Genomic DNA, 110,787 nt, shown 5'->3' on the forward strand with positions numbered 1-110,787 from the left:
GAACTTCACGATCGCCTCCCAGGCGACCTTCGGATCGTCCACGTACTGGAAGAGATCGAGGTCCTCGGGCGAGATCGTGCCTTCCTCCACCAGCACCTCCAGGTTGATCAGGCGCTTCCAGTAGTCGCTGCCGTACAGCAGGATCGGCACCGGCTTGGACTTCTTGCACTGCACCAGCGTGATCACCTCGAACAGCTCGTCGAGCGTGCCGAAGCCGCCCGGAAAGGCCACCAAGGCCTTCGCGCGCATCAGGAAGTGCATCTTGCGCAGCGCGAAGTAGTGGAACTGGAAGCACAGCTGCGGGGTGATGTACGGATTGGCCGATTGCTCGTGCGGCAGCGCGATGTTGAGGCCCACGTTGAGCGCACCCTCGTCGTGCGCGCCCCGGCTCGCCGCTTCCATGATGCCCGGGCCACCGCCGGTGCAGATGAACAGCTTGTCGCTCTCGGGGCAGTGCGCGCTGTACTGCGCCACGATGCGGCCGAACTCGCGCGCGCGGTCGTAGTAGTGGGCGTTGCGCACCAGCGCGCGCGCCTTGGCAATGGCGCGCGGCTCGCCCGCGGCCTCGGCCGCGCGCAGGCCGGCCTCGGCCTCGCTCTGCTCGCGAAAGCGCGCGCTGCCGAACACCACGATGGTGTTCTCGATGCCCAGTTGCAGCTGGGCCAGGTCGGGCTTGAGCAGCTCCAGCTGCATGCGGATGCCGCGCGTCTCGCGTCGCAGCAGGAACTCGGGGTCGGCGAAGGCCAGGCGGTAGGCGTCGGCCAGCAGCGGGTTGCCACTGTCCGAATGGGCCTGCAGTTCGGCCCAGGCGTCGGCCAGGCGGCGTTCGGTGATGTCGTGATCGGCTTCGGTGGTGTTGGCTTCGGGCATGTCGTTCACTTTCGGGTCACAGGCCGAGGGCCAGCGCCAGTGGCACGAAGACCACCGCCAGCGCGTTGCCCACCATGATGGAGGCGGCCACGGTCTCGGGTTCCTGATGGTATCGGTCGGCCAGCATGAACTGGATGACGGCGGGTGGCAATGCCGCGAACAGCAGCAACTGGCTGCGCGCCGCGCCCTCCAGGCCCATGGCCCAGGCCAGCGGAAGGCCGATGGCCAGGCCGATCAGGGGCCGCGCCAGCGCACCCAGCAGACCGAGTGTCATGCCCTGGCGCGTCAAGGCCGTCAGGCGCACGCCCAGCGCGAACAGCATCATGGGGAGCAGGGCATCGCCCAGGAGCTTCAGGCCCGACAGCACCGCGGGCGGTGGGCGCAGGTCGCTGAAGGCGCTGAGAAAACCCAGCAGGGTGCCGATCATCAAGGGGCTGCGCAGCAGGTCGCGCGTGCGCGCCGCGGCGCTGGTGATGCGCGCGCCCAGCGAGAAATGCAGCAGGTTGCTCACCGAGAACAGCGCCACCGCCGCGCCGAACTCCGCCGGCCCGAAGGCCAGCAAGGCCAGGGGCAGGCCCATGTTGCCGCAGTTGTTGAACATGACCACCGGCACCAGGGTGCGCGGCTGCGCGCCGAACGCCTTGGCCAGTGGCCAGGCCAGCAGCCCGCTGGCCAGGATGATCACCGTGCCGCCGATGAGCAGGGGCACGTGCTCGCCGATGGCGAAGTCGCGCGAGGCCAGAGCGGAATACACCAGCAGCGGCGCCAGCACGTCGAGCGCGATGCGGTTGAAGCTGTTCAGTTCGGTGGAACGCCGGCGCGCGTAGCCGTAGCCGATGGCCACGATCAGGAAGACCGGGATGATGATGTCGGCGATGCGGGCAATCAGGTCCATGGCGCGTGGGCGTGGCGTTCAAAGCAGAAGGGCTCCGTGTGGAGCCCTTCGTGTCTTGCGACGGTGATGCGGTCGATCAGACGCGCTTGCGGTACTCGCCCGTGCGCGTGTCGATCTCGATGCGGTCGCCCTGGCTCACGAACAGCGGCACGGGGATCTCGAAACCGGTGGCGATCTTGGCCGGCTTGAGCACCTTGCCCGAGGTGTCGCCCTTGACGGCGGGTTCCGTCCAGGTGATCTCGCGCTCGACGCTGGTGGGCAGTTCCACCGAGATGGCCTTGTCGTCGTAGAACACCACCTCGACGGCCATGCCGTCTTCCAGGTAGTTCAGGGCATCGCCCATGTTCTCGGCTTCCACCTCGTACTGGTTGAAGTCGGCGTCCATGAAGACGTACATGGGGTCGGCGAAGTAGGAGTAGGTGCACTCCTTGTGGTCGAGGATGACCTGGTCCATCTTGTCGTCGGCCTTGAAGACGACTTCGGTGCCGATGTTGCCGAGCAGGCCCTTGAGCTTCATGCGCACGGTGGCGGCGCCGCGGCCACCACGGGCGTACTCGGTGCGCAGGACGATCATCGGGTCCTTGCCGTGCATGATGACGTTGCCGGCGCGGATTTCTTGGGCGATTTTCATGAGGGAGTTCCGTTGAAGGGATCGCCCGGCGGTTCGGGCGAAGGGCCGGCATCTGCGGTGGATGGACCTGGCCCGGGTTGCGGGTTTGTCGCGAAACCCGGCATTTTACCGTTTTCGCCCCACCGCCTGGCTCAGCTGCGTCGCCAGATCGGGCTGGACCAGCAGCCGCTGCCGTGCGGCCTGCACGGTCTCGCGCCAGCCGTCCACCACGTCCCACCCCGGCCAGGCCGGGGCGCGCGGCGCTGGCGGCGAACCCGGCAGGCCGTTCCAGTGGTGGTGGAAGGCGCGCAGGCTGGCCGGGGCGTCCAGCCAGTCCAGGAAGGCCCGCAGCTTGGCGTGGTGGGCGTCGTCGTGCTGGGGGTAGATCTGCCAGACGAAGGGCTGGCCGGCCCACAGGGCGCGCACCAGCGAGTCCTCTCCGCGCACGAGGTTGAGGTCGGCGCTCCAGAGCAGTTCGTCAAAGCCGCGCTGGTCCAGCCAGGGCAGGGCGTGGCGCGAGGCGCCCGGCGCCAGCGGCAGGCCCTGCGCGGCGCTGGCCGATCGGCCCGGTGTGACCAGCCAGTGCGCCTCGGCCTCGGCCATCACGGCCGCCAGGCTGGGTGGCTCGTAGCCAAAGAGCACGATGCGCCGGCCATCGGTGGGCAGGCCGTGGGCGACCAACCAGGCCGTCCGGTCGAACGCGGCCTGCTTCGCGGCCAGCTCGTCCTCGCGCAGCAGCCCGCCGGTGCGCTCGGTGAAGCCGGGGTAGAAGAAGCGCTTGGTGAGGCCCTTGCCCGGCCCGCTCATCACGGGCGAGGGCAGGCCGTGGCAGCGCTCCACCCAGGCCTCGGCGCTCAGGTACTCCAGGTTGATCCAGGCCGGCTCGCCGGTGCGCGCCGCGACGAAGGCCTCGGGCGGCTCGCAGCCGAAGGCCTCGATCCAGACCTCGCCCGGCACCACGCCTTGCAGGTTGAAGGGCTCGCGCCAGGGCAGCACGCTCACGCCGGGCGCGCTCTCGGGCGCCATCCAGGCCAGCGGCGCGGGGTCGTCGATCCACAGGCGCACGGCCTGGCCGCGCGCGCCGAGCTGCGCGGCCAGTCGCCAGCAGACGCCGATGTCGCCGTAGTTGTCGATCACGCGGCAGAAGATGTCCCAGGTGCGGGGCTCGCTCATGCGGCCGATCATGCCCGCTTCCATGGTCGGCCCGGTCGGCCTTGAAAAACTGATTTCCGCGTGCCGGGTTGTCGCTGGGGGTGGTGCTTGGACACACTCGGCGCGCTCGACAAACCACAAGAGGAGACAAGCGCGTGAGCCAATCACTGGGATGGATCGGCCTGGGCCGCATGGGCGAGGCCATGGTCAGGAAACTGCTGCAGGCCGGACACGGCGTGAAGGTCTGGAACCGCACGCGCAGCAAAGCCGAGCCGCTGGCCGGGTACGGTGCGCAGGTGGTCGAGAGCAAGCTCGACCTGGCAGCCTGCGACACCATCTTCACCATGGTCTCCACCACCGACGACCTCAAGCAGGTGCTGTTCGGCGACGGCGGCGTGATGACGGGGGCGACGAAGCCGAAGACGGTGATCGACAGCTCCTCCATCTCGCAGGAGGGCTCGGCAGAGATCCGCGGGACGCTGGAAGGCATGGGCGTGGCCTACCTCTGCGCGCCTGTCTCGGGCAACGCCAAGGTGGCCAAGGCCGGCAAGCTGCTGGTGGTGGCCTCGGGGCCGAAGGCGCTGTTCGACGCGAACGAGACGTACCTGGCGGCGATGTCGCGCAAGGCCATGTGGGTGGGCGAGGGCGAGCTCGCCCGGGTCTGGAAGATCGCGCACAACACCATGTTCGGCGTGATCATCCAGAGCCTGTGCGAAATCACCGTGCTGGCGGAGAAGGCCGGCATCCCGCGCCACGTGTTCCTGGAAAGCATCAACGACTCGGTGCTGGGCAGCATGTACACGCGCTACAAGACGCCAGTGCTCACGAAGCTCAGCTTCGATCAGGTCACCTTCACGCCCAAGCTGCTGCTCAAGGACATGGACCTCGGCCTGGGCGCGGGCAAGGCGCACGGCGTGCCCATGCCCTCGGCGGCGGCCACGCGCGAGAGCATCGCGCGCCTGGTGGGACGCGGCCACGACGACGTGGACTTCGCCATCCTGCTGCAGGAAACCGCGAACGACGCCGGCCTGACGATCGCGCCACTGAACGTGGACGTGAGCGACGGCCTGTCGAGCTGAACGATGGCGCAGCGCACCCTCATCCGCGGCGCGTCCATCGTCACCATGGACGCGCAGGGCGACCTGCCCGTGGGCGACCTGCTGGTGTCGGGCGACACCATCGAGGCCATCTCGCCGCACCTGCCGGTGGACGAGGCGCAGGTGATCGACGCCAGCGGCTGCATCCTGGTGCCGGGCTTCGTCAACGCCCACATGCACACCTGGCAGACCGCGCTGCGCGGCGTGGCCGCCAACTGGACGCTGCTGCAGTACTTCAAGAACATGCACGCGGGCCTGGCCACGGTGTTCACGCCCGATGACCTGCGCATCGCCACGCTGGTGGGCGCGCTCAACCAGCTCAACTGCGGCACCACCACGCTGGTGGACTGGTGCCACAACAACCCCACGCCCGCGCACAACGACGCGGCGGTGGACGCGCTGCTGGCCTCGGGCATCCGCGCGGGCTTCTTCCACGGCACGCCCAAGCCCGACCCCAAGCCCGGCCAGACGCCGTTCTGGGAGGTGCCGCACCCGCGCGCCGAGGTGGAGCGCCTGCTCAAGGCCCACCAGGGAAAGCCGCTGCTGGAGATCCACGCCGCCGTGCTGGGCCCGCACTACAGCACGCTGGACGTGGCGGTGCACGACTTCCGCATGGCCAAGGAGCTGGGCCTCATCGCCTCGCTGCACCAGGGCGGCGGGCCGGCGCGCACGCCCGACGGTTGGGAGCGACTGGAGGAACTGGGCCTGCTCGGCGAGCAGATCAACATCGTGCACGGCCACGCGCTCAGCGACGAGCAGCTCCAGCGCTTCTGCGAGCTCGGCATGAGCTTCTCGGCCGCGGCCGAGAGCGAGATGTCGCAGGGCCACGGCCACCCGCTCACTGGCCGCCTGCGCGCGCTGGGCCGCGCGCCCTCGCTGGGTGTGGACCTGGAGAGCGTGATGGGCGGCGACATGATCAGCCAGGCGCGCATCGCCCTGGGCATCCAGCGCAGCCTGGACAACGTGGCCCACCGCGCCGCGCACGGCACCATTCCCGACACCTCCACCATCACCACGCGAGAGGCCCTGGGCTGGATCACCGTGGAGGGCGCGCGCATGCTGCGCCAGCTGCACCGCATCGGCACGCTGGCGCCCGGCAAGCAGGCCGACCTGGTGCTGATCCGCGCCGACGAACTGAACATGCAGCCCGTGCACGACCCGGTGAGCGCGGTGGTGTTCCAGGCCACGCTGGCCAACATCGATTCGGTCATGGTTGCGGGCCAGTGGCGCAAGCGGGCGGGGCGCCTCGTCGGCGTGGACCTGCCGCCCTTGCTCGCCGCCCTGCGCGCCTCCGGCGAAAAGATCACGCGCGCCATGGGCATCGGCGCATCGAATGGAGCGATTGCATGAAGGTTCACGTCATCGGCGTAGGCAAGATGGGTCTGCCCATGGCACGCCACTTGCTCGCCGCGGGGCACAGCGTCTCGGTGGAAGACCCCTCGGCCGAGCGCCTGGCCCTGGCCCGCGAGGCCGGGCTTGGCGTGGCCGACGGCCTCGCGGTGGCCGAGGTCGTCGTCTCCTCGCTGCCGCACGATGGCGCGCTGCTCGCGGTGAGCGAGCGCGTGGCCGCGCACGCCGGGAAAGAGGGGCGGGGCGTTGCCTGGGTGGACACCAGCACGGTGTCGCCCGAGGCCTCGGCGCGCGCGGCCGAGGCTTGCGCGCGCGCGGGTCTGCAGAGCCTGCGCTGTACCGTCTCCGGCAACAACCACATGGCCGAGGCGGCTCAGCTCACGGTGATGGCCTCGGGCCCCAAGGCCCTGCACGAGCGCCTGCTGCCCCTGCTGCGCTGCTGGGGCCCCACGCAGTTCTGGTTGGGCGAAGCGGAAGAGGCGCGGCTGATGAAGCTGGTGGTCAACCTCATGATCGCGCAGACCAGCGCCATGCTGGCCGAGGCGCTGAGCCTGGGGCAGAAAGGCGGCCTGGCCTGGGCCGACATGTGGAACGTGATCGGCGCCAGCGCCGTGGCCTCGCCCATCGTCAAGGCCAAGAGCGTGCAGCTCTCGCAGCGCGACTACACGCCCACCTTCACCGTCGGCCAGATGAACAAGGACATCGACCTCATCCTCGGCGAAGGCGCGCGCTTGCGGGTACCGTTGACGCAGACGGCGGCCACGCGCCAGCTCATGTCGGCCGCACAGGCGCAGGGCGATGAAGCGCTGGACTACGCGGCCATCATTCGCGTGATGCAGCGCGCCGCCGGCCTGCCCGCCGATTGAAGAAGGAAAGCCACCGCATGCGATCGTTCGTTTATCAGGGCCTGCCCAGCCGCGTGGTGTTCGGCGCGGGGGCGCTGGCGCAACTGCCGCAGGCCATCCAGGCCATGGGCGCGCAGCGCGCGCTGGTGCTGTGCACGCCCGAGCAGCGCGCCAGCGCCGAGCGCGTGTCGCACCTGCTGGGCGAGCGCGCCGCCGGCATCTTCGACCGCGCGGTGATGCACGTGCCGATCGAGACCGCGCGCGAGGCGCGCGAGCTGGCGCGTCAACTGGGCGCCGACTGCGCCGTGGCCATCGGCGGCGGCTCCACCACCGGCCTGGGCAAGGCCATCGCGCTCGACTCGGGCCTGCCCATCCTGGCCATTCCCACCACCTACGCGGGTTCGGAGATGACGCCGATCTACGGCATCACCGAGGCCGGCCTGAAGAAGACCGGCAAAGACCTGAAGGTGCTGCCCCGCAGCGTGATCTACGACCCCGAACTCACGTTGAGCCTGCCCGTCGGCCTGAGCGTGACCAGCGGCATCAACGCCATCGCGCACGCGGCTGAAGGCCTTTACTCGGTGGAGGGCAACCCGGTGATCGATCTGATGGCGGAAGAGGGCATCGCCGCCATCGGCCGCGCGCTGCCGCGCATCGTCGCCGACGCGAAAGACATCGAGGCGCGCGGCGACGCGCTCTATGGCGCCTGGTTGTGCGGCATCGTGCTCGGCTCGGTGGGCATGGCGCTGCACCACAAGCTGTGCCACACCCTGGGTGGCAGCTTCAACCTGCCGCACGCCGAGACGCACACGGTGGTGCTGCCGCACGCGCTGGCCTACAACGCCGCCGCCGCGCCGCAGGCCATGCGGCGCATCGCACGCGCGCTGGGTCGCGACGACGGCCAGGCCGCGCAGGCGGTGTTCGACCTGGCGAAGGCCAACGGCGCGCCGGTGGCGCTGCGCGACATCGGCATGAAGGCGGAGGACCTGGACAAGGCCTGCGAGATCGCCTTGCAGAACCAGTACCCCAACCCGCGACCGCTGGAGGCCGGGGCGATCCGCGCGCTGCTGCAGGCGGCGTGGGAAGGCGCGCGGCCTTCCTGACGCTGGGCTGAAGGCCCGCGCCTTTCACGCCACCACCTCGCGAAGATCGGGCGCCAGGGCGCTCTGTTCCGCGAATGTCCCCCGGACCGGCTGCGCCGGTCCTCCTCCTTTATTTCGCTACACAGAGCGCCCTGTCGCCCGATCCTGAGGCGCCTCGGCATGCGACTGCCGTTGGTGCGCCTGCCTCTCCGCTGCCCGAGGACGCTGGGTGGCCGACGCAGCGAAATAAAGGAGGAGCCAAGGGCACGGCCCTTGGCGGGGGACATTCGCGGAGTCGGCCACCCAGTGGCCTCGGGCCACCAACCACGCACGTGAGAAGCCCGGCCCGCCCCCAAAGGCAGCAGCACCACGACCACAAGCAGCCCCGAATCACTGCCAAATCAAACAGCCGACAAGACCCCGTCACGTACACTCGACCCCTGCTTTTTCGGGGCCCACCACCATGTTCGGCATCGCGGATTACGACGCTTTTGTCGTCGCCATCGTTGTTTTCCTCGCCATTCCCGGCCCGGGCAACCTGGCCCTGATCACCTCCACCGGCAAAGGCGGCGTGCGTGGCGGATTGGCGGCCACCATGGGGGTCATTGCCGGTGACCAGGTCCTGATGTGGGCCGCCGTGGCGGGTGTGGCCGCGCTCCTGGCCGCCACGCCCGCCCTGTTCAGCGCCGTCCAGTGGATCGGCGCCGCCTACCTCGCCTGGCTCGGCTGGAAGATGCTCACCGCCAAGCCCGGCGATGCACCCGTCCTCACCATCCGCCCTCGCCAGTACTTCCAGCAGGCCGCGGCCATCACCTTGCTCAATCCCAAGGCCATCGTGTTCTACATGGCCTTCTTCCCGCTCTTCGTCGATCCCGCCCGCCACCAGGGTCTGGTCACCTTCGGCGCCATGGCCGCCACCATCGCCGCGCTCACCTTCGCCTATGGCCTGGGCATGACCTTGATCGTCCATTTCCTGGCCGAGCGCTTGCGCGCCAACCCCCGCATCGGCCGCACGCTCGAGAAGATCGCCGGGGTCTTCCTCATCGGCTTCGGCGTCAAGCTGGCGCTTTCCAAATGACGCAACTTCAATCGCAAACACTGAGCGCCGCTGGGCCGCCCCAAGGCGCGAACGCCCCCTCGGGGCTGAGCCCCGCGGCTCCCGGCCTGCCTGCGCAGGCCGGGACGGGCGAAGAGGCGCTGACTCCGGCAGCGCCGCGGCCTGCAAGGCCTTGCGACCCGCGCAGCGGCGGAGCGTGGGGGCTCAACTGATGGCGAAGATCTTTTGCGTGGCCAACCAGAAGGGCGGCGTCGGCAAGACCACCACCACCGTCAACCTGGCCGCTGGCCTGGCCAAGGTCGGCCAGCGCGTGCTGATGGTGGACCTGGACCCCCAGGGCAATGCCACCATGGGCTCCGGCGTGGACAAGCGGGCCATGCAACTCTCGGTCTACGACGTGCTGCTCGAGTCCGCCTCCGTGGCCGAAGCGGCCATCTTTTCCGAGAAGTGCGGCTACCACGTGCTCGGCGCCAACCGCGAACTGGCGGGCGCCGAGGTGGAACTGGTGGAGGTGGAGCGCCGCGAGCGCCGGCTCAAGCAGGCCCTGGCCGGGGTGGCCGAGCAGTACGACTTCGTGCTGATCGACTGCCCGCCCTCGCTGAGCATGCTCACCCTCAACGGCCTGTGCTCGGCCCACGGCGTGATCGTGCCCATGCAGTGCGAGTACTTCGCCCTCGAGGGCCTGACCGATCTGGTCAACACCATCAAGCAGGTACACGCCAACCTCAACAAGGACCTGCAGATCATCGGCCTGCTGCGCGTCATGTTCGACCCGCGCATCACCCTGCAGCAACAGGTGAGCGACCAACTCAAGGCCCACTTCGGCGACAAGGTGTTCGACACGGTGATCCCGCGCAACGTGCGCCTGGCCGAGGCGCCCAGCTATGGCCTGCCCGGCGTGGTGTTCGACCCGGCTGCCCGCGGCAGCCAGGCCTTCATCGCCTTCGCCGAGGAGATGGTCGAGCGCATTCGCAAGATGTGAGGAGGGGTGTTCCACGTGAAACCGCAGAACGTACTGGTCCTGCCCGGCTGGCAGAGCAGTGGGCCCGAACACTGGCAGAGCCGCTGGGAGGCGCGCTTCGGCTACCGCCGCGTGGAGCAGCACGACTGGATGCACCCGCAGCGCGGCGACTGGATGGCCCGGCTCGAAGATGTGGTCCTGGGCTCGGATGGCCCCGTGCTGCTGGTGGCGCACAGCCTGGGTTGCATCCTGACGGCGGCGTGGGCTGCGCATTCGAAGAACACCGACCGCGTGGCGGGCGCGCTGCTGGTGGCGCCGGGCGATTCGGAGCGCGACGACTTGCGCGATCAACTGCCGAGCTGGTCGCCGATCGTGCGCCAGCGGCTGCCGTTCCCCGCCCACCTGATCGGCAGCCGCAATGACCCGTACTGCAGCTTCGAGCGTGCCCGGGGCTTCGCCGCCGACTGGGGTGCCCGCTTCACCGACCTTGGCCCGGCCGGTCACATCAACGCCGATTCGGGGCTGGGCGACTGGCCGCAGGGCCAGGCCTGGCTGGACAAACTCAAGGCAGATGCCTAAGCTGGGCAGGGGTAGTCAAACTTGACTACCTGCTCAACCTCAGGAGCCACCATGCGCGCGACCGTCGCCACCAGCCTCAAACTGCCCGTCGAACTCAAGGCCGCCATCGATGAAGATGCGCAGCGGCAGGGCCTTTCCACGCACGCCTACATGATCAAGACCCTGGCCGACGCGGCCGAGCGCTCCCGCTTGCGCGAGCAGTTCACGCAGGACGCCCTGGCGGCTGAGCGCAAGATGTTGGCCAGTGGGGGCTACGACCTGGCCGATGTCAAAACCTACTTCGAAGCGCGTGCCCGGGGCGAACAGCCCGAACGTCCGCCGCTGCGGCCTGTGCCCCGTTGATGGCGCCCATTGCCGTACAGCTGGCCGAAGGTGACTGGCTCGACCTTGAGGAACTGGTGGCTTTCCTGCTCACGCGGGAAGACCCGGCCGCGCCCGAGCTGATGGCCTTCGTGCTGGATGGACTGCATGTGCTGACCCACCAACCCGGTGTGGGCAGGCCAGCGGGCGAAGGTCTGCGCGAACTGATCTTGCACCGGGGCAAAAGCGGCTATCTGGTCAAGTACCGCTACCTGCCCCACTTGGCGGCTGTGCGTGTTCTGCGCATCCGTCACCAGCGCCAATCCGGCTATACCGAAAGAGACATCTGACATGGTCACCAAAAAACCCAAGGGCCTCGGTCGCGGCCTCGAAGCGCTGCTCGGCCCCAAGGTGGAGGACAAGCCCGCCGCCACCGAAGCCGCGCCCGCCGGCGCGCCGTCCACGCTGCCGCTGGACCAGCTGGTGCCAGGCCAGTACCAGCCCCGCACCCGCATGGACGAGGGCGCGCTGTACGAACTGGCCGAGAGCATCAAGGCCCAGGGCATCATGCAGCCGATCCTCGTGCGCCGGCTCACCAGCGGCCCCGACGCCGGCAAGCACGAGATCATCGCGGGCGAGCGGCGCTTTCGCGCCTCTCGGCTGGCGGGCCTGAACGAGGTGCCCGTACTGGTGCGCGAGGTGCCCGACGAGTCCGCCGCCGCCATGGCGCTGATCGAGAACATCCAGCGCGAGGACCTGAACCCGTTGGAAGAGGCCCATGGCCTGCAACGCCTGGTGAAAGAGTTTGGGCTCACTCACGAACAGGCGGCCCAGGCGGTGGGGCGCTCGCGCAGCGCCGCCAGCAACCTGCTGCGTCTGCTGCAATTGGCCGAGCCGGTGCAGACCATGCTCATGGCCGGCGACATCGACATGGGGCACGCGCGCGCCCTGTTGCCGCTGGACAAGGCCACGCAGATCACCGCGGCCAATCAGGTCGCGACGAAGAAACTGTCGGTGCGCGAGGCCGAAAACCTGGTGAAGAAGCTCGCCGCCGAGTTCACCCTGGCGCCGCAGAAGCCGCGCAAGGAAAAGTCACGCGACATCCGCCGCGTGGAAGAAGAACTGGCCGACCTGCTGACCGCCGAAGTCGAGGTGCGCGTGAAGAAGCGCGTGAAGCGCCACGGCCGGGTGGAGGAGATGGGCGAACTGGCGATCCAGTTCGGCTCGCTGGACGCGCTCAATGGCTTGATCGAGCGCCTGCGCGCCGCCTAGCCATCACCCCCCGCCGCGCTGCGCGCTTACACCGAAAAGATCTTCCCCGGGTTCAGGATGTTGTCCGGGTCCAGCGCGCGCTTGAGCGTGCGCATCATGTCCACCGCGCCGGCGCCGGCCTCGTCGAGCAGGAAGCCCATCTTGTGCAGGCCCACGCCGTGCTCGCCGGTGCAGGTGCCTTCCAGCTTGAGCGCGCGCGTCACGAGCTTGACGTTGAGGTCCTCGGCCACGCGGCGCTCCTCGGCGTTGTCCGGGTCGATCAGGTAGCCGAAGTGGAAGTTGCCGTCGCCCACGTGGCCGACGAGGAAGTAGGGCAGGCCGCTGGCGTCTGCCTCGGCCACGGAGTCGAGCAGGCAGTCGGCCAGGCGGCTGATGGGCACGCAGGTGTCCGTGCTCACCGCGCGGCAGCCGGGCTTGGTCTGGATGGCGGCGAAGTAGGCGTTGTGCCGCGCGGTCCACAGGCGCGTGCGCTCCTCGGGCGTCACCGCCCACTCGAAGGCCTTGCCTTCGAACTCGCTGGCGATTTCCTGCACCGTCTCGGCCTGCTCCTTCACGCTCGCGGGCGAGCCGTGGAACTCCATCAGCAGCATGTGCTCCTCGCGCAGGCCCAGCTTGCTGTGCGCGTTGACCATGCGCACGGTGTTGGCGTCGATCAGTTCGCAGCGCGCGATCGGCACGCCGAGCTGGATGACCTGGATGACGGTGCGCACCGCGGCCTCGATGGTGGGGAAGGAGCAGATCGCCGCCGAGATCGCCTCGGGCAGCGGATAGAGCTTGAGCGTGACCTCCGTGATCACGCCCAGCGTGCCCTCGCTGCCCACCATCAGGCGCGTGAGGTCGTAGCCGGCGCTGCTCTTCTTGGCGCGGGTGCCGGTGCGGATCACCTCGCCCTTGGCATTGACGACCTCGAGCGCCAGCACGTTCTCGCGCATGGTGCCGTAGCGCACGGCATTGGTGCCGCTGGCGCGGGTCGCCGTCATGCCGCCGATGGAGGCGTCGGCGCCGGGGTCGATGGGGAAGAACAGGCCCTCGCTCTTCACCGCCTCGTTCACGGCCTTGCGCGTCACGCCGGGCTGCACGGTCACGGTCAGGTCTTCGGCGTTGATGGCCAGCACCTGGTTCATGCGGCTGACGTCGATGCTGATGCCGCCCCGTACCGCCAGCAGGTGGCCCTCGAGCGAGGAGCCCACGCCGAAGGGGATGACCGGCACCTTGTGTTGCGCGCACAGGGCCACGGCATCGGCCACGTCGCGCGTGCTTTCGGCGAACACCACGGCTGCCGGGGGCGGCACGGTGACGAAGGCGGACTCGTCACGCCCGTGCTGCTCGCGCACCGCCAGGGCGGTGGAGCACTGGGCGCCGAAACGCTGCTGCAGCTCGGCCAGGAAGGCCTGGGACACCTCGCGCTGCTCGACCGTGGGCAGCAGGTGGGCGACTTGGGTGGGGGCGTTCATGGGCGGTCTCCGGCGCGGTGTTCTGAGCCGCGCAGTGTACGCCCGGGGGGTGTTCAGCGGCGGGGGCCCCGGGCCGTGGGACCGGTCAGCGCGCCCTGCCCGGAGGGCATGGACAGGCTGCTGGGCGTGGCGCCCTGGCGGGGCTTCTGCAGGAACGGGCCGGTGGACGCGGCACCGGCGATGACGAGGGTCCAGGCGGCGAGCAATTGCACGCTGCGCGCTTCGAAGCGCTGGGACAGGGCTTGGGTCTTTCGGGGCAGGCTCATTCAGTCTCCATTGCGCCCCCAGGTGCGGGCGATGGGGGCGATTGCAACGTCTCCATGTGACAGGACCAAGTGTTTTTGCGCGCCGTTGCGGGCTTGACCACCGCTTGACGAGGGTGACATGCGGTTACACGCGGTCGGTGGCGCACAATGCGCGACCGACCACGAGGAAGACCGACCGCCCATGGGCAACCGACTCACCCAGATCGCCACCCGCACCGGTGACGCCGGCACCACCGGCCTCGGCGACAACACCCGCGTGTCCAAGAGCCACCTGCGCGTGCACGCGATGGGCGATGTGGACGAGCTCAATTCCCACATCGGCGTGCTGCTGTGCGAAGAGCTGCCCGCCGAGGTGCGCGATCTGCTGGTCGAGGTGCAGCACCAGCTCTTCAACCTCGGCGGCGAGCTGTCCATTCCCGGCTATGAATTGCTCAAGCCCGAGGCCGTGGCCGCGCTCGACGAGGCCCTGGCGCACCACAACGCGGCCCTGCCGCGCCTGCAGGAATTCATCCTGCCCGCCGGCAACCGCGCGGCCAGCCAGGCGCACGTGTGCCGCACCGTGGCGCGCCGCGCCGAGCGGGCCGTGGTGGCCCTGGGCGAGGCCGACAGCGTGCGCGAGGCGCCGCGCCAGTACCTCAACCGCCTGAGTGACCTGATGTTCGTGCTGGCGCGCGTGCTCAACCGCATGCACGGCGGCGACGACGTGTACTGGAAAAGCGAGCGGCTGCAGCGCGGGGCCAACGCGTGAAGCCCCTGGCGGCGCTCACCCTGGCCTGCCTGACCGCGTCTGGCGGCAGCGTTCAGGCCGCCACCGAACAGGTCGTGCTGAGCTGCGAGGCCGTCTACCTGCCCGCACGCAGCACCTGGGTGCGCGAGGTGCGCTTCACGCTGGACGAGCGCCGCATCCGCGGCGTGGAGATCGACGGCGTGCCGGTGTACAGCTTCTCCGTGTTCGAGACCGTGCTGCTCACCGCGCTGGACAACGAGCGCATCCAGCTCGACACCGCCACGCTCACCTGGCGCAGTGATTTCCGGGGGCAAGCCACCTCCGAGGGCCGCTGTACAAGGAGGTAGCACCCCCCGCCGCGCTGCGCGCGTCCCCCCTCGAGGGGGGCGGCACCGACGGCCCGGCGAAGCCGGTTCCGTGGTGCCTCTGGACTGAAGTCACTTCGTGCGTGGCGCAAGCACGGACATCGTGATGCGCGAGACGCAGGTGAGCTCGCCCGCCTCGTTGCGCAAATCGATGTGCCACACCTGCGTGCTGCGGCCGATGTGCACCGGCCGCGCGAGGCCGGTGACCCAGCCCTGCGTGGCGCCCTTGAGGTGGTTGGCGTTGATGTCCAGGCCCACCGCGCGGTGGCCCTCGGGGCAGGTGAAGGCCGCGCCGCAGGAGCCCAGCGTTTCCGCCAGCACCACGCTCACGCCGCCGTGCAACAGGCCATAGGGCTGCTTCGTGCGCGCGTCCACCGGCACGCGCGCGGCAATGAAGTCATCACCCACCTCGGTGAATTCGATGCCGAGTTGCCGCACGGCGGTGCCCTCGTGCAACTGGTGAAGGATGTCGCAGGAGATGGGGCGGGTCCAGATGCGTGCCATGGCGTTCAGGCCTTTCTTCCGCGGCTCAGCAGCCAGTACAGCGCGATGGCGCCGAAGGTCGCGGTGCCGATGCCACCCAGCGCGAACTGGCCGAACTTGAGCGTGTAGTCGCCCGTGCCCAGGATGAGGGGAATGGCCGCCACCAGCAGGTTGCGGTTGTCGGAGAAGTCCACCTGGTTGTCGACCCAGATCTTGGCGCCCGCGATGGCGATCAGGCCGAACACCACGATGGACACGCCCCCCATCACGGCCAGCGGAATGGTCTGGATCAGCGCGCCGAACTTCGGGCTGAAGCCCAGCACGATGGCGATGACCGCCGCCACCACGAACATGGCCGTGGAGTAGATCTTGGTCGCGGCCATCACGCCGATGTTCTCGGCGTAGGTGGTGACGCCCGTGCCGCCCGAGGCGCCGCTCACGATGGTGGCCACGCCGTCGCCGATGAAGGCCTTGCCCAGGTAGGGATTGAGGTCGCGCCCGGTCATGGCGCTCACGGCCTTCACGTGGCCCAGGTTCTCGGCCACCAGGATCAGCGCCACCGGTGCGATGAGCAGCATGGCCTGCGCGCTGAACACCGGCGTGGCGAAGGTGGGCAGGCCGAACCAGGCGGCGTTGGCCACGCCGCTGAAGTCGATCGGCTTGCCCAGGCCCAGGCCGTTGGTGAGCACGGCGTAGACCACGCTGGCCAGGATCAGGCCCACCAGGATCAGCAGGCGCTGCACCATGCCGCGCGCGTACACGGCCACCAGGCCCACGCTCACGAAGGTGATGGCCTGCATCCAGGCGTCGAAGCCGGTGGGCGCCATGTTCTTGATCGGGATGGCCGCCAGGTTCAGGCCGATCACGGCCACCACGGTGCCGGTCACCACGGGAGGCATCAGCCGTTCGATCCAGTGCACGGCCACGCCTTCCTCGACCTCCTCCACCTCCATGCCCTTCAGGGGCGCGCTCTTGACGTGGCGCACGTTGGTGGCGTGCACGACGAAGCCGATGAGGGTGTAGACCACGCCGCAGGCGATGATGCCGCCGAGTGCCACGCCCAGGTTGGCGTTGGGCCCGCTGCCGGCGTAGCCGCTGGCCGCGATCACCACGCCGATGAAGGCGAAGCTGGAGCCGAGGTAGCTGGGCACCCGGCCGCCGGTGACGAAGAAGAAGATGAGCGTGCCGATGCCGCTCATGAGGATGGCCACGTTCGGGTCGAAGCCCATGAGCAGCGGCGCCAGCACGGTGGCGCCGAACATGGCGATGACGTGCTGCACGCCCATCACCGTGGTCTGTGGCCAGGGCAGGCGTTCGTCGGGGGCGATGACACCGCCCTGGTTGAGGGTGCTCGCCGGTTTTTCTGTCCAGTTGAAGAGGCCCATCTCGCTCGCTCCTTGTTCCGCCGAAGTGGCAGGCGATTGTGCAAGCAAGTGCCGCGATGGACGCGTCGCGTCGGCGCGGCCGCGCGAGGCTCAGGCGCGCTCTTGCAGTCGCGCGCGAAGCGGCGTCAGGGCAAGGGCGAGGGCGGGCGACGCGGAAGGCGCCAGCACCGCGCGGATGCCGCCGGCGATGAAGCCGCACAGGCGCAGCGTGCTGCCAGGCTCGGCGCCCTGGCCCGGCAGCAGCTGGTCGAGCCGGTGATCACCCAGGTGCGCCTGCACCGCACCCAGCGTGAAGCGCAGCGCGTCGGCCAGGTCGGCGCGCGAGGCTTTGGGCAGCGCCGCCTGCAGGGCATCGAGGAAACGCTGGAGCAAGGGGTCGATGTGCTGTTGCAGGGCGGATTCGGCCTCGGGCGTGGCCTGCGCGAGTTCGCGGGCCAGCAGCCGCGCGTAATGCCGGGAGGCGCTGTCGCTGCGCCAGCGCAGCATCGGCTGCACGAAGGCTTCGACCACGCGGTGCAGGCCATCGGGTTCGCTGGCGCCGCGGCGGGCCTCTTCCAGTGCGCGCATGGCCTCGTGGTGCCGGTGGCCGTGCTGCGCGAAGACGGCGCGGAACAGGCCTTCCTTGTGGTGGAAGTAGTAGCCCACCAGGGCCAGCGGCACCTTGGCCGCGTCGGCGATCTGGCGGATCGTCACGGAGTTGAAGCCGCGCTGGGCGAACAGCTGCTCGGCGGCCCGCAGGATGGCCTGCTGGCGTTCGCTGCGCGCAGGCAGCTGGGAAGGGCGGGGTGATGGCATGCGGGACCGGAAATCGAGGAAGGGCGCGTCGCTCAGGCGCGCCGCGGAGACTGACATTCCCGTAGGACGACGCTACGCTGCGGCCCGCAACCCAAAGCAGGAACCCCATGCCAACGCCCCCCTACGTGCCCCAGATCCGCCGCTACACCGATTGGCTCGCGCAGCGCCATGGCCTGCGCTTCGACGGATACCACGACCTGTGGCAGTGGTCCGTCACCGATCTCTCAGGGTTCTGGAAGTCCATAGAAGAATACTTTGGATTGCATTTCGACAGCAAGAACGAGAACGTTTTGTTGCATAACACCATGCCGGGTACCCAGTGGTTCGCGGGCGGTCACGCCAACTACGTGGACCAGGTGTTTCGCCACGTGGCGCCCGCGCACGCGGCCGGCATGCCCGCGCTGATCGCGCGCAACGAAAAGGGCCGCCACACCGAACTGAGCTGGCCCGAGCTGCGCCGCCAGGTGGCCGCGCTGGCCCTGCACCTGAAGGCGCAAGGTGTGCGCCCGGGCGACCGCGTGGCCGCTTACCTGCCCAACATCCCGGAGACGGCGATCGCCTTTCTTGCGGTGGCAAGCATCGGCGGCGTGTGGAGCGTGTGCGCCCCCGACATGGGCACCAACGCCGTGCTCGACCGCTTCCGCCAGATCGAACCTGTGGCCCTGATCGCCTGCGACGGCGTGACCTATGGCCGACGCGACATCGACCGCCTGGGCGTGGTGGCCGAGCTGCGCGCTGCCCTGCCCACGGTGCGCCATGTGGTGCTGCACACCAACCTGGCCGAGACCGCCGACGCCAAGGCCGGCGTGCTGTCCCGCGCGGCACCATGCGCGCACTTCGAGGCGGTGGTGGCGCGCGAGGACGCCGGGACCGCTGCTTTCGAGCCGGTGGAACTGCCTTTCGACCACCCGCTGTGGATCGTCTACTCCAGCGGCACCACCGGGCTGCCCAAGCCCATCGTGCATGGCCATGGCGGCACGGTGCTGGTGGGCATGGCGCTGAAGGTCCTGCACAACGACATCGGCTGCAGCTACGAGCCCAACAGCTGGGGTGAGCGCTACCACTGGTACAGCTCCACCGGCTGGGTGATGTGGAACGCGCAGGTCAGCGGCCTGCTCAACGGCACCACCTGCGTCATCTACGACGGCAATCCCGGCGGCTCCAAGGACGCGCCCGACTGGACCACGCTGTGGCGATTCGCGGCCGAGACCGGCGTCACCTTCTTCGGCGCCGGCGCGGCTTTCTTCGCCAACTGCCTCAAGGCGGGGGTGGACCTGTCGCAATGCGGCGATCTGTCGCGCGTGCGCGCGCTGGGCACCACCGGTTCGCCGCTGTCGGAGGACGCGCAGCGCTGGGGCACGGCGCAGTTCGCCGCCATCGCCGCGAGCGAGGCGCAGAAAGACATCTGGTGGTGCAACATCAGCGGCGGCACCGACTTCGCGGGCGCCTTCATCGGCGGCAACCGCGAGCTGCCGCAGGCGCCGGGACGCATGCAGTGCCGCCTGCTGGGCTGCGCGGTGGAGTCGTGGAACGAGCGCGGCGAGCCCGTGATCGACGAGGTGGGCGAGCTGGTGTGCACGCAGCCCATTCCGTCCATGCCGCTCCACTTCGTGGGTGACAAGGACAACCAGCGCCTGATCGGCAGCTACTTCGACGCTTACCCGCCCGGCCATGGCAGACAACCGGGTGGCGGCGACCTCGGCCCCGAGGCCGGCGCCGTCTGGCGCCACGGCGACTGGCTGCGTGTGCTGCCCGACGGCTCCTGCATCATCTACGGCCGTTCCGACGCCACCATCAACCGCCACGGCCTGCGCATGGGCACGAGCGAAATCTACAGCGCCGTCGAGGCCCTGCCCGAGGTGCTCGATTCCATGGTGGTGGACCTGGAGTACCTGGGCCGCGAGAGCTGGATGCCGCTGTTCGTGGTGCTTCGCCCGGGTTGCACGCTGGACGACGCGTTGAGCGAGCGCCTGCGCGGCGCCATCCGCCAGGCGCTGTCACCGCGCTTCGTGCCCGACGCGATCTACCAGGTGGCCGAGATCCCGCGCACCCTGTCCGGCAAGAAGCAGGAGCTGCCGATCAAGAAGCTGCTGCTGGGCCAGCCGATCGAGAAGGTCATCAACCGCGAGGCGATGGCCAACCCGGGCTGCCTGGACTGGTACGTGAAGCTGGCGCGCGAGCGCGCGGGGGCTTAGCTCGCCACGGTGAAGCGCTGCCGCACGTGTTGCGGCTTCTCGATCTCGTCCACGATGGCCACCGCCAGGTCGGCGACCGAAATGCCCGAGGGCTGATCGCCCTGGCCGGGCAGCAACCGGTCACCGCCCACGCGGTAGCGGCCCGTGCGCTCGCCCGGCGCCAGCGCGATCGGGGGCGAGACGAAGCTCCAGTCCAGCGCGCTCTCGCCACGCAGGCGCGTCAGCAGGTCGCGCGCAGCCAGCGCGCCCTGTTTCCATTCCGCCGGGAATTCGGGCGTGTCCACCAGTTGCAGTCCGGGCGCCACCTCCAGGCTGCCGGCGCCGCCCACGGCCAGCACGCGCTTCACGCCGGCCTGTTTCGCGCCGGCGAGGATGGCGTCGTAGCCCTGGCCGAAGACCTCGTAGATGCGCGGCTCGCTCCAGCCGGGGTTGTAGGCGCTGACGAGGGCGTCCTGGCCTTTGGCGGCGGCGGCGACCTGGGCCGGGTCCAGCACGTCGGCGCGCACCACCTGCAAACCGCCGCGCGCGGCAATCTTCTCGGGGTGGCGGGCCAGCGCGGTCACGGCGTGGCCGCGCGAAAGCAGTTCGTTCAGCACGGCGCTGCCGACAAATCCGGTGGCGCCGATGAGGGCGATCTTCATGGGGTGCTCCTGAAGGGTTGGGGATGGGATTGAGTCTCCCGGCTACACGAACGCCCCACCAGACGGCAGAATCGGCATTCATCTTGTAGCCAATCTAATGAGTGAAGCCCAAACCCTGGCCGACAAGCTGCGCCGCATGGCCTTGTTCGCCGAAATCGTGGACAGCGGCTCCATCAGCGCCGCCGCGCGCCGCCTGGGCACCACGCCCTCGGCCGTGAGCCAGCAGCTGCGCCTGCTGGAGCGTTCGCTGGGCCTGGTGTTGCTGCACCGTTCCACGCGCCGACTCACCCTCACCGAGGCCGGCGAGCGCTACCACCCCGCCTGCGCGGCCATGGTGGCCCAGGCCCGCAGTGCCGACCTGGCCCTGGAGCGCCTGCGCGACGAGCCCGAGGGCGAGCTGCGCCTGGCCGCGCCCATCGGCTTCGGCGAGCTGCTGGCCAGCGCGCTGGAGCCCCTGCGCCGCCACCCGCGGCTGCGCCTGCACCTGCTGCTGGACGACACCCCCATCGACCTGATCGCCGAGCGCGTGGACCTGGCCCTGCGCGTGGGCCGATTCACCGACTCGGCCCTGGTGGCGCGCCGCCTGGGCGAGCTGCAGCGCGTGCTGTGCGCCGCGCCGCGTTACCTGGCCGAGCGCGGCTGGCCGCGCGACCCGGGTGAACTGGCCGGACACGATTGGCTGGGCCTGCCGCCGCGCAGCGGTGCGGTGACGACGCTGGTGTTCCAGGCGCAGGACGGGGCGCGTGCCGAGGTGCGCGTGGAGCCGCGCGTGCTGGCCTCGCAGGTGACGGTGCTGGAGGCCCTGGCGCTGGAGGGCTGGGGGCTGTATGTGGGCATGCGCGACGACGTGCGCACCGCGCTGGAGCAGGGCCGCCTGGTGCCCGTGCTGCCCGACTGGCGCCTGGAGCCGGCCGCGGTGTTTGCCGTCACGCCCCGGCGCGACGAGCAGCCCGCCAAGGTGCGCCACGCGCTGCGGGCGCTGCAGGCGCACTTCGGCCTGCCCGACGGCTGACGTGCGCGCGCGCTGACCGCCGCGCTCAGCGCCGGCTCACCAGCACGATGCCCAGCGCCACGCCCACCAGGGCCAGCACCAGCTTGAGCGTCAGCGGCTCGCCCAGCAGCAGCACGCCGAACACCAGCGCGAACACCGGCGTGAGGAAGGTGAAGGTGCTGATCTGCGTGGCCGGGTAGTGGCGCAGCATCCACATCCAGGCCAGGTAGCTCGCGAAGGCGCCCACCACCGACTGCAGTGCGATGGATCCCCAGGCCAGGCCCGAGTACGACCAGCCCCAGGGTTCGCCCAGCGCGAGCGAGAGCAGCGGCGCCACCAGGGCGGTGACGGCCACTTGATAGAACAGGGTCTTTTCCGCGCTGGTCGTCGCGAGGCGGCTGGCGCGGATGGTCAGCGTCGTCAGGCCCCACAGGATGCCGGCGCCCAGGGCCATGGCGTCGCCACGCCATTGGCCGGCCACCGGCGAAGCGCTGGTGAAGCCTTCGCTGAACGCGGTGGCCACGGCCGCGAAGGCGATCGTCAGGCCGACCCACTGCACGCGGCGCAGCGTTTCACTGGGCACCACGCGGGGCAGCAGCAGGGCCACCACGAAGGGGCTGGTGTACAGAAACACCGTGAGGCGCGACGCCGAGGTGAGCTGCAGCCCAAGGTAGATGAAGGCGAACTCGCCGGCGAACAGCACGCCCGCGAGCAGGCCGGCCTTGAGCGTGCCGTCGCGCTGGAACAGCGGCACGCCGCGCGCCCGGCACCACAGCCACAGCAGCAGCGTGGCGCCCCAGAAGCGCAGGCTGGCCTGCCACAGCGGCGGCACCTCGGCCACCGCGAACTTGATCAGGATCTGCTGGAAACCCCAGAAGGCGCAGCACACCACGAGCAGCGTGACGGCCAGGGAATCGAGGTGGGTCTTGCGGGCGACGGGCAGGGCAGGCGACATGGCCGGCGATTGTGCGCGGCGGCGCGCGCCCGACGTGTCGCGGGGGTTCTTCGCTCAGCGCGCCTGCGCCAGGCGACGGAGCTGGTCCTTCAGGCGCTGCACCTCGGCCGCCGAGAGGTCGGCCAGCATGGCGTTCTCGTGCGCGCGGGCGCGGCGCAGCAGCGGTGCCACCGTCTTCTGTCCGGTGGGCGTGATGGACACCAGCGTGCGCCGCTGGTCCGCCGGGTCGTCGTGCAGGGCCACCCAGTCCTGCGCCACCATGCGCTGCAGCAGCTTGGTGACGGTGGGCTGCTGGCTCAGCACCTCGTGCGCGAGCCGGCCCACCGCCATGGGCGATTCGCCGCTCAGCACGGCCAGCACCCGCCACTCGAGCGAGCCCACGCCGGCCTCGCGCACCTGAGCATCGAACTCCTTGAAGAGGGCGTGGTTGGCCTGGCCGAGCAGGTAACCCAGGTAGTCGTTGGTGAAGCGTTCCTTCACAACGGATGCTCCGCATAAAAGCGCCCGCCGTGGAACAGCAAGGGCGATGCCCCCGGGCGATGGGTGCAGCGCTCCACCTCGCCCACGAAGATGACGTGGTCGCCCTCGGTGTACTGGCTGCGGTTGAAGCACTCGAAGTTGGCGGCCGCGCCATCGAGCAGCGGCGCGCCGTTGCCGCCTTCGGTGAAGGCCACGCCGGCCCAGCGATCGATGCCGCGCGCGGCGAAGCGCTCGGCCAGGGCCTGCTGGTCGGCCGCGAGCACGTTGATGGCGTAGTGCGAGCCGTTGCGGAAGAAGGCCATGGAGCCGGCGTGGTGCGCCAGGCTCCACAGCACCAGCGGCGGCGACAGCGACACCGAGTTGAACGAGTTCGCGGTGAGGCCGATGAGCGCGCCATCGGGGGCGCGCGCGGTGACGATGGTCACGCCGGTGGCGAACATGCCCAGCGAGGCGCGGAACTCGTGCGCCGAAAAATCGGGTGGGCGGGCCGCGTGGCCGGCTTGACGGGCGGGGGACATGGGCTGCAATTTACATGAATTTTCATGAATAATGGGCCTCGACCCATTTCACAACCCCGACAGGAGCACGGATGCTGCAGGAGCGGATCGAACCCGCCTGGATCGACGCCTTCGAGGCCATGCTGAAGCGCTGTGCGCTGCAGCCCGGCGAAGTGGTCGCCATTCTCGGCGAGACCCAGAGCCGGCCGGTGCTGGTCGAGCTGGCCCACCTGGCCGCGGCGCGCCTGGGCGCGCGCTGTTTCCGGCTCACGCTGCCCTCGGTGTTCAGCAACGGCGCGCCGGTGCAACGCTCCACCGGCGCGAGCCCGGCGATCCAGCATCTGCAGCCCGTGATCGCCGCGCTCGCGGGCAGTCAGCTCGTGATCGACTGCACCGCCGAGGGCCTGATGCACGCGCCCGAGCTGCCCGCCATCCTCAAGGGCGACGGCCAGACCCAGCCGCGCGTGGTCTATGTGAGCGACGAACACCCCGAGGCGCTGATGCGCCTGCTGCCCGACGAGGCCACCGAGGCGCGCGTGAAGGCGCACGTCAAGCGCCTGCGCGGCGCGAGGCGCCTTCGCGTCACCTCAGCCGCCGGCACCGACCTCAGCGTCGACCTCAAGGGAGCGGTGCTCGGCGGCAATTGGGGCAGCACCACGCGCCCCGGCACGCTCACGCACTGGCCTGGCGGCATGGTGCTGGGCTTTCCGGCGGCAGGCACGGTCAACGGCAGCCTGGTGCTCGCGGAGGGCGACGTGAACCTCACCTTCAAGCGCTACATCGAGCGGCCCATCACGCTGCGCATCGAATCCGACACCGTCACGCGCATCGAGGGCAGCGGCGTTGACGCCGAGCTGCTGCGCAGCCATTACGCCGCCTGGGGCGAGCCCGAGGCCTACGCCGTGAGCCACGTGGGCTATGGGCTCAACGAACGCGCGCGCTGGGACAGCATGGCGCTCTACGACAAACGCGACTTCAACGGCACCGAGCTGCGCGCCTTTGCCGGCAACTTCCTCTACAGCACCGGCGCCAATGAAGTCGCAGGACGCCACACGCGCGGGCATTTCGACTTCCCGCTGCGCGGCTGCACCGTGTCGCTGGACGACACCGTCGTCATCGACGCCGGGAAGGTGGTGGTCGAATGAACGCGCTGCCCACCTTCACCGCGCTGGGCAGCGGCGCCACCGTGCTCATGCTGCATGGCATCGGCGGTGGCCACCTGGCCTTCGCGCCGCAGGTCGAATCGCTCGCGGGCGCCGGCTACCGCGCCGTGGCCTGGGACATGCCCGGCTACGGCCGCAGCGCGCCCATCGAGCCCTACACCTTCAAGGGCCTCGCGCAAAGCTGCGTCGATCTCATCGACGCCCTGCAGTGCGACAGCGTCACCCTGGTGGGCCACAGCATGGGCGGCATGGTCGCGCAGGAGGTGATCGCGCGCCGTCCCGACAAGGTCAGCCGGCTCGTGCTGGCGGGCACCTCGGCCGCCTTCGGCAAGCGCACCGACGGGCGCGACGCCGAGGCCTGGGCGCGCCAGTTCATCGCCCAGCGCACCGCGCCGCTGGACGCCGGCAAGAGCATGGCCGAGGTGGCGCAGGTGCTGGTGCCGCAGATGGCCGGCCCCGGCGCCTTGCCCGAGGGCCTGCGCCTGGCCGAGCACTGCATGGGCGGTGTGCCGGCCGCCACCTACCGGCGCGCGCTCGACTGCCTCGTCACCTTCGACCGCCAGGCCGCGCTGCGCGACATCCGCGTGCCCACGCTGCTCATCGGCGGCGAGTTCGACCGCGTGGCCGCGCCCTCGGTGATGAAGCAGATGGCCGAGGCCATTCCGAACGGGCGCTACGCCGAGCTCAAAGGCATCGGCCACCTCATGAACCTCGAAGCGCCCGAGGACTTCGACGGCCTGCTGCTCGGCTTCCTGGCCGAGCCCGCGCCCTCGCCCGCGAAAGACCTGCACTGACCAGAGAACCAAGGAGACAGCATGCAACGCGAGCCCCTGAACACCGGCCTGGACTTCACCCCCGCCGTGGGCGACATGGCCTTCACGCCGCTGCAGCGCGAGTTGCTCACCGTGGCGAACCGCCTGGGGCGCGAGAAATTCGCGCCCCGCGCCGCCCAGTGGGACCGCGAGGCGAGCTTTCCTTTCGCCAACTACGAGGACTTGCGCGAGGCCGGCTTCCTGCGCCTGTGCGTGCCCAAGGACCACGGCGGCCTGGGCGCGGATTACCCCACCTACATGATGGTCGCGGCCGAAATCGGGCGCTTCTGCGGCGCCACCGCCCTCACCTGGAACATGCACATCTGCAGCACCATGTGGACCGGCGTGCTGGCCGACGGCATCGCCATGACCGAGGCCCAGCGCGCCGAACACGCGGCGCGGCGCAAGCTGCATTTCCAGCGCATCGTCAACGACGGCGCCGTGTACGCCCAGCCCTTCAGCGAAGGCTCGGCCGCCGCGGCCGGGCGCGCGCCCTTCGGCACCACCGCGAAGAAGGTCGACGGCGGCTGGCTCATCAACGGCCGCAAGATCTTCGCCAGCCTCTCGGGCGCGGCCGACTACTACGGCATCCTGTGCACCGAAGACGTCGAGGGCAAGGACCCGGACCCGCGCGACACGATGTACATCAGCGTGCCCGCCACCAGCGAAGGCCTCGGCATCAGTGGCGACTGGGACCCGCTGGGCATGCGCGGCACCGTGAGCCGCAACCTCACCTTCAAGGACGTGTTCGTCACCGACGCCGAGCAACTCATGCCGCGCGGCATCTACTTCGTCGGCGCGCAGACCTGGCCGGCCATGTTCTTCACGCTGGCGCCCACCTACCTGGGCCTGGCCAACGCCGCCTACGACTTCACCGTGCAGTACCTGCGCGGCGAGGTGCCGGGCGAGCCGCCGGTGAAGCGCCGTCAGTACCCCACCAAGCAGATCGCGGTGGCGCAGATGCGCCTGCAGCTCGAAGGCATGAAGGCGCTGTTCACGCGCGCCATCCAGGAGGCTCGGCCCAACCCGGGCAAGGACGAGAAGCTGCGCCTGTACGCGGCGCACCACGCGGTGATGGAAGGCGCCAACGACATCGCGCGACTGGCCATTCGCACCTGCGGTGGCCAGAGCATGATGAAGCACCTGCCGCTGGAACGCCTGTACCGCGACAGCCGCTGTGGCTCGCTCATGCTGCCCTGGACGGCCGAACTCATCGTCGACCGCATGGGGCGCGAGACGCTTTACGAGCCAGGGGAAAAGGACGCCTGAGCCTTTGCTTGCCGGGCCGCCCGCGCGGCCTCGAAGCCGTGGAAGCCAAAGGCCATGGCGGGCCGCTCGCCGCTGATGAGCTCGGCCAGGGCCTTGCCCGAGCCCGCGCCGTGCGTCCAGCCCAGGGTGCCGTGGCCGGCGTTGATCCACAGACCCTTCACCGGCAGCCGGCCGATCAGGGGGATGTTGGTCGGTGTGGCGGGGCGCAAACCGGTCCAGAAGCGAGGGGTGCCGCCCTCGGCCGGCACGCGCGTGTCGGCCACGCCGGGGAACACCTGCTCGATGCGGCGCACCAGCATCTCGCAGCGCTTTTGCGCCAGCGGCGTGTCCAGCGACAGGTCGAACCCGCCGAGCTCGATGGTGCCGGCCACGCGCAGCTCATCGCCCAGGCGCGACATCGCGATCTTCAGGCTGTCGTCGATCATGCTCACCACCGGTGCGCGCGCGGGCTTGAGCAGCGGCAGCGTGGCGCTGTAGCCCTTGCCGGGGTAGATGGGCACGCGCACGCCGATGCGCGCCAGCAGCGGCGTGGTGTACGAGCCGCAGGCCACCACGGTGGCGTCTGCCTTGAGCGCGCTGAGCACGCCGGTGGCGCGGCTGCGCACGCGCACGTGGTTCAGTGCGCCGCCGGCCACATCGAGTCGTTCGATGTCGTGATGGAAGAGCATCCGCGCCCCGCGCGCGGCGCACAGCGAGGCCAGCGCTTGCGTGAACACCCGTGCGTCGCCCGATTCGTCGGTCTCGGTGAAGGTGCCGCCCACGATGCGATCGGCAAAGGCCGAGAGCGCGGGCTCGATGCGCAACAGCTCTTCGCGCGACACGACCCGCCGCTTCACGCCGAAGCGCGCCATCAGCTCGGCCGCGCCGGCCGCGCCGTCGAACGCCCGCTGGTCCACGTAGTAGTGTGCGATGCCGCGCTCCAGCCGCTGATAGTCGATGCCGGTCTCGCGAACCACGTCTTTCAGCGCGGCGTGGCTGTACGAGCCCAGCGCCACCAGTTGCGCCACGTTGCGCTCGAAGGCCGCGTCGTTGCACTGCGCCAGGAACTGCAGGCCCCAGCGCCACTGCGCCGGGTCCATCTGTGGTCGGAACAGCAGCGGCGAGGTGGACGAGAACATCCACTTCAGCGCCTTCAGCGGCGCCTCGCGGTTGGCCCAGGGTTCGCAGTAGCTCACCGAGATCTGCGCCGCATTGGCGAAGCTGGTTTCCAGTGCGGCGTCGGGCTGGCGGTCCACCAGAGTGACCTCGTGTCCGCGCTGCAGCAGGTGCCAGGCGGTGCTCACGCCGATGATGCCGGCGCCCAGGACGGTGACTTTCATGGCTTTCTCCGAACAGCGGATCGCTGATCCCGGCAGTGTCGGGAAAGCGTGAACTCAAGTGAAGCGGGATTCAAGCAAAATCGAGTTCATCAGTTTTGCTGATAAAGGAGCCGACCATGTCCACCTTCGATCCCGATGCCCTGGAGTGTCTGGCCGCCATCGTGGAAGAGGGCGGCTTCGAGCGCGCCGCCCGGCGGCTGTCGATCACGCAGTCGGCGGTCTCGCAGCGCCTGCGCGCGCTGGAGGCGCAGGTGGGCACGGTCCTCATCGTGCGCAGCCGACCGCTCAAGGCCACACCGGCCGGGCAGCTCATGATCAAGCACGCCAAGATGATGCGGCTGCTGCGCGCCGACCTGGAGAAGGACCTGAAGGAACTGGCGCCCAGCAGCGCCGCCAGCGCGCGGGGCGAGGAGCGCATCTCGGTGGCGATCAACGCCGACAGCATCGCCACCTGGGCGCTGCCCGCGCTGAACGAACTGGCGCGCCAGGGCCTGCCGCTCGAGATCATCGCGGACGACCAGGAATTCACGCACGAGTGGCTGCGCGAGGGCCAGGTGCTGGGCTGCGTCACCTCGCTCGGCCAGGCGCTGCGCGGCTGCCGGATGGAGCCGCTGGGTGTCATGGACTACGTGCTGATCGCCCAGCCCGATTTCGCGCGCGAGCACTGTCCGCGCGGCTTGAACTCGCACAACTTCCACCGCCTGCCCTTCATCGCCTTCAACCGCAAGGACCACCTGCAGCACGCCTTCGTGGCCGAGGCCTTCGGCCTGCAGCGCGTGTTGCTCAAGCAGCGCTTCGTGCCCTCCAGCGAAGGCCAGGTGCGCGCCGTGCTGGCGGGCTGGGGCCTGAGCGTGGTGCCCTGGCTGCTGGTACGGGAACTCATCGAGCGCGGCGAGCTGGTGAACGCGGCGCCGAAGCATCGCTTGGGCGTGGCACTGCATTGGCATTGCTGGAACCTCAGTTCCGATGTGCTGGACGCGTTGAGCGCGGCCCTGCGCGCAGCGGCCACCCTCAGCCTGCGCCGGGCATGAAAAAAGCCGCCCGCGGGCGGCTTCATTCGAACGGTGGGCCGCAGGCTTCAGCGAACGATCAGCACCGGCGAGGTGCAGTGCGCCAGAACCCGGGTGGCCACCGAGCCCAGCACCAGGTTGCCCAGCGCGCCGTGACCATGCGAGCCCATGATCACCATGTCGAACTTGCCCGAGTTGGCCGTCTTGGCGATGACCTCGCCGGCCGCGCCGGTCTTGTGCACCAGCTTGGCATTGATGCCGTGGCGCTTCAGGAATTTGTCCACCGGACCGGTGATCTTGGCCGCTTCGTCCTCGTAGTACTGGTTGGCCACGTCGGCGCCGACAGCGGCGCGGGCCCGCGGCGGCAGCGGCGACTGGACTGTGATCGCGGTGAAGTCGTTGTTGGCGCCGAACAACTCGTCGTGGGTGGTGAGGTAGGCGAGCATCTTCTTCGTGTACTCGCTGCCATCGACGGCCAGCAGGATCTTCATCGCGGTTCTCCTTGGTTGTTGATCGAGTGAGGAACGGGGCCAGTGTACGGGCCGAGGCGCGCCACGGGTTTGCGCAGGATCAAACGGGCTGGCCCCTCGCTTCCACTGGCACCAGGCAGACCGGATCGAAGGCCAATTGTTCCTTCTTGTCGTGGTAGCCCAGCGGGTTGGCGCGAATGCGGCATCGGCCCACGCGCACATCGGTGGGGCAGTGCAGGTGGCCGTGCAGCCAGAGGTCTGCCAGCGGCAGCAGCTCGTCCAGCGCGTTGCAGAAGCCCGCCGTGCCGGGCGTGAGGCCGTAGCGCGGGTCGGCACTGTGCAAGGTGGGGGCGAAGTGCGTGATGACGACGGTGGGGCCGTCAAAAGGCTGTGCCAGGGCCTCACGCAGCCAGGCCTGGCACTCCAGGCCCAGGTCGCGCATGGCGGCGGCGTCGAACAGGGTGCCGTGTCGTCGCGCGTCCATCTGCCGCAGGTAGTGGTTGGCGGCGCGGAACGCTTTTTCGCGTTGCAGCAGCGGGTCGCTGCCGGGCGGGCGGATGGCGTCGTAGTCGCTCCACAGCGTGGTGCCGACGAAGCGCACGCCGCGCCAGACCCAGGTCTGGCGCTCCAGCCAGCGCAGGCCCAGCCGCTCACAGGTGGCGCGCAGGGCGGCGTGCGCCTCGTCCACGTCGAGAGCGTCGTACTCGTGGTTGCCCGGAAGGTAAAGCACGGGCACTGGCCAGTCGGCGAAGCGGCGCAGGCCCCAGTCGGGCTCGGGCATGGCGCTGCCGTCGCGCCGGCGCTGGTAGGAGCCCACGTCGCCGGCCAGCACCAGCAGGTCGGCGCCGGGCGCGGGTTGCGGTTCGAAGTCGCGGTTGGCTTCGAGGTGCAGGTCGCTCAGCAGCTGGATGTTCATCATGGGGCGATTGTGTTCGTGCCGGCGCCCTGCAGGCCGCTGTCGGCGGCAGAGCGCGACACCGCCTCGCGCAACCACCGGTGCGCGGCGTCGTGCTGGCGTTGGCGGTGCCACAGCGTATCGACGTGCACCTCGGGCACCGCCAGGGGCAGCTCGCTGATGGCCAGCTCGTCTTCCATGCCGGTGGCCGACAGAAAGTGGCGCGGCAGCACGGTGAGCAGGTCGGTGGTGGCCACCACGCGCCCGGCGGTGAAGAACTGGTTGACCGTGATCACCACCCGCCGCTGGCGCGAGCGCGCCGCCAGGGCTTCGTCGACGAAACCGAAGGGCCGGCCCGAGAAGCTCACCAGCAGGTGACGGGCCGAACAGTACGTGTCCAGCGAAAGCGGCCGTCCGGCCAGGGGGTGGCCGCGGCGCATCACCACCACGTAGTCGCCGTCGTACAGGCGCTCGAAGGCGAAGCGCGGCAGCTCATCTTGCTGTTGGCGCGCGCCCAACTCGGCAATGACGGCAGGGAAGTGCCCGATGGCGAGGTCCGCGTCACCCTTTTCCAGCAGTTGGCGCGGGTCGCGCGTGGTCAGCGGCAGCACACGCAGGTTCACGCCCGGGGCCTCGCGCTCCAGGATGTCGATCAGGCTGGGAATCAGCTTGGCCGAGGTGGCGTCGGCCATGGCGACCTGGAAGGTGCTGGTCGCGGTGGCCGGCTCAAACGCGCCGGGCGACAGGGCGCCGCGCAACAGGCCCAGGGCCTCGCGCACCGAGGGCCACAGGGCCAGGGCGGTGGGTGTGGGTTCGACCCCAAAGCCCGAACGCCGCACCAGTTCGTCGCCCACCAGCTCGCGCAGGCGGCGCAGGGCATTGCTCACCGCTGGCTGGGTCATCGACAGGTTGTAGGCCGCCCGGGTGAGGTTGCGCTCGGCCATCACCTCGTCGAACACGCGCAGGAGATTCAGGTCGAGGGTGCGAAAGTTCAGGGAAACCATTTATACGGGGAATGGTACCCATCATCAGAATAAAGTGGATACATATGCGGGTTATCCCTATATTCACCCCTGTCCACAAGATTCCACCCCAGTCCACAAGACGTGGTTTTCCAGGAGTTCACCATGAGCACCGCCCTTACCGCCCCCTCGCTGCCCGCCGCCTTGCGCGCCGGCACCCAAAAATCCGCCGCACCTGAAGGCGCGCGTGGCCTCAGCGCCCTGCTGCTCGCCGCCGCCATTGCCACCCTCATCGTGGTGGCCGACCAACTGATCGACACCTGGGCCGATGGCCACCTGATGCTGGCCTGGGTGCTGCTCTGGGCCGTGGTCTTCGCCGGTCTGGCCCTGTTCGCCGACAGCGCCCGCGGCCTGGCGCGCCGCACCGTGGCGGCGCTCGACAGCTGGTCCCGTTCGCTGGCGGAAGCGCGCGCTGAAATGCGCCTGTGGGAAATGGCCCGCCACGACCAGCGCCTGATGAGCGAGCTGATCGCCGCCCGCGACCGCGCCGAGCAGGAGCCGGCCGCCGCGGACTTTGGCGAAGCGCTGGCCCCCCTGGGCCTGCCCGAAGCGGCCAAGGCCGAAGCGGCACCCGAAGCCAGCTACTGGGAGCGCCTGGCCGCCAGCCGCGCACGCTACGCGAAGCTGCACTTCATCTGAAGCGCTTCCTGCGCGAATAAGAAAGGCCACCCTCGGGTGGCCTTTTTTTTCTTTGAACAGCGCTGCGTTCAATGCAGTACGCCGATGTGCAGAAAGCCAGGGCGTAGCGTGGAGTTGCGTGCGGCCACCGCCAGCTCGAGCGTCTGCGAGCGGATCATGAAGTAGTGCTGGGTGCCGTCACTGAGCAGGTGCAGACCCGGAGGGCTGATCGTGTTGAGCGTCAGGTTGTGCGTGCTGATGGCGCCCGTGTCGTGGTCGATGTCATAGGTGGTGGGTGTGGCCACGACGCTGTCGAGCGTCCCGTCGGTGGACCAACCCGAGCTGGTGAAGGTCGGAACCCGGGTCTGGGATGGCAGGCCGATGCTGAGGAGCTGGCTGCCGTCCGAGGGCGACGCGCCACCCGACAAATAGATCTTTTCGCCATTGATCTCGGCAATGCCGATCCGGCCCATCAGGGCGTTTGTGGTCGGATGCTTCATCAGCCAAAGGCCGCTGTTGTCTGGGTCGGGCTCCAGGCGACTCGTCACCACGCTGGCGGCCGGACACGTATCGATTTCGTGGATGGTGAGGTGGGAGCACTGCTTCATCACTGTTCCGCCGTCAAAGACCCCCAGTTGAGAAATGGCGGACTGGCGGCCGCCACCCGTCAGGTACTGGATCTGCAGTCGGTTGAACACCCCGTCGAGTCGATTCGCGCTGAGCAGGAAGGCACGCGTGGCAATGAACGGGTAGACCGCGAACGTGCCAGGCGCGGCCGAGGGAACCCTGAACGGAAGTGCGCCGACGATGGTGTCGCCCAGACTGCGCAGAGATGCCGCGTTGAAGCCGGCGATGCGTGCGCTGTGCACCGTCCAGTCCGTCGCTGGCCCGGCGGGCGCGGTCAACGTGCCGGATTCCACCCCACCGGTGCCGTCGGTTGTGCTGTAGGTGGCGGTGTCGAAGTTGATGGTGAGCTTCTGGCGCGTGCCGTTGGCGGCGTACAGCATGTACTCGCCATTGCGGTAGTCGCCAGTCTGCACCGTGAAGTCCAGCGTCAGTGTGCGGCCGCCCGATGCGCCGGCTGTCAGTCGATAGCTGCCTGGAGCGCCAGGGCTTGGGTTGGCGAAACGCGAGATCCATTGCGCGTTGCCGGTGTCTCGTTCAGTGCGGGTGACCCCGCTGCCCAGGTCATTGCCCGACCATGTCGCGTCGTGGTTGGACCTGACGGCCACCGACTGTCCCGGACGCACGACGTACCGGCCTGAGGCGTCGGGCGAGGCGGCGACTCCATCGACTTCGACCGACAGTGTGAAAGCCGCGGGAGTTGCTGGCGTCACGGGAGCCTCAGGGGCGCTCGCCGTTGCTCCCCCTCCCCCTCCTCCGCATCCGGCCAATGCCAGGACGCATGAGGCTGCCAGCGTGTATTTGATGCTTGTAGTGAACATTTGCCTTCCTGATGAGTGGTTTTGACGTACGACGCTGGTGCCACCAGCGTCTGCATCAAAATGTAACTCGACCAAGCATGACGCCAATTCGTGATAACTCCCTGATTGACGAAATCGATCACACAAGGTAACGGCAATACCTTTGACTGACCCGAGGCTCACCGGCTAGCGGCACCAACAAAAAAAAACGGCCCGCCAGGGCCGTCTTGGGGAGAGGGTCAGGGCACCCTCAGGCCGCCAGCCTCTGCTCGATGCGCGCCTTGGTGTCCTGCAGCTCGCGCGGCAGGTGGTGGGCCAGCTGCTCGAACAGCTCCGCGTGCAACTCCAGCTCCTTGAGCCAGGCGGCCTTGTCGATGGCCGTGACGGTGCGGTACTGCTCGGCGCTGAAGTCCAGCCCGCTCCAGTGGATGTCGTCGTAGCGCGGCGAGACGCCGAAGGCGTGCTCCACGCCCTGGCCCTTGCCTTCCAGGCGATCGATCATCCACTTGAGCACGCGCATGTTCTCGCCGAAGCCGGGCCAGAGGAACTTGCCGTCCTCGTCCTTGCGGAACCAGTTGACGTAGAAGATGCCCGGCAACTTCGCGCCCTGGGCCTGCAGCCTTGCGCCAAGGTCGAGCCAGTGCTGGAAATAGTCGCTCATGTTGTAGCCGGTGAAGGGCAGCATGGCGAAGGGGTCGCGGCGGACCACGCCTTGGGCGCCGAAGGCGGCGGCGGTGGTTTCCGAGCCCATGGTCGCGGCCATGTACACACCCTCGGTCCAGTCGCGCGCCTCGGTCACCAGCGGCACCGTGGTGCTGCGGCGGCCGCCAAAGATGAAGGCGTCGATGGCCACGCCCTTGGGGTCGTCCCAGGCCGCGTCGAGTGCGGGGTTGTTGGTGGCGGCCACGGTGAAGCGGGCGTTCGGGTGGGCGGCCTTGGCGCCCGTCTCCTTGCCGATCTGCGGCGTCCAGTCCTTGCCTTGCCAGTCGATGGCGTGCGCAGGCGCTTCGCCCATGCCCTCCCACCACACGTCGCCGTCATCGGTGAGCGCGACGTTGGTGAAGATCACGTCCTTGTTGAGGCTGGCCATGCAGTTGGGGTTGGTGGCCGTGTTGGTGCCAGGCGCCACGCCGAAGAAGCCGGCCTCGGGGTTGATGGCGTAGAGGCGGCCGTCGTCGCCGAGCTTGATCCAGGCGATGTCGTCGCCGATGGTCGTGACCTTCCAGCCCTCGAAGCCCTTGGGCGGAATCAGCATGGCGAAGTTGGTCTTGCCGCAGGCGCTGGGGAAGGCCGCCGCCACGTAGGTACTTCTTGCCTTGCGGGTTGGTCACGCCCAGGATGAGCATGTGCTCGGCCAGCCAGCCCTCGTCGCGAGCCATGGTGGACGCGATGCGCAGCGCGAAGCACTTCTTGCCCAGCAGCGCGTTGCCGCCGTAGCCCGAGCCGTAGCTCCAGATCTCGCGCGTCTCGGGGAAGTGGACGATGTACTTGGTGGTGGGGTTGCACGGCCAGGACGTGGTGTCTTGCTCTCCGGCCTGCAGCGGCGCGCCCACGGTGTGCACGCAGGGAACGAAATCCCCGTCGGTGCCGAGCACGTCGTACACGGCCTTGCCCATGCGCGTCATGAGCTTCATGTTCACGGCCACGTAGGCGCTGTCGGAGAGCTCCACGCCGATGTGGGCGATGGGGGAGCCCAGCGGGCCCATGCTGAAGGGCACCACGTACATGGTGCGCCCGCGCATGCAGCCGTCGAACAGCGGCTGCAGGGTGGCGCGCATCTCGGCCGGGTCCTTCCAGTTGTTGGTCGGGCCGGCGTCCTCCTGGCGCTCGCAGCAGATGAAGGTGCGGTCCTCCACGCGCGCCACGTCGGCCGGATCGGACCAGGCGAGATAGCTGTTCGGGCGCTTCGCCGGGTTGAGTCGCTTGAAGGTGCCGGCGTCCACCAGTTGCTGGCAAAGGCGGTTGTATTCCTCGTCGCTGCCGTCGCACCAGACGATGGTGTCCGGCTTGCACAGGGCGGCCATGTCGGCCACCCAGGCAATCAGGCGTGCGTGTTTCACATAGGCGGGGGTGTTGAGGGCCAGGCCCTGCATCACGGGAGAGTTCATCGAGTGACTCCTGAGATTGATAACCGGCGGCCGCCCAAGACGGGGACAGCCGCGGGCAGCGGCTGTCGGCGTGGGGTCTGGGCGAGCAAATTCGGGTCGTTTGCGCCGCTTGCCATCGGTGGATGTGGGCAAGCTGCGTACCCGGCAAGGCGGTGGTCTCGCGGGGCGGGGCGCTATTCGACGACTGGGTCGATTTTAGGATTTACCCCTTGGAGTTACAGGCGGGGTACATGCAAAACCCGCATGACGTGATGCAATTTACGGGGTTCCCAGCGAATCCCGGCGCCGAAACCCACAAAAAAGCCGGCGCCCGATGGGTGGCCGGCTTCGTTCCCGCAGGGCGGTTTCAGGCCATGAACACAGCGATGAAGGCCAGCAGGAACATCAGCACGCCGCCAGCGATGGGCAGCACGACGGGCATCAGCGGGGTGATGGCCTCGACTACGTCTTCGGTCTGTTCGGGGGTGTGGTGTTCGTGGTGGGCCATGAAATGCTCCGGGGGGTCAGGTCTCGAAAAGCGGCGATTTTAGGGGAAACGGGCTGCGCGGGGCCCGCGGGCTCTACAACAGCGCGTATGTCGTCGTGGCGCGGCACACGCTTTTGCCGTCGCTGGCGCCCCGGATGTCGATCTCGCCGAAGGCCAGGCTCTTGCCGGCGCGGATCACGCGCGCCTCGACCAGGGCGTCCTGGCCCGACAGGGGCTTGAGGAAGCTGGTGTTCATCTGCACCGTGGTGCAAGGGCGGAATTCGCCGAACTGGCGGATCAGCGCCAGCACCATGGCCGTGTCGGCCGCGGCCATCATGGCCTGGCCGCAGAGCATGGCACCCACGCGGCTGAGCTGGTCGTTCTGCGGCAGGCGCAGGGTGACGGCGCCCTCGGCGCTGCCGTCGACCACGAGTCCCAGGGCTTGGACCCAGGGGGCGAAGTACTCGGCCAGGGCGGCCTGCAGGGTGCTGTTGTCCATGGCGCGCGATTATGCGGAGGCGGCCGGACGAGCGGGCGTCCCGCGGATTACTGCTCGTGGGCGCCGAAGCCGGCCGCGTTCAGCGCGTCGATGACCTGCTTCACGTGCGCTCGCCCGCGCGTCTGCAGCACCAGCTCGATCTCCACGTTCTGCGCCGCCAGCAGGGTGAAGGCGCGCTGGTGGTGCACCTCGCCGATGTTGGCGCCCGCTTCGGCCACGAGTGCCGTGATGCGGGCCAGGTTGCCCGGCACGTCGCGCGCGTTCACGGCGATGCGCGCCAGCCGGCCGGCGCGGACCATGCCGCGTTCGATGATGGAGGCCAGCAGCATCGGGTCGATGTTGCCGCCGCTGAGCACCAGGCCCACGCGCTTCCCCGCGAAGCGCTTGGGGTGCTTGAGCAGGGCCGCCAGGCCCGCGGCGCCCGCGCCTTCCACCAGGGTCTTCTCGATCTCCAAAAGCATCACGATGGCCTGCTCGATGTCGCCCTCGTCCACCAGCAACAGGTCGTCCACTCGCTCGCGCACCAGGGGCAGATTGATCTCGCCCGGCGTGCCCACGGCGATGCCTTCCGCGATGGTGCTGCTGCCTTGCGGGTGCTGCGTGCCCTTGATCGCGTTGACCATCGCCGGAAACCGCTCGGTCTGCACGCCGATCACCTCGATGCCCGGTTTGAGTGCCTTGGCCGCCGTGGCGACGCCGCCGATGAGCCCACCGCCGCCGATCGCCACCACCAGCGTGTCCAGCTCGGGCACGTCGGCCAGCATCTCCAGCCCCACCGTGCCCTGGCCGGCCGCGATCGCTTCGTCGTCGTAGGGGTGGACGAACACCAGGCCCTGCTGCTCCGCCAGCGCGCGGGCGTGGGCGCGGGCTTCGTCCAGCGAGTCGCCGTGCAGCACGACCTCGGCGCCGAAGCCGCGGGTGCGCTCGATCTTCACGCCGGGCGTGAAACGCGGCATCACGATGACGGCGCGCAAACCCAGGCGCTGCGCGTGGTAAGCCACGCCCTGGGCGTGGTTGCCCGCGCTCATGGCGATCACGCCACGCGCGCCTTCCTCGGGCGTGAGCTGCGCGAGCTTGTTGCACGCCCCGCGCTCCTTGAACGAGGCGGTGTATTGCAGGTTTTCGAACTTCAGGAACACCTGGCAGCCCGTGAGCTGGGAGAGCGTGCGCGATTCCACGCAGGGCGTGCGCAGGATCTGGCCGTTCAGGCGCGCCGCCGCGGCGCGGATGTCGTCGATTTGAAGCATCCGGCGATTGTGGCGCGACCGCCGTGGAAAAAGCCCGCGAACGCCCGTCATGACGCCCTTCCACTGCGCAGCAAGCTGCGTTATGGTGCGCCGCACAGGGGCCCTGGTTCTGCGGCGCCCCGCCACTCAGGAGGTAGTCGCAGGAGCCTGCGCATGAGCAAACGGCCGTTGTCCCCCAGTCCCGCGATCCGCTCGCCCGAGGCGCGAGCCTTGGGCGAAGGGCGCCTGCACGTGCCGCACGGCCTCAAGCAGGCGCCCGTGCTCGACCTCATGTGCTCGCACTTCGTGCTCACGCTTGCTGCGCGCCAGGGCCCGCGCTTCAACGTGCGCCGCGACCTGAACACCCTGCTGTCGCTGGCCGGCCGCCACCTGGTGTGGCCGCACACGGTGCTGCAGCGCCTGCGCGAGTTCCTGCAACGCCGCTGCCGCGACAACGACCTCTGGGCCGGCCACGACAAGCTCTCCACCGCCGCATTCATGGACCGCTACGGCGTCTGGCGCGGTCCCTACGAAGAAGGCACGCTTTTCTTCTACCTGGACGAATACGCCAAGGAAGCGCCCAAGGACCTCCTCTCGGTGCTGGCCGTCACCGGCGACTGGCTGAGCCAGGCGCTCAAGAAGCAGAGCACACTCGTGGAAAAGAACATCGACGCCCTGGCCGGCCTGCTGCAGCTCAACCGCGCCGAGCGCGCGCTGCTGCTCTACGGCACGCTGGCGCGCTACCAGCGCGACCTGCGCTCCATCCTGGTCGAGTTCAAGGTGAACAACGCGCCCGAGGCCTACGCCGCCATCGCCGACGTGGCTGGCGTGAAGGCCAGCGAGGTGGGCGAGGCCCTGCGCGCGGGCTCGCGGCTCGAGCGCATCGGAATGGTCGAGAACCTCATCTCCGAGCACAACATCACCGACCTGGCCGACCTGATGAAGGTCAGCGAAAAACTGCCGCCCGTGCTGATGCGCGAGTACCGCTCGCAGAGCGAGCTCATGGCCGTGTTCACGCGCCCGGCGGCGCGCTCCACCCTGGTACCCGGCGACTTCGACTACGTGGCCGAGGACGTGCGCCTGCTCAGCGGCCTGCTGCGCGAGGCCGTGGCGCGCAAGGAGGCGGGCGTCAACGTGCTGCTCTACGGCCCGCCGGGCACCGGCAAGACCGAACTCGCGCGCGTGGCGGCCAAGGCCGCCGGCCTGGAGTTGTTCGAAGTGGAGTACGCCGACCGCGACGGCAATGCGCTCTCCGGCCGCGACCGCTACCGCTCGCTGCAGATCGCGCAGGTGTTCCTCAAGGGCACGGCGCAATCGGCGCTGCTGTTCGACGAGGTGGAGGACGTGTTCCCGCCCATCTCCAGCGAAGCCGCGCAGTTCATGGCGCGCGCCGAGCACGTGGCCGCGCCGCACAGCCACTCGGTCAGCGGCAAGGCCTGGGTCAACCAGGTGCTCGAATCGAACGCGGTGCCCACCGTGTGGATCACCAACCGCATCGAGCAGATCGACCCCGCCTTCCGCCGCCGCTTCGCCTACCACCTGGAACTCAAGAGCCCGCCGCCCGGCGCGCGCGAACAGCTCGTGCGCAAGACGCTGGAAGGCGCGGCCGTGAGCGAGGCCCTGGTGGGCCGCCTGACCGAACGCAAGGGCCTCACGCCGGCGCAGATCCGCACGGCGGTGCGCTTCGCCGAACTGGCCGCCGCGCCAGCGCGCGCCACGGGCCGCAAGGCCGCGCGCGTGGGGCCGCCCCCGCTGCTGGACGAGCTCATCGAGCGCCAGTTGCGCCACGCCGACCAGGCCCTGGGCCGCGCGCCCGACGTGCTCCAGCGCCCCAGCGTCACGCAATACAGCCTGGACATGCTGCACGTGGAGTCGCGCCACCCCGTCCCGCGCATCATCGAGGCACTCAAGGCGCGCGGCCACGGTTGCCTGTGCTTCCACGGCGCGCCCGGCACCGGCAAGACGGCGCTGGCCGAGCACATCGCCCAGCAGCTCGGCCGCCCGCTCATGATCCGCCGCGCCAGCGACCTGGTGAGCAAGTTCGTGGGCGAGACCGAGCAGCACATGGCCGCCATGTTCCGCGAGGCCGAGGCCGAGCGCGCCGTGCTGCTGCTCGACGAGGCCGACAGCTTCCTGCAGGACCGCCGCGGCGCCCAGCGCACCTACGAGGTGACCGAAGTCAACGAGATGCTGCAGGGCATGGAGCGCTTCGCCGGCATCTTCGTCTGCACCACCAACCTGATGGACAGCATCGACCAGGCCGCGCTGCGGCGCTTCACTTTCAAGATCCGCTTCAAGCCGCTCACCCGTGAGCAGCGCGAGACCATGTTCGTGGTCGAGGCCCTCGACGGCAAGGCCGAGCGCCTGGACGACGCCCTGCGCCAACGCCTGGCGCGCCTCGAGCAGCTGTGCCCCGGCGACTTCGCCGCCGTCAAGCGCCAGTCCGAGATCCTCGGCGAGGCCATGGCGCCGGCCGAGTTCCTCGACCAGCTCGAGGCCGAGCACCGCATCAAGCCCGAGGTGCGTGAGGCGCGTGGCATGGGCTTCGTGCACTGATCTGCTCTCGCTCCATCCAGATGTTTTGTCCAAAATGGACAAAACAGGGTACGCTTCGCTCATGCGCCAAATGAGCTCCAGCCACGCCAAGCAGAACTTCGGGGAGCTGCTGGAGGCCGCCGCGCACGAGCCGGTGGCCATCGAGCGGCATAAGAAGGTCAAGGCCATCGTCTGTTCGCCCGAAGCGTTTCAGGGGCGCGCCAACCGCGACGGACAATTGGCCGAGCGGCGCGCGGCGCGCGCCGCGCAGGCGCTTGTTGACAAGGACCGCCTGATCAAACACCAGCGCCTGGCCATCGACCTGATCCTGATGCCCCAGCCGCAGCGCGAGGCCTTGATTGCCCGCGCCCGCGCGGAAGTGGAGCGCTGGCGGCGGGAACGCCTCTGCAGCGAAGACTACATCGCGCGGTGGGACGCTTTGCTCGGCCTGCCTGTGGAAGCACTGGCGAGCGCCATGGCGTGCGAATCGTTGGAGTGGGGGACCGCCCTGCGGCAGAACTCCCCCTGGCTGCTGGTGACATCGTGAACCGGGCGCACCTGTTCACCCTGTTCGAGCAAGCCCACGCGCTGACCGGGCACCGCGATTTCGTGGTGATCGGCAGCCTGTCTATCCTCGGCACCGATGACGAGGACGGCGTGCCGGCGGAGATGTCCATGTCCATCGACATCGATTGCTACACCAAGTCCGACCCGGGACGCATCAACGACGTGCGAGCGACGCTGGGCGAGGGCTCGGACTTCCACCGGGCGCACGGCTACTACCTGGACCCCGTGTCGCCGAGCCTGCCCAGCCTGCCGGACGGCTGGGAAGTCCGCATGACGTTCATTGAGCGGGATGGTCTGCGCGTGTGGTTCCTCGATCCGGACGATGCGGCCATCTCGAAGTACGCCCGAAGCCAGGCCAATGACCTGCGCTGGATCCGTGCGGGGCTGCTGTCCGGGCACGTGTCCTTGCCACGGGTCAGAGCCCGCCTCGGCACCACCCTGTTCTTGGACGAACAGGAAGCGGCGCGCGTGAAGGAGCAGATCGAGCGCGACAGCGCCTGGTTCGAATCCGTCCGGCGTCCGCGTGGCGGCGGCCTCGCCTGAGACGGTTTCTGGCGCGGCCAGCAAAAAGGCCACCCGAAGGTGGCCTCTCGTGTGGGCGCGCGCCAGGCTCAGTGCAGGAGCGCCATGGGACGACTCGGCACCTCGTCCGCCGAGTAGTCCGGGTGGTTGTCCACGAAGTAGCGCAGCTTGGCGTCCAGGCGGCCCACGCGCTTGTTGGCCTCACCCTCGTGGTGGTGCTTGCAGATCAGGTTGAAGAGCTTGCCGCGCAGGAACCACAGTTCGCGGGGCGTGCGGCAGTTCATCAGGGCGGCGTGCAGGCGCACGCGCAGCGGGTCCTGGATGTCGGCCATGGCCGAATGGAATTCATCGACCACGTAGTCCAGGTCAAGGGCCTGGGTGTGCTGGTAACTGGGGGCCCTTCGCTTGGACAGCCAGGGCAGGCGGAAAAACATGACGCGCTCCGTGCAATCGATTCGTTGAGACCGTGGAGCGGATGCCGCCCCTTGCATGGAACATCGGCACGAGGGCCTGCGGCTTGAGCGGCAGGCCCTGTGCGACAGGCGGCGGGCCGACGGGCGGTCGGCGGTGTCACCCGTTGGTTTATCGGCCAGGTCGCTGGCGACTTGAGGGTTCAGAGAAAAGCACTCACCACCTGGACGACCGCATCGCCGTAGGCCGCGCGCTTCTTCTGCCCGATGCCGCTGATGCCGTCCAGGTCGGTCACGTCCGTGGGCCGGCGCTGGGCGATGGCGCGCAGGGTCGCGTCGTGAAAAATCACATAGGCGGGCAGGTTGTGCTCCTTGGCCACGCCCGCTCTCCAGGCCTTCAGCGCGTCCAGGCAGTCGCGCTCGGCCAGGCTCAGCGGCGTGCCATCGTCGCCCACGGGCGGCTTGGCGCGCGCGCTGCGCGAACGCGACGGTGCCCGCTCGGCCTGGATGCGCAGGCGCACCTCGCCCTCGCCCTTGAGGATGGCGCGCGCCCCATCGCTCAGGTGCAGGGTGTTGTAGGGCGCGTCGTCCACGCGCACCGCCTCGATGGCGATGAGCTGGCGCAGCAGGGCGCGCCACTGGGTTTCGCTCCAGTCGGCGCCGATGCCGAAGGTGCTCAGCCGCTGGTGGCCGTTGGCCTCGACCTTCTCGGTGGACTTGCCGCGCAGGATGTCCAGGATGTGCCCCGCGCCGTAGCCGTGGCCGCTGGCCTGCTGCACGCGGTAGATGCAGGAAAGCAGCTTGCGCGCGGGCTCGGTGGCGTCGAACAGTTCGGGCGGGTTCAGGCAATTGTCGCAGTTGCCGCAGGGCGAGCTTTCTTCGCCGAAGTAGCGCAGCAGGCGCACGCGGCGGCAGTCGCTGGCCTCGGCCAGGGCCAGCAGGGCGTCGAGCTTGCCGCGCAGCACCTGCTTGAACTCGTCGGGCGCCGGGCTGTCGTCGATCATGCGGCGCTGGTTCACCACGTCCTGCAGGCCGTAGGCCATCCAGGCGTCGGCGGGCTCGCCGTCGCGGCCCGCGCGGCCGGTCTCCTGGTAGTAGGCCTCGATGCTCTTGGGCAGGTCGAGGTGCGCCACGAAGCGCACGTCGGGCTTGTCGATGCCCATGCCGAAGGCGATGGTGGCCACCATGATCAGGCCCTCCTCGCGCAGGAAGCGGTCCTGGTGGGCCTGGCGCACGGCGGCGTCCAGACCGGCGTGGTAGGGCAGGGCCTTGAAGCCGGCCTGCTGCAACATCTGAGCGACCTCTTCCACGCGGCGGCGCGACTGGCAATACACCACGCCGGCGTCGTGGCCCTGGGCGTTGGCGTGCTCGTCGCGGATGAAGCGCTGCAATTGCGCGGTGGCGTCCTTCTTCTCCACCAGCTGGTAACGGATGTTGGGCCGGTCGAAGCTGCTGATGAAGGTGCGCGCGTCCTGCAATTGCAGGCGTTCGACGATGTCGGCCCGCGTGAGCGCGTCGGCCGTGGCGGTGAGCGCGATGCGCGGCACGCCCGCGAAGCGATCGGGCAGCACGGCGAGCTCGCGGTACTCGGGGCGGAAGTCGTGGCCCCACTGGGACACGCAGTGCGCCTCGTCGATGGCGAACAGCGACAGGCGTCCTTGCTCGTGCAGGCTCTCCAGCATGGCCTGGCAGCGCGGGGTGAGCAGCCGCTCGGGCGCCACGTAGAGCAGGGTGAGCTCGCCCTTGCGCAGTTGCAGCTCGATGCGCTGCGCGTCCTCCAGCGAGAGGCTGCTGTTGAGGTAGGCGGCGCTCACGCCGGCTTCGGTGAGTGCGCCCACCTGGTCGTGCATCAGCGCGATCAGCGGCGACACCACCACCGCGACACCACCACCGCGCTGCGCGCGAACGATGGCCGGCACCTGGTAGCACAGCGACTTGCCGCCGCCCGTGGGCATGAGCACCAGCGCGTCGCCGCCTTCGCACACGTGCGTGACGATCTGCGCCTGCGGGCCGCGAAAGGCCTCGTAGCCGAAGACCGACTGCAGGACGTCGACGCAGGCTTCCAGCGTCTCGGCCCCGGCCGCGACGTCGATCACATCTGTTCCCACGGCAATCCGTCGTGGCGCCAGCCGTTCACGGTGGAGCGCTTGAAGTGGTCGTTGAGCTCGCCCTCGAAGCCGTGCAGCACGTGGGCCACGTCGCTGAAACCGGCGGCCTCCAGCGCCTTGCCGGCGTCCAGCGTGCGCTTGCCACTGCGGCAGATGAGCAGGATGGGGCGGTCCTTGTCGCCCGCCTCGTGGGCCACGGCCTGCGCGAAACGCGCCGGGTCGGGCGTGAGGTCGGGGTACTCGTACCAGGGAATGTTCTCCACACCGGGCGGGCGGCCCACGTAGAGCGATTCGATCTCCATGCGCACGTCCACGAACAGCGGGGGTTCCTGGCCCAGCGCGGCGCGGCGCGCGGTTTCGGCCTGAAGCCAGGTCCAGGCTTCCTTGGGGGACAGGTGCTTCATGGGCGCGTATTGTCGGCCATGACGTGGCCTTGCCCCGCGTGGGGGCGGGGCCGCTTCATACAATCCACACGATGGACGCCTCCCCCGCCTTCACCCGTGCCCAGGCCTTGCCGGCCATCCTCGAACAGCGCATCGCCATCCTCGATGGCGCCATGGGCACCATGATCCAGCGCTTCAAGCTCGACGAAGCGGCGTACCGGGGCGAACGCTTCAAGGACTTCCACAAGGATGTGAAGGGCAACAACGAGTTGCTGAGCCTCACGCGGCCCGACGTCATCCGCGACATCCACGAAGGCTACCTCGCGGCCGGCGCCGACCTCATCGAAACCAACACCTTCGGCGCCACCACGATCGCGCAGGAGGACTACGACATGGCCCACCTCGCGCGCGAGATGAACGTGGCGTCTGCCCGCCTGGCGCGCGCCGCCTGCGACAAGTTCTCCACGCCCGACAAGCCGCGCTTCGTGGCCGGGGCCCTGGGCCCCACGCCCAAGACGGCCAGCATCAGCCCCGACGTGAACGACGCGGGCGCGCGCAACGTGACGTTCGAGCAATTGCGCGCGGCCTACCGCGAGCAGGTCGAGGCGCTGATCGAAGGCGGCGCCGACGTGCTGCTGGTCGAGACCATCTTCGACACGCTCAACGCCAAGGCCGCGCTGTTCGCCATCGACGAGGTCTTCGCCGCCACCGGCGAGCGCCTGCCGCTCATCATCAGCGGCACCGTCACCGACGCCTCCGGCCGCATTCTCAGCGGCCAGACCGTGAGCGCCTTCTGGGCCAGCGTGCGCCACCTGCAGCCGCTGGCCGTGGGCCTGAACTGCGCCCTGGGCGCCGCCCTCATGCGGCCCTACATCCAGGAGCTGGCCAAGGTCGCGGGCGACACCTACATCAGCTGCTACCCCAACGCCGGTCTGCCCAACCCCATGAGCGACACCGGCTTCGACGAGACGCCCGAGGTCACCAGCCGCCTGCTGCACGAATTCGCGGCCGAAGGCCTGGTCAACATCGTGGGCGGCTGCTGCGGCACCACGCCCGACCACATCGCCGCCATCGGCCGCGCGGTCACCCCGCTGGCGCCACGCCACCGCGCCGGCTTCTACCGCGAAGCCGCCTGAACGGGGCGCGGGCACGCGATGCCGCCCGCGTCAATCGGCGGCGGGTCCCAGCAGGTAGGCGGCCATGTCGCGAGCGTCGCGCTCGCTCACGCCGAGATCGGGCATGGCCGAGCGCGGGGCCACGCGCTGCGGGAAGCGGATCCACCGCACCAGGTTGTCCGGCGAGTTGGGCAGGTGGCCCGCCAGGTACTTGCGCTGCGCCAGGCCATGCAGTGGCGGTCCCACCGCGGGCTGGCTGCCGACCGCGCCGGGCACCGCGTGGCAGCTGGTGCAGGCGTACTGCTGCAAGGCCGTGAGCCCGCGCGCGCGATCCACCGGCCAGGTCTCGGCGTCGGGTTCGGTGGGGCCGTCGGTGCCCGCGTCGCCGGCCGGGCCGCTGGCGGCCAGGGCCTGATAGCTCGCGGGCGACAGCGTGGGCAGCGTCGCAACGAAGGCCACCACCTCATCGATCTCGTGCGGCGCCAGCCGGAAGCGCCAGGCCGGCATGCCGGTCATCTTGATGCCTTCGCTCACGACCCAGTGGATCTGCGCGGGGGTCCATTGGCGCGCCGTGTGCACCAGATTCACGGGCAGCGGGGTCATGCCCAGGGCAAAGCGCGCGGGGGCCACGCCCGGTGCCCCGTGGCATTGCAGGCAATGCGCCTCGTACAGGCGCAGGCCGCGCAGGCGAGCGTCTGAGGCCGGTGCGACCCAGTCCTCCTCGCCCGCGCGCGCGTGGATGGAGTGCCGCATCACCTGTTCCAGCAGGTCGTACACGGCTTGCGTGTGCTGCCGCGTGGCCGCCACGTCGTACCAGCCCGACCACACGAAGGCCGCTGCGCCCGCCGCGAGGGCGAGGGCGCCGGCGGCACTGGCCAAGGTGGCTTTCCAGGCGGTTCGCATACGCATTCAGAGGGTGTGCATGTAGGCCGCGATGTCGCGCGCCTCGGCCTCGGACAGCCCCAGGTCGGGCATGGCCGTGCCCGGATCGGCCCGCTGCGGCGAGCGCAGCCAGGCCACCATGCCGGCCGGCGTGTTCGGCAAGACGCCGCCCAGGTAGGCGCGCCGCCCCACGCCGTCCAGCGGTGGGCCGACGCGCCCGCGCGCCCATGGCGCGCCCTCGATGCGGTGGCAGGCGCCGCAGCCGTAAGCCGCGGCCAGCACCTGGCCGCGCCGCGCATCGCCCGGCTCCTCGGCCACGGGCCAGCCGGCGCCGCCGGGGCCGGCGCGGGGGCCCTTGCAGGCGCCCACCGACAGCAGCGGGGCGCCCAGGGCCAGCAGCAGCGCCGCAAGCCTCAAGGCCGTTGCCAGGGGGGCAGGCGCGCGGGCTCGGGTTCGGGTGGTGGTTGTCGTAGCCATTGTTCGAGCAGCATCAGGCCGATGCCGATGAACACCAGGCCGGCGGGCACCCACATGATGAGTCCACCGATCTGTTGATCCTGCAGCGCCGTCAGGCCCCAGCGCGGTGCCGTCGCCAGGTAGCTCGGGTACCACACGCTGGGCGAGAAGCTCAGCAGCGCACCGAGCAGACTGCTGTGCAAGGCCGTGGTGAACACGGCGATCACGCCGATGCCGGGGCGGGCAATCCGCGCACCCGATCCCAGCAGCGACCACCAGAACAGCAGCGCCGAACCGAAGAAGCCCATGTGCTGCAAGCCATGCACCAGCGGGTCGTTCAAGGCGGCCTCGAACAGCGTGGGCAGGTGCCATTGCCACAGGGTGGCGGCGTGCAAGGCCCAGGCCACCAGGGGCGCCGACAGCACGCGCCAGGGCGCACGCCACGCCGCATGGCGCCCGCCGCGCGCCAGCGCGGCACGCCAGCGCGCCGGAAGGCCCCACATCAGCACGGGCAGGGGGCGCGCGCTCACCAGCAGCGGCGCGGCGCCCAGGATCAGCAGCTCGTGCTGCACCATGTGTGCGCTGAACAGCTGCTCACCCCAGGCATCCAGTGGCGAGAGCACGGCCAGCGCCAGCAGCATCAGGCCGAGCTGGAAGCGCCGTGCCAGGCGCTGCTGCTCCCGGCCGCCGCGGCGCGAGCGCGCCGCCAGCGCCAGGCGCCCCCGCGCGTGCAGCGTGGCGCTGACCAGCAAGAGCAGGGCGGTCAGCGGGTCCAGGTGGTGCCACCACGGGTCGCCCGCGCCGCCGCCGAGGTGGGCGTGGGCGGGCCCCGCGCCCAGCAGCACGATCGCGACCAGCGATCGGGCAGACCCTAGTGGCATGGCGGCACCAGGAAGCCGGTCAGCGCCTGCATGGCGATGACCGCGGCGAACAGCCCGCCCGCGAACAGGCCCACGCGGCCGAGAAAGCGGCTGCGCTCGCGGTCCACCCGTGCGGCGCGCCATGCCAGGACCATGCCCGCCAGCGCGAGCAGCAGGCAGATCAGCGACACGGCGTGCAGGAGCCCCGCGCCGTGGCGGCACGTCCAGTCCACCAGCAGGTAGCTCGCGTTGAGGTGAACGAACCAGGACAGCATCGGCAAGGCCCAGGCGGCCCACAGCCGGGGCACGCTGTCCGCGCGCCGCTGGGGAGAAGGCCCGGGCGGGCGCTGGTTCAGGTCCATCTCGGCACCCCGTAAAGCACCGCGTAGAGCGGCAGCCAGGCGACCGCCACGAAGTACCAGTACAGCGAGTCCACCACCACCGCGAGCTGGCGTCGGCGGCTGAAGTAACCCATGGCGCCGAGAAGCGCCACGACCGCCGTGCCGATGACGGCGGACACCACGTGCACGAAGTGGAAGCCCGACAGCGTCCACAGCAGCGAGCCCCAGGGGTGCGCGTCCCAGCGGTAGCCGAACTGGGTGAACTGCCAGCCGCGCAGGGCCAGCGTGGCCGAAGCGAGCAGCAGGCTGGTGACGATCAGCCCCACGCAGCGCGACACCTCGTCGCGCCCCAGCGCGCGGCCCGCGCCCCACATGCTCAGGCAGCTCAGCAGCAGCAGGGCCGCGCCCAGGCCGGGCAGCCAGGGCGAGGGCAGATCCAGACCGGGCGGCGGCCAGGGCGCGTGCGTGGCGCGCCAGTACAGCACGCTCGCGGCGAAGCTGGCCACCACCGTCGACTCGATGGCGACCAGCCCGGCCACGCCCCACCACAGCGGCGCTGCAGGCCCGGCCGGCTCACGTAGCAGCGCGGACGCGTCGACGAGCACGCGGACCGCCCCTGGCGCGGCGGCGCTCACGGGGCAGCCCTCCGTGGGGCGCTCATGATCCCCCCTCGCGCCAGGGGCGGCGCGGCCAGAGCCAGCCCACGATGGTGAGGAAGCTGGCGAAGAAGCCGGCCACGAACCACCAGGGATCGACGATCACGCCGATGAAGCCGGTGGCGATGGCCAGCGAGGTCAGGAAGGGCCAGACCGACGGGCCGGGCAGCTCCACCACGGCCTGTGGCTGCGCATCGAGCACGCTCGTGACCAGCACCTCGCGCCGATGCGCGCTCAGGCCCGACACCACCGGGCGCGGGCCACCCTCGCGCCGCCAGTCCCACAAGGGGTGGCGCCCGCCCACCACCGGAATGTGGTGGTGGTTGGCATCGGGCGGCGGCGAGGCCGTGGCCCACTCCAGCGTGTCCGCGCCCCACGGGTCGTCGCCGGCCAGGGCGCCGCGGCGCCGGCTGGCCAGCGCGTTCCACAGCGTCAGCGCGAAGCCCAGGGCCAGCACCACCGCGCCGCCGCTGGCCAGCGCATTGAGACCGTCCCAGCCCAGGCCGGCGTCGTAGGTGTAGACGCGCCGCGGCATGCCCTCCAGGCCGAGCTGGTGCATGGGGAAGAAGGTCAGGTGCACGCCCAGCAGCGTGAGCCCGAAGCTCCAGCGTCCCAGCCGCTCGGACATCAGGCGCCCCGTGAACTTGGGGTACCAGTAGTACAAGGCCCCGAACAGCGGAAACACCGCGCCCCCGATGAGCACGTAGTGCAGGTGCGCGACCACGAAGTAGCTGTCGTGCACCTGCAGGTCGAAGGGCACCGAGGCCACCATCACGCCCGTGAGCCCGCCCATCACGAACACCACGAAGAAGCCCATCACGAAGAGCAGGGGGGTGGCCCAGCGCACGCGCGCGCCCCACAGCGTGGCGACCCAGCAGAAGACCTGCACGCCGCTGGGGATGGCGATCATGGCGCTGGCCGCGGTGAAAAAGCTCAGGCCCAGGCGCGGCAGCCCGGTGGCGAACATGTGGTGCACCCACAGGCCGAAGGCCAGGAAGCCGATGGCCACCATGGACAGCACCAGGGCGGTGTAGCCGAACACCGGGCGCCGCGCGAAGGTGCCGATGATGGTGGACACCATGCCCAGTGCGGGCACCAGGATGATGTAGACCTCCGGGTGCCCGAAGAACCAGAACAGGTGCTGCCACAGCAGCGGTTCGCCGCCGGCGCCCGCCACGAAGAACTGCGTGAACACCAGCCGGTCCAGCGCCAGCATCACGCTGGCCACGATCAGCGGCGGCATCGCGAAGACGATCATGAAGCTCATCACCAGCACCGACCACACGAACAGCGGCATGCGGTGCAGGCCCATGCCGGGCGCGCGCTGCTTGAGGATGGTGACGATGAGTTCGACCGCCGCCGCCAGGGCCGAGATCTCGATGAAGGTGACCATGGTGGTCCACACGTCCACCCCCACGCCCGGCGAATGGCGCTTGCCGGCCAGCGGCACGTAGCTGAACCAGCCCGCGTCGGGCGCGGCGCGCAGCAGCAGCGAGGCGAACAGCACGATGCCGGCGATCAGGTACACGTAGTAGCCCAGCGCGTTCAGGCGCGGGAAGGCCATGTCGCGGGTGCCCAGCATCAGCGGCACCAGGTAGATGGCGAAGCCCTCCATCGCCGGCACCGCGAAGAAGAACATCATGGTGGTGCCGTGCATGGTGAAGACCTGGTTGAACAGGTCCGGCTCGAGCAACTGCTGACCTGGGGCGGCCAGTTGCAGCCGCATCAGCAGCGCCAGCACACCCGCCAGCACGAAGAACACCAGCGAGGTCACGACGAAGCGCGCGCCGATCTTGCGTTGGTTGACCTGCGTGAACCAGCCGAGCAGGCCGCCGGGCGAGCGCCAGGTCGCGTCGAGTCTGGCCAGCTCGTCGGCGTCGTTCATGGGGCCGTCGGGCCACGATGGGCCGCCTTCATTCCAGGGCCATCAGGTACGCCACCACGGCCTTGAGCTCACCCGGCTCCAGCGGCACCGGCGGCATGTGCACGCCGGGCTTGGCTCCCTGCGGGTCGGCGATCCAGCCGGCCAGGTGGGCGGGGCCGTTGGGCAGGGTGGCTGCGCCCAGGCGGCGGCGGCTCGCCACGTGCGTGAGGTCCGGGCCCAGGCCCTGCGGCCAGAAGCCTTCACCCGCCTCGCGCACCCGGTGGCAGTTGGCGCAGTCGCGATCGAACACGCGCCGCCCCTCGGCGGCGCGCCCTGGTTCGGGCACGGCCGCGGGGGCGCGCTGTTGCGCCAGCCAGCGGTCGAAGTCCTCGCGCGGCTGCGCCACCAGTTCGAAGGCCATGCGCGCGTGCTGGGTGCCGCAGAACTCGGCGCACTGGCCCCGGTAGACGCCGGCGCGCGTGGCTTCGTACGCGGCGGCGTTGACGATGCCGGGGATCATGTCCGTCTTGCCGCGCAGGTTGGGCACCCAGAAGCTGTGGATCACGTCGCCCGAGCGCAGCAGCACGCGCACCGGCTCGCCCACGGGCACGTGGATCTGGTTGGCCGTGATGGCGAGCGTGGCGCCATCGGCGTCGAGGTAGCGCACGGCCCACCACCACTGCCAGCCCGTCACCTCCACCACGATGCGCGCGCCCGGCACCCGGTCGTCCGCCCCCGCCAGGTCGGTGCGCACGCTGCCCAGCACCAGCGCGATCAGCACGGCCAGCGGCACGGCCACGCCGCCGGCCAGCACCAGGCGCCGGCTCGCTGCCTCGCTCAGCGCCTGGGTGCCCGGCCGACGCGCGCGCCAGGCGCCCAGCGCCAGCGCCGCCATCACGGCGAGGAACACCAGCACCGACACGGCCAGCATGACCCACCACAGCACCACGATCGCTTCGGCCTGTCCGCTGGCGGGCGACAGCACCGAATGCGCACCGTGGGTGAGCGGGCCGTTCACGGCGTCGCCTTCCGGACCCGTGCGTTGTGGCGCATCGGCCTCAGTGCGCCTTGGGGCCCTGGCGCACGGCGCGCTGGTGCGTGTCCAGGCGCACCTCGCGCGCCGACCAATGGATGCCCTTCAGGGCCTCGGCCGGCACCTGGCGCTGCCCGCCGGGCAGCCACTCGCGGGTGTCCACCACGAACTGCGCGACCGACCAGTCGCCGTCGTCGATCAGGATGTCGTCGATGCGGCCCGCCTTGCCGTCCAGCGCCTCGGCCTGGTAGCCCAGCAACTCCTGGCAGCTGCGCAGGTGCGAACGGCGCGCAGCCTCCAGCGCTTCGCTCGCGCCCGGGTCGAAGGCCGGCGCATCCGCCGGCACACCCGGCACCGGCGGCACACCGTTCTTGTCGAGCGCCGGATAGGCGATGGGCCCCCAGGCCAGGGGACCGGCCCAGTAGTAGGGGTAGCGATAGAAGTCGGCGTGCGCCTGTTCGTACAGGCGCGAGACCGGCTGCTGCGTGTCCACCGGCGGACTGGTCTTGACCTGATCGCGCGTGAGGTCGACACGGATGTTGCCTTCCGTGGACTCCCCCATGCGCACCGCGTAGGGCGAGATCAGCACGCGCCGCTGGCTCAGCCAGCCACCCGCGTCCACCACCAGGTAGCGGACCCGCCGGTGCTCGTCGTCGAAATAGACGTCCTCGATCGTGCCGACCTCACCGTCGCGGGCGGTGACCGCGGTGCCGCGCCATTGGCTGAATTTGTGAAGCATGGGACTGTCTCCGGTTCGTCCATCAGCGCGCCGCAGGCGCAGGCCTCGGTGGGTCGGCTCCCAGCACCTGGTTGGGCGTGTGTATCCACGGGCGGTAGGCGGGCATCAGTCGGTCGAGGTCGTCGCGGTACTGCCGATCGTTCAGATCGGGCCAGTCGCCTTCATCGAAGGCGCTCGCCAGGTCCAGCTTGTCGCGCGGCACCTGCAGGGTCGCGTCCTGGTCTTCGCGGGCGGGCAGGCGCAGCGTGGCGAGAGGCAGCGGCACCATGCGGTCGTCCGCGCTCCACGCCTCATCGAAGTCGAGCACGGCATAACGCACCTTCGCCGAACCGAGGTTGACCACGAGGTCCTCCACCTCGCCGGCGTCGTCGCCTTGCAAGCCGTTCACGTCCATGCCGATGAGATCGCTTGCGCGCATCAGGCGCTGCGCGTGGCGCGGCCGCTCGAGAGCGACACCGGGCCCGAAGTGGCGGTCGACCTGCTCGCGGTAGCGGGTGTCGTTCCAGTCCGGCCAGTTGGCGCGCTCGAAGCCCGGGGCGCGCTCCAGCACGTCCTGCCGCACGTCCAGCAGCAGGCGGTCCCCGCTGCTGCGCAGCGAACGCACCGGGTAGGCGAAGAGTTTTTCGCCGAGGCCCATGAAGCCGCCGAAACCGAGGATCGCGTAGTGCACGCGCTGGTTGTTCACGTCGATCATGAGGTCGTTGATCTCGCCCAGGTCGCGCCCTTGCATGTTGTGCACGTCCATGCCGACGATGCGGCTGGCGCGCATGTCCAGCGCGGCGGGCATTTGGCCCGTCTGGGCCAGCGCGGGGCCCGCCAGCCAGCTGGCGGCGGCCAGCACGGCCGTCGCGGCGGGGCGCCAGGTGAATCGTGTGTTCATGAGTGGTTCCTTTCCTGATGTGTGAAGGTTCGAAAGCTCACCGCGTCGATGGCGGTGGCGAGTCCTCATCGGGCAAGGCAAGCGCCCGCGTGACCGGGGCCGTGCGCCCCGGAATTGCCGCAAGCGCTGCCGACGCAAGCACGGCCTCAGCCCTCGCCCACCTGAAGCGGCACATACAGCCGGGCCTCGCCACGGCGAACCAGCACGGCCACGTTGCCGCCATCGGGCACGGCGGCCAGCTGACGGCGGAACTCGGCCAGGCTGTCGAATGGCCGCTGATTGATGGCCACGATCACGTCGCCGCGGCGCAGGCCGCTGTCCGCGTTGGCACCGCTCACCTGCTGCACCACCAGGCCGAAGTCCACGCCCAGGGCGCGCCGCTGCGCCTCCGACAGCTCGCTCACGCCCAGTCCCAGGCGGGCGTCGCCCGCAGGGCGGCCTGGCGAGGACCCGCGGTCGCCAGCGCTGGCCTCGCGGGGCGCGCTCGGCTCCGACGAACCCACCTGCACCTCCAGCCGCTGGCGCGCGCCGTCGCGCCAGACCTCCAGCGGCACCGTGGTGCCGGGTGCGACCGCGGCCACGCGGCGCGGCAGCGCGCCGGCCTTCGCCAGCGCCTCGCCGTTGAAGGCCAGGATGAGGTCGCCGGCGCGCAGTCCGGCGCTTTGCGCCGGGCTGCCGGGCTCCACCGAGGTCACCAGGGCACCCTGCGTGTCCTCGCGCCCGAAGGCGCGCGCCAGCCCCTCGTTGAGCGGCTGGATGCCGATGCCCAGGCGCCCGCGCGTGACCTGGCCGTCGGTGCGCAGCTGCCGGGCCACGTCCATCGCCACGCCAATGGGGATGGCGAAGGCCAGGCCCTGGTAGCCGCCGGTGCGGCTGTAGATCTGCGAGTTGATGCCCACCACCTCGCCGCGCGTGTTGAACAGCGGTCCGCCCGAGTTGCCCGGGTTGATGGCGACGTCGGTCTGGATGAAGGGCACGTAGGTTTCGTCGGGCAGGGAGCGCTCGGTGGCGCTGACGATGCCCGCGGTGATGGTGTTGGCGAAGCCGAACGGCGAGCCGATGGCCGCCACCCACTCGCCGGCCTGCACGCTGGCCGCATCGCCGATGGGCGCCACGGTCAGGTCGCGCGCCTCGACCTTGAGCAGGGCCACGTCCGTGGGCGGGTCGCTGCCCAGCACGCGCGCATTCAGCTCGCGGTCGCTGCCCGGCAGGCGCACCAGCACCTCGTCCGCCTCGGCCACCACGTGGGCGTTGGTGAGGATGTGTCCTTCGGCGTCGATCACGAAACCCGAGCCCACGCCTTCGCGGCGGAACTCGCCACCCTGCGCGGGCGGCTGCGGCACGAAGCGCCGGAAGAAATCGAACATCGGGTCGTCGGGCAGGTCGGGCCCGGCGGCGCTGGCCGAGACGGCCTGGCGCGTGGTGACGTTGACCACGGCCGGCCCGACGCGGCGCATGAGGGCGGTGAAGTCGGGCGGTGTCGCCTGTGGCGTGGGGGGCGCGTTCGCCGCGGCGCTGGCGCCGGGCGGTGCGGGTGGCGGTGCCTTGGCCGCGTCCGGTGCCTCCTGGGCGCGGCAGGCCGCCAGCACCAGCAGGGCGGATGCGATCAGCAGTGCGCCGTGCGAAGCGGGACGCAGCCACGCGCGGCGCAGCTGGGTGGCGAGGCGGGCCGGCATGGCGCGCCTCACCAGCTCAGCACCACGCGCTCGTGCCCGTCGTCGGGCACCTGCACGGCCTGGCGCTGCGTGCGGCCGTCGAAGGTGGCGACCACGGTGTAGCGCCCCGCGGGCAGATCGACCAGCACCATCGGGTGGGCGTCCTGCCGGTCGAGCACCGTCTGGCCTTGCGCGTTCAGGATTTCCAGGTCCACGTCGCCCAGGTAGGCGCCATCGGCGGCGCGCGAGAAGCTCAGCCCCAGGCTGTAGTCGTCGGCGGCCTCGCGCATGGCCTGTTGCGAAGCCTGCCCGATGCCGCCGCTGCGGAACCGGTGCCCGTCCGGGCGTTGGTCGGCCATGGACGCGGCGTGGGGCTGCGTTGCTGGCGAGCCGGCGGCTCCCATGCCCGCTGCCCGGGCGGGGTTGGCGCCCAATGAGGCGGCCAAGGCCAGCGCGAGCGCCGCGGTGGTCGTCACATGGCCGATGGAGATCAGGGTCGTCGAGGTAGGCATGTCGAGTTCCTTTCTTTCAATGCAAGTGCGTGTTCAACGCGAAGGCGTGGGCAACTGGGTCGGCGGCATGCGTTCGCGAAAGCCCAGGCGCAGCGGTGGTGACGCGGGGTCGATGCGCGCCGACACGCTGAAGTCGAGCACCTCGCGAGGCGTGAACCGGAAGCTGCCCACGTAGGACACCCGCCCCTGGGAAGCCACCTCGCGCAGCGCGATCGCCTGCTGCACGCCGGCCAGCGTGGTGCGCGTGGCATCGACGGCGGCGGCGATCGGCCAGCGCGCCTCGCCCACGTCGCGCAGCACGACCACGTTGAGCACGGCCGTGTGCTCAGCGGGCGTGATCCCGTGCTGGCGCGCCGTTTCTTCGGCGATCGTCAGGCTGCTGACGACGCTGCTTTGCAGCGTGAAGTCGCCGTGTCTCACGGCATGGGGTTGTGCCAGCGCCAGGGCGGCCCCGGCGGCGCAGGCCAGAACGGCCAGTCCGCGGGCCCCGTCCCGCCACCAGCGTGCAGAGCGTGAAGGGGTCTTCATGGCAGCTCCCACTGACTCGGGTTGGGTGGACCGAAACGGGGCAAGCCCCGCTCCCGGTAACAATTCCCGACAGATTGCGGGGAGATGTAGGGCGCCGGCACAATCGCGCTTCCCTTCAAGGGGAGTAATCGGCCCGCCACCCCGCGCACAGCGAGGCTTCGGCGGCGCGGCGTTCTCGTCAATTCGCGGCTGACAAGGCCGCCGGGAACGTCCAGGCCATCCACGGTGGCCCGCGACCAGACCTTGGGGTGTTCGTCAACACCAAACCGAGGTCTTTCATGGAAAGCATTGCTCCGCTGTGGCTGTGGGGGGTTTTCGTCGCGTTCGTCGTGGCGGCCCTGTTCGTCGATTTTGTCCTGCTGAAGAAGCAGGGTGCCCAGGCCGTGGGCGTCAAGGAGGCGCTCAACTGGTCACTCGTCTGGATCGCGCTGAGCTTTGTCTTCAACGCCCTGTTCTGGTGGGCCGTGAAGGACACGACCGGCTCGACCGCGATCGCCAACGAAAAGTCGCTGGAATTTCTGACCGGCTACCTCATCGAAAAGAGCCTGGCGGTCGACAACATCTTCGTCTTCCTGCTGATCTTCAGCTACTTCGCCGTGCCGCCCGCGTACCAGAAGCGCGTGCTCATGATCGGCATCCTGGGCGCCATCGTGCTGCGCACGGTGATGATCCTGCTCGGCGGCTGGCTGCTGTCGGAGTTCCACTGGATCCTGTACCTCTTCGGCGCCTTCCTCATCCTCACCGGCATCAAGATGTGGTGGGCCGCAGGCAAGGAGCCGAGCCTGGACGACAACCCCGCGCTCAAGCTGCTGCGCCGCCTGATGCCGGTGAGCCAGCGCTACGACGGCGAGAAGTTCTTCACCGTCGAGAACGGCAAGCGCATCGCCACGCCGCTGCTGATGGTGATCGCGCTGGTGGGCGTCACCGACGTGATCTTCGCCGTCGACTCCATCCCGGCCATCTTCGCCATCACGCGCGACCCCTTCATCGTGCTCACGTCCAACGTGTTCGCCATCCTGGGCCTGCGCGCCATGTTCTTCCTGCTGCAGGCCGTGGCGGGCAAGTTCCACCTGCTCAATTACGGCCTCGCGGTCATCCTGGTCTTCATCGGCACCAAGATGATGCTCATCGACGTCTTCAAGATCCCGGTGGCGGTGTCGCTGGGCGTGGTGGTGGGCATCCTGGCGATCACCATGGTGTGGAGCGCCAAGACCGCGCCGAACTCGTGAATCCCCGCGCACCAACTTGGCACAGGCGTTGCTAGCAACCCTGCCATGCAGCGCCAGGCCTTCCCCGAGCTGATCAGCGCCGCCGTGGCCCCGTCCACGGCGGCCTGGCGCGACCCGCTGGGCCTGCTGCTGGCCAGCACCGGCGAAGGTGTATTCGGCGTGGACCTGGACGGCCTGTGCGTGTTCATCAACCACGCCGGGGCCCGCATGATCGGCTACGAGCCCGGGGAGCTGCTGGGCAGCAACATGCACGAACTCACGCACCACTCGCACGCCGATGGTGCGCCCTATCCGGTGGAAGACTGCCCCATCTTCAATGCCTTCCGCGCGGCCGCGCCCTGCCGCATCGACACCGAAGTCTTCTGGCGGCGCGACGGCAGCGCCTTCCCGGTGGAGTACAGCAGCCACCCCATCGTCGACGGCGGCCAGGTGCGCGGCGCGGTGGTCACCTTCATCGACATCACCGAGCGCCGCCGCGCCGCCGACGCCCTGCACAGCGCCAAGGAACAACTGGAGCAGCGCGTGCGCGAGCGCACCCACGCCCTGGAAACCGCCTTGCGCCAGGTGCGCGAACTGGCGGCGCGCAGCGAGGCCGTGCGCGAGGACGAGCGAACGCGCATCGCGCGCGAGGTGCACGACGAGCTCGGCAGCCTGCTCGTGGCCCTCAAGATGGACGTGAACTGGATGGACAAGCGCCTGTCCGAACAGGCCCGGCGCCAGCCCGACGAGGCCGAGGGCATGCGCGAGCGCATGCGCTGCAAGTGCCAGAACATGAGCCGCCTCATCGAAAGCGCGGTCGACAACGTGGGGCGCATCATCACCGACCTGCGGCCCAGCATCCTCGACCACCAGGGCCTGTGGGCCGCGCTGGAATGGCAGGCGCAGGAATTCGTCGCCAGCGCCGAGCTCGCGCTCGACTGGGACATGGCCGTGGACGGTGCGCCCGAACCGCCGGAGCCGCTGGCCATCGCGGTCTTTCGCATCTTCCAGGAAATGCTGTCCAACGTGGGCCGTCACGCGCGGGCCCGTCGGATCGCCGTGCGCATCCGTCACCACGACGGACTGCTGCGCTTGTCGGTGCAGGACGATGGCGGTGGCGCTTCCCCCCAGGCCTTCGAGGCGGCCGACGCCTACGGCATCATGGGCATGCGCGAACGCGCGGGGCACTTCGGGGGCAAGATCCGGATCGAAAGCATCCTGGGCCGCGGCACGCTGATGGAACTGTCCATCGTGCTGACGCCCGGGGAGGTGACATGAACAGCCAATACAGCGAGGCCAGCCGCTTTGACTTGCTGGCCGACACCATCCGCGTTCTGATCGGCGACGACCACCGCATCGTGCGCGAAGGCCTCCGGCAGATCCTGGCGGACGCACCCGACGTGAGCGTGGTGGCGGAAGCGCAAAGCGGCGAAGAGGTGCTCGCGCAGGTGCGCGCGCTCGGCGGCAATGAGGGCCTCGACCTCGTGCTGCTCGACGTCGCCATGCCCGGCATCGACGGGCTGGACGTGCTGCAGCGCCTGCGCAAGGAACACCCGCACCTGCCCGTGCTGATGCTCAGCACCTACCCCGAGAAGCAATACGCGGTGCGCTGCATCCGCCTGGGCGCCTGCGGCTACCTCAACAAGAGCGCCGACCCCGACGACATGCTGCTGGCGGTGCGCAAGTGCGCCGGCGGCGGGCGCTACCTCACGCCCGCCACGGCCGAGGCCCTGGCCGCCGCCGTGGGCAGCGGCACCGCGCAGGCGGGGCCCGAGTCGCTATCGCATCGGGAGCATCAGGTGTATCGCCTGCTCACGCAGGGCCTCACCGTGAGCGAAATTGGTGCGCGCCTGGGCCTGGCGTCCAACACGGTGAGCACCTACCGCGCGCGCATCCTCGAAAAGACCGGCGCCAAGAACGATGTCGAGCTCGCGCTGTACGCCGAAAGGCACCGTTCGGGGGCTTGAAACGGTCTCCGTGTAGGGGCAGCCCTACACGGCGTGGCGCGCGCGCCCGTGAAATTGCGCCCGAGCTTGCTGCGACGCAGCAACTGGCCCGGTGCTTGCAATTCAACGCGCATCTCCAACTCACGAGGTGCGCCATGTCCGACTTCTTCGACCCGTACAACGCCGACAAGCCCCTGATGCTCAAGTGCAGCTGCGGGCGCGACCACACGGTGGCCGAGCACCAGGCCGAGCAGCGAACGAAGGACAGCGCCGCCGAACGGGCCGCCGCCACCCTGCGCGCGCGCAGCGAAACCCCCGAGTTCGAGGCCTACAGCCGCGAGTTCATCGAAGCCACCCTGGTGAAGGCCCTGTTCCCGCAGGATGCGGTGCGTCGCCGCTTCCTGCGCGCCGTGGGCAAGGGCACGGCGATGGCAGCGATTGCCAGCGTGCTGCCCATCGCCAGCCTGCAGGCCATGGCCCAGGAAAAAGGCAAGCTCGAGAAGACGAACCTGAAGATCGGCTTCATCCCGATCACCTGCGCCACGCCGCTGATCATGGCTCACCCCCTGGGCTTCTACAGCAAGCAGGGCCTCAACGTCGAAGTCACCAAGACCGCGGGATGGGCACTGGTGCGCGACAAGATGATCAACAAGGAGTACGACGCCTCGCACTTCCTCTCGCCCATGCCCCTGGCCATCTCGCTCGGCCTGGGCAGCAACGCCGTGCCCATGAACGTGGCCACCGTGCAGAACATCAACGGCCAGGCCATCACCATGGCCCTGAAGCACAAGGACAACCGCGACCCGAAGAACTGGAAGGGCTTCAAGTTCGGCATCCCCTTCGAGTACTCGATGCACAACTTCCTGTTGCGCTACTACCTGGCCGAGAACGGGCTCAACCCCGACACCGACGTGCAGCTGCGCGTCATCCCGCCGGCGGAGATGGTGGCCAACCTGCGCGCCGGCAACATCGACGGCTTCCTCGGCCCCGATCCCTTCAACCAGCGCGCCGTGTTCGAGGAGGTGGGCTTCATCCACGTGCTCACGAAGGACCTCTGGAACGGCCACCCCTGCTGCGCCTTCGGCACCAGCACCGAGTTCATCAAGCAGAACCCCAACACCTTCGCGGCCCTGTACCGCGCCGTGCTCAACGCCGCGGCCATGGCGCGCCAGGCCAAGAACCGCGAGCTCATCGCCAAGGTCATCGCGCCCAGCCAGTACCTCAACCAGCCCGAGGCCGTGATCACGCAAGTGCTCACCGGCCGCTTCGCCGACGGCCTGGGCAAGGTCCAGAACGTGCCCGAGCGCGCCGACTTCGACCCCATGCCCTGGCAGAGCATGGCGGTGTGGATGCTCACGCAGATGCAGCGCTGGGGCTACATCAAGGGCGAGGTCAACTACAACCAGATCGCCGAGCGCGTCTTCCTCATCACCGACGCGCGCAAGCACATGAAGGAACTGGGCCAGGACTTCAAGGCCGGTCCGGGCTACGAGAAGCACACCATCATGGGCAAGGTGTTCGACCCGGCGAAGCCGGCCGAGTACCTCAAGAGTTTCAGCATCAGCAAGGCGGCGTGACATGAAGAGCGTGAGCCTCAACCTGCGCGCCGCGATGGTCTCGCTGCTGTTGTTCGCCGTCTTTGTCGGCGCCTGGCAGCTGGCCACGGGCGGTGGTGGCGCGGACGCCGCGGCGTCCAACCTCACGCCCGAGGAGATCGAGTACGCCAGGATGATGGGCAAGGACCCGACGGGGGGCGCCACCAAGACCGGCGGCTTCCCGCCGCCGGGCGACGTGGCCAAGGCCAGCTGGGGCCACCTGTCCAACCCCTTCTACGACAACGGGCCCAACGACAAAGGCATCGGCATCCAGATCGCGCACTCGCTGGCGCGTGTCGGCCTGGGCTTCGTGCTGGCCATGCTGGTGGCCATCCCGCTGGGCTTTCTCATCGGCATGTCGCCGCTCATGCAGAAGGCCTTCGACCCGTTCGTGCAGGTCCTGAAGCCCATCAGCCCGCTGGCCTGGATGCCGCTGGCGCTCTACACGCTGAAAGACAGCAACGTCAGCGGCATCTTCGTCATCTTCATCTGCTCGGTCTGGCCGATGCTGATCAACACCGCCTTCGGCGTCGCCTCGGTCAAGCGCGACTGGCTCAACGTGGCCGCCACGCTGGAGGTGAACCCGCTGCGCAAGGCCTTCCTGGTGGTGCTGCCCGCCGCCGCACCCACCATCCTCACGGGCATGCGCATCAGCATGGGCATCGCCTGGCTGGTCATCGTCGCGGCCGAGATGCTGGTGGGCGGCACCGGCATCGGCTACTTCGTCTGGAACGAGTGGAACAACCTCTCGCTCACCAACGTCATCTTCGCGGTGTTGATGATCGGCGTGGTGGGCATGCTGCTCGACCTGATGTTCGCGCAGTTGCAGAAGGCGGTGACCTATGTGGAGTGACAGCCGGCAACAGGGCCTCGGCTCCGCGGCACCCTCAATGCAAACCAAAGGCACCGCCATGAGCGCCCACCCCCGCGCCTTCCTGCAGGTCGACAACCTCGCCAAGGCCTACCAGTCCGACAAGCCCGTGTTCGCCGGCGTCGACTTCGGCATTCACAAGGGCGAGTTCGTCTGCATCATCGGTCACAGTGGCTGCGGCAAGACGACCATCCTCAACGTGCTTGCCGGCCTGGACACGGCCAGCGAAGGCCACGCCTTCATGGACGGCCGCGAGATCGCCGGCCCCAGCCTGGAGCGCGGCGTGGTCTTCCAGGGCCACGCGCTCATGCCCTGGCTCACCGTGCGCCAGAACATCGCCTTCGCGGTGAAGTCGCGCTGGCCCGAGTGGAACAAGCCCGAGGTCGACGCGCAGGTCGAGAAGTACGTGGCGATGGTGGGCCTGAGCCACGCCATCGACAAGAAGCCTTCGCAGCTTTCCGGTGGCATGAAGCAGCGCGTGGGCATCGCGCGCGCCTTCGCCATCCAACCCAAGATGCTGCTGCTCGACGAGCCCTTCGGCGCGCTGGATGCGCTCACGCGCGGCACCATCCAGGACGAGCTCATGTCCATCGTGCGCGAGACGCACCAGACGGTGTTCATGATCACCCACGACGTGGACGAGGCCATCCTGCTGGCCGACCGCATCCTGCTCATGAGCAACGGCCGCGAGGTGGACGGCGTCTACAAGCCCGGTGGCATGGCCGAGGTGGTGAGCAACACCCTGCCGCGCGAACGCACACGCGCCCAGTTGCACCACCTGGACGGCTACTACGAGCTGCGCAACCACATCGTCGACTTCCTCGTTTCCCGCGCGAGAGCGAATTGACCCCCTGCGCCGCTGCGCGGCTTCCCCCAAGGGGGACGGCGCCAGCGGCCCGGCAAAGCCGGTTCCGCGGCACCCCCGGTTCAACCCTTTCATTCCACCACTACTCCAGAGGCAAACATGAGTCGCATTGAAGTCACCGAGAAAATCGTCTCCACCAAGGTCAGCAAGGGCCTGAAGTGGGAAGACGTCGCCAAGAAGGTCGGCAAGTCCAAGGAATGGACCACGGCCCTGTGCCTGGGGCAGATGACCGCCACGCCCGAACAGGCCAAGGCGCTCGGCAAGATCTTCGGCCTGACGGCGGAAGAGCAGAAGTGGCTGCAGGTCGTGCCGTACAAAGGCTCGCTGCCCACCAGCGTGCCCACCGATCCGCTGATCTACCGCTTCTACGAACTGGTCAGCGTCTACGGCACCACCTTCAAGGAACTCATCCACGAAGAGTTCGGCGACGGCATCATGAGCGCCATCGACTTCAAGATGGACATGAAGCGCGAGAAAGACCCGAACGGCGACCGCGTGAACATCGTGATGTCGGGCAAGTTCCTCCCCTACAAACAGTACTGATGAGCGCCGAGCCGCGCCCGCCGCTGCCGCCTTTCTCGCGCGAATCGGCCATCGAGAAGGTCCGCATGGCCGAGGACGCGTGGAACACGCGCGAGCCGGACCGCGTGGTCAAGGTCTACACCGAAGACACGCGCTGGCGCAACCGCGCGGAGTTCCCGGTGGGCCGGGCCGAGGTGCACGCCTTCCTCACGCGCAAGTGGGCGAAGGAGCTGGACTACCGGCTCATCAAGGAGCTCTGGGCCTTCGAGGGACGCCGCATCGCCGTGCGCTTCGTCTACGAATGGCGCGACGACTCGGGCCAGTGGTTCCGCTCGCACGGCAACGAGAACTGGCAGTTCACCGACCTGGGCCTGATGGAGCAGCGCCACGCCAGCATCAACGACCGGCCGATTCACGACAGCGAGCGGCTGTTCCACTGGCCGCTCGGGCCACGGCCCGCCACGCACCCGGGGCTGACCGAGCTGGGCCTGTGACGAGGGCCTGAACTCCCGCGGCCCCGGCGGTTACTCACCGGCTCGCTTTCGACGAGCCCCATGTACTGCCGCACGCTCAAATACCGCGACCCCTACGGCCGCTTCTCCATCCTGGTGGAGGAGCAACCCGACGGCTCGCTCAAGCTGTGGGAATTCGACGTGCCGGGCGAGCCGGCCCGGCGCCGCTACGTCATCGACAAGGTGGCCGACAGCCTGGCCCGCGAGGGCCGGCAACTGCGCGTGGTGTGGGGCTCGGCGCGCGTGCAGCGCCGCAAGGCGGACGACCCGTACTGGTCCTGAGCGTCAGTGCCTGACGGCCTTGCTCGCACAGATCACGTTAGGCAGACCTTCGAAATGGGCGTCACAAGTGAGTAGTTCAGCACCGTGGTGGCGCGCCGTGGCATAGACGATCGCGTCGGCTGTTGCCAGCTTGTGCTCGCGATGCATCTGAGCGGCCAGCAGGGCAATGGGCGTGTCAAGTTCGGCCACCCGACAGGTCAAGGTATAGGCCAGCACCTGATCGCTCACTGCTTCGCCCATCTCCCGCCACAACCATTTGGACAGTTCCAACTGAACCACGGTGGGCACGATGCAGTCCGCTGCGGCGGGCATCTGCTTGCCGAGTTGTTGTCCCAGCGCCGAACCGGTCAACCACTCGATCCACGCCGAGGTGTCCACCACACGAGGTGGTCGGCTGGCCATCAGTAGCGATCCTTGCGGTCTCGGTAGTTGTCCTTGCGCTTGGCGCCTTTGGCGATGCCCGCCAGATCACTCAGCTTGGGAACGGGCATGACGAGCACACCCTTGTCCTTGGGAAGGAACACGAACTCCTGCCCCGCTTCCCAGTGCAGTTCCTCGCGAACGGCTTTGGGAATGGAAATCTGGAACTTGCTGGATAGGGTGGCGGTGGATGGCATTTCTGAATCGAATTTGATCGATGGCGAAGTGGTAAGAATAGCGTGCTGGGCCGGACATGTCACCCCGGCAGCGGAATCCACTCCTTGTCATCCCCCGGCGGCAGCGCGATCCGTCCCGCCTGCCAATCCGCCTTGGCCTGTTCGATGCGCTCCTTGCGCGAGGACACGAAGTTCCACCACACGTGCCGTTCGCCCAGCGGCTCGCCACCGAAGACCATCAGCGTGCTCGGCACCTGCGCGGTGATGAGCGCGTCGGTGTCGTCGCCGAAGACCAGCAGTTGCCCCGGGTGGTAGACCTCGCCCGCGTGTTCGATCTCGCCGTGTGCCACGTAGACCGCCTGCTCGCGGTGGCCGCCGGGCAGGGCGAGGCTGGCGCCGGCCTGCCATTGCGTGTGCAGGTAGAACAGCGGCGAGTGCGTGCGCACGGGGCTCGTCATGCCATAGGCCTCGCCGGCGATCAGGCGCATCCACACGCCGTCCTGCTCGCGCACCGGCAGGTCTTTCGCCGGGTAGTGGGTGAAGGCGGGCTCGGTCTCCTCGTCCTTCTCGGGCAGCGCCACCCACAGCTGCATCAGCTCCAGCCCGCCGCCCGCGAAGGAGTCCGGGTGGGTGAAGCGCTCGCTGTGCGAGATGCCCCGCCCCGCCGTCATCCAGTTCACGTCGCCGGGCACGATGGACTGCACCACACCCAGGCTGTCGCGGTGCATCACCTGCCCGCTGAGCAGGTAGCTCACGGTGGACAGGCCGATGTGCGGGTGCGGGCGCACGTCGGCGGCGCTCGTGTCCTCGGGCGCCATGGTCACCGGCCCGGCGTGGTCCACGAAGATGAAGGGGCCGACCATTCGGCGTTTTGCGTAGGGCAGCACGCGCCGCACGGTCAGGCCGTGGCCCAGGTCGGCGGGGCGCGCGTTGATGACGGTCTCGAGCATGGTGGTCTCCTCGGTTGCTGGGGCGATTGTGGCCGGCTGGGCCGGGCTTGTCCGGTGACGTGGTCGCGCGGGCCGAGCGGTGCTCATGCCGCGCTGTCATGCCGCGCTGGCGAGACGGCGCGACCGCCGGCCCGCCAGCGGGCAATCCGCGAAGCAGGACACGGTCTTGCCACTGTCCGCCTGCCGCGCCAGCTCCTCGGGTATCGCCTGCGCCAGCCACTGCGTCAGAAGCCGAACGCGCGCGTTGCCGCGCACATCGGGGTGGTGCAGCAGCCACAGGCCCATGGACTGTCCTTCAATCGGCGGGGTGACGCGAAGCAGGCCAGGCTCCTGCGCGGCAGCGAACATCGGCAGCACGACGGCACCGATGCCGGCAGCACCCGCTTTCAGCATGGCTGGCAGCGAGTCGGCCTTCATCCGGGGCCGCACCTCGGGCAGTGCACGGACGAACCACTGGGCGATGCCGGTGTAGGCGATGCGATCGTCGAAGCCGATCCATGGCAGGGCCTGCAGCACCGGCTGGACATCGCCACGGCGCGGCAGCAGCGAGCGTGCGGCGTACACGGCATAGCGCAGCTCGCCCACCTGCCGCCCCACCATCGAGTCTGGTGGACGGGCGGTGGCCCGCAGGGCGAGATCTGCCTCGCGCCGCGTCAGATCGACGGCGCGGTTGGACACGTCGGCTTCGATCTCGATGCCGGCGTGCGCCGACAGGAAGCGTTGCAGCATCGCGGGCAACAGGTAGCCGGCCAGCATCTCGCTGGTGGCCAGGCGAATCACGCCCTCCACGCGGGCGTCGGACCCGCTGATCGCGCGCTCGGCGGACAGCGCCGCGGCCTCCATCTCGGCGGCCGCGGCCGCCACCGCTTCGCCCTGGAGGTTGGCCCGCCAACCGGTGCGCGAACGCTCGAAGAGCCGGGCGCCGGCGCGTGCTTCGACCTCCTCGACGCGCCGGAAGACAGTGGAGTGACGCAAGCCCAGTTCTCGGGCCGCCCCGTTCAGGCTGCCCGCGCGGCTCACGGCCAGCACCATGCGCAGGTCGTTCCAATCCAGCGCGCTTGTGCGACTGCGCAAATTCTTCTTGCCCACTTTCGGGATTTCCTTGTTCAGATCGACAACCCATCATAGGCGCACCTCAACAGGAAAGGACATCGATCATGACCCGTTTCACACACAAGACCGTGCTCGTCACCGGCGGTACCAGCGGCATCGGCCTCGCCACCGCGCAGCGCCTGGCCGACGAAGGCGCGCGCGTCATCGTCACCGGTTCGCGGCCGTCGTCGCTGGACACGGCGCGCGGCGTGCTCGGCGAGCGGGCCCGCTACCTGCTGAACGACGCGGGCGATCCCGCCGCCGCCCAGGCCTTGCGCGAGGCCATCGAGGCCATTGCGCCGACGATCGACGGTGCCTTCTTCAACGCCGGTTTCGGCCGCTTCCAGTCGCTGGAGGATGTGACGGCCGACGAGTTCGATGCCCAATATGCGGTCAACGTGCGCGGCCCGCTGCTGCAGGCGCGCGCCCTGTCGCCCTTGTTGTCGCATGGCGCCGCCTTGCTGCTCAACACCTCGGTGGCGCGCGAAAAGGGCTTCGCTTCGATGGCGGTCTACGCCTCCACCAAGGGCGCGGTGCGCACCCTGACCCGCGTGCTGGCGCGCGAACTGGCGCCGCGCGGCATCCGCGTCAACGCCGTCAGCCCGGGCCCCATCGAAACCGCCTTCTTCGATCGCACGGGAATGCCGGCCACGGCGGTGGCCGAGTTCGGCCAGGCCGTGCTGCAGCAGGTGCCGCTCGGCCGTTTCGGCCGGCCCGACGAGGTGGCGGCGGTGGCCGCCTTCCTGCTCTCGAACGACGCGTCCTTCGTCACGGGGGCGGAGTACGTGGTGGACGGGGGCATCGCACAGCTCTGACGCAGCCGGGGCTTCACGCCTGCGGCAGCAGCTTGCCTGCGATGGCCGCCGCCGCGGCGCGCGTCTCCACGCCCAGCTTCTCGAACACGTGCTCCAGGTGCTTGTTCACGGTGCGGTGGCTCATGCCCAGGATGTCGGCGATGTCGCGGTTCGTCTTGCCCTTGGCCAGCCAGGACAGCACCTCCGTCTCGCGCGGCGTGAGCGCGACCTCGCGCAGGCGCTGCGCGGCGGCGTGGTTGACGGGTGTCAGGCTCAGCAGCAGCATGGACTCGCCCAGGCTGCCCTGGCCCAGGTGCCGGGCGAGCAGGCGGCCCTGCGCACCGTCGGCCTGCGCGGTGCCGTCGCGCCGCGCGGCGGCCAGCCAGCGCGCGGCCTGCTCCTGCCCATCCGCGTCACCGCCGAAGGCCTGGCCCAGCCAGATCATGGCCTGCGGCGAGCGCCAGGCCAGGCGCCCCAGCGAGTCGAGCACGACGGTGCCCAGGCCGGCCACGTCCACCGCTTCCTGCGCCAGCCGCGCCACCCGCGCGTTGCGCACGTGGGTGGCCAGGCGCGCCATCACCTCGGGGATGCGCAGCGGCTTGACCACGTAGTCCACGCCGCCGCTGGCGAAGCCGCGCAGCAGCGGCTCGCTGTCGGACAGGCCGGTCATGAACAGCACCGGCACATGCGACCAGGCCGGCGTGGACTTGATGCGCTGGCACAGGTCGAAGCCGTCCATGCCGGGCATCACGGCGTCGAGCAGCACGCCGTCGGGGATGGCCACCTCGAAGCGCTCCAGCGCCTCCTGCGCGTCGCGCGCGGCCAGCACCACGTAGCCTTCGGCCACCAGGGCGTCGCCCAGCATGCGCAGGGTCTCCAGCGAGTCGTCCACCACCAGGATCACCGGCTGGGTGGCCGATGGCGGCGGCGGGGTGTCAGACCACGGTGTCATCGTCCGCAAGCTCCTCGGTGTCTCTCAGGTATTCGATCAGGGTCTGGAAGTCGAATCGGTCGGCGCAGGCCAGCAGCAGCGCCAGCGTCGCCGCGTGCGCGGGCTCGGTGCCCTGGGCCTGCCACAGGCGCTGGCGCAGCGCCGCGGCCTGGCCCTGGCGCGCCAGGCGCTGCAGTTCCTCGCGCAGCGCGTCGGGCAGCGGCAGACCGGGGCGCGGGCGCACGGCCTGCGCGGACGCGCCGCTGGCGGGTACCTGTTCGGTCAGCCACTCCAGCGACAAGGCATGGCTCAGCGCGTCGAGCAGCTCGGCCTCACTCATGGGCTTGGCAACGAAGCCCTGGTAGTCCAGGTCCTTGAAGGCCTCGGGCCGGTTGTCGATCAGGTTGGCCGAGACGAAGACGATGGGCAGTCGCGAGGACGGCAGCCGTTCGCGCACCGCGCTCGCGGTCTGCCAGCCGTCCAGGCCGTCCATGGTCAGGTCCAGCAGCAGCAGGTCGGGCGGGTTCTGCTCGACGATTTCCAGGCATTCCTGACCACTGGCGGCCTCGCGCACAAGAAAGCCCAGCGGCACCAGGATGCTGGCGAGCAGTTGCCGGTGCAGGGGCTGGTCGTCCACCACCAGCACGGTGCGGCGCGGGCCCAGGTAGCCGGTGACCGCGCGCAGCGTCGACGGTATCGGCAGCGGGTGCTGCGGGTCGGAGGCGATGGGCGGCAGGTACAGGCGCAGGGAGAAGGTGCTGCCCTGGCCCGGCGCGCTCTTGAGCCTGAGGTCGCCGCCCATCATGTCGGTCAGCAGGTGGGTGATGGTCAGGCCCAGGCCGGTGCCCGAATCGCGCGCGCGCCGCCCGGCGGCGCCGCGCTCATAGGGCAGGAAGATGCGCTTCTGGTCCTGCTCGGCGATGCCGATGCCGGTGTCCACCACGTCGATGCGCGCCACCTGCTGGCGAAAGTCCAGCCGCAGCGTGACCTCGCCCTCGTCGGTGAAGCGCACGGCATTGCTCAGCAGGTTGATGAGGATCTGGCGCAGGCGCTTGGCGTCGGCGCGCACCCAGCCGGGCAACTCGCCCTTGCGCTGCACCGTGAAGCGCAGGCCCTTGGCCTCGGCCTGCGGGCGAACCATGCGCTCCACGTCCTCCATCAGCTGCGGCAGGGGCAGGGGCACGGTGTCGAGCTTCAGGCGACCGGCCTCGATGCGCGCCAGGTCCAGCGAGCCATCGATCAGCGCGTGCATGTGCTGTCCGCTGCGCTGCATGGTGGCAATGGTCTCCCGCACCCAGACCGAGATGTCGCTGTTCTTCAGCAGGATCTGCGCGTAGCCCAGGATGCTGGTGAGCGGCGTGCGCAGCTCGTGCGTCATGCCCGCGACGTAGCGCGTCTTGGCCTGGCTGGCGGCCTCGGCGCGGTCGCGCGCGGACTGCAGCTCGGCGTCGGTGCGCTGGTGGGCCTCGATCTCGCGCATCAGCAACTGCGTCTGGCGCTCCGACTCGTCCTGCGCCATGCGGCGGCTGTCGGTGGTCAGCACCACCCACCACGAGCACACGGCGGCGAACAGCACCAGGAAGGCGTAGATCTTCAGAAAGGGCAGTTCCAGCGCGGCACTGAGGCCATGCAGACTTTCCTGCGCGTACACCATGCCGATCAGCAGGCCCATGATCGCGCTGATGGACAGCCACACCACCAGGAACTGGCCGGCGCGAAAGTTCACCTTCGCCATCACGCCTTGCGGCAGCACCTGCGACAGCCAGCCGCGCACCTGGTCGATGGCGCGCGAGTTGGTCTTGCAGCGGTCGTGGCAGCGCGATTCGAGCGAGCAGCACAGCGAACAGATGGGCGCGCGGTAGGCCGGGCAACTGGCCATGTCTTCCGACTCGAACGGGTTCTCGCACACCGCGCAGCGCACGATCTGCCCCGGCCACCACTCGGTGGATGGTTCGCGCGCGAGGTAGTAGCGCCCGCCCGTGGCCCAGGCCAGCAGCGGCGCCAGCAGCAGCGACAGCCCCAGCGCGATGAAGGGCGAGAAGGCCGCGGCCGCCTCGCCCATGAGGCCGCCGTAGGCCAGACTGGCCACCAGCGCCGCGATGATCATCGATCCCATGCCGACCGGGTTGAAGTCGTAGAGGTAGGCGCGGCGGAACTCGATGCCCTTGGGGCTCAGGCCCAGCGGCTTGTTGATGATCAGGTCGGCCACCAGGGCGCCGACCCAGGCGATGGCCACGTTGCTGTACACGCCCAGCACCTTCTCGATGCCGGCGAACACGCCCAGCAGCATCAGCAGCGTGGCGATGGACACGTTGAACACCAGCCACACCACGCGCCCGGGGTGGCTGTGCGTCACCCGGGCAAAGAAGTTGCTCCAGGCCAGCGAGCCCGCGTAGGCGTTGGTCACGTTGATCTTGATCTGCGCCAGGATGACGAACACCACCGTCATGATGACCGCCAGCCCCGGGTGCCCCACCGCTTCGGTGAAACCGGCCAGGAACATCTGCGTGGGCTCGGCCGTGCGCTCGGGGTCCACCTCGAACTGCATGGCGGCGAAGGCCAGGAAGGCGCCGCCCACCATCTTGAGCATGCCCATCACGATCCAGCCCGGCCCCGGGATCAGCACCGCCAACCACCAGCGCACGCGGTTCTTCGCCGTGCGCTCGGGCATGAAGCGCAGGAAGTCCACCTGCTCGCCGATCTGCACCACCAGGGAGAAGATGACCGCGGCCGCGGCGCCGAACATCAGCGGCTCGAACCCGCTGCTGCCCGAGCGCAGGCCGCTGAGGCTGCCGAAGTCGCGGTACATCTGCGGCTGCGACAGCGCGATCCACACGAAGGGCAGCAACAGCAGGAACAGGTAGAGCGGCTGTGTCCAGGCCTGCAGGCGCGAGATCAGCGTGATGCCCTTCATGGCCAGCGGAATCGCCACCACGGCCGATACCAAGTAGCACACGGGCAGCGGCCAGTCGGTGGCCAGTTGCAGCGCCAGCGCCATGATCACGGCCTCGATGGCGAAAAAGATGAAGGTGAACACCGCGTAGATCAGCGAGGTGATCGTCGAGCCCAGGTAGCCGAAGCCCGCGCCGCGCGTCAGCAGGTCCATGTCCAGCCCGTGGCGCGCCGCGTAGTAGGCGATGGGCAGGCCGGTGAAGAAGATGATCAGGCCCACCACCAGGATCGCCCACATGGCGTTGGCGAAGCCGTAGTTCACGGCGATCGCGCCGCCGATCGCCTCCAGCGCCAGGAACGAGAGCGAGCCGAAAGCGGTGTGGCCCACGCGCCACTCGCTCCATTTGCGGAAGCTGCGCGGCGCGTAGCGCAGCGCGTAGTCCTCCATGGACTCGTCTGCCACCCAGGAGTTGTATTCGCGGCGGAAGCGAAAGATCTTCTGCGCGGCCAATGGGGGGGTCGCGGGCGGTGCGGCGGGCTCGGGCGGCTGCATGCCAGGCACCTAACAAGAACCGTACCCGCCCCGTCCGCGGGTGTGCGGTCGCCACCTACGTTATTTGACTTATGGGCCCGATCGGGGCTTCTCCCTAGGCTTCGCTCCAGTCGGCACACCGCCGGTTTTCACCGCACCAACCCGCCCAGGAGCCCTTGATGAAGCACCAACCCGATCCGAACGACGTTTCGCCCGAAACCCCCGAGGCCAGCCGCCGCCGCGTGCTGCAGATGCTGGGCGCCGCCGGCCTGGCCGGCCTGCCCACCTGGAGCTTCGGCCAGCCCACCGCGCAGGTGAACACCACCAAGCTCGCGGTCACGGACACCGAGGTCACCGTCGGTCAGTTGCACTCGTCCACCGGCACCATGGCCATCTCGGAGACGGGCTCCATCCAGGCCGAGCAGCTCGCCATCGACCAGATCAACGCCATGGGCGGCATCCTGGGCCGCAAGATCAAGGTCATCAAGGAAGACGGCGCCTCCGACTGGCCCACCTTCGCCGAGAAGTCCAAGAAGCTGCTCATCAATGACCGCTGCGCCGCCGTCTTCGGCTGCTGGACCAGCGCCTCGCGCAAGGCCGTGCTGCCAGTGTTCGAGAAAGAGAACGGCCTGCTGTACTACCCCACCTTCTACGAAGGCCTGGAGCAGTCCAAGAACGTGATCTACACCGGCCAGGAAGCCACGCAGCAGATCCTCTACAGCCTGGACTGGGCGCAGAAGGAGAAGAAGGCCAAGACCTTCTTCCTCATCGGCTCCGACTACATCTGGCCGCGCACCTCGATGAAGATCGCGCGCAAGCACATCGAGGCCTTCCAGAAGGGCAAGGTCGTCGGCGAGGAGTACTACCCGCTGGGCAGCACCAACTTCGGCTCGCTGATGAACAAGATCAAGCTGCAGAAGCCCGACGTGATCTTCGCCGCCGTGGTGGGTGGCTCCAACGTGGCCTTCTACAAGGCGCTCAAGGCGGCCGGCATCACCGGTGACAAGCAGACCCTGGTGACCCTGTCGGTGACCGAGGACGAGATGACCGGCGTGGGCGGCGAAAACTTCGCCGGCTTCTACTCGTCGATGAAGTACTTCCAGACGCTGGACAACGAGAACAACAAGAAGTTCGTGGCCGCGTTCAAGGCCAAGTACGGCAAGGACGCCGTCATCGGCGACGTGACGCAGGCCGGCTACCTCGGTCCCTGGTTATGGAAGGCCGCGGTCGAGAAGGCCAAGAGCTTCGACGTCGACAAGGTGGTGGCCGCCTCGCGCACTGGCATCGAGCTCAAGGACGCGCCCGAGGGCTACGTGAAGCTGGACCCCAACCACCACCTCTGGAGCAAGTCGCGCATCGCGATGGGCATGCCGGACGGCACGTTCAAGGTGGTGTCCGAGTCGCCGGACCTCATCAAACCGGATCCCTTCCCCAAGGGATATCAGTGACCACCCCCGCCACGGCGCACTAGCGCCGTGACCCCCTCAAGGGGGCAACGCCGACGGACCGGCAGAGCCGGATCCGTGGCGTTCTGGATGAACTTCGCCTGGAGATCGCTATGAGTTTCAACGACCTGCTCAACATCGGCGTCATGCAGGGCTTCGCGGGCCTGAGCCTGTTCGCGGTGCTGCTGCTCATGGGGCTGGGCCTGGCCATCATCTTCGGGCAGATGGGCGTGATCAACATGGCGCACGGTGAGTTCATGACCATCGGCGCCTACACCATCTTCCTCGGCTCCACGCTGGCCGAGGCGATCAGCCCCGGCGCGGTGGCGGCCTACTTTCCCTTCGCCATCGTCGCCGCCTTCGTCTTCGCCTTCATCGCGGGCTGGATCGTGGAGTGGGCGCTGATCCGCCACCTCTACAAGCGCCCGCTGGACACGCTGCTGGCCACCTGGGGCATCAGCCTGGCGCTGCAGCAGTGCTTCCGCACCTTCATCGGCCCCAAGGAAGTGAGCCCCACGCTGCCCGAGTGGCTGATGGGCTCCTGGGCGCCCACCGAGGGCCTGGACATTCCCATCAACGGCCTGTTCGTGCTCGCCCTCACGGCGGTGGTGACCGGCGGCGTGCTGCTGGCCCTGCACCGCAGCCGCTGGGGCCTGCGCGTGCGCGCCACGGTCAGCAACCGCGTGATGGCCAACGCCATCGGCATCGACACGAAGAAGACCGACCGCCTGACCTTCGCCATCGGCTGCGGCATCGCGGGCGTGGCCGGCGCGGCCTTCACCACCATCGGCTCCACCGGCCCCACCTCGGGCTCGCTCTACATCGTGGACGCCTTCCTGGTCGTCACCTTCGGCGGCGCGGCCAGTCTGCTGGGCACCGTGGTCTCGGCCTTCGGCATCGCGCAGACCCAGTCCATCACCGAGTTCTTCCTCGCCGGCTCCATGGCCAAGGTGCTCACGCTCTCGCTCATCGTCGTCATCCTGATGATGCGTCCGCAAGGGCTGTTCGCCAGCAAGGTCCGCCGTTGATCTCCCCGCCACCCGGAGCCCGCTCATGAACGCCCTGAATGCCTGGATCACCCGCTACCAGCTCGCCAGCCTGGTGCTGCTCACCGTGCTGCTGGCGGTGGTGCTGCCGCTCACGCTGGACATCTTCCGCCTCAACCTGGTGGGCAAGTACCTCACCTACGCCTTCGTCGCCATCGGCCTGGTGATGCTGTGGGGCTACGGCGGCATCCTGAGCCTGGGGCAGGGCGTGTTCTTCGGCCTGGGCGGCTACGCGATGGCGATGTTCCTCAAGCTCGAGGCCTCGGACCCCGAGAGCACCAAGATCCAGTCCACGCCCGGCATTCCGGACTTCATGGACTGGAACCAGATCACCGAACTGCCCACGTTCTGGCTGCCCTTCAAGAGCTTTCCCTTCGCGCTGGCGGCGGTGGTGGTGGTGCCGGTGCTGCTGGCCTGGATCGTCGGCTTCGCCATGTTCAAGCGGCGCGTGGGCGGCGTGTACTTCGCCATCATCACGCAGGCGGTGGCGCTCATCCTCACCGTGCTCATCATCGGCCAGCAGGGCTACACGGGCGGTGTCAACGGCATGACCGACCTCAAGACCCTGATGGGCTGGGACACGCGCACCGACAGCGCCAAGTACATCCTCTACTTCGTCTGCGTGGGCCTGCTGGTGTTGGCCATCGTGGCCTGCCGCTGGGTGCAGACCAGCAAGCTCGGCACCCTGCTGCTGGCCATGCGCGACAAGGAGGACCGCGTGCGCTTCTCGGGCTACGACGTGGCCGACTTCCGCATCTTCGTGTTCTGCCTGGCGGCCGCGCTGTCGGGCATCGGTGGCGCGCTGTTCACGCTGCAGGTGGGCTTCATGTCGCCCAGCTTCGTGGGCATCGTGCCCTCCATCGAGATGGTCATCTACGCCGCCGTGGGCGGGCGCATGAGCCTGGTGGGCGCGGTCTATGGCGCGCTGCTGGTCAACGCGGGCAAGACCTTCTTCTCCGAAAGCTTCCCCGACCTCTGGCTCTTCCTCATGGCCGCGCTCTTCATCGGCGTGACCATGGCCTTCCCCATGGGCCTGGCCGGGCTGTGGGAGAGCCGCATCCTGCCCTGGTGGAAGGGCCGGCGCGCCGCGCTGCGCGAAGCCGCGGCCGCGCACCCGCAACCGCCCTCGCCGCCGCCGCAGGCGCCGCACAAGCCGGTGGTGGCGAGCAGCGCCCCCGAGGTGAAGCTGCCCGACGGCACCAGCGGCCAGGGCGTCTGAACAGGAGCACCGAATGAGCAGCACCGACTTCGCCCTCGCCGTGGAAGACCTCACGGTGTCCTTCGACGGCTTCAAGGCCATCGACGACCTCACCCTCTACGTCGACAAGAACGAACTGCGCGTGATCATCGGCCCCAACGGCGCCGGCAAGACCACGCTGCTGGACCTCATCTGCGGCAAGACCAAGGCCAGCGGCGGCAGCATCAAGTTCAAGAACGAGGAGATCCTGCTGATCCCCGAGCACAAGCGCGTGCGCCTGGGCATCGGGCGCAAATTCCAGACGCCCTCGATCTACGAGAACCTCTCGGTCTGGCAGAACCTGGAGGTGTCCTACCCCTCGGGCCGATCCGTCTGGGGCGCGCTGGCGTTCAGCGCCACCGATGAGATCCAGACCCGCGTGCGCGCCGTGGCCGAGGAGATCGGCCTGGCCGACAAGCTCGAGACCGAGGCGGGCCTGCTCTCGCACGGCCAGAAGCAGTGGCTGGAGATCGGCATGCTGCTGATGCAGGAGCCTGAGCTGCTGATGCTGGACGAGCCCATCGCCGGCATGAGCGCCAAGGAGCGCGACCTCACCGCCGAGCTGCTGCACCGCATCTGCCAGAACCGCGCCGTGATCGTGATCGAGCACGACATGGACTTCGTCAAGAAGATCGCGCACAAGGTCACCGTCATGCACCAGGGAAAGATCCTGGCCGAGGGCCCGATGGAGCAGGTGCAGGCCGACCCCAAGGTCATCGACGTTTACCTCGGCCATTGAAGGAGTGACGCACATGCTGCAAGTCAAGGACCTGTTCGTCGCCTACGGCCAGAGCCAGGCGCTTCACGGCATCAGCTTCGAAGCGCGCGAGAACGAGGCCGTGGCCATCATGGGCCGCAACGGCATGGGCAAGACCACGCTGTTCAAGGCCCTGATGGGCGTGCTGCCCACCAAGAGCGGCCACATCAGCGTGGCCGGCCAGGACCTCACGCGCGACGAGAGCTTCCGTCGCGTGGCCAAGGGCCTGGCCTACGTGCCGCAGGGCCGCATGATCTTTCCCACCCTGACGGTGGAAGAGAACATCCAGACCGGCCTGGAGAACGCGAAGGACAAGACCATCCCGCAGGAGATCTACGCGCTCTTCCCCGTGCTCTGGGACATGCGCCGCCGCAAGGGCGGCAACCTCTCCGGCGGCCAGCAGCAGCAGCTCGCCATCGCGCGCGCGCTCGTCACCGACCCCAAGGTGCTGCTGCTCGACGAGCCGACCGAGGGCATCCAGCCCTCGATCATCAAGGACATCGCCAAGGCGCTCAACGAGATCCGCCAGATGCGCAAGATCACCATCGTGGTCTCCGAACAGGTGCTCTCGTTCGCCATGGACGTCGCCGACCGCCTGTTCGTCATCGAGGGCGGGCGCCTGGTGCACGAAACCGAACGCGCCAACACCGACCAGCAGCGCATCAAGGCCTACCTGTCGGTCTGAATTTCCCCCAACCCCGATCGATCCCCTTCCACCCAGGAGCCACGCCATGCCCGACACCCTGATCAAGGTCGACCTCTCCAAGCCCGCGCCCACCAACGAGATGGTGCACAACCGCTGGCACCCCGACATCCCCATGGCCTGCTGGGTGAATCCCGGCGACGACTTCGTGCTCGAGACCTACGACTGGACGGGTGGCTTCATCAAGAACAACGACAGCGCCGACGACGTGCGCGACATCGACCTCACCACGGTGCACTACCTCAGCGGCCCCGTGGGCGTGAAGGGCGCCGAGCCCGGTGACCTGCTGGTGGTCGACCTGCTCGACATCGGCGCGAAGGACGACAGCCTCTGGGGCTTCAACGGCTTCTTCAGCAAGAAGAACGGCGGCGGCTTCCTCACCGAGCACTTCCCGCAGGCGCAGAAGTCCATCTGGGACTTCCACGGCATGTTCACCACCTCGCGCCACGTGCCCGGCGTGAAGTACGCGGGCCTCATCCACCCCGGCCTGATCGGCTGCCTGCCCGACCCGAAGATGCTGGAGGTGTGGAACACGCGCGAGCAGGCGCTGATCGACTCCGACCCCGCCACCAGCGGCCTGGCCAACCCGCCCTTCGCGGGCACCGCGCACATGGGCAAGCTCACGGGCGACGCGCTGGCCAAGGCCGCCGCCACCGGCGCGCGCACCGTGCCCCCGCGCGAGCACGGCGGCAACTGCGACATCAAGGACCTCTCGCGCGGCTCGAAGATCTTCTTCCCGGTCTACGTGGACGGCGCCGGCCTCTCCGTGGGCGACCTGCACTTCAGCCAGGGCGACGGCGAGATCACCTTCTGCGGCGCCATCGAGATGGCCGGCTGGGTGCACATGAAGGTGCAGCTCATCAAGGGCGGCATGGCCAAGTACGGCATCAAGAACCCCATCTTCAAGCCCAGCCCCATCAAACCCACCTACGACGACTACGTCATCTTCGAAGGCATCAGCGTCGACGAGAGCGGCAAGCAGTACTACCTGGACGTGAACGTGGCCTACCGCCAGGCCTGCCTCAACGCCATCGAGTACTTGAAGAAGTTCGGCTACTCGGGCGCGCAGGCCTACTCCATCCTGGGCACGGCGCCGGTGCAGGGCCACATCAGCGGCGTGGTCGACGTGCCCAACGCCTGCGCCACGCTGTGGCTGCCCACGCAGATCTTCGACTTCGACATCAACCCGAACGCGAGCGGGCCGATCAAGCACATCGACGGCTCGATCCAGATGCCGCTCTCGCCGGACCTGTGAACGAAGGAAGCCGCCCATGCCGACCTACGACTACGCCTGCCCGGCCTGCGGCGGCTTCGACGCCTACCGCTCGCTGAGCGAGCGCAACCAACCGGCGCACTGCCCCGACTGCGGCACCGCCTCGCCGCGCGTGTTCGCCACCGCGCCGCGCCTGGCGCTCATGGACGGCGCCACGCGCACGGCCATGGGCATCAACGAGCGCGCACGGCACGAGCCGAAACGCTCGGGCGACTACGCGCGCCTGAAACACCCCGCGGGCTGCGGTTGCTGCAGCCCCGGGCGCAGCAAGGCCACGGTGACCGCGCCCAACGGCGCGAAGGCGTTTCCCTCCAAGCGCCCCTGGATGATCAGCCACTGAACAAGGAACCCGAGCCATGATGCACGGTGACATTTCAAGCAGCGCCGACACCGTCGGCGTGGCCGTCGTCAATTACAAGATGCCGCGCCTGCACACCAAGGCCGAGGTGCTGGACAACGCGCGCAAGATCGCCGACATGGTGGTCGGCATGAAGCAGGGCCTGCCCGGCATGGACCTGGTGATCTTCCCGGAATACAGCACGCACGGGATCATGTACGACGCGAAGGAGATGTACGAGACCGCGTCCACCGTGCCTGGCGCCGAGACCGAGATCTTTGCCGAGGCCTGCCGCAAGGCCAAGGTCTGGGGCGTGTTCTCGCTCACCGGCGAGCAGCACGAGGAGCACCCGTACAAGGCGCCCTACAACACGCTCATCCTGATGAACGACCAGGGCGAGATCGTGCAGAAGTACCGCAAGATCATGCCCTGGGTGCCCATCGAGGGCTGGTACCCCGGCAACTGCACCTACGTGAGCGACGGCCCCAAGGGCCTCAAGGTCAGCCTCATCATCTGCGACGACGGCAACTACCCCGAGATCTGGCGCGACTGCGCCATGAAGGGCGCCGAACTCATCGTGCGCTGCCAGGGCTACATGTACCCCGCCAAGGACCAGCAGGTGCTGATGGCCAAGGCCATGGCCTGGGCCAACAACAGCTACGTGGCCGTGGCCAATGCCTCCGGCTGGGACGGCGTGTACAGCTACTTCGGCCACAGCGCCCTCATCGGTTTCGATGGCCGCACGCTCGGCGAATGCGGTGAAGAGGACTACGGCGTGCAGTACGCCGCGCTCTCGAAAAGCCTGATCCGCGACTTCCGCAAGAACGCGCAGAGCGAGAACCACCTGTTCAAGCTGCTGCACCGCGGCTACACGGGCACGATCAACTCGCGCGATGGCGACAAGGGCGTGGCCGCCTGCCCCTACGAGTTCTACGGCAAGTGGGTGAACGACCCCGAGGGCACGCAGAAGGCGGTGGAGGCCATCACGCGGCCCATGGTGGGCACGGAGGAGTGCCCCATCGAGGGCATCCCCAACCCGGCCACGGCCGGCCACCGTTGACGATGCCCAGCGGTGTCTGACCCGCTGGCCGACTGGCGCCTCGCCGAGGAGCCCTTCTACCAGCCGATGGGTGAGGAGGTCGCGGCCTTCGAGGCCGCGCGCGCCGCGCGCCTGCCGGTGCTGCTCAAAGGTCCCACGGGCTGCGGCAAGACGCGCTTCGTCGAGCACATGGCCTGGCGGCTGAAGCTGCCCTTGGTGACCGTGGCCTGCCACGAGGACCTGAGCGCCGGTGACCTGGCGGGCCGCTGGCTGCTCGACGGCGAGGGCACGCGCTGGATGGACGGGCCGCTGGCCCTGGCCGCGCGGCACGGCGCGCTGTGCTACCTCGACGAGCTGATGGAGGCGCGCGCCGACACCACGGTGCTGCTGCACCCCCTGGCCGACACGCGCCGCGCGCTGCCGCTGGAGCGGCACGGCGAATTGCTGCGCGCGCATCCCGACTTCCAGCTCGTGGTCAGCTACAACCCCGGCTACCAGGGCCTGCACCGCGAGCTCAAGCCTTCCACGCGCCAGCGCTTTGTGGCGCTGGGCTTCGACTACCCGGCGCCCGGGGCGGAGGCCGCCATCGTGGCGCGGGAGGGCGGTGTCGATGGCGAACTTGCGATGCGGTTGGTGCAATTGGCGGTGCGCACGCGGCGCCTGCGCGACGAGGGCCTGGACGAAGGCGCCTCCACCCGCATGCTGGTGCACGCCGCGCTGCTGCACCGCGCGGGCCTGCCGGTTCGCGCGGCGGCGATGCGGGCCATCGCCGACCCCCTGAGCGACGACCCACAGCTCGCGCCCAGCCTGCGCGCGCTGGTGGACGCGAGCTTCTGATGCTCCGCCGGGGTGCCGCGCCGCCCGACCTGCCGGGCCAGGTGCGCGCCCTGGCGCACGCGCTGTGGGGCGAGCCCTGGCGCGTCGAGCGGCGTGGCGGCACGAAGGACGCAGCACAGCGCGCCGTGATCGTGATCGGTCGCGACAGTGGCTGGCGCCTCGGTGATGGCAGCCACAAGGGCGAGGTCGAGCGCGCGCACGACGCCGTGCCGGTGCTGCACCTGCCCGCCTGGGCCGAACCCGCGCCGGACCTCGGCCTCGCCCTGGCCGCGCACGCCGCCGCGCACCGGCGCTTCGGCGGTGAAGCGCAGACGCGCGCGGGACTCAAGCCCGTGCAGCAGGCCCTGCTGGGTGTGCTGGAGGACGCGCGCGTGGAATGGCTCGCGATGCGCGAGCTGCCCGGCCTGCGCGCCCTGTGGTGGCCTTTCCATGCCGAGGCCGCCGCGCGCCAGGGCAGCGGCTTCGAGGACTTGCTCGCGCGGCTCGCGGCCTGTCTGCTGAACCCGGACCACGAGGACCCGCACGCCTGGGTCGCCAAGGTGCGGCGGGTGTTCTTCGCGCCCGACGGCGGCCTCGCGCTCGACACACCGGCCCGCGTGCGCGACGCCGCCTCGCGGCTGGGCCACGACATCGGCCAGATGCGCCTGCCCTTCAACGCCCGCACCTACACCGTGTCCGCGCGCTACCGCGACGACAACAGCCACCTCTGGCGGCCCGATGACGAGCCGCCCCGCGACGAGGCACCGCTGCACGCCGACGCCGCGCCGCCCTCCGACGACGCGCCGTCGGCCTCGCCCACGCTGATCGCGCTTGAGCCCGATGCCGTCTACCCCGAGTGGGACCACCGCATCGCGCGCTACCGGCCCGACTGGTGCCGCGTGTTCGGCGGCGAGCTGGCGGGGGGCGAGGGCGTGCCACCGCCGCCGGCCGAGCGCCGACGTCTGCAACGCCGCCTCGCTCCCCTGAGCCTTCAGCGCCGTGCGGGCGGCGGGCGTTGCGCCGAGGGCGACGAGCTGCACCCCGCCGCGCTGGTGGAGGCGCGGCTCGACCGGCTCGCGGGCCGCACGCCCGAGGCGCGGGTCTACCGGTCGCCGCAACGCCCCGCGCCCCCGCTGGCGGTGCTGCTGCTGCTCGATGCCTCGGCCTCCACCGAGGGCGAACCGCTCGCGCAACTGCAGCGCGGGGCCCTGGCCACCGTCCAGGCCCTGCGCGCGCTGGGCCACCGCTGCGCGCTGTGGGCTTTCTCCAGCCGGGGTCGCCACCGCATCGACATCCCGTGCCTGCGCCACTGGGACGAGCACGCGCCCGCGCGCCTGCCGGCCCTGCGGGGTGGTGGCTCCACGCGCATGGGTGCCGCCCTGCGCCACGCCCTGCACCTGAGCGCGCTGGACCAGCGCCGCCACCCGGGCCGCCGACGCCTGATCGTGCTGCTGAGCGACGGCGAGCCGCACGACGTGGACGTGCACGACCCGGCCTACCTCCCGGCCGACCTGCAACGCGCCGCGCGCGAGGCCGCGGGGCGCGGCGTGGGCGTGCGCGCGCTGGTGCTGGCGCCTGGCGAGCCCGCCACGCTGGCGGCGGCGCTGGGGCGTGCCAGCGTGCGGGCCTGCCGCTCGTCCTTGCAGTGGCCGGTGGCGCTGTCTGCCGTGCTCGCCACGTCGCCGGCTTGAGCCACGCCGTTGCGGGCACGGCCACGCCAACGGCGCGGGCGCATGGGGCGACCCCGCGCACATCGCCCGCGCCTGGGCGACAATCCCCGCCCCATGCAATTGCACGAACTGCGCCACCGCCTCACCGCCTTCGGGGCCGGGCCGCTGCATGCGCAGCGCGTGCTGCGCCACTGGCTGCACGCCCTGCCAGCCGACGCCGGCCGGCGCAAGCCCGAGCACCACTTCCCCAAAGCCCTGCTCGAGGCCCTGCCCGCGCTGCGCGAGGAGCTCGCCGGCCTGGCGCGCCTGCGGGCCGAACACCCGGGCGAAGACGGCTCGGCCCGCTTGCTCGTGGCCCTGCGCGACGGCCAGACCGTGGAGAGCGTGCGCCTGCCGCGCGGCGGCCTGTGCGTGTCGACGCAAGTGGGATGCGCCGTCGGCTGCGCCTTCTGCATGACGGGCACCGGCGGTCTTCTGCGCCAGCTCGGCAGCGCGGAGATCGTGGCCCAGGTGGCGCTGGCGCGTGCGGGCCGGCCGGTCAACAAGGTCGTCTTCATGGGCATGGGCGAGCCCGCGCACAACCTCGAGGCGGTGCTCGAGGCCATCGAGCTGCTGGGCACCGTGGGCGGCATCGGCCACAAGAACCTGGTGTTCTCCACCGTGGGCGATGAGCGCGCTTTCGACGCGCTGCCGCGCGGCGCGGTCAAGCCCGCGCTGGCCCTGTCGCTGCACACCACCAAGGCCGCGCTGCGCGAACAACTGCTGCCGCGCGCGCCGCGCCTCACACCGCAAGAACTGGTGGAACGCGCCGAGGCCTACGCGCGCGCCACCGGCTACCCGGTGCAATACCAGTGGACCCTGCTCGACGGCGTGAACGACGGCGACGACGAGGTCGAAGGCATCGTGCGTTTGCTGGGCGGACGCTACGGCGTGCTCAACCTCATCCCCTACAACGCCGTCGACGGCCTGCCGTTCCAGCGCCCCGCCTGGGAAAAGGCCGCCGACATCGCCCGCCGCCTGCACCGCCAGGGCATCCTCACCAAGCTGCGCCACTCGGCGGGGCAGGACGTGGACGCAGGTTGCGGGCAGTTGCGGGCGCGGTCGATGGAGACGGGGGAGCGGGTGGTGGCGCTGCGGCGGCGGGCCGCTGAACCCGTGCAAGCGGCAGATTAAAGCAGATTTGGCACAAATTTTCGTGTCAAATCTGCTTTAATGATCCGATGCTTCATCGATACGCCTTCTCCAACTTCCAGTCTTTTCACGAGCGCACCGAGGTCGACTGGTCGCTGAACCGGCGTCAGGGCCCGTTGGGCTGGTCGGCCACGGCCGACTCGGGCGAGCGCCTCAGCACGGTGATGGCCGTCATCGGCCCGAACGCCAGTGGCAAGACGACCTTGCTCAAGCCGCTGTTGTTCGTGGTGTGGTTCCTCAGCCATTCGTTTGGGCTGGACGCCACCGCCGCGCTGCCGCTGCGCGCCCATGCCGGCGCTGCCCCGGATGAGCCAACCGAATTCGAGGTGGAGGCGGACGTGGATGGCCGCTTGATGCGTTACGTGTTGCGCTGCACGGCAGAGAAGGTGCTGCACGAAGCGCTTTACGAGCGCCACGAGCGCATGCGCTACGTGTTCGTTCGAGACTGGAATGCGACGACGGGCGGGTACGACGTCAAACAACAGGATTTCGGACTCGCGCCAGCGGAGGCGAAGAAGGTGCGCCCGAACGCCTCCCTGGTGGCGACAGCCGCGCAGTACGGCGTGCCCTTGGCGATCCGCCTGGCCCAAAGCCGCGTGTTCACCAACGTCAACCACCTTGGCAAGGCGCAGGCCGGTGGGGCAGGGCTCGCGGAGTCTGCGCACTTCTTTGCGCAGGAAGAAGGCTTGCGGCAAACGCTGGTGGACCTGCTGACGCGCTGGGATCTGGGCCTTGAGGACGTGCTGTTTCGTGAAATGCAGGCGGCCAAGCCCGATGGCAGCACCGAGCGCTTCTGGTTGCCCATCGGCGTTCATCGCTTGAGTGCTGGAAAGACCTTCGAGTTGCCCTTCCTCCTGGAGTCCAGTGGCACGCAGAGTGCCCTGACCCTCCTTCGGCGCGTATTGCCGGTGCTGAAGGAAGGCGGTCTGGCCGTCGTGGATGAGTTCGAAAGCGACCTGCATCCCCAGATGCTGGAACCCATCCTCAACTTGTTCGCCGATCCGAAGACCAATCCGCACAAGGCGCAACTGCTCTTCACCTGCCATGCCATCGAGGTGCTGAATCTGCTGCACAAATCGCAAGTGATGCTGGTCGAAAAGCGGCATGGCAGCGAGAGCACGGCCTGGCGTCTCGACAGCGTGCAAGGGGTGCGCAGCGACGACAACCTCTACGCGAAGTACATGGCGGGCGCGTATGGCGCTACCCCACAGCTGTGAGGTCCAATGAGCGGCGCCGGGTGGCGCGGACCGTCCTTCTGGTGGGTGAGGGCGATGCCGAAGAGGTCTTGCTTCGCCACCTGAAGGGCTTGTACGTGGAGCGCGGATCGGGCCTCGTGGTCACCATCAAGAACGCCCGAGGCAAAGGCGCCGAGTACGTCGTCGACTTTGCCATCCGCCAGTCACGCAACGTGGCGTTCGACAGCGTCCTGGCCATGTTCGATACCGACACCGCGTGGACCGAGCGAGTGCGCCGACAGGCCGCGCGCGGTAAGGTGGCGCTGCTGCCTTGCGAGCCTTGCCTGGAGGCCTTGCTGCTGCAGGCTTTTGACCACAAGACGCAGGGGCTGAACTCCCAGCAGTTGAAGCAGAAGTTCTTGCGAGAGTTCGGCCGGCCGGCCCACGATGGCCAGTACCTGCGCGACGCTGACGCCGCGTTCTTCGAGCAGGCGCGTCGCAAGGCGAAAGAGCTGGACGTGTTGCTGGCCCTGTTGAAAGCCTGACTTCACTCAGTGCAGCGTGAGCGGCAGCGACGTCGTCTTCACCCGCACCACGGGCGCGCGCGGCACGTAGGGCACGGGCTCGGCACCGCAGATGTCGGCCGCGATGGCACGCGCCTGGCGCGCGATGGGTTCGATGTAGCGGCTGGGCTGGCCGTCGATGGCGATGCAGTCGCCCAGGGCGTGGATGCGATCGACGCTGGTGCGCAGGTTGCGTGAGGCGACGCGGATGCCGTTGTCCCAGTCCAGGCCCGCGCTGCGCGCCAGGCGGTTGGGCGTGTGCAGGCCGGCGGCCACGACCACCTCGTCGGCCGCGAAGCGCTGGCCGTCGGCGGTGGTGAGGCGGTAGCGCTCGCCGACGCGCTGCAGCGACTGCACCTGTACGCCGCCCACGAAGCGGATGCTGAGGTCGCGCCAGGCGTCCAGCAGTTGCTCGCCCACGCCCAGGTCCTGCCAGCGCGCCAGCGGTTGCTCGCAGGTGTCGAGCAGGGTGACACGGTGGCCGCCGATGGCGAGGTCGTTCGCGAGTTCGCTGCCGATCAGCCCCGCGCCGACGATGAGCACCTCGCGCGGCGCCCCGTCCAGGCGCGCGCGCAGGCGCCGGTAGGCGGCCAGGTGGTTCACGCGCCAGCACAAGTCGGGCGCCAGGCCCTCGGGCAGGCGCGCGTTGGCGCCATGTGCCAGCACCAGGTGCGCGTAGCGCAGGTTGCCGCGCGTGGTGCGCAGGATGCGGGTGTCGGGGCAGATGCGGATGGCCTGGGTGTGCGCGAGCAGGCGCACGCGCAGGCGTGCGGCGGCGTCGGCGCCGCGCTCACGCACCAGCGCGTCGTCGGCCAGCCCGCGCGCCATGGCCACCGAGAGCATGGGTTTGTCGTACACGTCGCCCGCGCACTGGCTCACCAGGGCAATGGGCAGTGTGGGGCTCAGGGCGCGCAAGGCCTCGGCTGTCTGCCAGCCGGCGCGGCCCGCGCCCACGATGACCACACCCGCCTCACCGCCGCGCGTGACCACGACCACGCCTGCGTCGCCGCGCGCGCGCAAGGCCTCGATGTCGGGCGCGTCGTAGAGGCGGAAGTCGGCCTTGGTCACGCCGCACAGGGGGCAGGCCCAGTCGTCGGGGATGTCCTCGTAGCGCGTGCCGGGGGGCAGCCCGCCGTCGGGGTCGCCCAGGGCTTCGTCGTAGACGTAGCCGCAGGCCTCGCAGAGGTACTGGCGGTAGGGCGCCAGCGCGCGCACGGCCTGCGCGACGGGATGGGGCGTGGGGTTCACTGGACTTCCCTCCGTGCTGCGCACTGCGGGGCTGAGCGCCTTGGGAACGGCCCGGCGGCGCTCATGCGGGCAAGGCCTCCGCACTCAGGCGCGCGATTTCCTTGCGCAGGTGCTTGATGGCCGGCGTGACGATGGCCACGAAGTGCGATTCGCGCACGCGGCGCTGCACCTCGCTGCTCATGAGGTAGCCGCGCGCGCCCTGGTGCAGCAGGGCCGACTGCGCCGCGCGCAGCGAGAGCTCGGCGCCGTGCGCGCGCGCGTCGAGCACGTCGATGAAGAAATCCACCGACGGGTCGAAGGGCGTCTCGGCCAGGCGCATCACGCGCTCCGTGAGCGCATCCAGTTCGGCCTGCAGCGCGGCGGGCCGGTCCTCCAGGTACTGGTTGACGTGGCCCAACGGGTCTTCCACCGCCCACATGCTGTCGATGGCCCCCTGCGTGACGCCCACGGCCATGCCGCACTGGAGCAGCACGAAGGCGCCGCGGATGCGCGCAATGAAGGGCTTGGCCGGGTTGGCCATGATTTCGCCGGCGCCGATGAAGTGGTCCTTCAAGCGCAGGCCGAAGGTGCCCGTGCCTTCCATGCCGCTGAAGCTGGGGCACTCGCGCATCTCCACGCCATCCGCGTCGCAGCGCAGCAGGAACATCACCTCGCGCACCACCTCGCCTTGTTCATTCACCACGCCGGCCAGCGCGCCGCAGGCATGGCCGGGGCCGAGGTTGCTGACCCAGGGCAGGGTGCCGCTGACGCGGTAGCCGCCGTCCACCGGCACGGCTTTCAGCAGCAGGCCCTCGATCTGCGCGTAGCTCTTCATGGGGTTGGACATGGCCGTGCCACCGAGCGAGGCGCCGCTGGCGTACGCCATGAGCGCCTCGCCCGTGAGGGCCGGGTTGCCCGAGGCCTGCATGTACAGGCCGCACACGGCCTGGCACCACATCATGAAGCCGGTGGCGCCGCAGACCTGCGAGACCTCGGCCATGGCACGCAGGGCCAGGGCGAAGTCGCCGCGGCCCGCGGGCGCGTCCAGGTGGGCGCTCATGGCGCCCAGGGCGCCGAGCCTTTGCAGTTCGGCGCGCGGGTAGTGGCCCTCGCGGTCGATTGCCTCCACCACCTGGGCCAGCGGTCCGCGCGCGATCTCGCGCACGGCGGCCAGTACCGCGTCGGGGGAATCGAGCCGCAGGTCGCGGGGGATGTCGGCGAGGTCCATGCTCAGGCCATCGAGATCTCGAAGGGGATCGGGTTGCGCATGCTGTTGGCCACCGGCGAGTAGTGATTGGCGTGCTGCACGATCTCGTCGAGCACCTCGCGTGGCGCGTCGCCTTCCACCAGCACCTTCACGCGGATGGCCTGGAAGCCCATCTCGGGCGGCGTCTTCTCCAGCGCGCCGCCCGCGCCCCAGGCCGCGGGGTTGCCGATGTCGCCTTCGAGGAAGACCTCCAGCTTGCTGAGCTTCACGCCTTTCCAGGTGGCCACGGCCGTCACGCCCACGGCGATGCAGCCGCCCAGGCCCGAGAGCACGATCTCGCCCGGCGCGGGGGCGGTGTCCTGGCCGAACAGGTGCAGGGGCTCGTCCACCACCACCGGCGCGTGCTGGCCCACGGTGCTGAGCGAGCGGTACTGGCCCTCCATCACGGTGTGGACCTTGTTGGTGCCGCGCGAGCCGGGGTTGGCCTTGCCCTTGGCGGCGAAGGCGGCGAGGCCGGCGGCGTCGATGGGGCGCAGGTAGGCCTTGACGGTGGTGGGCTCGGCGGTGTCGGTCATGGACATGGGTGTCTCCGGGGACAGGGTTGAAAAAGCGGAAGGGCTCAGGCGGCCATCGCCAGCGGCGCGGCGGCGGCGGCCTTGATCGGCAGGCCGGTCTCGATGGGCAGCGCGGGGTCGCGCGACCACTCGTTCCAGGAGCCGAAGTACATGCGCACGTCGCCGAAGCCGGCCTGCTTGAGCGCGAGGAAGGTGTTGGAGGCGCGCGCGCCCTTGAAGCAGTAGAGGTAGATGCGGTCGTCGGTGCCCACGCCCACGGTGGCCAGTTCGGCCTTCACCTCGTCGGGCGTCTTGAACACCGGGCCCTGGGGCGAGGGCTTCATGAAGCGGTACCACTCCACCCATTTCGCCCCGGGCAGGCGCCCCTTGCGCGGCGCGAAGTCCTTGCCGTAGGGGCTGGAGCTCTCGCCGATCCACTCGTCCACGTCGCGCACGTCCAGCAGCACGGTGTCGGTGCCCAGGGCCTTTTCCACGTCGGCCTGCGTGAGCATCACGTCGGCCATGGGCAGTTCGGGGAAGGTGGCGGGCGAGGGCGTGGTGGCCTCGGTGGACACGGGCAGACCGGCGGCCTTCCAGGCGCTGAAGCCGCCGTTGAGCACCTTGATCTTCGGGTAGCCCAGCCAGGTGAGCAGGTAGTAGCCGCGGCAGGACTGGCCGTAGCCGCTGTTCATGGCGTCTTCGTAGAACACGGCGGTTTCCCTGCCTGAGAGGCCGACCGCGCCGAGCGCGCTGGCGAAGGTGTCCTTGAGCGCCTCCAGGCCTTCGGGGGTGGACGTGGCCAGGTAGGTGAAGACCTCGCGCAGGTTCACCGCGCCGGGGATGTGGCCGGCCGCATAGGCCTCGGGGTCCCGTGTGTCGATGAGGACCACGGGTTCGCTGGCTTGCAGGGCTTGCAGTTGCTGGGGGGCGATCAGGGTGGCGTCGATGCTCATGGAGACCTCGCGAAGTGGAAGGGCCGGCGGGATGTACCGGACCTGCTTTTTGCAACGGGCGTGCCAGGGCCTTGAGGCGAAGGAATATCGAATCAGATCAACAGCTTGCTGTTCAACGGGGGCCTGAACGCCGAGGCCCGCCACCGCCACTGTGTCGACACTTTGTCGACACAGTGCAAGCCCGTTCAACGCAGTTGCGCCTTGCGCAGCCGGTAGCTGAACTGGCGCAGCGTGAGCCCCAGGCTCTGGGCCGCGCGGGTCTGGTTGCCCTGGTGGCGCTCCAGGGCCTCGCGCAAGGTCTGCGCGCTGTGCGATTGCGCGCTCTGGTAGTCGCGCACCAGCGGGGCGGCGTCGCCCGGCGGCGGCGCCGTCGGGCTTGCTAGGGCCGCGCGCTCGCGCTCGGGCATGAAGCGGCGCAGCGCAGCCGCGTCCACCAGGGCGCCCTCGGCCAGCAGCACCACGCGCTCGATCAGGTTGCCCAGCTCGCGGATGTTGCCGGGCCAGTCGTGCGCTTGCAGCGCGGCCAGCGCGTCGGCGCTCAGGTGCACGTTGCGCTGGTGCGCCTGGTTCGCGCGGCTGAGGAAGTGCAGGGCGATGGCGCGCACGTCCTCGCGCCGCTCGCGCAGGCTGGGCAGGCGGATCGGCACCACGTTGAGCCGGTAGTACAGGTCCTGACGGAAGCGGCCGGCCTGCACGTCGCGCGCGAGGTCGCGGTGGGTGGCGGCCACCAGGCGCACGTCCACGCGCTGCTCGCGCGTGCCGCCCAGGCGCACCAGCGTGCCCTCCTGCAGCGCGCGCAGCAGCTTGCTCTGCATCGACAGCGGCAGCTCGCCGATCTCGTCGAGGAAGAGGGTGCCGCCGTGCGCCTGCTCGAACCAGCCCGCGCGCGCGCCGGCCGCGCCGGTGAAGGCGCCGCGCTCGTGGCCGAACAGCTCGGACTCGAGCAGCGTCTCGGGGATGGCCGCGCAGTTGACCTTGATGAAGGGCTGGTCGTGCCGCGGGCTGGCCAGGTGCACGGCGCGCGCGAACAGCTCCTTGCCCGAGCCCGATTCGCCCAGCAACAGCACCGTGGCCTGCGACTGCGAGACGCGTTCCAGTTCCGCCAGGGCCTGCAGCAGGGCGTTCGAGCGGCCGATGAGCCCGTAGCGCGCGCTGGCGCTGTCCAGGGCGCGCTCCAGGGCCGCGTTGCGCGCCTGCAGCTGGCGCGTCTGCTCGGCCACCAGTTGCTCCAGCTCCAGCAGCTGGCCGGTCAGTGTGGCCAGCAGGCGCAGCAGCGCCAGGTCGTCGTTGAGGTGGCGCTGGCGGCTGCGGATGCGGTGGCAGGCCAGCACGCCCACGGTGGCGCCGCGCACCGCCACGGGCAGGGCGATGAAGGCCACGGTCTGTGGCGGCAGTTGCGCGCGGCGCACGGCGCGGAACAGGAACAGGGGCTCGGCGTCCACGTCCTGCACGATGGCGGGCAGGCCGCTGGCCAGCACGCGGCCGGTGATGCCCTCGCCCCAGCGGTAGCGGCCGCGTGCGGTCTCGGCTTTTGTCAGCCCGTAGGCGTGGCGGATCGAGGCCAGGCGCTGGCCGTCTGCGCCGACCCCGTCGTCCACCAGCACCAGGCGGCCCCGGTTGAGGCCCAGCAACTCGCTCATGAGGTGCAGCATCTCGCGGAACACCTCGGCCGGCGCCAGGCTGCGGCCCACGAGGGCCATCACCTGGCGCATCAGCAGCAGCTCCTGGGCGCGCCAGTCGGTGGGGGTGTCTGGCGTGAGCTTGTTCGCGTCGGCGGGCATGGCGTGGGGGCAAGCAAGCATCGCACCAGTGAAGCGCCAGGGGGCCCCGCTAAAATCGCCGCCTCTCAAGGAGCGTTGCAGCGGCCAGTCCCCCACGGGACCGGGGCCGTCAGGCTTGAGCGGGCTCGACCGGCCCCAACGACGCTCGCCAGCACGGTGTTTTCGCAATCAAGCCTGGTGAGCCCCATGACCTCCGAGACCTCCCCCACGTCCCCCGCCGTCCGCCCCATGCTGCTGTCGGGCCTGGAGCCGCTCGCCATTGGCGAAGGCAGCCTGTTCGTCAACGTCGGCGAGCGCACCAACGTCACCGGCTCCAAGGCCTTCGCGCGCATGATCCTCGAAGGCCGCTTCGAGGACGCGCTGGCCGTGGCGCGCCAGCAGGTGGAGAACGGCGCGCAGATCGTCGACGTGAACATGGACGAGGCCATGCTCGACAGCGAGGCCGCCATGGTGCGCTTCCTCAACCTCATGGCCGGCGAGCCCGACATCGCGCGCGTGCCGGTGATGGTGGACAGCTCCAAGTGGAGCGTGATCGAAGCCGGCCTGCGCTGCCTGCAGGGCAAGGGCGTGGTGAACTCGATCTCGATGAAGGAAGGCGTGGAGGAGTTCAAGCGCCAGGCCACGCTCATCAAGCGCTACGGCGCCGCCACCGTGGTGATGGCCTTCGACGAAAAGGGCCAGGCCGATACCTACGAGCGCAAGGTCGAGATCTGCGAGCGCGCCTACCGCATCCTGGTCGACGAGGTGGGCTTTCCGCCCGAGGACATCATCTTCGACCCCAACATCTTCGCCATCGCCACCGGCATCGAGGAGCACAACAACTACGCGGTGGATTTCATCGAGGCCACGCGCTGGATCAAGCAGCACCTGCCGGGCGCCAAGGTCTCGGGCGGCGTGTCCAACGTGAGCTTCAGCTTCCGCGGCAACGACCCGGTGCGCGAGGCCATGCACACCGCGTTCCTGTACCACGCCATCCAGGCCGGCATGGACATGGGCATCGTCAACGCCGGCATGCTGGGCGTGTACGACGAGCTCGATCCCACGCTGCGCGAGCGTGTGGAGGACGTGGTGCTGAACCGCCGCCCCGATGCGGCCGAGCGCCTGCTCGACATCGCCGAGAGCGCCAAGGGCGCCGCCAAGGACGATTCGCAGAAAAACGCCTGGCGCGAGCTGCCGGTGCGCGAACGCCTGTCGCACGCCCTGGTGCGCGGCATCACCGACCACATCGTGGCCGACACGGAAGAGGTGTGGCGCGAGATCGAGGCCCAGGGCGGGCGCCCGCTCAACGTGATCGAAGGCCCGCTCATGGACGGCATGAACATCGTGGGCGACCTGTTCGGCGCGGGCAAGATGTTCCTGCCGCAGGTGGTGAAGAGCGCGCGCGTGATGAAGCAGGCCGTGGCCCACCTGCTGCCCTACATCGAGGAAGAGAAGAAGCGCCTGGAGGCCGCTGGGGGCGACGTGCGCAGCAAGGGCAAGATCGTCATCGCCACCGTCAAGGGCGACGTGCACGACATCGGCAAGAACATCGTCACCGTCGTGCTCCAGTGCAACAACTACGAGGTGGTGAACATGGGCGTGATGGTCCCGTGCCACGAGATCCTGGCGCGCGCCAAGGTCGAGGGCGCGGACATCGTGGGCCTGTCGGGCCTGATCACGCCCAGCCTGGAAGAGATGCAGTACGTGGCCAGCGAGATGCAGAAGGACGAGCACTTCCGCGTGCGCAAGATCCCGCTGCTGATCGGTGGCGCCACCACCAGCCGCGTGCACACGGCGGTGAAGATCGCGCCGCACTACGAAGGCCCCGTGGTCTACGTGCCCGACGCCTCGCGCAGCGTGAGCGTGGCTCAGGGCCTGCTGTCGGAGCAGGCCGCGGCCTACATCGCCGAGGTGAACGCCGACTACGAGCGCGTGCGCCACCAGCACGCCAACAAGAAGCAGGTGCCGCTGTGGCCGCTGGCGAAGGCGCGCGCCAACCGCACGCCCATCGAATGGGCCGGGTACACGCCGCCCGCGCCCAAGTTCATTGGCCGGCGCGTGTTCAGGAACGTGGACCTGGCCGAACTGGCGAAATTCATCGACTGGGGCCCCTTCTTCCAGACCTGGGACCTGGCCGGTCCCTTCCCCGAGATCCTCAAAGACGAGGTGGTGGGCGAGGAAGCGCGCCGCGTGTTCAGCGACGGCAAGCGCATGCTCCAGCGCATCATCGACGGGCGCTGGCTCACGGCCAATGCGGTGATCGGCCTGTACCCGGCCAACTGCGTGAACGAAGACGACATCGCGCTCTACGCCGACGAGTCTCGCGAGCGCCCGGTGCTGGTGTGGCACGGCCTGCGCCAGCAGACCGAGAAGCAGGAGATCGACGGCGTGATGCGCCCCAGCCGCTGCCTGGCCGACTTCGTGGCGCCGCGGGGCGTGGCGAAGGACTACGTGGGCCTGTTCGCGGTGACGGCGGGCCTGGGTGTCGAGAAGAAGGAGAAGCAGTTCCTCGACGACCTCGACGACTACTCGGCCATCATGTTCAAGGCCCTGGCCGACCGCCTGGCCGAAGCCCTGGCCGAGCAGATGCACCACCGCGTGCGCACCGACCTCTGGGGCTACGCGGCCGACGAGGCGCTGAGCAACGAGGACCTCATCAAGGAAAAGTACCAGGGCATCCGCCCCGCACCGGGCTACCCGGCCTGCCCGGACCACACCGTCAAACGCGGCCTGTTCGATCTGCTGCAGGCCGAGGAGATCGGCATGGGTCTGACGGAAAGCCTGGCCATGTCACCGGCGGCCAGCGTGAGCGGCTTCTACCTGAGCCACCCGCAGAGCACCTACTTCAACGTCGGCAAGATCGGCGAGGACCAGCTCGACGACCTGGCCGGGCGCAGCCGCGTGGCGCGTGAGGAACTGCAGCGCTGGCTGGCGCCGAACCTCTGATCCAGGTCTGAGGGCGACGCGGGCGCCCGCACGTGAGCGCCGCCGTGGGCGGCCAGGTTCACGCAGGTCTCGGCAATGCCAGGCGCATCAGCTCGGGCCGCAGCTGGCCCAACGCGGCCAGGGCGGGCGCGTCGTCGCGCAGGAAGCCGAAGTCCGCGAAATCGAAGCCGGGGCCGACCGTCGCGCCGCACAAGGCGAAGTCCGCGTCCAGGGGTTCGGCCGCCTGCCACCAGCCCGCCGGCACGGTGTGGCGGGGCGCCTGGTTCGCTGCGGCGACGCCCAGCGTGAGCCCGTGCAGGGCGTCCAGCGAGGGCGGCATCAGCCACAGGCGAAGCGGCCCGCCCTCCACCAGGTGCCAGACCTCGTCGCTGCCGACGCGGTGCCAGGCGCTGAACTGGCCGCGCACCAGGAGGAAGTCGATCGTCGTCAAGGCGCTGCGCGGCGGGCGGCCGTCACCGGGCTGCACCGGATGCGGCGAGCGGAACGTCTCGCGGTACCAGCCGCCTTCGGGATGCGCTTGCAGGCCGAGCCAGCGCACCAGGTCGGCGGCGCGGCCCTCGGGGAGGGGCTTGGAGGGGATCATCGGTGGGTGTGCGTGTCGTGTTCAGGCCGGGGGTCGACCACAGCGGCATTCTCAGCCCACGCCCAGCACCCGCCGGTACTGCACCGCCTCCGCCACGTCGGCCGCATCCACGCGTTCGCGCCCGGCCAGGTCGGCGATGGTTCGCGCCACGCGCAGCGCGCGGTGCGTGCCCCGTCCGCTCCAGGCCAGGCGCACGGCGGCGGCGTGCAGGAACTTCAGCGCCGCCGGTTCGGCGCGCGCGTGTTCGTCGAGCGAACCACCCGACAAAGCCCGGTTGGGCAGACCCTGGCGCCGCAAGGCGCGTTCGCGCGCCGCCACCACGCGCTCGCGCACCTCGGCGCTGCGCTCACCGCGTGGCCCTTGCAGCAACTCGTCGCTGGGCAGCGCGGGCACTTCCACCTGCAGGTCGATGCGGTCGAGCAGCGGCCCGCTGAGCCGACCCTGGTAGCGCGCCACCTGATCGGGCGTGCAGCGGCAGGCGCGCACCGGGTGGCCCCGGTAGCCGCAGGGGCAGGGGTTCATGGCGGCCACCAGCTGGAAGCGCGCGGGGAACTCGGTCTGCTGGGCCGCGCGCGAGACGCGGATCTGTCCTGTTTCAAGTGGCTCGCGCAGCGCTTCGAGCGCGTGCCGCGGAAACTCCGGCAGTTCGTCGAGAAACAGCACACCCTGGTGCGCGAGCGAGATCTCGCCCGGCCGCGGTGGCGAGCCGCCGCCCACCAGCGCCACGGCCGAGGCGCTGTGGTGCGGCGCGCAGAACGGCCGTTGGCCCCAGCGTGAGGGCTCGAAGCGCCCCGCCAGCGAGGCCACGGCCGCGGCCTGCAGGGCCTCGTCGTTGGCCATGGGCGGCAGCAGCCCGCCCAGGCGCTGCGCGAGCATGGACTTGCCCGCGCCCGGCGGGCCCACCAGCAGCAGGCTGTGCTCGCCGGCGGCCGCGATTTCCAGCGCGCGCCGCGCGCCCGCCTGGCCCTTCACATCGGCGAGGTCAGGGCCGTCGTCGCGCGCCACGGCCACGCGTGGCTCCAGCCGCGTCCAGCCCCCGTCGTCCTGCGTGGCCGGCTGCTCGCGGCGCAGGCGGGCCACCACGTCGATCAGGTGCCGCGCGCGCACCACGTGGGCGTCCGGCACCTGGGCGGCCTCTTCGGCGCTGCCCGGCGGCAGCACCAGCGCACGGGCGCCGCCCTCTCGCCCCAGGGCCAGCGCCATGGCCAGCGCGCCGCGCACCGGACGCAACTCGCCGCCCAGGGACAGCTCGCCGGCAAACACCCAGTGCGCCAGCGGCTCGGCGTCGATCTGCCCGCTGGCCGCCAGGATGCCCAGCGCGATGGGCAAGTCGAAGCGGCCCGAGTCCTTGGGCAGGTCGGCCGGCGCCAGGTTCACGGTGATGCGCTGGCTGCTCGGGAACTCCAGCCCGCTGTTGGCGATGGCGGCGCGCACGCGCTCGCGCGCTTCCTTCACTTCGGTGTCGGCCAGGCCCACCAGCGTGAAGCTGGGCAGGCCGTTGGCCAGGTGGACCTCCACACTCACGGGCCGGGCGGCCAGGCCCTGCAGCGCGCGGCTGTGCACATGTGCCAAGGCCATGCGGTTTCTCCCTGATTCGGTGCGCGACCGCCGGCGGCGGCCATGGGGCCGGCGATTCTGCGGGGGCGCCGCGGACGACACGGGTGGGGGTGTCGGCCTCCCACGTGGCCCCGAAGTGGCGCAAACGGCACCGACTTGGTGCCTCCCGGCCCAACCGAGGTGCCGACCGGCCCGGTTGGCCTCATCGTGGTGCCCTTCGGCGCCCGAACCGCGCGCCCGGTTGGCACACAAGCTGCTAAGGCTGAGACCGGATCAACCAACCCTGGAGGGGATCGTCGTGAAAATGGTTTCAGCCGTCATCAAGCCGTTCAAGCTGGACGAAGTGCGCGAGGCACTGTCCGGCGTGGGCGTGCAAGGCATCACCGTCACCGAAGTCAAGGGCTTCGGGCGGCAGAAGGGGCACACCGAGCTCTACCGCGGTGCGGAGTACGTGGTCGACTTCCTGCCCAAGGTCAAGATCGAAGCGGCCGTTGCGGACGAGCTGGTCGAGCGCGTCATCGAGGCGATCGAAGGTGCGGCCCGCACCGGAAAGATCGGCGACGGGAAGATCTTCGTCTCGCCCCTCGAGCAAGTGGTCCGCATCCGCACCGGCGAGACCGGCAACGAGGCGATCTGACCTGGCCATCCCCTGAACCCCAACCGAGCAATCCAAATGAAGAAATTCCTGGCTTCCCTGTTGCTGGGCCTCGGCCTGGCGATCGGCGGTGGCGCAGCCATCGCACAGACGACCACCGAGGCTCCCCCGGCCGCCACCGCGCCCGCGGCTGAAGCACCCGCCGCCGCTGCGCCGGCCGCTGCCGAAGAGGCGCCCAAAGAAACCGTGGACAAAGGCGACGTCGCCTGGATGATGCTGTCCACCATTCTGGTGCTGCTGATGGTCGTGCCCGGTCTGGCGCTGTTCTACGGCGGCCTGGTGCGCAGCAAGAACGTGCTGTCGGTGCTGATGCAGGTGATGGTGGTGTTCTCGCTCATCGCCGTGCTCTGGGCCGTCTACGGCTACAGCCTGGCGTTCGGCGGCGAGGGCCTCATCATCGGCAACCTCGACAAGCTGTTCCTGATGGGCGTGACGGCCGATTCGCTGGCCGCCACCTTCACCCCGGGCGTGATGATCCCCGAGTTCATCTTCATCGCCTTCCAGTGCACCTTCGCCGGCATCACCTGCGCGCTGATCGTGGGCTCCTTCGCCGAGCGCATCAAGTTCGGCTCCGTGCTGCTGTTCTCGGCCCTGTGGTTCACCTTCAGCTACCTGCCGATCGCCCACATGGTCTGGGGCGCGGGCGGTTACCTGTTCGACAAGGGCGCGCTGGACTTCGCCGGCGGTACCGTGGTCCACATCAACGCCGGTGTGGCCGGCCTGGTGGGTGCCTACGTGCTGGGCAAGCGCATCGGCTACGGCAAGGAAGCGCTGACGCCGCACAGCCTGACGCTGACCATGGTGGGCGCCTCGCTGCTGTGGGTGGGCTGGTTCGGTTTCAACGCCGGCTCCAACCTGGAAGCCACGGGCGGTGCGGGCCTGGCCTTCATCAACACCCTGTTCGCCACCGCCGCCGCCGTGCTGGCCTGGTGCATCGGTGAAGCCCTGTCCAAAGGCAAGGCCTCCATGCTGGGTGCCGCCTCGGGCGCCGTCGCCGGTCTCGTGGCCATCACCCCGGCCTGCGGCACGGTGGGTCCCATGGGCGCCATCGTGATCGGCCTGGTCGCCGGCTTCCTCTGCCTGTGGGGCGTCAACGGCCTCAAGAAGATGCTGGGCGCGGACGACTCGCTGGACGTGTTCGGCGTGCACGGCGTGGGCGGCATCGTCGGTGCCTTGCTGACCGGCGTGTTCTCCGCCGGTACGCTGGGCGGCATCAAGGGCGACGATTTCTCCATCGGCAGCCAGCTGGTGATCCAGGCCGAAGGCGTGCTCATCACGATCGTCTGGTCCGCCGTCGTGGCCTTCATCTGCTACAAGATCGTCGACATGGTCATGGGCCTGCGTGTGAGCGAAGAGGCCGAACGCGAAGGCCTGGACATCACCTCGCACGGCGAGACCGCCTACCACCGCTGATTGACTCCAGGGGGGCGTCCCGTCCGAGGACGGGGTGCTTTCCGGCTCTGGCCCGAGGCCCGACAGGTCCTCGGGCTTTTTTTCGTCCGTACCCCGGGGAGCAGGGGGCGCAAGCAGGCCCTAGCATCGCCGCCCGGATCAAACAAGGGACGTGCGCATGGGCTGGATGAAGTGGCGGGGTGGTGTGGCGGTGGCGGTGGCGGTGACGGCGCTGCTGCTCGCGGGTGCTCAGGCCATCGCGGCCAAGGCCGACGATCCACCGGCGCGGCGCGCGCCGGGCAAGGTCACCTTTCACAAGGCGCCCTCCGAAGAGAGCCCGGCCGCACGCGAGCGGCGCCTCAAACGCGAGTGCAAGGGCCGGCCCAACGCTGGCGCCTGCCTCGGGTTCGCCTCGCGCTGACCCGCGGGGCGCCGGCGGCGTTGCAGCCGCGCGTGCAAAAAATTCAAGGCCCGCGCGGTGAGTGGCCGCTACCATCGCCGCCATGCCCGTGTCCCACGCCGCGCCGTCCGCAGAGGCGGCCTTCGTTCCCGCCAGCGACCACCCCCAGGAACTCATCGACCGGGTGCGCGACGCCGTGGCCGCGCGCACGCCACTGCGCCTGGTGGGCGGCGGCACCAAGGCCTTCGTGCACGCGCCCGTGGCGGGGGAGGCGCTCGATCTGCGCACCCACAGCGGCATCCTTAACCACGAGCCCAGCGAGCTCGTGGTCACCGTGCGCGCCGGCACACCGCTGGCGGAGCTGGAGGCCGCCCTGGAAGAACACGGCCAGTGTCTGCCGTTCGAGCCTCCGCGCTTCGGTGCGGGCGGCACGGTGGGTGGGGCCGTGGCCTCGGGCCTGGCCGGGCCCGCGCGCGCCAGTGTGGGCGGCGCGCGGGACTACGTGCTCGGCGCGCGCCTCATCAATGGCCGGGGCGAACTGCTCACTTTCGGCGGCCAGGTGATGAAAAACGTGGCCGGCTACGACGTGAGCCGCGCGCTCGCGGGCAGTTGGGGCGCCCTGGGCCTCATCACCGAGCTCAGCCTGAAGGTGCTGCCCGTGGCGCCGGCCGAGGCCACGCTGGTGTTCGAAGTCGACCAGTTCAACGCGCTGGAGCGCCTGCACCGCTGGGGCGGGCAGCCGCTGCCGATCAACGCCTCGCGCTGGCTCCAGGAGGCCGGCGCGGGCGATCGCCTGTGCCTGCGCCTGCGCGGCGCCGTCGCGGCGGTGGAGGCCGCGTGCGAGCGCCTGCTGGCCGAGGCGCCGGGCGCGCGGCTGGACAACACCCAGGCCAGCTCGGACTGGGCCGCCTGCCGCGACCATCACCTGCCCTTCTTCACCGACGCGCCCTCGCCGGATCACGGTCTGTGGCGCGTGTCCGTGCCACAGACCGCCGCGCCGCTGCTGGGCGAGTGGCCGCAGCTCATCGAATGGCAGGGCGCCCAGCGCTGGCTGTGGGCGCCCGTGGCGGCGGCCGAGGCGATCCGCACCGCCGCGCGAGTCGCGGGTGGCCACGCGCAACTGTTCCGCGCCCCGCTCTCGGGCGATGGCGGCGTGCCTCGCGCGGACGCGCCCAGCCCCGCGCTGCGTGCCGTGATGCGCCGCCTGCGCGAAGCCTTCGACCCGCACGGCATCTTCCAGGCCCCCGACCTGTTCTGACATGCAGACCCAGCTCGCCCCCGAGTTCCAGGGCACCGCGCACGGCCGCGAGGCCGAGGCCATCCTGCGCAAGTGCGTGCACTGCGGCTTCTGCACCGCCACCTGCCCCACCTACCAGCTGCTGGGCGACGAGCTCGACGGCCCGCGCGGGCGCATCTACCTCATCAAGCAGGTGCTCGAAGGCGCCACGCCCACGCGCAAGACGCAGCTGCACCTGGACCGCTGCCTCACCTGCCGCAACTGCGAGAGCACCTGCCCCAGCGGCGTGCAGTACGGGCACCTGGTGGACATCGGCCGCGCCGTCGTCGAACAGAAGGTGCCGCGCCCCGCGGGCGAGCGCGCCGTGCGCTGGCTGCTCAAGGAAGGCCTGACCTCGCCCCTGTTCGGGCCCGCGATGAAGCTGGGCCAGGCGGTGCGCGGCCTGTTGCCGGCGGCCCTCAAGGCCAAGGTGCCCGCACCGCAGGCGGCCGGCGCCTGGCCCACGCGTTCGCACCCACGCCAGGTGCTCATGCTCGCGGGCTGCGTGCAGCCGGCCATGGCGCCCAACATCAATGCCGCCACCGCGCGCGTGCTCGACGCGGCCGGCATCCAGACGATCGTGGCGCCCGAGGCCGGATGCTGCGGCGCAGTGAAGTTCCACCTCAACGACCACGGCGGCGGCCTGGCGCAGATGCGCGCCAACATCGACGCCTGGTGGCCTTTCGTGGAGCAGGGCGCCGAGGCCATCGTCATGAACGCCTCGGGCTGCGGCGTGATGGTCAAGGACTACGGCCACGCGCTGCGCGACGACCCCGCCTACGCCGACAAGGCCGCGCGCATCGCCGCGCTCACGCGCGACCTGTCCGAGCTGCTGCCCGAACTGGTGCCCGCGCTCAAGCCCCAGCTCGCGCGCGTGCCCGATGCGCAGCGGGTGGTGGCCTACCACCCGCCCTGCACGCAGCAGCACGGCCAGCAGCTGCGCGGTGGCGTGGAGCGAGGCCTGGGCGAGCTCGGCTTCACCGTGCAGCTCGCGCGCAACGAGGCGCACCTGTGCTGCGGCTCGGCCGGCACCTACTCGGTGCTCGAGCCGGAGATCGCCTACGAACTGCGCGACCGCAAGCTCGGCCACCTGGGCGAACTCAAGCCCGCCGTGATTGCCAGCGCCAACATCGGCTGCATCACGCACCTGCAGAGCGGCACCGGCACGCCCGTGCGGCACTGGGTCGAGCTGCTGGACGACGCGCTGCGCGCCTGAGCCCGCATGATCCCCGCGCTGGCCACCCTGCTCGTGTTCCAGCTGCTGGGTGAGGTGACCGTGCTCGCCACCGCCGCGCCGGTGCCCGGGCCGGTGGTGGGCCTGGCCCTGCTGCTGGCCACGCTGGCGCTGCGTCCGGCCTGGCTGGACGCCATCAAGCCCACCGCGCAGGGGCTTCTGCAGCACCTCTCGCTGCTGTTCGTGCCGGCCGGCGTGGGGGTCATGCAGCACCTGCAGCGTCTGGGCGACGAGGCCCTGGCCATCGGCGTGGCGCTGGTGGTGAGTACGCTCGTGGGCCTGGCGGTGTCGGCCTGGACCATGGTCTGGTTGATGCGTCGGCAGCCACGTCGCAACGGAGCGGCGCGATGAACGTGGAAACGCCGCGCCGCCTCATCGACATCTGGGTCTACCTCGCGGCCACGCCGCTGCTGGGCCTCACGCTCACGCTCATCGTCTACCACGCGGCCTTCGTGCTGTACCGGCGCAGCGGCTTTCACCCGCTGGCCAACCCGGTGCCGCCCACCGTGCTGGTGCTGGCCACGCTGCTGTGGGCCACCGGCACGCCCTACGCCACCTACTTCGAAGGCGCGCAGTTCGTGCACTTCCTGCTCGGCCCCGTCACCGTGGCGCTGGCGGTGCCGCTGTTCGAGCAGTTGCACCGCCTGCGCCGCCTGGCCTTGCCGCTGATTGCCGCGCTGGTGGCCGGTGCCCTGGCGGCCGCCGCCACCGCCATCGTGGTGGCCTGGCTGCTCGGCGCCTCACCCGCCACCATGGCCTCGCTCGCACCCAAGTCGGTCACCATGCCGGTGGCCATGGGCATCAGCGAAAAAATCGGCGGCCTGCCCTCGCTCACCGCCGTGCTCGTCATGGCCACTGGCGTGCTCGGCGCGGTGGGTGGGCGCTTCCTCTTCGATGCGCTTCGCATCCGTGAGCCGGCCGTTCGCGGCTTCGCGCTGGGAACGATCGCGCACGGCATCGGCACCGCGCGGGCGTTTCAGGAGAGTGAGGAGGCCGGGGCGTTCGCGGGACTGGCGATGGGGCTGAGCGCGCTGCTCAACGCGCTCGTGCTGCCGTCCCTGGCGGGAGCGTTGCTGCGTTATCTGTAGCGCGATTCAAGCCGCCAGCGCCGCCTCGATGTCCCCCGCCAGCTTGGCCGGTGCGTCCTGGGGGGCGTAGCGCTTGAGCACCTTGCCGTCCTTGCCGACCAGGAACTTGGTGAAGTTCCACTTGATGGCCTTGCTGCCCAGCAGGCCCGGCGCCTCGGCGGTGAGCCAGCGGTACAGCGGGTGCGCCTCGGCGCCGTTGACGTCGATCTTGGCCATCATGGGAAAGCTCACGCCGTAGTTGAGCTGGCAGAAGCCGGCGATCTCCTCGTTGCTGCCCGGGTCCTGCGAACCGAACTGGTTGCAGGGGAAGCCCAGCACCGCCAGGCCTCGCGGGCCATAGGTCTTGTGCAGCTCTTCCAGCCCCGCGAACTGGGGCGTGAAGCCGCAGGCGCTGGCGGTGTTGACGATGAGCAGCACCTGGCCCTTGTACCGGCTCAGGGGCGCGGGCTGGCCGTTGATGGTCTGGGCTTCGAAGTCGTAGACGCTGGACATGAGGGGGCTCCTGAAGTGGGCGCGCAGTGTCTGGCGCGCGACAGAATCTTCACATGGCGGCATGAACGGCGGTGCGCGCCTCACCCAAAAACCCGGCGGCGCGCCATACTGCGCCGGCCCCCAAAGGGTTTCAAAACGTGTCGCGGGGCGTGGAGCGGGTAATGGAGGCTGCCTACACCGTGGCGCTTGTGGGGTTCGCCCAGCACGAGAGCGCCACCTTCGAATCGTTCTTCCGGCTCGCCGCGCGGCGGCCACCGGCCTATCGGGTGCAGGAGGAGGTACTCGACGCGCAGTTGCTGCTCGTCAACGCCGACAACGCGCAGGCCGTGGCCCTGGTGCGCGACGCCACCTTGCCCGGGCGGGTGCTGCTGATCGGTGCGCACGACGCCGGCACCGGCTGGCCGGTGGAGCGCAAGCCGGTGCGCCTGGTCTCGCTGCTGGGGTCGCTGGACGCCCTCGTGGGTCTGCGCACGGCGCGCGCGGCGGCGGCCACGGCGGCACCGCTTGCGCCAGGTCTCGCGGACACCGAAGCCTTCAAGGCCTCGCAACTGCACGGCCTGCAGGCCAGCATGCGCCTGGCCAGCGGCAAGCCGCAACCCATCGCGCCCCTGCCTCCCTCCGCCCGTGCGCGGCGCCGCTCGCCCGAGACCGAGTTTCCGCCCACGCGGCCGATGACGCGCGAGGAAGCGCTGGCGATGATCGCGCGCGCGGCGGGCATGGCCGTCGAGGCGGATGCTTCGTCGCCGCCGTCCACGGCGCCCATGCCGGCAGCCGCACGACAGCTGCCTGCCGCAACCGCCTACACGCCGGCGCCAGCGACGCCTCGCATGGCCCCGGGCAGTCCGCCCGAGGCCGGCAAGGCGCGCACCGGCACCGTCAGCATTCCGCTGCGCGGCGCCACCGACTTCGCCGACCTCGAGGACCTGCTCAACGTCGCGCCGCCCGCGCCGCGCGCGCGCAATTCCCGCCTGGCCTCGCGGCTGCGACAGGGTGACGCCGCCGTGCCCGAGGTGCCGCGCGGCGACGCGCTGCTGGTGGGGCAGAGCCTGGTGGAGGGTCGCATCCTGCTCAAACGCTTCCGAAAGTACGAGTTGTCGATGGACTGGTGCCGCGAACCCGCGCAGGTGCAGGCCATGCTCAAGGCGCACCCGTACCGGCTGGTCGTCATCGACCGCCTGAGCGGTGAGCCCGACGCTTTTCAGGTGTGCCGCTGGGCCAAGCAAGCCAAGGGGCCCAAGGGCGCGGCCACGGTGATCCTGTTTGCGCCCAGCGCGGGCAGCATGGAACGCATGAAGGCCGGCCTGGCCGGCGCCGACGCCTACCTCTCGCGCTCGGTGAGCGAGGCCGACCTGTACAAGGTGCTGGCGCAGCACCGCCTGGTGAGCCTCAACGGCTTCGCGCCTACGAACGTGGGCAGCTTTTGACGCGCGTCGCGTGAGGTGGCCCAGCCGGGGGCGCCGCGGAACCGGCTTTGCCGGGCCGCAGGCGCGCCTTGCAGGCCGCAGCCTCGCCAGAGGCGAGGCTTCTTCGGGCCGTCCAAGCCTGCGCAGGCAGGCTTGGAGCCGCGGCTCTCAGCCCCCTTCAGGGGGTCGCGCGCAGCGCGGCGGGGGTGTCAACCATGAAGGTCGTCGCGGCGCGCGATCTCGAGCAAGCGCTCGATCTCGTGCCCGTGCACGCGCTGGTTGCGCTTGTGCCACCAGCCGATGAGCGCCATGGTGCCGGCCACCAGCAGGCCGAAAGCCGTGATGGCCGCGAAGGCGGAGAGCCCCGCGCCGGTGGAGGCCGTGTAGAGCGCGCCCAGGCCCAGGATGCAGGCCTGCTCGTTGAAGTTCTGCACGGCGATGGAGCGGCCCGCGCCCATGAGGTTGTGGCCCCGGTGCTGCAGCAGCGCGTTCATCGGCACCACCAGGAAGCCGCCCAGGCCGCCCAGCAGCACCAGGAAGGGCGCGGCCACCCAGACGTTGTCGATGAAGTTCATCAGCACCACCAGCAGGCCCATGCCGATGCCCAGGGGAATGACCCTGGTGGCCTGGTCGAGCCGCATGCGCATGGAGGCCACCACCGCCCCCACGGCCGTGCCCAGCGCCACCACGCCCACCAGCGCCGAGGCCTTGGAGGTGCTGTAACCCAGCGCCACCGCGGCCCAGGCCAGCACGATGTAGCGCAGGTTGCCGCTCACGCCCCAGAACAGCGTGGTGGTGGACAGCGAGATCTGGCCCAGGTGGTCGCGCCAGAGGCGCATGTTGCAGGTCCAGAAATCGGGCAGCAGCACCAGCGGGTTGCGCGGCATGGGGCGCGGCGTCACGCCGGTGAGCGGGATGCGCAGGTTGAAAGCGGCGGCCAGCACATACAGCACCACCAGCATGGCGATGGCGGCGGCGGGGCCATGGTGGATGCCGGGGATGTGCAGCTCCACCAGCCAGGCCGACATCGTCGGCCCCACGAGCTGGCCACCCAGCAGCACGCCCAGGATGATGGAGGCGATGGTGAGGCCCTCGATCCAGCCGTTGGCCTTGACCAGTTGCGATGGCGGCAGCAGCTCGGTGAGGATGCCGTACTTGGCCGGCGAGTACGCCGCCGCGCCAAGGCCCACCAGGGTGTAGGCCAGCAGTGGGTGCACGCCCACCAGCATGAGCAGGCAGCCCACCACCTTGATGGCGTTGCTGATGAACATGACCTGGCCCTTGGGCCGCGCGTCGGCGAAGGCGCCCACGAAGGGCGCCAGCAGCACGTAGAACAGCGCGAACATGGGCACCAGCGCCGCGCTCTGCCATTCGTGCGCGTTGCGGTGGCGCAGCAGCTCGATGGCGGCGACGAACAGCGCGTTGTCAGCCAGCGAGCTGAAGAACTGCGCCGTCATGATGGTGTAGAAGCCGCGCTTCATGGCGATGAATCGGTGTGCTTGGCTGCCAGGATGAAGCGCCCCACGGACGGATGCCTCACTCGTTTGTGCGACAGTTCGGGGCTTGTCTCCAGTGAGGTGGCGCGGGTTATAGCACGCGCGTGCGGCAGCGCCACCGGTACGCCACCCCCGTTGCTCGGTCCGTCCAGCGCCGCTTGACAATTCTCACGCCATGCCCCGCCCCATCCTGGCCACCGTGCACATCGGCGCCCTGCGCCACAACCTCGGCGTCGCGCGTGAACGCGCGCCCGACGCCCGCGTGTGGGCCGTCGTCAAGGCCAATGCCTACGGCCACGGCATCGAGCGCGTGTACGAGGGCCTGCGCGGCGCCGACGGTTTCGCGCTGCTCGACTTCGACGAGGCCGAGCGCCTGCGTGCGCTCGACTGGCGCGGCCCCATCCTGCTGCTGGAAGGCGCTTTCGAGGCGCGCGATCTCGAGCTGTGTTCGCGCCTGAACCTCTGGCACACGGTGCACTGCACCGAACAGATCGACTGGCTCGCCGCGCACAAGACGCAGCAGCCGCACAAGGTCTTCCTCAAGCTCAACAGCGGCATGAACCGCCTGGGCTTCACGCCCGCGGCCTACCGCGCGGCGTGGGCGCGGCTCAACGCGCTGCCGCAGGTGGAAGAGATCGGCCACATCACGCACTTCAGCGACGCCGACGGGCCGCGCGGTATCGCGCACCAGGTGGCGCTGTTCGAGCAGGCCACCGACGACCTGCCCGGCGAGCGCACGCTGGCCAACAGCGCGGCCATCCTGCGCCACGCGCGCGGGGCCCTGCGCGGCGCGGGTTCGCTCGCGGCCGACTGGGTGCGCGAGGGCATCGCGCTCTACGGGAGCGCGCCCGATTTCCCCGAGCACAGTGCCGCGCACTGGGGCCTGTTGCCCACCATGACGCTGTCCACCCGCGTGATCGGCGTGCAGCAACTGCAGGCCGGCGACACCGTGGGCTACGGCTCCACGTTCACCGCGAACGGGCCGATGCGCATCGGCGTCATCGCCTGCGGCTACGCCGATGGTTACCCGCGCCACGCACCCAGTGGCACGCCGGTGCTGGTGGACGGCGTGCGCACGCGCACCCTGGGCCGCGTCAGCATGGACATGATCACCGTGGACCTCACGACGGTGCCCAAGGCCGGCATCGGCAGCGAGGCGGTGCTGTGGGGCCGTGCCGGCAACGGCGCGTTGTTGCCGGTGGACGAGGTCGCGCACGCGGCCGGCACCATCGCCTACGAACCGCTGTGCGCGGTGGCGCCGCGCGTGCGCTTCGAGGTCGGCGAATGAAGGTCATCGCCGTTTGAGGCTCGCATGAACCGGCGCCGCGCACCCCACCCGCTGCTGCGCCCCTTCGTGCGCGAGGTCTGGAGTTGCGCCGCCGAACCGGCGGGCGAGTCGCAGGCGCGCATCGAGCGCCTGCTGCCCAGCGGCTTCATGCACCTGGTGCTGCGGCTCGACGAATCGCCGGTGCAACTGCTGCGTTCATGCGACGACGCGCAGGGTGAACCGCTGGCGAACGCAGTGCTCGCGGGCGCGCGCACCGCGCCCTACCTCAAGCGCCTGCACGCCCGCTCGGCCAGCGTGGGTGCCACGCTGCTGCCGGGCGCCGCGCAGTGGCTGTTCGGCCTGGACGCGGATGCTGTCACTGGCCGCCACGTGCCGTTGGAGGCCCTGCTGGGCCCCGAGGCGCCGCGCCTGCGCGAGCGGCTGATGGAGGCGGCGACCGTGGACGCGCGGCTCGCCCTGTTCGAGGCCTGGCTGCTGGCGCGACGACCACCCGTGGTGGGGCAGGCCGGCGCGCTCGCGCGGCTGCTGCGGCAATCGCCCTCGGTGGGGGCGGCCGTGCGCGCCAGTGGCCTGAGCCACCGCCGTTTCGAACTGCAGTTCCGCCAAGCCGCCGGCCTCAACCCCAAGGCCTGGCTGCGTGTGCGCCGCTTCCAGGCGGCGGTGAGGGCGCTCGCCGCGAGCGACGGCCCCGCGCCCGCCGACCTGGCGGCCATCCTGGGCTACAGCGACCAGTCGCACTTCATCCGCGAGTTCCGCGCCATGGCCGGCCTCACGCCCGGGCGCTTTCGCGCGCTCGCGCCCGACGAGCCCAACCACCTGCCGCTGGTGCCGCCGCGCCGCCACTGAGCGGGCGCTCACGGCGCGAACAATTTCTTCTATACGCAGGGCGCGTCGAGCGGCACAGTGCGGGCTTCGCCGCCTCAACCAGGAGCCGCCATGCGAATCGATGAAACCTATGCCTACCTCTGCGTGCACGACACCGACGCCGCCATTCGCTTCTATGGCCAGGCCTTCGGCGCCAACGAGAAATTCCGCCTGGTCGAACCCTCCGGCCGCATCGGCCACGCCGAACTCGCCTTCGGTCCGCACACCGTGATGCTGTGCGATGAGTTCCCCGAGGTCGGCATCCGCAGCGCGCGCAGCCTGGGTGCCACGCCGGTCACCTTGCACCTGCACGTGGACGACGCCGACGCGATGCTCGCCCAGGCCGTGGCCGCCGGCGCCACGCTGGAGCGCGAGGCCAGCGACGCCTTCTACGGCGAGCGCAGCGGCGTGGTGCGCTGTCCCTTCGGCCACCGCTGGCTCATCGGCCACTCGATCGAGAACGTCTCGCCAGAGGAAATGCAGCGGCGCTACACCGCGCTGTTCGACTGAGCGCGGATGGCCCCGGGCGCGGCGCCGCCATCGGCCCCTTGGCGCGAGCACTGGCGCCGTAGCATGTCCGCCTTCCCCACGGACCCGCAGCCATGCACATCGCCATCCTCACCTTCGACGGCTTCAACGAGCTCGACTCCCTGGTCGCGCTCGGCATCCTCAACCGCATCAAGCGGTCCGACTGGCGCGTTTCCATCGCCTGCCCCGCGCCGCGCGTGCGCTCCATGAACGGCGTGGTGATGGAGGCCCAAGCCGACCTGCGCGATGCCAGCGCCGCCGACGCGGTGATCGTCGGCAGCGGCATCAAGACCCGCGAGGTGGTGGCCGATGCGGCCCTGATGGCGCAGTTGCGGCTGGATCCCGCGCGACAACTGCTCGGGGCGCAGTGCTCAGGCACCCTGGTGCTCGCCAAGCTCGGCTTGTTGGGCGATGTGCCGGCCTGCACCGACCTCACGACCAAACCCTGGGTCGAGGAAGCGGGTGTGCGCGTGCTGGAGCAGCCTTTCGTGGCCCACGGCAACGTGGCCACGGCGGGTGGCTGCCTGGCTTCGCAGTACCTGGCGGCCTGGCTGATCGCGCGCCTGGTGGGCGAGGAGGCGGCGCGCGCTGCCCTGCACTATGTGGCGCCGGTGGGCGAGAAGGACCCGTACGTGGAACGCGCGATGGCCAACATCGCGCCGTTTCTCGGCGAACCCGTGTCCGGCGCGGCGGCGCTGCACCCCTGAGGGCTCACCGCCCCGGCGAGCAGTCCTTGAACCCGTAGCGTTCGCAGAACGGGTTGCCCCACAGCGGCAGCCAGCGCGGGATGTCGTGGAAGTCGCGCGCCACGGCGGCGAGCACGTTCTCGCGGTAGGGCGCGAAGCGGAAGCCCTCGCCATCCACGAACCAGAACTGCGCGCCATCCACCACGAAGACCTGCTTGCTCACGCGCTGGAAGTAGGGGGCGTACGCCGAGAGGTCCGGCTCGTCGTACTGGAACACGCGGATCGGCTGGCCGTCGTAGCGGCGGAAATCGACGATCTGGTCGTCTTGTCGTGCGTGGTGGCGGCCCTGACCGAACACCGGCACGTACTGGCCGTGGCGGAAGGCCAGCATCGCCGCCGGGTTGTAGGCGTGGGCCATGATCGTGCCGTTGGCGGGCAGGCCCTGGCGCAGCGCGGCCACCACGGCCGGGTTGTCGCGCAGGAACACGATGCGGTCGGCCCATTTGGTGGTGGCCCACCACGACACCGGGCTCAGCACCAGCGCCAGCACCACCAACAGGTGCGGCAGCGACAGCGCGACCGTGTAGCCCAACAGCCGGCGCAGCGGGCGAACGTCGCAGCGCAGGCCGGCCCACACCACGAACACCGGCACGAAGCCCAGCACCCAGTGCAGGCCGATGGTGCGGCGCGTGGCCAGCAGGGCGAACACCACGAAGGGGAAGACCCACAGCACCGCGAGCGTGGTGCGCGTGGTGGCGCTCACGCCCTCGGGCGCGCGCGAGCGCGCGGCGCGCCACAGCCACCAGGGCGTGACCAGGTACAGCGCCATGCCGAGGTAGGTGAGGAAGGTCTCCAGGGACCACGCCGATGCCTCGTTGCGGTTGAAGACGTTGAACATCACGTGGCTCCAGCCGTGCGTGGCGTTCAGGATGAGGTTGGCCGCGATGGCGGGCAGCGCGGCCACGAAGACCAGCAAAGGCGCCCACCAGCGCTCGCGCCGCCAGCCCCAGGCGTGGGCCGCGTAGGCGAAGCCCAGCAGCGCCGCAAAGTACTTGCTGAAGAAGGCCGCGCCGAGCAGCGCGCCGCTCAGCAGGTACCAGCCCGTGGCGCGCTCGGCCGTGTCCGCACGCACATAGGCCCAGAACGACAGCGCCATGAACAGGATCAGCAGCGTGTCGGTCGTCACCAGCACGAACAGCCAGCTCCAGGGAAGGGCCAGGTAGACCGCGCCGGCGAGCCAGGCCTGGGCCTCGCGCTCCTCGGGCAGCAGGCGGCGCAGCAGGTCCACCACCAGCAGGGCGATGGCGCTGGTCACCAGCAGCGTGACGCTGCGCAGCACCAGGGGTGTGTCACCGCCGATGGCCCGCAGACCCGCGATCAGCCAGCCCACCAGAGGCGGGTGGTCGGAGTAGTGCCAGGCCGGGCGCGCGCCCCACTGGTAGAAGAAGGCCTCGTCGCCGGTGAAGGGAAACACCGCGGCCAGGAACAGCTTGAGCAGCAGCGTGAGCCCAAAGGCCCACCAGAAGACGCGGCGCGCGGCCGCGAGGGAGTTGTTGTCGGCTTTCACACGCGCGCATCCAGGGCCAGCAGGCTCACGCCGACCACGATCAAAGTGCAGCCCGCCACGCGCAGCCACGAGAACGGCTCGCCCAGCCACAGCACGCCCAGCAGCATGGTGACGACGAAGCCCAGGCTCACCAGCGGGTAGGCCAGGGACACGTCCAGCCGCGACAGCACCCACAGCCACAGCACCGCGCTGGCGCCGTAGAGCATCAGGCCCAGCCAGACCATGGGACTGGTGAAGGCCTGCGCGTAGGTGCCGGCCACGTCGGCGCCGCCGGGGCCCAGGCCACGCTTCATGGCGAGCTGGGCCGCCGAGGACATGAGCACACAGACCAGCGCGAGCAGCAGGGCGAGGGTTTTCATAGGTGGGGTTGCCAGCCGATGGTGGCGGCCACGCCGATGCCGCCCATGATGAGCAGCGTGGCCCAACTGAAGGGGTCCTTCAGCGCGAAGGCCAGCGGGTCCTCGCCGTAGAGTTCGCGCCGCCCGGTCTTGAACCAGATGCGCATCACCCACAGCAGCAGCACGGGCGCGGCGGCCCACAGCCAGTCGGGCTGGCCATAGAGCGCGCGGCTGTTGGGCGAATCGATGTAGAGCGTGAGCACCAGCACCGACATGAACCCGCTGGTCATGCCCATGGTGCGCAGGGTGGCCAGGTCGCGCGGGTGGTAGCCGCGACCAGGCGCGGGCGCGTGGTGCGCCTCCACGGCCTCTTCCAGCTCGGCGCAGCGCTTGACCAGCGCCAGGCTCAGGAACAGGAAGATGGAGATGGCCAGCAGCCAGTTGGACAGGTCCACGTGCGCGGCCAGGGCGCCGGCGCCGATGCGCAGGGTGTAAAGGGTGGCCAGCAGCAGCACGTCGATCAGCGGGATGCGCTTCCAGCGCAGCGAATAGCCCAGCGTGAGCGCGGTGTAGACCAGCAGCGCGGCGGTGAAGGCGCCGCCCACCCAGAGAGCCAGTGCGAAGGCGGCGAGGATCATGACCGCGCCGATGGCCACGGCGGATGCGATGCCCATGGTGCCTGCGGCCAGGGGGCGGAAACGCTTGAGGCGGTGGGCGCGGTCGTTGGGCAGGTCCAGCAGGTCGTTGACGAGGTAGGTGGCCGAGGCGCACAGGCCGAAGGCGACGAAGGCCATGAACAGGG

At 69.7% G+C, this 110,787-nt stretch carries 113 protein-coding genes, 1 pseudogene and 1 riboswitch (1 of these 115 only partly in view); of the genes and pseudogenes, 59 read left to right on the forward strand and 55 right to left on the reverse strand.

All coding sequences use genetic code 11. The features are described 5' to 3' along the window. From GTO19_RS01490 to earP, 4 genes are all read right to left on the reverse strand, one after another. Positions 1-870, reverse strand: an 870-nt coding sequence (locus GTO19_RS01490; protein ID WP_291017635.1) for a TIGR00730 family Rossman fold protein, incomplete at its 3' end; no start/stop codon positions are given. 16 nt (positions 871-886) lie between these two features. Next, complete coding sequence (locus tag GTO19_RS01495) at positions 887-1,765, reverse strand: AEC family transporter (protein ID WP_291017637.1); 879 nt, start codon at positions 1,763-1,765, stop codon at positions 887-889. A 76-nt stretch (positions 1,766-1,841) separates the two neighbouring features. Continuing rightward, positions 1,842-2,396, reverse strand: a complete 555-nt coding sequence (gene efp, locus GTO19_RS01500; RefSeq protein ID WP_291017639.1) for an elongation factor P — start codon at positions 2,394-2,396, stop codon at positions 1,842-1,844. Positions 2,397-2,501: 105 nt separating this feature from the next. Next, positions 2,502-3,548, reverse strand: coding sequence for an elongation factor P maturation arginine rhamnosyltransferase EarP (gene earP / locus GTO19_RS01505; protein WP_291017642.1), 1,047 nt, complete (start codon positions 3,546-3,548; stop codon positions 2,502-2,504). A gap of 83 nt (positions 3,549-3,631) precedes the next feature. On the opposite strand from earP, the gene GTO19_RS01510 reads away from it, so the two are divergent. From GTO19_RS01510 to GTO19_RS01555, 10 genes are all read left to right on the forward strand, one after another. Next, positions 3,632-4,606 (forward strand): NAD(P)-dependent oxidoreductase, encoded by a 975-nt coding sequence (locus GTO19_RS01510; protein ID WP_291017644.1) that lies wholly within the window; start codon positions 3,632-3,634, stop codon positions 4,604-4,606. Positions 4,607-4,609: 3 nt separating this feature from the next. Next, the gene (locus GTO19_RS01515) at positions 4,610-5,974 is read left to right on the forward strand and encodes an amidohydrolase family protein (RefSeq protein ID WP_291017646.1); all 1,365 of its coding nucleotides are present in this window, start codon (positions 4,610-4,612) and stop codon (positions 5,972-5,974) included. Further along, on the forward strand, positions 5,971-6,840 hold the full coding sequence (locus GTO19_RS01520) for an NAD(P)-dependent oxidoreductase (RefSeq protein WP_291017649.1): 870 nt from the start codon (positions 5,971-5,973) through the stop codon (positions 6,838-6,840). Before GTO19_RS01515 ends, GTO19_RS01520 begins: the two co-directional genes overlap by 4 nt. 17 nt (positions 6,841-6,857) lie before the next feature. Then, positions 6,858-7,922 (forward strand): maleylacetate reductase, encoded by a 1,065-nt coding sequence (locus GTO19_RS01525; protein ID WP_291017651.1) that lies wholly within the window; start codon positions 6,858-6,860, stop codon positions 7,920-7,922. Positions 7,923-8,364: 442 nt separating this feature from the next. Further along, positions 8,365-8,979 (forward strand): LysE family translocator, encoded by a 615-nt coding sequence (locus GTO19_RS01530; protein ID WP_291017654.1) that lies wholly within the window; start codon positions 8,365-8,367, stop codon positions 8,977-8,979. A 190-nt stretch (positions 8,980-9,169) separates the two neighbouring features. Further along, a complete protein-coding gene (locus GTO19_RS01535) occupies positions 9,170-9,940 on the forward strand; it encodes an AAA family ATPase (RefSeq protein WP_291017657.1) in 771 nt (256 codons plus the stop codon). Positions 9,941-9,955: 15 nt separating this feature from the next. After that, complete coding sequence (locus GTO19_RS01540) at positions 9,956-10,498, forward strand: alpha/beta hydrolase (protein WP_291017660.1); 543 nt, start codon at positions 9,956-9,958, stop codon at positions 10,496-10,498. A 51-nt stretch (positions 10,499-10,549) separates the two neighbouring features. Further along, complete coding sequence (locus GTO19_RS01545) at positions 10,550-10,840, forward strand: hypothetical protein (RefSeq protein ID WP_291017663.1); 291 nt, start codon at positions 10,550-10,552, stop codon at positions 10,838-10,840. Beyond that, positions 10,840-11,148 (forward strand): type II toxin-antitoxin system RelE/ParE family toxin, encoded by a 309-nt coding sequence (locus GTO19_RS01550; RefSeq protein ID WP_291017666.1) that lies wholly within the window; start codon positions 10,840-10,842, stop codon positions 11,146-11,148. The genes GTO19_RS01545 and GTO19_RS01550 overlap by 1 nt, the downstream gene beginning before the upstream one ends. Before the next feature lies 1 nt (position 11,149). Next, positions 11,150-12,070 carry a ParB/RepB/Spo0J family partition protein gene (locus tag GTO19_RS01555; protein WP_291017668.1) on the forward strand — a complete coding sequence of 307 codons (921 nt, stop codon included), beginning with the start codon at positions 11,150-11,152 and terminating at the stop codon, positions 12,068-12,070. A 26-nt stretch (positions 12,071-12,096) separates the two neighbouring features. On the opposite strand, the gene GTO19_RS01560 is transcribed toward GTO19_RS01555, so the two are convergent. Next, the gene (locus GTO19_RS01560; RefSeq protein ID WP_291017670.1) at positions 12,097-13,524 is read right to left on the reverse strand and encodes an FAD-linked oxidase C-terminal domain-containing protein; all 1,428 of its coding nucleotides are present in this window, start codon (positions 13,522-13,524) and stop codon (positions 12,097-12,099) included. Between the two features lie 53 nt (positions 13,525-13,577). Beyond that, a complete protein-coding gene (locus tag GTO19_RS01565; protein WP_291017672.1) occupies positions 13,578-13,790 on the reverse strand; it encodes a hypothetical protein in 213 nt (70 codons plus the stop codon). Between the two features lie 181 nt (positions 13,791-13,971). Here GTO19_RS01565 and GTO19_RS01570 point away from each other — a divergent pair, with 181 nt between their 5' ends. Both GTO19_RS01570 and GTO19_RS01575 read left to right on the forward strand, forming a co-directional pair. Next, a complete protein-coding gene (locus GTO19_RS01570) occupies positions 13,972-14,538 on the forward strand; it encodes a cob(I)yrinic acid a,c-diamide adenosyltransferase (protein WP_291017675.1) in 567 nt (188 codons plus the stop codon). Next, positions 14,535-14,864 (forward strand): hypothetical protein, encoded by a 330-nt coding sequence (locus tag GTO19_RS01575; protein ID WP_291017678.1) that lies wholly within the window; start codon positions 14,535-14,537, stop codon positions 14,862-14,864. Before GTO19_RS01570 ends, GTO19_RS01575 begins: the two co-directional genes overlap by 4 nt. A gap of 90 nt (positions 14,865-14,954) precedes the next feature. On the opposite strand, the gene GTO19_RS01580 is transcribed toward GTO19_RS01575, so the two are convergent. The 3 genes from GTO19_RS01580 to GTO19_RS01590 form a co-directional block, all read right to left on the reverse strand. Then, positions 14,955-15,386, reverse strand: a complete 432-nt coding sequence (locus GTO19_RS01580) for a hotdog fold thioesterase (RefSeq protein ID WP_291017681.1) — start codon at positions 15,384-15,386, stop codon at positions 14,955-14,957. A 5-nt stretch (positions 15,387-15,391) separates the two neighbouring features. Further along, on the reverse strand, positions 15,392-16,750 hold the full coding sequence (locus GTO19_RS01585; RefSeq protein ID WP_291017683.1) for a solute carrier family 23 protein: 1,359 nt from the start codon (positions 16,748-16,750) through the stop codon (positions 15,392-15,394). A 90-nt stretch (positions 16,751-16,840) separates the two neighbouring features. Then, positions 16,841-17,545 carry a TetR/AcrR family transcriptional regulator gene (locus tag GTO19_RS01590; protein ID WP_291017685.1) on the reverse strand — a complete coding sequence of 235 codons (705 nt, stop codon included), beginning with the start codon at positions 17,543-17,545 and terminating at the stop codon, positions 16,841-16,843. A 107-nt stretch (positions 17,546-17,652) separates the two neighbouring features. On the opposite strand from GTO19_RS01590, the gene GTO19_RS01595 reads away from it, so the two are divergent. After that, positions 17,653-19,740: an acetoacetate--CoA ligase gene (locus GTO19_RS01595; RefSeq protein ID WP_291017687.1), complete on the forward strand. Its 2,088-nt coding sequence runs from the start codon at positions 17,653-17,655 to the stop codon at positions 19,738-19,740. Here GTO19_RS01595 and GTO19_RS01600 read toward each other — a convergent pair. Then, positions 19,737-20,381 carry an NAD(P)-dependent oxidoreductase gene (locus GTO19_RS01600; protein ID WP_291017689.1) on the reverse strand — a complete coding sequence of 215 codons (645 nt, stop codon included), beginning with the start codon at positions 20,379-20,381 and terminating at the stop codon, positions 19,737-19,739. The genes GTO19_RS01595 and GTO19_RS01600 overlap by 4 nt on opposite strands. A gap of 97 nt (positions 20,382-20,478) precedes the next feature. On the opposite strand from GTO19_RS01600, the gene GTO19_RS01605 reads away from it, so the two are divergent. Further along, positions 20,479-21,393: a LysR family transcriptional regulator gene (locus GTO19_RS01605; RefSeq protein ID WP_291017692.1), complete on the forward strand. Its 915-nt coding sequence runs from the start codon at positions 20,479-20,481 to the stop codon at positions 21,391-21,393. Between the two features lie 25 nt (positions 21,394-21,418). Here the strand turns inward: GTO19_RS01605 and GTO19_RS01610 are convergent, their stop codons facing one another. The 3 genes from GTO19_RS01610 to GTO19_RS01620 are packed head-to-tail and all read right to left on the reverse strand — an operon-like array spanning position 21,419 to position 23,325. Further along, positions 21,419-22,327, reverse strand: coding sequence for a DMT family transporter (locus GTO19_RS01610; RefSeq protein WP_291017695.1), 909 nt, complete (start codon positions 22,325-22,327; stop codon positions 21,419-21,421). A gap of 54 nt (positions 22,328-22,381) precedes the next feature. Further along, positions 22,382-22,807: a MarR family winged helix-turn-helix transcriptional regulator gene (locus GTO19_RS01615; RefSeq protein WP_291017698.1), complete on the reverse strand. Its 426-nt coding sequence runs from the start codon at positions 22,805-22,807 to the stop codon at positions 22,382-22,384. Continuing rightward, positions 22,804-23,325 (reverse strand): flavin reductase family protein, encoded by a 522-nt coding sequence (locus GTO19_RS01620; protein WP_291017701.1) that lies wholly within the window; start codon positions 23,323-23,325, stop codon positions 22,804-22,806. The genes GTO19_RS01615 and GTO19_RS01620 overlap by 4 nt, the downstream gene beginning before the upstream one ends. Positions 23,326-23,396: 71 nt before the next feature. Here GTO19_RS01620 and GTO19_RS01625 point away from each other — a divergent pair, with 71 nt between their 5' ends. Genes GTO19_RS01625 through GTO19_RS01635 form a run of 3 tightly spaced genes read left to right on the forward strand, consistent with a single transcriptional unit; the run spans position 23,397 to position 26,548 of the window. Then, positions 23,397-24,449, forward strand: coding sequence for a peptidase M29 (locus GTO19_RS01625; protein ID WP_291017703.1), 1,053 nt, complete (start codon positions 23,397-23,399; stop codon positions 24,447-24,449). Beyond that, a complete protein-coding gene (locus tag GTO19_RS01630) occupies positions 24,446-25,261 on the forward strand; it encodes an alpha/beta hydrolase (protein ID WP_291017706.1) in 816 nt (271 codons plus the stop codon). The genes GTO19_RS01625 and GTO19_RS01630 overlap by 4 nt, the downstream gene beginning before the upstream one ends. 36 nt (positions 25,262-25,297) lie before the next feature. Beyond that, entirely contained in the window at positions 25,298-26,548 is a 1,251-nt protein-coding gene (locus GTO19_RS01635) for an acyl-CoA dehydrogenase (RefSeq protein WP_291018255.1), read from the forward strand. On the opposite strand, the gene GTO19_RS01640 is transcribed toward GTO19_RS01635, so the two are convergent. After that, positions 26,521-27,867, reverse strand: coding sequence for a D-amino acid dehydrogenase (locus GTO19_RS01640; RefSeq protein ID WP_291017710.1), 1,347 nt, complete (start codon positions 27,865-27,867; stop codon positions 26,521-26,523). The two genes, GTO19_RS01635 and GTO19_RS01640, sit on opposite strands and share 28 nt — an antisense overlap. Positions 27,868-27,983: 116 nt before the next feature. Here GTO19_RS01640 and GTO19_RS01645 point away from each other — a divergent pair, with 116 nt between their 5' ends. Next, positions 27,984-28,898: a LysR family transcriptional regulator ArgP gene (locus tag GTO19_RS01645; protein ID WP_291017712.1), complete on the forward strand. Its 915-nt coding sequence runs from the start codon at positions 27,984-27,986 to the stop codon at positions 28,896-28,898. Between the two features lie 47 nt (positions 28,899-28,945). Here GTO19_RS01645 and GTO19_RS01650 read toward each other — a convergent pair whose 3' ends face one another. The 3 genes from GTO19_RS01650 to GTO19_RS01660 form a co-directional block, all read right to left on the reverse strand. Further along, on the reverse strand, positions 28,946-29,368 hold the full coding sequence (locus GTO19_RS01650) for a universal stress protein (protein ID WP_291017714.1): 423 nt from the start codon (positions 29,366-29,368) through the stop codon (positions 28,946-28,948). Between the two features lie 79 nt (positions 29,369-29,447). Continuing rightward, positions 29,448-30,263: a metallophosphoesterase gene (locus GTO19_RS01655; protein WP_291018258.1), complete on the reverse strand. Its 816-nt coding sequence runs from the start codon at positions 30,261-30,263 to the stop codon at positions 29,448-29,450. Further along, positions 30,263-31,246 (reverse strand): LysR family transcriptional regulator, encoded by a 984-nt coding sequence (locus GTO19_RS01660; RefSeq protein WP_291017716.1) that lies wholly within the window; start codon positions 31,244-31,246, stop codon positions 30,263-30,265. The genes GTO19_RS01655 and GTO19_RS01660 overlap by 1 nt, the downstream gene beginning before the upstream one ends. Before the next feature lie 123 nt (positions 31,247-31,369). Between GTO19_RS01660 and GTO19_RS01665 the strand changes: the two genes are divergently transcribed. Beyond that, on the forward strand, positions 31,370-31,903 hold the full coding sequence (locus GTO19_RS01665) for a hypothetical protein (protein ID WP_291017718.1): 534 nt from the start codon (positions 31,370-31,372) through the stop codon (positions 31,901-31,903). A gap of 68 nt (positions 31,904-31,971) precedes the next feature. Here the strand turns inward: GTO19_RS01665 and GTO19_RS01670 are convergent, their stop codons facing one another. The 5 genes and pseudogenes from GTO19_RS01670 to GTO19_RS01690 all read right to left on the reverse strand — a co-directional run bounded on the left by GTO19_RS01670 (position 31,972) and on the right by GTO19_RS01690 (position 37,626). Then, the gene (locus tag GTO19_RS01670) at positions 31,972-33,219 is read right to left on the reverse strand and encodes a hypothetical protein (protein ID WP_291017719.1); all 1,248 of its coding nucleotides are present in this window, start codon (positions 33,217-33,219) and stop codon (positions 31,972-31,974) included. 337 nt (positions 33,220-33,556) lie between these two features. Continuing rightward, positions 33,557-35,414, reverse strand: a pseudogene (locus GTO19_RS01675) (phosphoenolpyruvate carboxykinase (GTP)). Positions 35,415-35,760: 346 nt separating this feature from the next. Further along, positions 35,761-35,901 carry a hypothetical protein gene (locus tag GTO19_RS01680; protein ID WP_291017722.1) on the reverse strand — a complete coding sequence of 47 codons (141 nt, stop codon included), beginning with the start codon at positions 35,899-35,901 and terminating at the stop codon, positions 35,761-35,763. A gap of 73 nt (positions 35,902-35,974) precedes the next feature. Continuing rightward, entirely contained in the window at positions 35,975-36,379 is a 405-nt protein-coding gene (locus GTO19_RS01685; protein ID WP_009515104.1) for a PaaI family thioesterase, read from the reverse strand. Between the two features lie 47 nt (positions 36,380-36,426). Continuing rightward, positions 36,427-37,626, reverse strand: coding sequence for a threonine ammonia-lyase (locus tag GTO19_RS01690; RefSeq protein ID WP_291017727.1), 1,200 nt, complete (start codon positions 37,624-37,626; stop codon positions 36,427-36,429). A 153-nt stretch (positions 37,627-37,779) separates the two neighbouring features. Here GTO19_RS01690 and GTO19_RS01695 point away from each other — a divergent pair, with 153 nt between their 5' ends. The 3 genes from GTO19_RS01695 (at position 37,780) to GTO19_RS01705 (ending at position 41,250) form a co-directional block, all read left to right on the forward strand. Then, complete coding sequence (locus GTO19_RS01695; protein WP_291017729.1) at positions 37,780-40,161, forward strand: ATP-binding protein; 2,382 nt, start codon at positions 37,780-37,782, stop codon at positions 40,159-40,161. Positions 40,162-40,231: 70 nt separating this feature from the next. After that, a complete protein-coding gene (locus GTO19_RS01700; RefSeq protein WP_291017731.1) occupies positions 40,232-40,687 on the forward strand; it encodes a type II toxin-antitoxin system Phd/YefM family antitoxin in 456 nt (151 codons plus the stop codon). Continuing rightward, positions 40,684-41,250: a DUF6036 family nucleotidyltransferase gene (locus GTO19_RS01705; RefSeq protein ID WP_291017733.1), complete on the forward strand. Its 567-nt coding sequence runs from the start codon at positions 40,684-40,686 to the stop codon at positions 41,248-41,250. The genes GTO19_RS01700 and GTO19_RS01705 overlap by 4 nt, the downstream gene beginning before the upstream one ends. A gap of 68 nt (positions 41,251-41,318) precedes the next feature. Here the strand turns inward: GTO19_RS01705 and GTO19_RS01710 are convergent, their stop codons facing one another. The 3 genes from GTO19_RS01710 to GTO19_RS01720 form a co-directional block, all read right to left on the reverse strand. Then, positions 41,319-41,663 (reverse strand): hypothetical protein, encoded by a 345-nt coding sequence (locus GTO19_RS01710; RefSeq protein ID WP_291017735.1) that lies wholly within the window; start codon positions 41,661-41,663, stop codon positions 41,319-41,321. A gap of 179 nt (positions 41,664-41,842) precedes the next feature. Next, entirely contained in the window at positions 41,843-43,735 is a 1,893-nt protein-coding gene (gene recQ, locus GTO19_RS01715; RefSeq protein WP_291017737.1) for a DNA helicase RecQ, read from the reverse strand. Further along, complete coding sequence (locus GTO19_RS01720; protein ID WP_291017739.1) at positions 43,732-44,151, reverse strand: rhodanese-like domain-containing protein; 420 nt, start codon at positions 44,149-44,151, stop codon at positions 43,732-43,734. The genes recQ and GTO19_RS01720 overlap by 4 nt, the downstream gene beginning before the upstream one ends. A gap of 71 nt (positions 44,152-44,222) precedes the next feature. Here GTO19_RS01720 and GTO19_RS01725 point away from each other — a divergent pair, with 71 nt between their 5' ends. After that, positions 44,223-45,266, forward strand: a complete 1,044-nt coding sequence (locus GTO19_RS01725; protein WP_291017741.1) for a homocysteine S-methyltransferase family protein — start codon at positions 44,223-44,225, stop codon at positions 45,264-45,266. 30 nt (positions 45,267-45,296) lie between these two features. Here the strand turns inward: GTO19_RS01725 and GTO19_RS01730 are convergent, their stop codons facing one another. The 12 genes from GTO19_RS01730 to GTO19_RS01785 form a co-directional block, all read right to left on the reverse strand. Continuing rightward, the gene (locus GTO19_RS01730) at positions 45,297-46,154 is read right to left on the reverse strand and encodes a c-type cytochrome (RefSeq protein ID WP_291031051.1); all 858 of its coding nucleotides are present in this window, start codon (positions 46,152-46,154) and stop codon (positions 45,297-45,299) included. Beyond that, on the reverse strand, positions 46,155-46,544 hold the full coding sequence (locus tag GTO19_RS01735) for a c-type cytochrome (protein ID WP_291017745.1): 390 nt from the start codon (positions 46,542-46,544) through the stop codon (positions 46,155-46,157). Beyond that, positions 46,541-47,464: a cytochrome c oxidase assembly protein gene (locus GTO19_RS01740; RefSeq protein ID WP_291017746.1), complete on the reverse strand. Its 924-nt coding sequence runs from the start codon at positions 47,462-47,464 to the stop codon at positions 46,541-46,543. The genes GTO19_RS01735 and GTO19_RS01740 overlap by 4 nt, the downstream gene beginning before the upstream one ends. Continuing rightward, positions 47,455-47,805: a hypothetical protein gene (locus GTO19_RS01745; RefSeq protein ID WP_291017748.1), complete on the reverse strand. Its 351-nt coding sequence runs from the start codon at positions 47,803-47,805 to the stop codon at positions 47,455-47,457. Before GTO19_RS01745 ends, GTO19_RS01740 begins: the two co-directional genes overlap by 10 nt. Then, positions 47,796-48,419: a cytochrome c oxidase subunit 3 gene (locus tag GTO19_RS01750; protein ID WP_291017750.1), complete on the reverse strand. Its 624-nt coding sequence runs from the start codon at positions 48,417-48,419 to the stop codon at positions 47,796-47,798. Before GTO19_RS01750 ends, GTO19_RS01745 begins: the two co-directional genes overlap by 10 nt. A 22-nt stretch (positions 48,420-48,441) precedes the next feature. After that, on the reverse strand, positions 48,442-50,325 hold the full coding sequence (ctaD, locus tag GTO19_RS01755) for a cytochrome c oxidase subunit I (RefSeq protein WP_291017752.1): 1,884 nt from the start codon (positions 50,323-50,325) through the stop codon (positions 48,442-48,444). A gap of 28 nt (positions 50,326-50,353) precedes the next feature. Then, positions 50,354-51,322, reverse strand: a complete 969-nt coding sequence (gene coxB, locus GTO19_RS01760) for a cytochrome c oxidase subunit II (RefSeq protein WP_291017755.1) — start codon at positions 51,320-51,322, stop codon at positions 50,354-50,356. Positions 51,323-51,362: 40 nt separating this feature from the next. Further along, complete coding sequence (locus GTO19_RS01765) at positions 51,363-52,076, reverse strand: PRC-barrel domain-containing protein (RefSeq protein WP_291017759.1); 714 nt, start codon at positions 52,074-52,076, stop codon at positions 51,363-51,365. Between the two features lie 22 nt (positions 52,077-52,098). Next, entirely contained in the window at positions 52,099-52,956 is an 858-nt protein-coding gene (locus GTO19_RS01770) for a PRC-barrel domain-containing protein (RefSeq protein WP_291017761.1), read from the reverse strand. Between the two features lie 146 nt (positions 52,957-53,102). Continuing rightward, positions 53,103-54,632, reverse strand: a complete 1,530-nt coding sequence (locus GTO19_RS01775; RefSeq protein ID WP_291017764.1) for a Do family serine endopeptidase — start codon at positions 54,630-54,632, stop codon at positions 53,103-53,105. Between the two features lie 8 nt (positions 54,633-54,640). Then, complete coding sequence (locus tag GTO19_RS01780; RefSeq protein WP_291017766.1) at positions 54,641-55,123, reverse strand: carboxypeptidase regulatory-like domain-containing protein; 483 nt, start codon at positions 55,121-55,123, stop codon at positions 54,641-54,643. A 33-nt stretch (positions 55,124-55,156) separates the two neighbouring features. Continuing rightward, on the reverse strand, positions 55,157-55,651 hold the full coding sequence (locus GTO19_RS01785; protein WP_291017768.1) for a DUF4426 domain-containing protein: 495 nt from the start codon (positions 55,649-55,651) through the stop codon (positions 55,157-55,159). A gap of 278 nt (positions 55,652-55,929) precedes the next feature. On the opposite strand from GTO19_RS01785, the gene GTO19_RS01790 reads away from it, so the two are divergent. The 9 genes from GTO19_RS01790 to GTO19_RS01830 all read left to right on the forward strand — a co-directional run bounded on the left by GTO19_RS01790 (position 55,930) and on the right by GTO19_RS01830 (position 63,452). Beyond that, complete coding sequence (locus GTO19_RS01790) at positions 55,930-56,880, forward strand: TerC family protein (protein ID WP_291017770.1); 951 nt, start codon at positions 55,930-55,932, stop codon at positions 56,878-56,880. Positions 56,881-56,925: 45 nt separating this feature from the next. Next, the gene (locus tag GTO19_RS01795; RefSeq protein WP_291017773.1) at positions 56,926-58,137 is read left to right on the forward strand and encodes a PAS domain S-box protein; all 1,212 of its coding nucleotides are present in this window, start codon (positions 56,926-56,928) and stop codon (positions 58,135-58,137) included. Beyond that, positions 58,134-58,826 carry a response regulator transcription factor gene (locus GTO19_RS01800; protein ID WP_291017776.1) on the forward strand — a complete coding sequence of 231 codons (693 nt, stop codon included), beginning with the start codon at positions 58,134-58,136 and terminating at the stop codon, positions 58,824-58,826. Before GTO19_RS01795 ends, GTO19_RS01800 begins: the two co-directional genes overlap by 4 nt. A gap of 134 nt (positions 58,827-58,960) precedes the next feature. Further along, positions 58,961-60,382: a CmpA/NrtA family ABC transporter substrate-binding protein gene (locus GTO19_RS01805; RefSeq protein WP_291017778.1), complete on the forward strand. Its 1,422-nt coding sequence runs from the start codon at positions 58,961-58,963 to the stop codon at positions 60,380-60,382. Position 60,383: 1 nt separating this feature from the next. Then, entirely contained in the window at positions 60,384-61,253 is an 870-nt protein-coding gene (gene ntrB / locus GTO19_RS01810) for a nitrate ABC transporter permease (protein WP_291017781.1), read from the forward strand. Positions 61,254-61,311: 58 nt separating this feature from the next. Next, positions 61,312-62,118 carry an ABC transporter ATP-binding protein gene (locus tag GTO19_RS01815; RefSeq protein ID WP_363302858.1) on the forward strand — a complete coding sequence of 269 codons (807 nt, stop codon included), beginning with the start codon at positions 61,312-61,314 and terminating at the stop codon, positions 62,116-62,118. Positions 62,119-62,235: 117 nt separating this feature from the next. Further along, on the forward strand, positions 62,236-62,679 hold the full coding sequence (gene cynS, locus GTO19_RS01820; protein WP_291017786.1) for a cyanase: 444 nt from the start codon (positions 62,236-62,238) through the stop codon (positions 62,677-62,679). Next, positions 62,679-63,152 (forward strand): nuclear transport factor 2 family protein, encoded by a 474-nt coding sequence (locus GTO19_RS01825; RefSeq protein ID WP_291017790.1) that lies wholly within the window; start codon positions 62,679-62,681, stop codon positions 63,150-63,152. Before cynS ends, GTO19_RS01825 begins: the two co-directional genes overlap by 1 nt. Before the next feature lie 60 nt (positions 63,153-63,212). Beyond that, positions 63,213-63,452: a hypothetical protein gene (locus tag GTO19_RS01830; protein WP_291017792.1), complete on the forward strand. Its 240-nt coding sequence runs from the start codon at positions 63,213-63,215 to the stop codon at positions 63,450-63,452. A 3-nt stretch (positions 63,453-63,455) separates the two neighbouring features. On the opposite strand, the gene GTO19_RS01835 is transcribed toward GTO19_RS01830, so the two are convergent. From GTO19_RS01835 to GTO19_RS01850, 4 genes are all read right to left on the reverse strand, one after another. After that, on the reverse strand, positions 63,456-63,854 hold the full coding sequence (locus tag GTO19_RS01835; RefSeq protein ID WP_291017794.1) for a type II toxin-antitoxin system VapC family toxin: 399 nt from the start codon (positions 63,852-63,854) through the stop codon (positions 63,456-63,458). Next, the gene (locus GTO19_RS01840; RefSeq protein ID WP_291017797.1) at positions 63,854-64,069 is read right to left on the reverse strand and encodes an AbrB/MazE/SpoVT family DNA-binding domain-containing protein; all 216 of its coding nucleotides are present in this window, start codon (positions 64,067-64,069) and stop codon (positions 63,854-63,856) included. The genes GTO19_RS01835 and GTO19_RS01840 overlap by 1 nt, the downstream gene beginning before the upstream one ends. Before the next feature lie 59 nt (positions 64,070-64,128). Beyond that, the gene (locus GTO19_RS01845; RefSeq protein WP_291017799.1) at positions 64,129-64,998 is read right to left on the reverse strand and encodes a pirin family protein; all 870 of its coding nucleotides are present in this window, start codon (positions 64,996-64,998) and stop codon (positions 64,129-64,131) included. A 96-nt stretch (positions 64,999-65,094) separates the two neighbouring features. After that, positions 65,095-66,087, reverse strand: a complete 993-nt coding sequence (locus GTO19_RS01850; RefSeq protein ID WP_291017803.1) for a LysR family transcriptional regulator — start codon at positions 66,085-66,087, stop codon at positions 65,095-65,097. 68 nt (positions 66,088-66,155) lie between these two features. Between GTO19_RS01850 and GTO19_RS01855 the strand changes: the two genes are divergently transcribed. Next, positions 66,156-66,905, forward strand: coding sequence for an SDR family oxidoreductase (locus GTO19_RS01855; RefSeq protein ID WP_291017805.1), 750 nt, complete (start codon positions 66,156-66,158; stop codon positions 66,903-66,905). 13 nt (positions 66,906-66,918) lie between these two features. On the opposite strand, the gene GTO19_RS01860 is transcribed toward GTO19_RS01855, so the two are convergent. Together GTO19_RS01860 and GTO19_RS01865 are read right to left on the reverse strand one after the other, a co-directional pair. After that, entirely contained in the window at positions 66,919-67,836 is a 918-nt protein-coding gene (locus tag GTO19_RS01860; RefSeq protein ID WP_291017808.1) for a DNA-binding response regulator, read from the reverse strand. Continuing rightward, the gene (locus GTO19_RS01865) at positions 67,820-71,260 is read right to left on the reverse strand and encodes an ATP-binding protein (protein ID WP_291017811.1); all 3,441 of its coding nucleotides are present in this window, start codon (positions 71,258-71,260) and stop codon (positions 67,820-67,822) included. Before GTO19_RS01865 ends, GTO19_RS01860 begins: the two co-directional genes overlap by 17 nt. 158 nt (positions 71,261-71,418) lie before the next feature. On the opposite strand from GTO19_RS01865, the gene urtA reads away from it, so the two are divergent. The 13 genes from urtA (at position 71,419) to GTO19_RS01930 (ending at position 84,473) form a co-directional block, all read left to right on the forward strand. Continuing rightward, entirely contained in the window at positions 71,419-72,687 is a 1,269-nt protein-coding gene (gene urtA / locus GTO19_RS01870; protein ID WP_291017814.1) for an urea ABC transporter substrate-binding protein, read from the forward strand. A gap of 110 nt (positions 72,688-72,797) precedes the next feature. Next, entirely contained in the window at positions 72,798-73,712 is a 915-nt protein-coding gene (gene urtB, locus GTO19_RS01875) for an urea ABC transporter permease subunit UrtB (RefSeq protein ID WP_291017816.1), read from the forward strand. A 25-nt stretch (positions 73,713-73,737) separates the two neighbouring features. Then, entirely contained in the window at positions 73,738-74,949 is a 1,212-nt protein-coding gene (gene urtC, locus GTO19_RS01880) for an urea ABC transporter permease subunit UrtC (protein ID WP_291017818.1), read from the forward strand. A gap of 13 nt (positions 74,950-74,962) precedes the next feature. Continuing rightward, positions 74,963-75,706, forward strand: coding sequence for an urea ABC transporter ATP-binding protein UrtD (urtD, locus tag GTO19_RS01885; RefSeq protein WP_291017820.1), 744 nt, complete (start codon positions 74,963-74,965; stop codon positions 75,704-75,706). A gap of 13 nt (positions 75,707-75,719) precedes the next feature. Then, positions 75,720-76,409 (forward strand): urea ABC transporter ATP-binding subunit UrtE, encoded by a 690-nt coding sequence (gene urtE, locus GTO19_RS01890; RefSeq protein ID WP_291017822.1) that lies wholly within the window; start codon positions 75,720-75,722, stop codon positions 76,407-76,409. A 46-nt stretch (positions 76,410-76,455) separates the two neighbouring features. After that, positions 76,456-77,682 (forward strand): formamidase, encoded by a 1,227-nt coding sequence (fmdA, locus tag GTO19_RS01895; RefSeq protein WP_291017825.1) that lies wholly within the window; start codon positions 76,456-76,458, stop codon positions 77,680-77,682. A 16-nt stretch (positions 77,683-77,698) separates the two neighbouring features. Further along, the gene (locus GTO19_RS01900; protein ID WP_291017827.1) at positions 77,699-78,040 is read left to right on the forward strand and encodes a zinc ribbon domain-containing protein; all 342 of its coding nucleotides are present in this window, start codon (positions 77,699-77,701) and stop codon (positions 78,038-78,040) included. Between the two features lie 16 nt (positions 78,041-78,056). Beyond that, complete coding sequence (locus GTO19_RS01905) at positions 78,057-79,097, forward strand: aliphatic amidase (RefSeq protein WP_291017829.1); 1,041 nt, start codon at positions 78,057-78,059, stop codon at positions 79,095-79,097. A gap of 66 nt (positions 79,098-79,163) precedes the next feature. After that, entirely contained in the window at positions 79,164-79,913 is a 750-nt protein-coding gene (locus GTO19_RS01910) for a CbbQ/NirQ/NorQ/GpvN family protein (RefSeq protein ID WP_291018260.1), read from the forward strand. Continuing rightward, the gene (locus GTO19_RS01915; protein ID WP_291017831.1) at positions 79,913-81,583 is read left to right on the forward strand and encodes a VWA domain-containing protein; all 1,671 of its coding nucleotides are present in this window, start codon (positions 79,913-79,915) and stop codon (positions 81,581-81,583) included. The genes GTO19_RS01910 and GTO19_RS01915 overlap by 1 nt, the downstream gene beginning before the upstream one ends. Positions 81,584-81,676: 93 nt before the next feature. Then, the gene (locus tag GTO19_RS01920) at positions 81,677-82,735 is read left to right on the forward strand and encodes an RNA methyltransferase (RefSeq protein ID WP_291017834.1); all 1,059 of its coding nucleotides are present in this window, start codon (positions 81,677-81,679) and stop codon (positions 82,733-82,735) included. Positions 82,736-82,782: 47 nt separating this feature from the next. Beyond that, positions 82,783-83,970: an ATP/GTP-binding protein gene (locus tag GTO19_RS01925; RefSeq protein ID WP_291017837.1), complete on the forward strand. Its 1,188-nt coding sequence runs from the start codon at positions 82,783-82,785 to the stop codon at positions 83,968-83,970. 20 nt (positions 83,971-83,990) lie between these two features. Continuing rightward, positions 83,991-84,473: a hypothetical protein gene (locus GTO19_RS01930; RefSeq protein ID WP_291025842.1), complete on the forward strand. Its 483-nt coding sequence runs from the start codon at positions 83,991-83,993 to the stop codon at positions 84,471-84,473. Between the two features lie 6 nt (positions 84,474-84,479). On the opposite strand, the gene GTO19_RS01935 is transcribed toward GTO19_RS01930, so the two are convergent. The 5 genes from GTO19_RS01935 to GTO19_RS01955 form a co-directional block, all read right to left on the reverse strand. Then, positions 84,480-85,739: an FAD-dependent oxidoreductase gene (locus tag GTO19_RS01935; protein WP_291017841.1), complete on the reverse strand. Its 1,260-nt coding sequence runs from the start codon at positions 85,737-85,739 to the stop codon at positions 84,480-84,482. Between the two features lie 61 nt (positions 85,740-85,800). Further along, the gene (locus GTO19_RS01940) at positions 85,801-86,946 is read right to left on the reverse strand and encodes an acyl-CoA dehydrogenase family protein (protein WP_291017844.1); all 1,146 of its coding nucleotides are present in this window, start codon (positions 86,944-86,946) and stop codon (positions 85,801-85,803) included. Between the two features lie 2 nt (positions 86,947-86,948). Beyond that, positions 86,949-87,506, reverse strand: a complete 558-nt coding sequence (locus GTO19_RS01945) for an OsmC family protein (RefSeq protein ID WP_291017847.1) — start codon at positions 87,504-87,506, stop codon at positions 86,949-86,951. 38 nt (positions 87,507-87,544) lie between these two features. Beyond that, entirely contained in the window at positions 87,545-88,432 is an 888-nt protein-coding gene (locus tag GTO19_RS01950; RefSeq protein ID WP_291017850.1) for a sulfurtransferase, read from the reverse strand. Between the two features lie 185 nt (positions 88,433-88,617). After that, positions 88,618-90,213: a sigma 54-interacting transcriptional regulator gene (locus GTO19_RS01955; RefSeq protein ID WP_291017853.1), complete on the reverse strand. Its 1,596-nt coding sequence runs from the start codon at positions 90,211-90,213 to the stop codon at positions 88,618-88,620. A 61-nt stretch (positions 90,214-90,274) separates the two neighbouring features. Then, positions 90,275-90,367: riboswitch (S-adenosyl-L-homocysteine riboswitch) on the forward strand. Positions 90,368-90,399: 32 nt separating this feature from the next. On the opposite strand from GTO19_RS01955, the gene metH reads away from it, so the two are divergent. Continuing rightward, entirely contained in the window at positions 90,400-93,138 is a 2,739-nt protein-coding gene (metH, locus tag GTO19_RS01960) for a methionine synthase (protein WP_291017855.1), read from the forward strand. A 58-nt stretch (positions 93,139-93,196) separates the two neighbouring features. Here the strand turns inward: metH and GTO19_RS01965 are convergent, their stop codons facing one another. Both GTO19_RS01965 and GTO19_RS01970 read right to left on the reverse strand, forming a co-directional pair. After that, the gene (locus GTO19_RS01965; RefSeq protein ID WP_291017857.1) at positions 93,197-93,721 is read right to left on the reverse strand and encodes a cupin domain-containing protein; all 525 of its coding nucleotides are present in this window, start codon (positions 93,719-93,721) and stop codon (positions 93,197-93,199) included. A gap of 51 nt (positions 93,722-93,772) precedes the next feature. Beyond that, positions 93,773-95,299 (reverse strand): YifB family Mg chelatase-like AAA ATPase, encoded by a 1,527-nt coding sequence (locus GTO19_RS01970; RefSeq protein ID WP_291017860.1) that lies wholly within the window; start codon positions 95,297-95,299, stop codon positions 93,773-93,775. A gap of 277 nt (positions 95,300-95,576) precedes the next feature. Between GTO19_RS01970 and GTO19_RS01975 the strand changes: the two genes are divergently transcribed. The 7 genes from GTO19_RS01975 (at position 95,577) to GTO19_RS02005 (ending at position 101,323) form a co-directional block, all read left to right on the forward strand. Then, positions 95,577-95,915 (forward strand): P-II family nitrogen regulator, encoded by a 339-nt coding sequence (locus tag GTO19_RS01975; RefSeq protein ID WP_035621567.1) that lies wholly within the window; start codon positions 95,577-95,579, stop codon positions 95,913-95,915. Between the two features lie 36 nt (positions 95,916-95,951). Continuing rightward, complete coding sequence (locus GTO19_RS01980) at positions 95,952-97,346, forward strand: ammonium transporter (protein WP_291017867.1); 1,395 nt, start codon at positions 95,952-95,954, stop codon at positions 97,344-97,346. Positions 97,347-97,503: 157 nt separating this feature from the next. After that, complete coding sequence (locus GTO19_RS01985) at positions 97,504-97,746, forward strand: hypothetical protein (protein WP_291017869.1); 243 nt, start codon at positions 97,504-97,506, stop codon at positions 97,744-97,746. Positions 97,747-97,828: 82 nt separating this feature from the next. Then, positions 97,829-98,983, forward strand: a complete 1,155-nt coding sequence (gene glcE / locus GTO19_RS01990; protein WP_291017872.1) for a glycolate oxidase subunit GlcE — start codon at positions 97,829-97,831, stop codon at positions 98,981-98,983. 1 nt (position 98,984) lies between these two features. Then, complete coding sequence (glcF, locus tag GTO19_RS01995; protein WP_291017873.1) at positions 98,985-100,217, forward strand: glycolate oxidase subunit GlcF; 1,233 nt, start codon at positions 98,985-98,987, stop codon at positions 100,215-100,217. 6 nt (positions 100,218-100,223) lie between these two features. After that, complete coding sequence (locus GTO19_RS02000) at positions 100,224-100,586, forward strand: CidA/LrgA family protein (protein ID WP_291017875.1); 363 nt, start codon at positions 100,224-100,226, stop codon at positions 100,584-100,586. Continuing rightward, positions 100,583-101,323, forward strand: a complete 741-nt coding sequence (locus tag GTO19_RS02005) for an LrgB family protein (RefSeq protein ID WP_291017877.1) — start codon at positions 100,583-100,585, stop codon at positions 101,321-101,323. Before GTO19_RS02000 ends, GTO19_RS02005 begins: the two co-directional genes overlap by 4 nt. 6 nt (positions 101,324-101,329) lie before the next feature. Here the strand turns inward: GTO19_RS02005 and GTO19_RS02010 are convergent, their stop codons facing one another. Next, positions 101,330-101,815 carry a glutathione peroxidase gene (locus GTO19_RS02010; RefSeq protein WP_291017879.1) on the reverse strand — a complete coding sequence of 162 codons (486 nt, stop codon included), beginning with the start codon at positions 101,813-101,815 and terminating at the stop codon, positions 101,330-101,332. 161 nt (positions 101,816-101,976) lie between these two features. On the opposite strand from GTO19_RS02010, the gene GTO19_RS02015 reads away from it, so the two are divergent. Continuing rightward, a complete protein-coding gene (locus GTO19_RS02015; RefSeq protein WP_291017881.1) occupies positions 101,977-103,239 on the forward strand; it encodes a hypothetical protein in 1,263 nt (420 codons plus the stop codon). A gap of 188 nt (positions 103,240-103,427) precedes the next feature. On the opposite strand, the gene lplT is transcribed toward GTO19_RS02015, so the two are convergent. Then, entirely contained in the window at positions 103,428-104,699 is a 1,272-nt protein-coding gene (gene lplT / locus GTO19_RS02020; protein ID WP_291017883.1) for a lysophospholipid transporter LplT, read from the reverse strand. Positions 104,700-104,889: 190 nt separating this feature from the next. Here lplT and alr point away from each other — a divergent pair, with 190 nt between their 5' ends. The 4 genes from alr (at position 104,890) to GTO19_RS02040 (ending at position 108,101) form a co-directional block, all read left to right on the forward strand. After that, on the forward strand, positions 104,890-106,002 hold the full coding sequence (gene alr, locus GTO19_RS02025; protein ID WP_291017886.1) for an alanine racemase: 1,113 nt from the start codon (positions 104,890-104,892) through the stop codon (positions 106,000-106,002). Between the two features lie 24 nt (positions 106,003-106,026). Beyond that, positions 106,027-106,848 (forward strand): helix-turn-helix domain-containing protein, encoded by an 822-nt coding sequence (locus tag GTO19_RS02030; RefSeq protein WP_291017889.1) that lies wholly within the window; start codon positions 106,027-106,029, stop codon positions 106,846-106,848. Between the two features lie 90 nt (positions 106,849-106,938). Continuing rightward, positions 106,939-107,376, forward strand: coding sequence for a VOC family protein (locus GTO19_RS02035; protein ID WP_291017892.1), 438 nt, complete (start codon positions 106,939-106,941; stop codon positions 107,374-107,376). A 92-nt stretch (positions 107,377-107,468) separates the two neighbouring features. Continuing rightward, positions 107,469-108,101, forward strand: a complete 633-nt coding sequence (locus GTO19_RS02040; RefSeq protein ID WP_291017895.1) for a DJ-1/PfpI family protein — start codon at positions 107,469-107,471, stop codon at positions 108,099-108,101. 4 nt (positions 108,102-108,105) lie between these two features. Here the strand turns inward: GTO19_RS02040 and GTO19_RS02045 are convergent, their stop codons facing one another. The 3 genes in view from GTO19_RS02045 to GTO19_RS02055 are tightly spaced (each overlapping or abutting the next) and all read right to left on the reverse strand, a layout consistent with a single transcriptional unit that may run on beyond the window. After that, a complete protein-coding gene (locus tag GTO19_RS02045) occupies positions 108,106-109,647 on the reverse strand; it encodes a glycosyltransferase family 39 protein (protein ID WP_291017898.1) in 1,542 nt (513 codons plus the stop codon). Next, positions 109,644-110,006 (reverse strand): multidrug efflux SMR transporter, encoded by a 363-nt coding sequence (locus tag GTO19_RS02050; protein ID WP_291017901.1) that lies wholly within the window; start codon positions 110,004-110,006, stop codon positions 109,644-109,646. The genes GTO19_RS02045 and GTO19_RS02050 overlap by 4 nt, the downstream gene beginning before the upstream one ends. Continuing rightward, positions 110,003-110,787: the 3' portion of a UbiA family prenyltransferase gene (locus tag GTO19_RS02055; protein ID WP_291017904.1), read on the reverse strand. It continues 682 nt past the right edge of the window; only the last 785 of its 1,467 coding nucleotides appear in the window; the start codon falls outside the window, past its right edge; the stop codon is at positions 110,003-110,005. Before GTO19_RS02055 ends, GTO19_RS02050 begins: the two co-directional genes overlap by 4 nt.

It is taken from the genome of Hydrogenophaga sp. (genome assembly GCF_011772445.1).
Lineage (GTDB): Bacteria > Pseudomonadota > Gammaproteobacteria > Burkholderiales > Burkholderiaceae_C > Hydrogenophaga.

Coding starts and splice junctions, on each gene's coding strand:
- GTO19_RS01495 (WP_291017637.1), bottom strand. CDS start 1,765: ATGGACCTGATTGCCCGCATCGCCGACATCATCATCCCGGTCTTCCTG.
- efp (WP_291017639.1), bottom strand. CDS start 2,396: ATGAAAATCGCCCAAGAAATCCGCGCCGGCAACGTCATCATGCACGGC.
- earP (WP_291017642.1), bottom strand. CDS start 3,548: ATGAGCGAGCCCCGCACCTGGGACATCTTCTGCCGCGTGATCGACAAC.
- GTO19_RS01515 (WP_291017646.1), top strand. CDS start 4,610: ATGGCGCAGCGCACCCTCATCCGCGGCGCGTCCATCGTCACCATGGAC.
- GTO19_RS01520 (WP_291017649.1), top strand. CDS start 5,971: ATGAAGGTTCACGTCATCGGCGTAGGCAAGATGGGTCTGCCCATGGCA.
- GTO19_RS01525 (WP_291017651.1), top strand. CDS start 6,858: ATGCGATCGTTCGTTTATCAGGGCCTGCCCAGCCGCGTGGTGTTCGGC.
- GTO19_RS01530 (WP_291017654.1), top strand. CDS start 8,365: ATGTTCGGCATCGCGGATTACGACGCTTTTGTCGTCGCCATCGTTGTT.
- GTO19_RS01535 (WP_291017657.1), top strand. CDS start 9,170: ATGGCGAAGATCTTTTGCGTGGCCAACCAGAAGGGCGGCGTCGGCAAG.
- GTO19_RS01545 (WP_291017663.1), top strand. CDS start 10,550: ATGCGCGCGACCGTCGCCACCAGCCTCAAACTGCCCGTCGAACTCAAG.
- GTO19_RS01550 (WP_291017666.1), top strand. CDS start 10,840: ATGGCGCCCATTGCCGTACAGCTGGCCGAAGGTGACTGGCTCGACCTT.
- GTO19_RS01555 (WP_291017668.1), top strand. CDS start 11,150: ATGGTCACCAAAAAACCCAAGGGCCTCGGTCGCGGCCTCGAAGCGCTG.
- GTO19_RS01560 (WP_291017670.1), bottom strand. CDS start 13,524: ATGAACGCCCCCACCCAAGTCGCCCACCTGCTGCCCACGGTCGAGCAG.
- GTO19_RS01565 (WP_291017672.1), bottom strand. CDS start 13,790: ATGAGCCTGCCCCGAAAGACCCAAGCCCTGTCCCAGCGCTTCGAAGCG.
- GTO19_RS01570 (WP_291017675.1), top strand. CDS start 13,972: ATGGGCAACCGACTCACCCAGATCGCCACCCGCACCGGTGACGCCGGC.
- GTO19_RS01580 (WP_291017681.1), bottom strand. CDS start 15,386: ATGGCACGCATCTGGACCCGCCCCATCTCCTGCGACATCCTTCACCAG.
- GTO19_RS01585 (WP_291017683.1), bottom strand. CDS start 16,750: ATGGGCCTCTTCAACTGGACAGAAAAACCGGCGAGCACCCTCAACCAG.
- GTO19_RS01590 (WP_291017685.1), bottom strand. CDS start 17,545: ATGCCATCACCCCGCCCTTCCCAGCTGCCTGCGCGCAGCGAACGCCAG.
- GTO19_RS01595 (WP_291017687.1), top strand. CDS start 17,653: ATGCCAACGCCCCCCTACGTGCCCCAGATCCGCCGCTACACCGATTGG.
- GTO19_RS01600 (WP_291017689.1), bottom strand. CDS start 20,381: ATGAAGATCGCCCTCATCGGCGCCACCGGATTTGTCGGCAGCGCCGTG.
- GTO19_RS01605 (WP_291017692.1), top strand. CDS start 20,479: ATGAGTGAAGCCCAAACCCTGGCCGACAAGCTGCGCCGCATGGCCTTG.
- GTO19_RS01610 (WP_291017695.1), bottom strand. CDS start 22,327: ATGTCGCCTGCCCTGCCCGTCGCCCGCAAGACCCACCTCGATTCCCTG.
- GTO19_RS01620 (WP_291017701.1), bottom strand. CDS start 23,325: ATGTCCCCCGCCCGTCAAGCCGGCCACGCGGCCCGCCCACCCGATTTT.
- GTO19_RS01625 (WP_291017703.1), top strand. CDS start 23,397: ATGCTGCAGGAGCGGATCGAACCCGCCTGGATCGACGCCTTCGAGGCC.
- GTO19_RS01630 (WP_291017706.1), top strand. CDS start 24,446: ATGAACGCGCTGCCCACCTTCACCGCGCTGGGCAGCGGCGCCACCGTG.
- GTO19_RS01640 (WP_291017710.1), bottom strand. CDS start 27,867: ATGAAAGTCACCGTCCTGGGCGCCGGCATCATCGGCGTGAGCACCGCC.
- GTO19_RS01645 (WP_291017712.1), top strand. CDS start 27,984: ATGTCCACCTTCGATCCCGATGCCCTGGAGTGTCTGGCCGCCATCGTG.
- GTO19_RS01650 (WP_291017714.1), bottom strand. CDS start 29,368: ATGAAGATCCTGCTGGCCGTCGATGGCAGCGAGTACACGAAGAAGATG.
- GTO19_RS01655 (WP_291018258.1), bottom strand. CDS start 30,263: ATGAACATCCAGCTGCTGAGCGACCTGCACCTCGAAGCCAACCGCGAC.
- GTO19_RS01660 (WP_291017716.1), bottom strand. CDS start 31,246: ATGGTTTCCCTGAACTTTCGCACCCTCGACCTGAATCTCCTGCGCGTG.
- GTO19_RS01665 (WP_291017718.1), top strand. CDS start 31,370: ATGAGCACCGCCCTTACCGCCCCCTCGCTGCCCGCCGCCTTGCGCGCC.
- GTO19_RS01680 (WP_291017722.1), bottom strand. CDS start 35,901: ATGGCCCACCACGAACACCACACCCCCGAACAGACCGAAGACGTAGTC.
- GTO19_RS01685 (WP_009515104.1), bottom strand. CDS start 36,379: ATGGACAACAGCACCCTGCAGGCCGCCCTGGCCGAGTACTTCGCCCCC.
- GTO19_RS01690 (WP_291017727.1), bottom strand. CDS start 37,626: ATGCTTCAAATCGACGACATCCGCGCCGCGGCGGCGCGCCTGAACGGC.
- GTO19_RS01695 (WP_291017729.1), top strand. CDS start 37,780: ATGAGCAAACGGCCGTTGTCCCCCAGTCCCGCGATCCGCTCGCCCGAG.
- GTO19_RS01700 (WP_291017731.1), top strand. CDS start 40,232: ATGAGCTCCAGCCACGCCAAGCAGAACTTCGGGGAGCTGCTGGAGGCC.
- GTO19_RS01710 (WP_291017735.1), bottom strand. CDS start 41,663: ATGTTTTTCCGCCTGCCCTGGCTGTCCAAGCGAAGGGCCCCCAGTTAC.
- GTO19_RS01720 (WP_291017739.1), bottom strand. CDS start 44,151: ATGAAGCACCTGTCCCCCAAGGAAGCCTGGACCTGGCTTCAGGCCGAA.
- GTO19_RS01725 (WP_291017741.1), top strand. CDS start 44,223: ATGGACGCCTCCCCCGCCTTCACCCGTGCCCAGGCCTTGCCGGCCATC.
- GTO19_RS01730 (WP_291031051.1), bottom strand. CDS start 46,154: ATGCGTATGCGAACCGCCTGGAAAGCCACCTTGGCCAGTGCCGCCGGC.
- GTO19_RS01740 (WP_291017746.1), bottom strand. CDS start 47,464: ATGCCACTAGGGTCTGCCCGATCGCTGGTCGCGATCGTGCTGCTGGGC.
- GTO19_RS01745 (WP_291017748.1), bottom strand. CDS start 47,805: ATGGACCTGAACCAGCGCCCGCCCGGGCCTTCTCCCCAGCGGCGCGCG.
- ctaD (WP_291017752.1), bottom strand. CDS start 50,325: ATGAACGACGCCGACGAGCTGGCCAGACTCGACGCGACCTGGCGCTCG.
- GTO19_RS01765 (WP_291017759.1), bottom strand. CDS start 52,076: ATGCTTCACAAATTCAGCCAATGGCGCGGCACCGCGGTCACCGCCCGC.
- GTO19_RS01770 (WP_291017761.1), bottom strand. CDS start 52,956: ATGAACACACGATTCACCTGGCGCCCCGCCGCGACGGCCGTGCTGGCC.
- GTO19_RS01775 (WP_291017764.1), bottom strand. CDS start 54,632: ATGCCGGCCCGCCTCGCCACCCAGCTGCGCCGCGCGTGGCTGCGTCCC.
- GTO19_RS01780 (WP_291017766.1), bottom strand. CDS start 55,123: ATGCCTACCTCGACGACCCTGATCTCCATCGGCCATGTGACGACCACC.
- GTO19_RS01785 (WP_291017768.1), bottom strand. CDS start 55,651: ATGAAGACCCCTTCACGCTCTGCACGCTGGTGGCGGGACGGGGCCCGC.
- GTO19_RS01790 (WP_291017770.1), top strand. CDS start 55,930: ATGGAAAGCATTGCTCCGCTGTGGCTGTGGGGGGTTTTCGTCGCGTTC.
- GTO19_RS01795 (WP_291017773.1), top strand. CDS start 56,926: ATGCAGCGCCAGGCCTTCCCCGAGCTGATCAGCGCCGCCGTGGCCCCG.
- GTO19_RS01800 (WP_291017776.1), top strand. CDS start 58,134: ATGAACAGCCAATACAGCGAGGCCAGCCGCTTTGACTTGCTGGCCGAC.
- GTO19_RS01805 (WP_291017778.1), top strand. CDS start 58,961: ATGTCCGACTTCTTCGACCCGTACAACGCCGACAAGCCCCTGATGCTC.
- ntrB (WP_291017781.1), top strand. CDS start 60,384: ATGAAGAGCGTGAGCCTCAACCTGCGCGCCGCGATGGTCTCGCTGCTG.
- GTO19_RS01815 (WP_363302858.1), top strand. CDS start 61,312: ATGAGCGCCCACCCCCGCGCCTTCCTGCAGGTCGACAACCTCGCCAAG.
- cynS (WP_291017786.1), top strand. CDS start 62,236: ATGAGTCGCATTGAAGTCACCGAGAAAATCGTCTCCACCAAGGTCAGC.
- GTO19_RS01825 (WP_291017790.1), top strand. CDS start 62,679: ATGAGCGCCGAGCCGCGCCCGCCGCTGCCGCCTTTCTCGCGCGAATCG.
- GTO19_RS01830 (WP_291017792.1), top strand. CDS start 63,213: ATGTACTGCCGCACGCTCAAATACCGCGACCCCTACGGCCGCTTCTCC.
- GTO19_RS01835 (WP_291017794.1), bottom strand. CDS start 63,854: ATGGCCAGCCGACCACCTCGTGTGGTGGACACCTCGGCGTGGATCGAG.
- GTO19_RS01840 (WP_291017797.1), bottom strand. CDS start 64,069: ATGCCATCCACCGCCACCCTATCCAGCAAGTTCCAGATTTCCATTCCC.
- GTO19_RS01845 (WP_291017799.1), bottom strand. CDS start 64,998: ATGCTCGAGACCGTCATCAACGCGCGCCCCGCCGACCTGGGCCACGGC.
- GTO19_RS01855 (WP_291017805.1), top strand. CDS start 66,156: ATGACCCGTTTCACACACAAGACCGTGCTCGTCACCGGCGGTACCAGC.
- GTO19_RS01860 (WP_291017808.1), bottom strand. CDS start 67,836: ATGACACCGTGGTCTGACACCCCGCCGCCGCCATCGGCCACCCAGCCG.
- GTO19_RS01865 (WP_291017811.1), bottom strand. CDS start 71,260: ATGCAGCCGCCCGAGCCCGCCGCACCGCCCGCGACCCCCCCATTGGCC.
- urtA (WP_291017814.1), top strand. CDS start 71,419: ATGAAGCACCAACCCGATCCGAACGACGTTTCGCCCGAAACCCCCGAG.
- urtB (WP_291017816.1), top strand. CDS start 72,798: ATGAGTTTCAACGACCTGCTCAACATCGGCGTCATGCAGGGCTTCGCG.
- urtC (WP_291017818.1), top strand. CDS start 73,738: ATGAACGCCCTGAATGCCTGGATCACCCGCTACCAGCTCGCCAGCCTG.
- urtD (WP_291017820.1), top strand. CDS start 74,963: ATGAGCAGCACCGACTTCGCCCTCGCCGTGGAAGACCTCACGGTGTCC.
- urtE (WP_291017822.1), top strand. CDS start 75,720: ATGCTGCAAGTCAAGGACCTGTTCGTCGCCTACGGCCAGAGCCAGGCG.
- fmdA (WP_291017825.1), top strand. CDS start 76,456: ATGCCCGACACCCTGATCAAGGTCGACCTCTCCAAGCCCGCGCCCACC.
- GTO19_RS01900 (WP_291017827.1), top strand. CDS start 77,699: ATGCCGACCTACGACTACGCCTGCCCGGCCTGCGGCGGCTTCGACGCC.
- GTO19_RS01905 (WP_291017829.1), top strand. CDS start 78,057: ATGATGCACGGTGACATTTCAAGCAGCGCCGACACCGTCGGCGTGGCC.
- GTO19_RS01910 (WP_291018260.1), top strand. CDS start 79,164: ATGGGTGAGGAGGTCGCGGCCTTCGAGGCCGCGCGCGCCGCGCGCCTG.
- GTO19_RS01915 (WP_291017831.1), top strand. CDS start 79,913: ATGCTCCGCCGGGGTGCCGCGCCGCCCGACCTGCCGGGCCAGGTGCGC.
- GTO19_RS01920 (WP_291017834.1), top strand. CDS start 81,677: ATGCAATTGCACGAACTGCGCCACCGCCTCACCGCCTTCGGGGCCGGG.
- GTO19_RS01925 (WP_291017837.1), top strand. CDS start 82,783: ATGCTTCATCGATACGCCTTCTCCAACTTCCAGTCTTTTCACGAGCGC.
- GTO19_RS01940 (WP_291017844.1), bottom strand. CDS start 86,946: ATGGACCTCGCCGACATCCCCCGCGACCTGCGGCTCGATTCCCCCGAC.
- GTO19_RS01945 (WP_291017847.1), bottom strand. CDS start 87,506: ATGTCCATGACCGACACCGCCGAGCCCACCACCGTCAAGGCCTACCTG.
- GTO19_RS01950 (WP_291017850.1), bottom strand. CDS start 88,432: ATGAGCATCGACGCCACCCTGATCGCCCCCCAGCAACTGCAAGCCCTG.
- GTO19_RS01955 (WP_291017853.1), bottom strand. CDS start 90,213: ATGCCCGCCGACGCGAACAAGCTCACGCCAGACACCCCCACCGACTGG.
- metH (WP_291017855.1), top strand. CDS start 90,400: ATGACCTCCGAGACCTCCCCCACGTCCCCCGCCGTCCGCCCCATGCTG.
- GTO19_RS01965 (WP_291017857.1), bottom strand. CDS start 93,721: ATGATCCCCTCCAAGCCCCTCCCCGAGGGCCGCGCCGCCGACCTGGTG.
- GTO19_RS01970 (WP_291017860.1), bottom strand. CDS start 95,299: ATGGCCTTGGCACATGTGCACAGCCGCGCGCTGCAGGGCCTGGCCGCC.
- GTO19_RS01980 (WP_291017867.1), top strand. CDS start 95,952: ATGAAGAAATTCCTGGCTTCCCTGTTGCTGGGCCTCGGCCTGGCGATC.
- GTO19_RS01985 (WP_291017869.1), top strand. CDS start 97,504: ATGGGCTGGATGAAGTGGCGGGGTGGTGTGGCGGTGGCGGTGGCGGTG.
- glcE (WP_291017872.1), top strand. CDS start 97,829: ATGCCCGTGTCCCACGCCGCGCCGTCCGCAGAGGCGGCCTTCGTTCCC.
- glcF (WP_291017873.1), top strand. CDS start 98,985: ATGCAGACCCAGCTCGCCCCCGAGTTCCAGGGCACCGCGCACGGCCGC.
- GTO19_RS02000 (WP_291017875.1), top strand. CDS start 100,224: ATGATCCCCGCGCTGGCCACCCTGCTCGTGTTCCAGCTGCTGGGTGAG.
- GTO19_RS02005 (WP_291017877.1), top strand. CDS start 100,583: ATGAACGTGGAAACGCCGCGCCGCCTCATCGACATCTGGGTCTACCTC.
- GTO19_RS02010 (WP_291017879.1), bottom strand. CDS start 101,815: ATGTCCAGCGTCTACGACTTCGAAGCCCAGACCATCAACGGCCAGCCC.
- GTO19_RS02015 (WP_291017881.1), top strand. CDS start 101,977: ATGGAGGCTGCCTACACCGTGGCGCTTGTGGGGTTCGCCCAGCACGAG.
- lplT (WP_291017883.1), bottom strand. CDS start 104,699: ATGAAGCGCGGCTTCTACACCATCATGACGGCGCAGTTCTTCAGCTCG.
- alr (WP_291017886.1), top strand. CDS start 104,890: ATGCCCCGCCCCATCCTGGCCACCGTGCACATCGGCGCCCTGCGCCAC.
- GTO19_RS02030 (WP_291017889.1), top strand. CDS start 106,027: ATGAACCGGCGCCGCGCACCCCACCCGCTGCTGCGCCCCTTCGTGCGC.
- GTO19_RS02035 (WP_291017892.1), top strand. CDS start 106,939: ATGCGAATCGATGAAACCTATGCCTACCTCTGCGTGCACGACACCGAC.
- GTO19_RS02040 (WP_291017895.1), top strand. CDS start 107,469: ATGCACATCGCCATCCTCACCTTCGACGGCTTCAACGAGCTCGACTCC.
- GTO19_RS02050 (WP_291017901.1), bottom strand. CDS start 110,006: ATGAAAACCCTCGCCCTGCTGCTCGCGCTGGTCTGTGTGCTCATGTCC.